The sequence below is a fragment of the Streptomyces sp. NPDC020898 genome (assembly GCF_044333925.1).
In the GTDB taxonomy this organism is placed as follows: domain Bacteria; phylum Actinomycetota; class Actinomycetes; order Streptomycetales; family Streptomycetaceae; genus Streptomyces.
The window spans coordinates 16,030-131,372 of the sequence record NZ_JBIRRV010000009.1 but is presented as its reverse complement, the minus strand read 5'-3'; the positions used below and the strand labels follow the sequence as shown (position 1 = coordinate 131,372).

General features: G+C 70.3%; 94 protein-coding genes, 1 tRNA gene, 1 pseudogene and 1 riboswitch (1 of these 97 running past the window's edge). Of the genes and pseudogenes, 63 read left to right on the top strand and 33 right to left on the bottom strand.

The window, feature by feature from the left end:
• The 4 genes from galT to ACH4TV_RS27355 all read left to right on the top strand — a co-directional run.
• Positions 1 to 395, top strand: partial view of a galactose-1-phosphate uridylyltransferase gene (gene galT, locus ACH4TV_RS27370; RefSeq protein ID WP_398402564.1) — the final stretch only. 667 nt of this gene lie to the left of the window's left edge; the window shows 395 of its 1,062 coding nt (coding positions 668-1,062); its start codon lies off the left edge, out of view; it ends in the stop codon at positions 393 to 395.
• A complete protein-coding gene (gene galE, locus ACH4TV_RS27365; protein ID WP_398402562.1) occupies positions 392 to 1,354 on the top strand; it encodes a UDP-glucose 4-epimerase GalE in 963 nt (320 codons plus the stop codon). The genes galT and galE overlap by 4 nt, the downstream gene beginning before the upstream one ends.
• A 47-nt stretch (positions 1,355 to 1,401) precedes the next feature.
• Complete coding sequence (gene galK, locus ACH4TV_RS27360) at positions 1,402 to 2,565, top strand: galactokinase (protein ID WP_398402989.1); 1,164 nt, start codon at positions 1,402 to 1,404, stop codon at positions 2,563 to 2,565.
• A 223-nt stretch (positions 2,566 to 2,788) separates the two neighbouring features.
• Positions 2,789 to 3,658, top strand: coding sequence for an alpha/beta hydrolase family protein (locus tag ACH4TV_RS27355; protein ID WP_398402560.1), 870 nt, complete (start codon positions 2,789 to 2,791; stop codon positions 3,656 to 3,658).
• Positions 3,659 to 3,904: 246 nt separating this feature from the next.
• Here ACH4TV_RS27355 and ACH4TV_RS27350 read toward each other — a convergent pair whose 3' ends face one another.
• From ACH4TV_RS27350 to ACH4TV_RS27335, 4 genes are all read right to left on the bottom strand, one after another.
• On the bottom strand, positions 3,905 to 4,978 hold the full coding sequence (locus ACH4TV_RS27350) for a hypothetical protein (protein WP_398402987.1): 1,074 nt from the start codon (positions 4,976 to 4,978) through the stop codon (positions 3,905 to 3,907).
• Positions 4,975 to 5,616 (bottom strand): hypothetical protein, encoded by a 642-nt coding sequence (locus tag ACH4TV_RS27345; protein WP_398402558.1) that lies wholly within the window; start codon positions 5,614 to 5,616, stop codon positions 4,975 to 4,977. The genes ACH4TV_RS27350 and ACH4TV_RS27345 overlap by 4 nt, the downstream gene beginning before the upstream one ends.
• Before the next feature lie 227 nt (positions 5,617 to 5,843).
• Positions 5,844 to 6,065 carry a DUF397 domain-containing protein gene (locus ACH4TV_RS27340; protein WP_398402556.1) on the bottom strand — a complete coding sequence of 74 codons (222 nt, stop codon included), beginning with the start codon at positions 6,063 to 6,065 and terminating at the stop codon, positions 5,844 to 5,846.
• Entirely contained in the window at positions 6,062 to 6,934 is an 873-nt protein-coding gene (locus ACH4TV_RS27335) for a helix-turn-helix domain-containing protein (protein ID WP_398402554.1), read from the bottom strand. The genes ACH4TV_RS27340 and ACH4TV_RS27335 overlap by 4 nt, the downstream gene beginning before the upstream one ends.
• 208 nt (positions 6,935 to 7,142) lie before the next feature.
• On the opposite strand from ACH4TV_RS27335, the gene ACH4TV_RS27330 reads away from it, so the two are divergent.
• From ACH4TV_RS27330 to ACH4TV_RS27320, 3 genes are read left to right on the top strand one after another with little or no spacing between them, the layout of a single operon-like run.
• The gene (locus tag ACH4TV_RS27330) at positions 7,143 to 7,892 is read left to right on the top strand and encodes an ATP-binding protein (protein WP_398402552.1); all 750 of its coding nucleotides are present in this window, start codon (positions 7,143 to 7,145) and stop codon (positions 7,890 to 7,892) included.
• Entirely contained in the window at positions 7,889 to 8,329 is a 441-nt protein-coding gene (locus tag ACH4TV_RS27325; RefSeq protein WP_398402550.1) for a DUF6247 family protein, read from the top strand. The genes ACH4TV_RS27330 and ACH4TV_RS27325 overlap by 4 nt, the downstream gene beginning before the upstream one ends.
• Entirely contained in the window at positions 8,326 to 8,586 is a 261-nt protein-coding gene (locus tag ACH4TV_RS27320) for a hypothetical protein (RefSeq protein WP_398402548.1), read from the top strand. Before ACH4TV_RS27325 ends, ACH4TV_RS27320 begins: the two co-directional genes overlap by 4 nt.
• An 18-nt stretch (positions 8,587 to 8,604) precedes the next feature.
• On the opposite strand, the gene ACH4TV_RS27315 is transcribed toward ACH4TV_RS27320, so the two are convergent.
• The gene (locus tag ACH4TV_RS27315; protein WP_398402546.1) at positions 8,605 to 9,510 is read right to left on the bottom strand and encodes a sulfotransferase family protein; all 906 of its coding nucleotides are present in this window, start codon (positions 9,508 to 9,510) and stop codon (positions 8,605 to 8,607) included.
• A 170-nt stretch (positions 9,511 to 9,680) separates the two neighbouring features.
• On the opposite strand from ACH4TV_RS27315, the gene ACH4TV_RS27310 reads away from it, so the two are divergent.
• Positions 9,681 to 10,241, top strand: coding sequence for a Uma2 family endonuclease (locus ACH4TV_RS27310; protein WP_398402544.1), 561 nt, complete (start codon positions 9,681 to 9,683; stop codon positions 10,239 to 10,241).
• 3 nt (positions 10,242 to 10,244) lie between these two features.
• Here ACH4TV_RS27310 and ACH4TV_RS27305 read toward each other — a convergent pair whose 3' ends face one another.
• Positions 10,245 to 10,697: a GNAT family N-acetyltransferase gene (locus ACH4TV_RS27305; protein ID WP_398402542.1), complete on the bottom strand. Its 453-nt coding sequence runs from the start codon at positions 10,695 to 10,697 to the stop codon at positions 10,245 to 10,247.
• Between the two features lie 310 nt (positions 10,698 to 11,007).
• Between ACH4TV_RS27305 and ACH4TV_RS27300 the strand changes: the two genes are divergently transcribed.
• Positions 11,008 to 11,781: a LuxR C-terminal-related transcriptional regulator gene (locus tag ACH4TV_RS27300; protein WP_398402540.1), complete on the top strand. Its 774-nt coding sequence runs from the start codon at positions 11,008 to 11,010 to the stop codon at positions 11,779 to 11,781.
• 20 nt (positions 11,782 to 11,801) lie between these two features.
• Here ACH4TV_RS27300 and ACH4TV_RS27295 read toward each other — a convergent pair whose 3' ends face one another.
• Positions 11,802 to 12,299 carry a MarR family winged helix-turn-helix transcriptional regulator gene (locus tag ACH4TV_RS27295; RefSeq protein WP_398402538.1) on the bottom strand — a complete coding sequence of 166 codons (498 nt, stop codon included), beginning with the start codon at positions 12,297 to 12,299 and terminating at the stop codon, positions 11,802 to 11,804.
• Positions 12,300 to 12,402: 103 nt separating this feature from the next.
• Here ACH4TV_RS27295 and ACH4TV_RS27290 point away from each other — a divergent pair, with 103 nt between their 5' ends.
• On the top strand, positions 12,403 to 13,239 hold the full coding sequence (locus ACH4TV_RS27290) for a trans-aconitate 2-methyltransferase (RefSeq protein ID WP_398402536.1): 837 nt from the start codon (positions 12,403 to 12,405) through the stop codon (positions 13,237 to 13,239).
• A 3-nt stretch (positions 13,240 to 13,242) separates the two neighbouring features.
• The gene (locus ACH4TV_RS27285; protein WP_398402534.1) at positions 13,243 to 13,611 is read left to right on the top strand and encodes a glyoxalase; all 369 of its coding nucleotides are present in this window, start codon (positions 13,243 to 13,245) and stop codon (positions 13,609 to 13,611) included.
• Here the strand turns inward: ACH4TV_RS27285 and ACH4TV_RS27280 are convergent.
• The 3 genes from ACH4TV_RS27280 to ACH4TV_RS27270 are packed head-to-tail and all read right to left on the bottom strand — an operon-like array spanning position 13,601 to position 15,590.
• Positions 13,601 to 13,849, bottom strand: a complete 249-nt coding sequence (locus ACH4TV_RS27280; RefSeq protein ID WP_398402532.1) for a type II toxin-antitoxin system prevent-host-death family antitoxin — start codon at positions 13,847 to 13,849, stop codon at positions 13,601 to 13,603. The genes ACH4TV_RS27285 and ACH4TV_RS27280 overlap by 11 nt on opposite strands.
• 57 nt (positions 13,850 to 13,906) lie before the next feature.
• The gene (locus ACH4TV_RS27275; RefSeq protein WP_398402530.1) at positions 13,907 to 14,572 is read right to left on the bottom strand and encodes a TetR family transcriptional regulator; all 666 of its coding nucleotides are present in this window, start codon (positions 14,570 to 14,572) and stop codon (positions 13,907 to 13,909) included.
• Between the two features lie 7 nt (positions 14,573 to 14,579).
• Complete coding sequence (locus ACH4TV_RS27270) at positions 14,580 to 15,590, bottom strand: acyl-CoA desaturase (RefSeq protein ID WP_398402528.1); 1,011 nt, start codon at positions 15,588 to 15,590, stop codon at positions 14,580 to 14,582.
• Positions 15,591 to 15,921: 331 nt separating this feature from the next.
• On the opposite strand from ACH4TV_RS27270, the gene ppc reads away from it, so the two are divergent.
• Positions 15,922 to 18,663 carry a phosphoenolpyruvate carboxylase gene (ppc, locus tag ACH4TV_RS27265; protein ID WP_398402526.1) on the top strand — a complete coding sequence of 914 codons (2,742 nt, stop codon included), beginning with the start codon at positions 15,922 to 15,924 and terminating at the stop codon, positions 18,661 to 18,663.
• Between the two features lie 67 nt (positions 18,664 to 18,730).
• Here the strand turns inward: ppc and ACH4TV_RS27260 are convergent, their stop codons facing one another.
• The 8 genes from ACH4TV_RS27260 to ACH4TV_RS27225 form a co-directional block, all read right to left on the bottom strand.
• The gene (locus ACH4TV_RS27260; RefSeq protein WP_398402524.1) at positions 18,731 to 19,432 is read right to left on the bottom strand and encodes an LPXTG cell wall anchor domain-containing protein; all 702 of its coding nucleotides are present in this window, start codon (positions 19,430 to 19,432) and stop codon (positions 18,731 to 18,733) included.
• A gap of 123 nt (positions 19,433 to 19,555) precedes the next feature.
• The gene (locus ACH4TV_RS27255) at positions 19,556 to 20,056 is read right to left on the bottom strand and encodes a hypothetical protein (RefSeq protein WP_398402522.1); all 501 of its coding nucleotides are present in this window, start codon (positions 20,054 to 20,056) and stop codon (positions 19,556 to 19,558) included.
• A gap of 82 nt (positions 20,057 to 20,138) precedes the next feature.
• Positions 20,139 to 20,741 (bottom strand): aminoacyl-tRNA hydrolase, encoded by a 603-nt coding sequence (gene pth, locus ACH4TV_RS27250; protein ID WP_398402520.1) that lies wholly within the window; start codon positions 20,739 to 20,741, stop codon positions 20,139 to 20,141.
• Between the two features lie 111 nt (positions 20,742 to 20,852).
• Positions 20,853 to 21,434: a 50S ribosomal protein L25/general stress protein Ctc gene (locus ACH4TV_RS27245; protein WP_398402518.1), complete on the bottom strand. Its 582-nt coding sequence runs from the start codon at positions 21,432 to 21,434 to the stop codon at positions 20,853 to 20,855.
• Between the two features lie 207 nt (positions 21,435 to 21,641).
• Positions 21,642 to 22,625 (bottom strand): ribose-phosphate diphosphokinase, encoded by a 984-nt coding sequence (locus ACH4TV_RS27240; protein WP_398402516.1) that lies wholly within the window; start codon positions 22,623 to 22,625, stop codon positions 21,642 to 21,644.
• Between the two features lie 139 nt (positions 22,626 to 22,764).
• Positions 22,765 to 24,213 (bottom strand): bifunctional UDP-N-acetylglucosamine diphosphorylase/glucosamine-1-phosphate N-acetyltransferase GlmU, encoded by a 1,449-nt coding sequence (gene glmU, locus ACH4TV_RS27235; RefSeq protein ID WP_398402514.1) that lies wholly within the window; start codon positions 24,211 to 24,213, stop codon positions 22,765 to 22,767.
• A 116-nt stretch (positions 24,214 to 24,329) separates the two neighbouring features.
• Positions 24,330 to 24,404 (bottom strand) — tRNA-Gln (locus ACH4TV_RS27230).
• A 14-nt stretch (positions 24,405 to 24,418) separates the two neighbouring features.
• Complete coding sequence (locus ACH4TV_RS27225) at positions 24,419 to 25,282, bottom strand: hypothetical protein (RefSeq protein WP_398402512.1); 864 nt, start codon at positions 25,280 to 25,282, stop codon at positions 24,419 to 24,421.
• Positions 25,283 to 25,449: 167 nt separating this feature from the next.
• On the opposite strand from ACH4TV_RS27225, the gene ACH4TV_RS27220 reads away from it, so the two are divergent.
• Positions 25,450 to 26,760 (top strand): sensor histidine kinase, encoded by a 1,311-nt coding sequence (locus ACH4TV_RS27220; protein WP_398402510.1) that lies wholly within the window; start codon positions 25,450 to 25,452, stop codon positions 26,758 to 26,760.
• A gap of 39 nt (positions 26,761 to 26,799) precedes the next feature.
• Here the strand turns inward: ACH4TV_RS27220 and ACH4TV_RS27215 are convergent, their stop codons facing one another.
• Both ACH4TV_RS27215 and ACH4TV_RS27210 read right to left on the bottom strand, forming a co-directional pair.
• Complete coding sequence (locus ACH4TV_RS27215; protein ID WP_398402508.1) at positions 26,800 to 27,294, bottom strand: SUKH-3 domain-containing protein; 495 nt, start codon at positions 27,292 to 27,294, stop codon at positions 26,800 to 26,802.
• Between the two features lie 113 nt (positions 27,295 to 27,407).
• Entirely contained in the window at positions 27,408 to 28,004 is a 597-nt protein-coding gene (locus ACH4TV_RS27210) for a YwqJ-related putative deaminase (protein WP_398402506.1), read from the bottom strand.
• Between the two features lie 337 nt (positions 28,005 to 28,341).
• Between ACH4TV_RS27210 and ACH4TV_RS27205 the strand changes: the two genes are divergently transcribed.
• Positions 28,342 to 29,340 (top strand): SMI1/KNR4 family protein, encoded by a 999-nt coding sequence (locus ACH4TV_RS27205; RefSeq protein ID WP_398402504.1) that lies wholly within the window; start codon positions 28,342 to 28,344, stop codon positions 29,338 to 29,340.
• 264 nt (positions 29,341 to 29,604) lie between these two features.
• Here the strand turns inward: ACH4TV_RS27205 and ACH4TV_RS27200 are convergent, their stop codons facing one another.
• A complete protein-coding gene (locus tag ACH4TV_RS27200; RefSeq protein WP_398403026.1) occupies positions 29,605 to 30,222 on the bottom strand; it encodes a hypothetical protein in 618 nt (205 codons plus the stop codon).
• Between ACH4TV_RS27200 and ACH4TV_RS27195 the strand changes: the two genes are divergently transcribed.
• Together ACH4TV_RS27195 and ACH4TV_RS27190 are read left to right on the top strand one after the other, a co-directional pair.
• Positions 30,221 to 32,701: an SUKH-4 family immunity protein gene (locus tag ACH4TV_RS27195; protein WP_398402985.1), complete on the top strand. Its 2,481-nt coding sequence runs from the start codon at positions 30,221 to 30,223 to the stop codon at positions 32,699 to 32,701. The two genes, ACH4TV_RS27200 and ACH4TV_RS27195, sit on opposite strands and share 2 nt — an antisense overlap.
• A 187-nt stretch (positions 32,702 to 32,888) precedes the next feature.
• Positions 32,889 to 33,785: a cellulose-binding protein gene (locus ACH4TV_RS27190; RefSeq protein WP_398402502.1), complete on the top strand. Its 897-nt coding sequence runs from the start codon at positions 32,889 to 32,891 to the stop codon at positions 33,783 to 33,785.
• Between the two features lie 64 nt (positions 33,786 to 33,849).
• On the opposite strand, the gene ACH4TV_RS27185 is transcribed toward ACH4TV_RS27190, so the two are convergent.
• Positions 33,850 to 35,388, bottom strand: coding sequence for an MFS transporter (locus ACH4TV_RS27185; protein ID WP_398402500.1), 1,539 nt, complete (start codon positions 35,386 to 35,388; stop codon positions 33,850 to 33,852).
• Positions 35,389 to 35,804: 416 nt separating this feature from the next.
• On the opposite strand from ACH4TV_RS27185, the gene ACH4TV_RS27180 reads away from it, so the two are divergent.
• The 4 genes from ACH4TV_RS27180 (at position 35,805) to mfd (ending at position 43,436) form a co-directional block, all read left to right on the top strand.
• Complete coding sequence (locus ACH4TV_RS27180) at positions 35,805 to 36,593, top strand: ABC transporter ATP-binding protein (protein ID WP_398402498.1); 789 nt, start codon at positions 35,805 to 35,807, stop codon at positions 36,591 to 36,593.
• Entirely contained in the window at positions 36,590 to 39,160 is a 2,571-nt protein-coding gene (locus ACH4TV_RS27175) for an ABC transporter permease (RefSeq protein WP_398402496.1), read from the top strand. The genes ACH4TV_RS27180 and ACH4TV_RS27175 overlap by 4 nt, the downstream gene beginning before the upstream one ends.
• Before the next feature lie 119 nt (positions 39,161 to 39,279).
• Entirely contained in the window at positions 39,280 to 39,687 is a 408-nt protein-coding gene (locus ACH4TV_RS27170) for an NUDIX domain-containing protein (RefSeq protein WP_398402494.1), read from the top strand.
• Positions 39,688 to 39,905: 218 nt separating this feature from the next.
• Complete coding sequence (gene mfd, locus ACH4TV_RS27165) at positions 39,906 to 43,436, top strand: transcription-repair coupling factor (RefSeq protein WP_398402492.1); 3,531 nt, start codon at positions 39,906 to 39,908, stop codon at positions 43,434 to 43,436.
• Between the two features lie 121 nt (positions 43,437 to 43,557).
• Here mfd and ACH4TV_RS27160 read toward each other — a convergent pair whose 3' ends face one another.
• Positions 43,558 to 43,752, bottom strand: a complete 195-nt coding sequence (locus tag ACH4TV_RS27160; protein ID WP_398402490.1) for an antitoxin — start codon at positions 43,750 to 43,752, stop codon at positions 43,558 to 43,560.
• A gap of 175 nt (positions 43,753 to 43,927) precedes the next feature.
• Here ACH4TV_RS27160 and ACH4TV_RS27155 point away from each other — a divergent pair, with 175 nt between their 5' ends.
• Positions 43,928 to 44,671, top strand: coding sequence for an HNH endonuclease family protein (locus tag ACH4TV_RS27155; protein WP_398402983.1), 744 nt, complete (start codon positions 43,928 to 43,930; stop codon positions 44,669 to 44,671).
• Positions 44,672 to 44,820: 149 nt separating this feature from the next.
• Positions 44,821 to 45,570 (top strand): GNAT family N-acetyltransferase, encoded by a 750-nt coding sequence (locus tag ACH4TV_RS27150; RefSeq protein ID WP_398402488.1) that lies wholly within the window; start codon positions 44,821 to 44,823, stop codon positions 45,568 to 45,570.
• A 28-nt stretch (positions 45,571 to 45,598) separates the two neighbouring features.
• Here the strand turns inward: ACH4TV_RS27150 and ACH4TV_RS27145 are convergent, their stop codons facing one another.
• Complete coding sequence (locus ACH4TV_RS27145; RefSeq protein WP_398402486.1) at positions 45,599 to 46,417, bottom strand: hypothetical protein; 819 nt, start codon at positions 46,415 to 46,417, stop codon at positions 45,599 to 45,601.
• A 190-nt stretch (positions 46,418 to 46,607) separates the two neighbouring features.
• Positions 46,608 to 47,306, bottom strand: a complete 699-nt coding sequence (locus ACH4TV_RS27140) for a hypothetical protein (RefSeq protein WP_398402484.1) — start codon at positions 47,304 to 47,306, stop codon at positions 46,608 to 46,610.
• 263 nt (positions 47,307 to 47,569) lie between these two features.
• Here ACH4TV_RS27140 and ACH4TV_RS27135 point away from each other — a divergent pair, with 263 nt between their 5' ends.
• The 16 genes from ACH4TV_RS27135 (at position 47,570) to ACH4TV_RS27060 (ending at position 67,790) form a co-directional block, all read left to right on the top strand.
• Entirely contained in the window at positions 47,570 to 49,954 is a 2,385-nt protein-coding gene (locus ACH4TV_RS27135; RefSeq protein WP_398402482.1) for an N-6 DNA methylase, read from the top strand.
• Positions 49,955 to 50,165: 211 nt separating this feature from the next.
• Complete coding sequence (locus ACH4TV_RS27130; RefSeq protein ID WP_398402480.1) at positions 50,166 to 50,822, top strand: hypothetical protein; 657 nt, start codon at positions 50,166 to 50,168, stop codon at positions 50,820 to 50,822.
• Between the two features lie 38 nt (positions 50,823 to 50,860).
• Complete coding sequence (locus tag ACH4TV_RS27125; protein ID WP_398402981.1) at positions 50,861 to 52,342, top strand: protein kinase; 1,482 nt, start codon at positions 50,861 to 50,863, stop codon at positions 52,340 to 52,342.
• A gap of 129 nt (positions 52,343 to 52,471) precedes the next feature.
• Positions 52,472 to 53,134 (top strand): SurA N-terminal domain-containing protein, encoded by a 663-nt coding sequence (locus tag ACH4TV_RS27120; RefSeq protein WP_398402478.1) that lies wholly within the window; start codon positions 52,472 to 52,474, stop codon positions 53,132 to 53,134.
• 106 nt (positions 53,135 to 53,240) lie between these two features.
• A complete protein-coding gene (locus tag ACH4TV_RS27115; RefSeq protein WP_398402476.1) occupies positions 53,241 to 54,251 on the top strand; it encodes a nucleoside triphosphate pyrophosphohydrolase in 1,011 nt (336 codons plus the stop codon).
• Between the two features lie 41 nt (positions 54,252 to 54,292).
• A complete protein-coding gene (locus tag ACH4TV_RS27110; RefSeq protein WP_398402474.1) occupies positions 54,293 to 56,041 on the top strand; it encodes a hypothetical protein in 1,749 nt (582 codons plus the stop codon).
• Positions 56,038 to 57,339, top strand: a complete 1,302-nt coding sequence (locus ACH4TV_RS27105; protein ID WP_398402472.1) for a cytochrome P450 — start codon at positions 56,038 to 56,040, stop codon at positions 57,337 to 57,339. The genes ACH4TV_RS27110 and ACH4TV_RS27105 overlap by 4 nt, the downstream gene beginning before the upstream one ends.
• Positions 57,340 to 57,531: 192 nt before the next feature.
• On the top strand, positions 57,532 to 58,524 hold the full coding sequence (locus ACH4TV_RS27100) for a transglycosylase family protein (RefSeq protein ID WP_398402470.1): 993 nt from the start codon (positions 57,532 to 57,534) through the stop codon (positions 58,522 to 58,524).
• Between the two features lie 183 nt (positions 58,525 to 58,707).
• Positions 58,708 to 58,878: riboswitch (cyclic di-AMP (ydaO/yuaA leader) on the top strand.
• Positions 58,879 to 58,881: 3 nt separating this feature from the next.
• Entirely contained in the window at positions 58,882 to 59,598 is a 717-nt protein-coding gene (locus tag ACH4TV_RS27095) for a transglycosylase family protein (protein WP_398402468.1), read from the top strand.
• A 380-nt stretch (positions 59,599 to 59,978) separates the two neighbouring features.
• Positions 59,979 to 61,259: a phosphopyruvate hydratase gene (gene eno, locus ACH4TV_RS27090; protein ID WP_371661975.1), complete on the top strand. Its 1,281-nt coding sequence runs from the start codon at positions 59,979 to 59,981 to the stop codon at positions 61,257 to 61,259.
• 142 nt (positions 61,260 to 61,401) lie between these two features.
• Positions 61,402 to 61,875: a septum formation initiator family protein gene (locus ACH4TV_RS27085; protein WP_398402466.1), complete on the top strand. Its 474-nt coding sequence runs from the start codon at positions 61,402 to 61,404 to the stop codon at positions 61,873 to 61,875.
• Between the two features lie 76 nt (positions 61,876 to 61,951).
• Positions 61,952 to 62,575, top strand: coding sequence for a DUF501 domain-containing protein (locus tag ACH4TV_RS27080; RefSeq protein ID WP_398402464.1), 624 nt, complete (start codon positions 61,952 to 61,954; stop codon positions 62,573 to 62,575).
• Complete coding sequence (locus tag ACH4TV_RS27075; RefSeq protein ID WP_398402462.1) at positions 62,572 to 63,513, top strand: exopolyphosphatase; 942 nt, start codon at positions 62,572 to 62,574, stop codon at positions 63,511 to 63,513. Before ACH4TV_RS27080 ends, ACH4TV_RS27075 begins: the two co-directional genes overlap by 4 nt.
• A 409-nt stretch (positions 63,514 to 63,922) precedes the next feature.
• On the top strand, positions 63,923 to 65,320 hold the full coding sequence (locus ACH4TV_RS27070; RefSeq protein WP_398402460.1) for an NAD(P)/FAD-dependent oxidoreductase: 1,398 nt from the start codon (positions 63,923 to 63,925) through the stop codon (positions 65,318 to 65,320).
• A 348-nt stretch (positions 65,321 to 65,668) separates the two neighbouring features.
• A complete protein-coding gene (locus ACH4TV_RS27065) occupies positions 65,669 to 67,123 on the top strand; it encodes an aldehyde dehydrogenase family protein (RefSeq protein WP_398402458.1) in 1,455 nt (484 codons plus the stop codon).
• Between the two features lie 511 nt (positions 67,124 to 67,634).
• Positions 67,635 to 67,790: a hypothetical protein gene (locus ACH4TV_RS27060; RefSeq protein ID WP_398402456.1), complete on the top strand. Its 156-nt coding sequence runs from the start codon at positions 67,635 to 67,637 to the stop codon at positions 67,788 to 67,790.
• A gap of 305 nt (positions 67,791 to 68,095) precedes the next feature.
• Here the strand turns inward: ACH4TV_RS27060 and ACH4TV_RS27055 are convergent, their stop codons facing one another.
• On the bottom strand, positions 68,096 to 70,984 hold the full coding sequence (locus tag ACH4TV_RS27055) for a glycoside hydrolase family 3 C-terminal domain-containing protein (protein ID WP_398402454.1): 2,889 nt from the start codon (positions 70,982 to 70,984) through the stop codon (positions 68,096 to 68,098).
• Between the two features lie 413 nt (positions 70,985 to 71,397).
• Here ACH4TV_RS27055 and ACH4TV_RS27050 point away from each other — a divergent pair, with 413 nt between their 5' ends.
• The 7 genes from ACH4TV_RS27050 (at position 71,398) to ACH4TV_RS27020 (ending at position 82,571) form a co-directional block, all read left to right on the top strand.
• Positions 71,398 to 73,083, top strand: a complete 1,686-nt coding sequence (locus tag ACH4TV_RS27050; protein ID WP_398402452.1) for an extracellular solute-binding protein — start codon at positions 71,398 to 71,400, stop codon at positions 73,081 to 73,083.
• 26 nt (positions 73,084 to 73,109) lie between these two features.
• Entirely contained in the window at positions 73,110 to 74,174 is a 1,065-nt protein-coding gene (locus ACH4TV_RS27045; RefSeq protein WP_398402450.1) for an ABC transporter permease, read from the top strand.
• On the top strand, positions 74,171 to 75,133 hold the full coding sequence (locus ACH4TV_RS27040) for a carbohydrate ABC transporter permease (protein WP_398402448.1): 963 nt from the start codon (positions 74,171 to 74,173) through the stop codon (positions 75,131 to 75,133). Before ACH4TV_RS27045 ends, ACH4TV_RS27040 begins: the two co-directional genes overlap by 4 nt.
• A gap of 147 nt (positions 75,134 to 75,280) precedes the next feature.
• Complete coding sequence (locus tag ACH4TV_RS27035; RefSeq protein ID WP_398402446.1) at positions 75,281 to 77,509, top strand: WD40/YVTN/BNR-like repeat-containing protein; 2,229 nt, start codon at positions 75,281 to 75,283, stop codon at positions 77,507 to 77,509.
• Positions 77,509 to 79,476 (top strand): beta-galactosidase, encoded by a 1,968-nt coding sequence (locus ACH4TV_RS27030; RefSeq protein ID WP_398402444.1) that lies wholly within the window; start codon positions 77,509 to 77,511, stop codon positions 79,474 to 79,476. The genes ACH4TV_RS27035 and ACH4TV_RS27030 overlap by 1 nt, the downstream gene beginning before the upstream one ends.
• The gene (locus ACH4TV_RS27025) at positions 79,473 to 81,740 is read left to right on the top strand and encodes a glycosyl hydrolase family 95 catalytic domain-containing protein (RefSeq protein ID WP_398402442.1); all 2,268 of its coding nucleotides are present in this window, start codon (positions 79,473 to 79,475) and stop codon (positions 81,738 to 81,740) included. Before ACH4TV_RS27030 ends, ACH4TV_RS27025 begins: the two co-directional genes overlap by 4 nt.
• Before the next feature lie 93 nt (positions 81,741 to 81,833).
• Positions 81,834 to 82,571 (top strand): hypothetical protein, encoded by a 738-nt coding sequence (locus ACH4TV_RS27020; RefSeq protein WP_398402440.1) that lies wholly within the window; start codon positions 81,834 to 81,836, stop codon positions 82,569 to 82,571.
• A gap of 40 nt (positions 82,572 to 82,611) precedes the next feature.
• Here the strand turns inward: ACH4TV_RS27020 and ACH4TV_RS27015 are convergent, their stop codons facing one another.
• The 3 genes from ACH4TV_RS27015 to ACH4TV_RS27005 form a co-directional block, all read right to left on the bottom strand.
• Entirely contained in the window at positions 82,612 to 83,799 is a 1,188-nt protein-coding gene (locus ACH4TV_RS27015; protein ID WP_398402438.1) for a sulfotransferase family protein, read from the bottom strand.
• A 179-nt stretch (positions 83,800 to 83,978) separates the two neighbouring features.
• Positions 83,979 to 86,030: a TIM-barrel domain-containing protein gene (locus ACH4TV_RS27010; RefSeq protein WP_398402436.1), complete on the bottom strand. Its 2,052-nt coding sequence runs from the start codon at positions 86,028 to 86,030 to the stop codon at positions 83,979 to 83,981.
• A gap of 185 nt (positions 86,031 to 86,215) precedes the next feature.
• Positions 86,216 to 87,238, bottom strand: coding sequence for a LacI family DNA-binding transcriptional regulator (locus ACH4TV_RS27005; RefSeq protein WP_398402979.1), 1,023 nt, complete (start codon positions 87,236 to 87,238; stop codon positions 86,216 to 86,218).
• A gap of 246 nt (positions 87,239 to 87,484) precedes the next feature.
• Here ACH4TV_RS27005 and ACH4TV_RS27000 point away from each other — a divergent pair, with 246 nt between their 5' ends.
• The 3 genes and pseudogenes from ACH4TV_RS27000 (at position 87,485) to ACH4TV_RS26990 (ending at position 92,397) form a co-directional block, all read left to right on the top strand.
• Positions 87,485 to 88,294, top strand: coding sequence for an endo-1,4-beta-glucanase (locus ACH4TV_RS27000; protein WP_398402434.1), 810 nt, complete (start codon positions 87,485 to 87,487; stop codon positions 88,292 to 88,294).
• A gap of 134 nt (positions 88,295 to 88,428) precedes the next feature.
• A complete protein-coding gene (locus tag ACH4TV_RS26995) occupies positions 88,429 to 90,384 on the top strand; it encodes an acyl-CoA dehydrogenase family protein (RefSeq protein ID WP_398402432.1) in 1,956 nt (651 codons plus the stop codon).
• A gap of 272 nt (positions 90,385 to 90,656) precedes the next feature.
• Positions 90,657 to 92,397, top strand: a pseudogene (locus ACH4TV_RS26990) (DEAD/DEAH box helicase).
• Positions 92,398 to 92,482: 85 nt separating this feature from the next.
• Here ACH4TV_RS26990 and ACH4TV_RS26985 read toward each other — a convergent pair.
• Entirely contained in the window at positions 92,483 to 92,935 is a 453-nt protein-coding gene (locus ACH4TV_RS26985; RefSeq protein WP_398402430.1) for a lamin tail domain-containing protein, read from the bottom strand.
• Between the two features lie 236 nt (positions 92,936 to 93,171).
• Between ACH4TV_RS26985 and dxr the strand changes: the two genes are divergently transcribed.
• From dxr to ACH4TV_RS26955, 6 genes are all read left to right on the top strand, one after another.
• A complete protein-coding gene (dxr, locus tag ACH4TV_RS26980; RefSeq protein WP_398402428.1) occupies positions 93,172 to 94,443 on the top strand; it encodes a 1-deoxy-D-xylulose-5-phosphate reductoisomerase in 1,272 nt (423 codons plus the stop codon).
• Positions 94,444 to 94,451: 8 nt separating this feature from the next.
• Positions 94,452 to 95,744, top strand: coding sequence for a M50 family metallopeptidase (locus tag ACH4TV_RS26975; protein WP_398402977.1), 1,293 nt, complete (start codon positions 94,452 to 94,454; stop codon positions 95,742 to 95,744).
• Between the two features lie 181 nt (positions 95,745 to 95,925).
• Positions 95,926 to 97,083, top strand: coding sequence for a flavodoxin-dependent (E)-4-hydroxy-3-methylbut-2-enyl-diphosphate synthase (gene ispG, locus ACH4TV_RS26970; RefSeq protein WP_398402426.1), 1,158 nt, complete (start codon positions 95,926 to 95,928; stop codon positions 97,081 to 97,083).
• A gap of 201 nt (positions 97,084 to 97,284) precedes the next feature.
• Positions 97,285 to 98,139, top strand: a complete 855-nt coding sequence (locus ACH4TV_RS26965; protein ID WP_398402424.1) for a GNAT family N-acetyltransferase — start codon at positions 97,285 to 97,287, stop codon at positions 98,137 to 98,139.
• Between the two features lie 79 nt (positions 98,140 to 98,218).
• Positions 98,219 to 98,794: a GNAT family N-acetyltransferase gene (locus ACH4TV_RS26960; RefSeq protein WP_398402422.1), complete on the top strand. Its 576-nt coding sequence runs from the start codon at positions 98,219 to 98,221 to the stop codon at positions 98,792 to 98,794.
• An 82-nt stretch (positions 98,795 to 98,876) separates the two neighbouring features.
• On the top strand, positions 98,877 to 100,577 hold the full coding sequence (locus ACH4TV_RS26955) for a proline--tRNA ligase (RefSeq protein WP_398402420.1): 1,701 nt from the start codon (positions 98,877 to 98,879) through the stop codon (positions 100,575 to 100,577).
• Positions 100,578 to 100,697: 120 nt separating this feature from the next.
• On the opposite strand, the gene ACH4TV_RS26950 is transcribed toward ACH4TV_RS26955, so the two are convergent.
• The 3 genes from ACH4TV_RS26950 to ACH4TV_RS26940 are packed head-to-tail and all read right to left on the bottom strand — an operon-like array spanning position 100,698 to position 102,653.
• On the bottom strand, positions 100,698 to 101,603 hold the full coding sequence (locus tag ACH4TV_RS26950) for an aminoglycoside phosphotransferase family protein (RefSeq protein WP_398402418.1): 906 nt from the start codon (positions 101,601 to 101,603) through the stop codon (positions 100,698 to 100,700).
• A 34-nt stretch (positions 101,604 to 101,637) separates the two neighbouring features.
• On the bottom strand, positions 101,638 to 102,108 hold the full coding sequence (locus ACH4TV_RS26945) for a ferritin-like domain-containing protein (protein ID WP_398402416.1): 471 nt from the start codon (positions 102,106 to 102,108) through the stop codon (positions 101,638 to 101,640).
• Positions 102,105 to 102,653 (bottom strand): hypothetical protein, encoded by a 549-nt coding sequence (locus ACH4TV_RS26940; protein ID WP_398402414.1) that lies wholly within the window; start codon positions 102,651 to 102,653, stop codon positions 102,105 to 102,107. Before ACH4TV_RS26940 ends, ACH4TV_RS26945 begins: the two co-directional genes overlap by 4 nt.
• A 215-nt stretch (positions 102,654 to 102,868) precedes the next feature.
• Between ACH4TV_RS26940 and rimP the strand changes: the two genes are divergently transcribed.
• The 9 genes from rimP to ACH4TV_RS26895 all read left to right on the top strand — a co-directional run bounded on the left by rimP (position 102,869) and on the right by ACH4TV_RS26895 (position 115,199).
• Positions 102,869 to 103,399, top strand: coding sequence for a ribosome maturation factor RimP (rimP, locus tag ACH4TV_RS26935; protein WP_398402412.1), 531 nt, complete (start codon positions 102,869 to 102,871; stop codon positions 103,397 to 103,399).
• A gap of 2 nt (positions 103,400 to 103,401) precedes the next feature.
• Positions 103,402 to 104,415: a transcription termination factor NusA gene (gene nusA, locus ACH4TV_RS26930; protein WP_398402410.1), complete on the top strand. Its 1,014-nt coding sequence runs from the start codon at positions 103,402 to 103,404 to the stop codon at positions 104,413 to 104,415.
• 110 nt (positions 104,416 to 104,525) lie between these two features.
• Positions 104,526 to 104,804, top strand: coding sequence for a YlxR family protein (locus ACH4TV_RS26925; protein ID WP_398402408.1), 279 nt, complete (start codon positions 104,526 to 104,528; stop codon positions 104,802 to 104,804).
• Between the two features lie 148 nt (positions 104,805 to 104,952).
• Complete coding sequence (gene infB / locus ACH4TV_RS26920) at positions 104,953 to 108,132, top strand: translation initiation factor IF-2 (protein WP_398402406.1); 3,180 nt, start codon at positions 104,953 to 104,955, stop codon at positions 108,130 to 108,132.
• Between the two features lie 325 nt (positions 108,133 to 108,457).
• Positions 108,458 to 108,751: a DUF503 domain-containing protein gene (locus ACH4TV_RS26915; protein WP_164418577.1), complete on the top strand. Its 294-nt coding sequence runs from the start codon at positions 108,458 to 108,460 to the stop codon at positions 108,749 to 108,751.
• 74 nt (positions 108,752 to 108,825) lie between these two features.
• On the top strand, positions 108,826 to 109,269 hold the full coding sequence (gene rbfA, locus ACH4TV_RS26910; protein ID WP_398402404.1) for a 30S ribosome-binding factor RbfA: 444 nt from the start codon (positions 108,826 to 108,828) through the stop codon (positions 109,267 to 109,269).
• On the top strand, positions 109,266 to 110,174 hold the full coding sequence (gene truB, locus ACH4TV_RS26905) for a tRNA pseudouridine(55) synthase TruB (protein WP_398402402.1): 909 nt from the start codon (positions 109,266 to 109,268) through the stop codon (positions 110,172 to 110,174). Before rbfA ends, truB begins: the two co-directional genes overlap by 4 nt.
• A gap of 289 nt (positions 110,175 to 110,463) precedes the next feature.
• On the top strand, positions 110,464 to 114,090 hold the full coding sequence (locus ACH4TV_RS26900) for a serine protease (RefSeq protein ID WP_398402400.1): 3,627 nt from the start codon (positions 110,464 to 110,466) through the stop codon (positions 114,088 to 114,090).
• A 161-nt stretch (positions 114,091 to 114,251) separates the two neighbouring features.
• Positions 114,252 to 115,199 carry a bifunctional riboflavin kinase/FAD synthetase gene (locus ACH4TV_RS26895; RefSeq protein ID WP_398402398.1) on the top strand — a complete coding sequence of 316 codons (948 nt, stop codon included), beginning with the start codon at positions 114,252 to 114,254 and terminating at the stop codon, positions 115,197 to 115,199.
• Positions 115,200 to 115,343 lie beyond the last annotated feature (144 nt).

Genomic DNA, 115,343 nt, shown 5'->3' with positions numbered 1-115,343 from the left:
TCGCCTTCGTGCCGTACGCCGCCCACTGGCCGTACGAGGTGCACCTGTACCCCCGCCGCCGCGTGCCGGACCTCCTCGCCCTCGACGAGGAGGCACGCACAGAGTTCCCCCAGGTCTACCTGGAACTCTTGAGGCGCTTCGACCGGATCTTCGGTGAGGGCGAGCCGGCGACGCCGTACATCTCGGCCTGGCACCAGGCGCCGTTCGGCACGCTGGAGGAGTTCGAGAGCGTCAACCGCGACGACTTCGCGCTCCACCTGGAGCTTTTCACCATTCGACGTACTTCCGGCAAGCTGAAGTTCCTCGCGGGCTCCGAGTCGGGGATGAGCGTGTTCATCAACGACATCCAGCCGGAGTCCGCGGCCCAGCGACTGCGAGAGGTAGCGAGTTCATGAGCGGTAAGTACCTGGTCACCGGCGGTGCGGGCTATGTCGGCGGGGTGGTCGCCCAGCACCTGCTGGAGGCCGGCCACGAGGTCGTCGTCCTCGACAACCTCTCGACCGGCTTCCGGGAGGGCGTCCCGGCAGGTGCCACGTTCGTGGAGGGCGACATCAAGGACGCCGCCAAGTGGCTGGACTCCTCCTTCGACGGTGTCCTGCACTTCGCCGCCTCCTCCCAGGTGGGCGAGTCGGTGGTCAAGCCGGAGAAGTACTGGGACAACAACGTCGGCGGCTCGATGGCGCTGCTCACGGCGATGCGCGAGGCGGGCGTCCGCAAGCTGGTCTTCTCGTCCACGGCGGCGACGTACGGCGAGCCGGAGGAGACCCCGATCGTCGAAACGGCCCGCACGTCCCCGACGAACCCCTACGGCGCCTCGAAGCTGGCCGTCGACCACATGATCACCAGCGAGGCGACAGCCCACGGCCTCGCCGCGGTGTCCCTCCGCTACTTCAACGTCGCGGGCGCGTACGCCACCCAGGGCGAGCGCCACGACCCGGAGTCCCACCTGATCCCGTTGGTGCTGCAGGTGGCCCAGGGCAAGCGGGACGCGATCTCGGTCTACGGCGAGGACTACCCGACCCCGGACGGCACCTGCGTACGGGACTACATCCACGTCGCGGACCTGGCGGACGCCCACCTGCTGGCCCTCACGGCCGCCCAGCCGGGGGAACACCTGATCTGCAACCTGGGCAACGGCGAGGGCTTCTCCGTCCGCGAGGTCGTGGAGACGGTGCGCCAGGTCACCGGGCACCCGATCCCGGAGGTCGTGGCCCCGCGCAGGGGCGGCGACCCGGCGGTCCTGGTCGCGTCGGCCGACCGCGCCCGGACCCGCCTCGGCTGGAACCCGACCCGGTCGGACCTGGCGGGAATTGTCGCGGACGCGTGGGAATTCGCGCAGCGCAACGCCAAGTAGCAAGTGGAACGTACGAAGAAAGGCCAGAGGTAGAGGGCATGACGGGCATGACGACTGCGGATGTCGCCGAGGTTTTCGAGGGGCTGTACGGGTCGGCACCGGAGGGAGTGTGGGCGGCGCCGGGCCGGGTCAACCTGATCGGCGAGCACACCGACTACAACGACGGCTTCGTCATGCCCTTCGCCCTCCCGCACACGGCACTGGCAGCGGTCTCCCGCCGCACGGACGGCGTCCTGCGCCTGCACTCGTCGGACATCGAGGGCGGGGTGGTCGAGCTGCGGGTAGGGGAGTTGACGCCGGAGTCGGACCGAAGCTGGACGGCGTACCCGTCGGGCGTGGTCTGGGCACTGCTGGACGCGGGCCACACTGCCGTGTCGGCCGGCGCGGACATCCACCTGACCTCGACGGTACCGACGGGCGCGGGCCTGTCGTCGTCGGCGGCACTGGAGGTCGTGGTCGCCCTGGCCCTGAACGACCTGTACGAACTCGGCCTGCCCGCCTGGCAGTTGGCCCGCCTGTGCCAGCGCGCGGAGAACGTGTACGTGGGCGCCCCGACCGGCATCATGGACCAGACGGCCTCGGCATGCTGCACCGACGGCCACGCCCTCTTCCTCGACACCCGCGACCTCTCCCAGGACCAGATCCCCTTCGACCTCGCGGCCGAGGGCATGCGCCTGCTCGTGGTGGACACCCAGGTCAAGCACTCCCACAGCGAGGGCGAGTACGGCAAGCGCCGGGTGGGCTGCGAGCGGGGCGCCGAACTGCTGGGCGTGGACGCCCTGCGGGATGTGGCGTACGAGGCCCTGGACGCGGCGCTGGAGCGCCTGGGCGAGGAGGAAGAGGTACGCCGCCTGGTACGCCACGTCGTGACGGAGGACCACCGCGTCGAGCGCGTCGTCGGCCTCCTGAAGTCGGGCGGCGACACGAGGGCGATCGGCCCGATCCTGACCGAGGGCCACGCCTCCCTGCGCGACGACTTCAGGGTGTCGTGTCCGGAGCTGGACCTCGTCGTCGAGGCCGCGGTCGACTCCGGCGCCCTGGGCGCCCGCATGACGGGCGGCGGCTTCGGCGGCTCAGCGATCGTGCTGGTCGAGGCGGGAGACACGGAGCGCATCACCAAGGCGGTGGAATCGGCCTTCGACGCGGCCGGGTACGTCGCGCCTCGGGTGTTTGCGGCGGTGCCTTCGGCGGGGGCTCGGCGGGTTCGGTGAGGGTGGGCCGGTAGAGCGTGTCGGCTGGGGCGGGGCGGGGCCTGGGGGCTGTCCCCGGCCAATGCAGTTGCTTTTGAGCTGCGGAAGTCGTTGCCCCGCGTGTGACGGGGTGGGGCACTGTGCAGCCAGGCCGCTGGGCCCACAACCCGACCGCGAAGCCGAAGAGCACCCGCCGGGCTGGAAGACCAGCACTCAGGACAGGCGACCTCCCTACGATGTCGCCATGATGATCTCTGGACAGGGACAGCCGCTGATACGTGTCCTGCACGACGAGTCCCGACGTGACCTGCGGGATCCGACTCGTCCGCGCCCTGTCCGTCTTTACCTGTGGGAGCCGAGCCGCCCACAGGGAGCACCCGCTCCGCTTGTCGTCGTCTCTCACGGCACCGGAGGTTCGGGCAGCAACATGGAGTGGCTGGTACGACCGCTGCACGAGGCGGGTTTCCGGGTTGTTGCCCTTGATCATCACGGCAACAACTACGTCGACGGCTACGAGCCGGAGGGCTTTCTCCACATATGGGAACGGCCCCGGGACGTCTCCTTCGCGCTCGAAGCACTCGCCCAGGAACAGCCCCTTGGTCCGGTCGGTGTGGCGGGTTTCTCCCTCGGCGGTTACACGGCGGCGGCGCTTGCCGGGGCCCGTGTCGATCCGCAGATCCTGTGGGCTGTACTGACGGGAACGATCCCTCTGCCGGAGATCCCCGAGTTCCCCGGCGCGCTGGATGCGCTGCGGAAGAAGTATCCACTGGACGGGTCGTCACGACGTGTGCTGGATGCCGCCGCAGCAGACCTCTCGGATCCCCGCGTGCGGGCGGTCTTCCAGGTAGCCCCCGGAGTGGGCAGTCTCGTGACTCCGGAAAGCCTGGCAACCGTGCGGGTGCCTGTGGGCATCCGCTGGGGTGGAGCAGACACGGTCAACCCGTACGACGTCGACACCAAGCCGTATCTGGAGCACATTCCCACAGCGAGTGGCGGCTCGGCCGGCCCCAATGTCCGCCACGACGACTTCTTCGCCCCGGAACCTGCCGACCCGACTGTCCGCGTTCGGGTCGGCAGGGAGGCAGCCGCCTTCTTCCAACAGCACCTTGGCTGATACCTCGGCGGACACGGCGTCGGCGTGGAGCATGGGGCTACCAGCGTTGAGCAACGGACACTGGCGCTAAAGGCAACTGCATTGGCTGTCCCCGGCCCCCGGCCCCCGGCCCCCGGCCCCCGGCCCCCGGCCCCCGGCCCCCGGCCCCCGGCCCCCGGCCCCCGGCCCCCGGCCCCTGCCAAGGAAAATGCTGACGTGTAGGAAGTCGTCAGTTCGTCCTCGTGACCGTCGCCCGGGCTGCCGTGCTTACCTGTTGACCGACTGGATCTCCTGGACGTTGATGTCCTGGGTCGTCTCGAACGTGCCGTTCGGGAGGTCGCCCCTTGAGCCGTCGCTGCCCTGCCAGGTGACCTCCCACGTGATGCTGGTCTTCAGCTGGTAGGGGGTGCCGCCGGTGGCCCGGAGGTAGGCGAAGCCGCACGGCGGAGTCTCGGCGGCCTTGCCCGCCGCGTACGGCGTGCCGATCGAGTTGTCGGCGTTGATCCGGCAGTCACCGGAAGCGGGGAAGGTGACGGCGTCGTCCGTGCCCGGGGCCAGGTGGAGGGCGACGGGCCTGGCTGTCGTCTCGGCCCACAGGCCGGTGTTGGGCAGTTCGGCGCGGACCTTGATCTCCTGGAAGGTGCCCTTGTCCAGCCAGACCCAGGCCGGAAGGTTCACGGTGGACGTGCCTTCCGGCTTCATCTCGATCTCGGTACTGGGGACTTCGACCTTGTCGTAGGCGTACTCGGCGAGGATCCTCGGGGTGGGGGCGTTGGCGATCTCGGGGATCTCGCCCGCGTTCTGCCAGAACATGACGCGGTCGCAGGCCCAGGATTCCGGGTCGGCGGTGTCGGGTGCGACGCCGCGCCAGAAGTAGCCGTCCTTGCCGAGGTTGTAGTTGTCGTAACCCTCGGCGGTCGAGAAGGAGTCGTCGTTCAAGTTGAGGGCGCCCTGGCGGTCCCGGTAGTGGTCCGTCCACAGCTTCACCCCGCCCCAGGACGCGTGCGGGCTGACGTATCCCAGGGCGGGGGGCGTCTCGGAGAACTCCTTGAGCTGCTCCGGCGTGAACACGGGCTCGTACCAGCAGGGCGGGGGCTTCCAGTTCACGTCCGTCGACGAGATGCCGCCGCGCTTGCCGCCGGTGGGGCCGCTGACTTGGGTGACCTTGATGTTGCTGTGGGAGGCAGAGGCGTACAACTGTTTGCCCTGCGCGCCGCCAGTTGCTTCGCCTTCGTGCCCGGGGGAACCGAGTGCTGTCGCGGGGGACGACAGCAGAGCGGTTCCGAACGCCAGGGAGATCAGTGCAACGGTGCGAACCTTGGAAGCGGTAACCACGGTCAGCAAGCCCCCGGCTTGGTCTCGACCGTCATGGTCTTCCAGACGCCGTTCGATTCCTTGCCCAGGCTCGTCCGGTACTGAACCTTGGGGGATTCACCCTTGGGGGTTCCGGCCGTCTCCCCCGTCTTGAGGTCCTTGCTGTAGCCCTTGCTCTCGTCGACGCAGTAGACGAGGGTGGCACGCTTCTTCGCGTCGCCGAGGTAAGCGACCTGAGGGTCGCTGACCGTGACCTCGCCGATGATCGTCAAGCCCTGGTAGCCCTTGACCCAGGTGGAGCCGGTACTCATCGCGGAGGTTCCGCTGTAGAAGGCCAGCGCACTCGACTCGGGGGCGCTGGCGATAATCGCCGCGTACGAGGCCCTGAGTCGCTCCTTGCCGTCGTTGAGTGCGATCTGCAGTTCGGGATCGCTGTTCGTCCAGCCCTCGAATTGCGCCTGAAAGCTGCTGGGCAGCGTGATGTCCGGTCGCTTCGCGCTCGACGCGGCGGACGCTGAGACAGACGCCGACGGACTGCTCGACCCTGTGTCCGCCCCCTTGATGTCGTCCGAGGACGAGTCGTCACTGCCTCCGCCGCAGGCGGTCAGCAGCAGGGCTGCGGATGTGGTCAGCGCGGCCGTCGCAAGTCGGGCGGGGCGATTCACTCTGGGCTCCTGGTGAGGTGGGGGGAGTTGCTCACGTGAACCAACGCTATCTATGAGGTGATCCAGACTCCAACGAGGGTTCTGCGAAGGCAGGGGCTTTACGAAAAAAGGCCGTGGGGCCGCATTTGCCGTCGCGTGCATGTCCATGGAGAACCGAGCTGCCTGTCAGCTCAGTTCGGCAGCCGGGACGACAACTCCAGTACCGGTACGGGAAAGATCCCTCACGGTCACGAGGAGGCCGGGCGAGCCTTCACCTCATTGACGAACATGGTGAACGTACTGGGGCTGATGGCGAGCGTGCCGCGCCCGGGTGCCTTCGAGTCGCGTATCCCGACCCAGGACTGTGCGTGGGTCACCTCGACGCACTCGTTGCCCTCGCCGCCGCTGTAGCTGCTCTTGATCCATGTCGCAGCCGCCGTATCCACGGCGGGAGTTGCTATGTCAGTCATGTGGACAGCTCCTGGCGTGCTCCGGAGATCAGCCGCGACGAGGCCGTACTGTCGGCAGCCTGCGAACGAAGGTAGTCGAAGGTCAACTTATAGGCACCCACGTCCTCCGCGTCATCGAGATACAGTCCCCGGCGTCGCATCTCGATGTACACGACAGCCATGGAATTGAGGGGTTCCCGCTCGTCGTCCCGGCCGAGGATCACGAAGTGTCCGGCTCCCGCGGCGTGAGCGCCGGCGCTGAACGGCAGGATCTGAACGTCGATGTTGGGGCTCTTCGACACCGCGTGAAGATGCTCAAGCTGGCGGGCCATGATTCCGTCGTCCCCGACCGTTCTGCGCAGGACCGCCTCGTCGAGGATCGCCCACAGGTGCAGTTCCGGGTCCCGCCGCAGGATGTCCTGGCGCTTGATGCGTGCGGCCACCATCCGCTCGATCTCTTCGTTCGAACTGCGCACCTCGCGCGCCTGATGGATGGCGAGGGCGTACTCCTTCGTCTGAAGCAGGCCGGGAATCACGGTGTTCGCGTACACGTGCTCGTACGCCGCCTCGTGCTCGAAGGAGACCAGCGGATCCAGCCAATCCGGCACCGCGCTGTTCCCCACCCACCAGCCGTCGGTCTGTGACTTGGCGATGTCGACCAGGACGTCCCGTTCCTGATCGGTGGCGTCACAGGCGTCGGCCAGTGCCTTGACCGTGGCCCATCGGATGCGTGCCCGGTCCTGCCATGTCTCGTAGCGGCTCACGGTCGTGGTGCTCACCCCTGCCCGACCTGCCACCTGAGTCTGCGTGAGCCCGCATCGCTCCCGGAGCGCGACCAGGCCGCGCGCGATCTGCATGCGCCCGGCCGGACCCGTCTGCGTGGCGGTCATGTCCAACTGCCCTTCTCTCGGAGGAGTCGGCCGTTTTGACCGGGGTCCTCGACCAACCCGGCCGACCTTATTGACTGGTTCAGGGTCTCGGACGTCCATCCGAAGTCTGTCACCCACACCAGTGAACTCCCGTGATGTTCATTTCCTTCACGGGAATCCCATGGAAGGCTTCCCGTATCGAAGCTCCGAGTGTCTGAGAGGTGGCGTAATGGACTGCGCTGGAACGAACCGAGTACGACTCCTGCCGTCCACCGGCACCGACGGCCGAGCCTCGCTCCTCCTCACGGACGGCAACGGCCCCGTCTCCCGCATCGCCGACCGGATCGAGGCCGCCCAACTCGGCCTCGCGAACCGCCTCCTCGGCCGGACCCGGGAGATGATCGCCGTGCCCGGGGCGGCGAAGGGTGCCGAACTCGGCGTAATGGCCGAGCAATTGGCCGACGCACTCCGCGACGCGCTGCTCATCGCCGAGTGCCGTGGCGCTCGTCCGGATGCGGCCGAGGGCGGGTACGGCACGATGAATCTCGGCCCGGGTGACCCCCGTACCCTCTGCCTGATTTCCCTCCCCGGTGACGACCTTGCCTCCGGACCGGCCGCCCGGCGCCAGGTACGAGTCGTTGCCGCCGCGTGGGGCCTGCCACCGGAGTCCCTGGACGACGTGGAGTCGATCACCGGCGAGCTGGTAGCGAACGCGCTGGAGCACAGCGACAGCCGTACGATCATGGTCGCGTGCGCCCTCACCACCGACACACTGACGGTCAGCGTGACCGACGAGGGCAACGGATGTGCGCCCACAGTCCCCCTGGCTGTCGGGCAACAGGTGTCGCAGCAGGAAAGCGGGCGCGGGCTGCTGATCACCGACGCGTTGGCCGACCGGTGGGGAACGCGGAGGTCGGCCAGAGGGCTGGAGGTCTGGGCCGAGGTCGCAGCGCGTACGGCTGGGGGAGTCCCGGCATGAAGGCCGCCGCCCTCACCTCCGTACTCCCGCCACTCCACCCCCGCTCCCGGTACCGTACGAAGACCGCACCACCCGCACCGGAGGTCTCCGTGAGCGCTCAGACCGACGGTCCGTACGGACCGCTGATCCCTATGCCCGAGCTGACGCCCGACGCGCTGCGGGCAGCGGTCGCGCGGATCGCGCCGAGTCGGGTGCCCGCGCTCACCCAGCACCTCTTCGAGGCCACGACCAACGCGCAGCAGACCCAGAGTCTCGCTCCCCTGCGGACCTTCGTGCACTCGTGGGCCGTGTTCGTCGCCATCGAGCGGCACCCTCAGCAGGCGGCCCGGCTGCGTGAACTGGAGCGGATCGTGGACGGTGGCGAGGAGGACCCGGCCGACGCGATCACCGAGATCCGACTGATCCGCGAGGCGGCCGAGGCAGAGGCAGGTCTGTGAGCGACTGGACCTGGGACTACAACCCGAGCGAGGAGTACATCACCGGCGGACTGCCTCCCGGTGCCGTCGCCGAGATCGAGCGGCTCGCGACGGAACTCGCCGCTCTCGGGCCGGACTCCGTGCGGGTCGGCCGCCCTGTGGACAGGGAAGGCGGCCTGCGGGAGTTCGATCTCCTCGGCGGCAGAGGCTTCATCAGCTTTCTCGCCGTACCCCGCCATGAGTGCGTCTACGTGTGCAACGTGACCTGGTACGGCTGAGCCCCGGTCGTCGTCGGCCTACAAGTACCCCCAAGCCCGACACATCCCCCGCAACACCTCAGGTATCTCCTCGACCGTCGGCGCAGGCCGATCCGGCTGTACCCTCCCCGACCGGATCTTGTCGTTCCAGTCGCCGAAGCCGCCGCCCAGGACCGCGCCCTCCAGGCTGGTGCCGTAGTCCAGCATGCCGGGCTGCCAGTCCAGGTCGAGGAAGTCGCAGAGGGTGCGGAGTTCGGTGGCCGGGTCGGCGGTGAGGTTCTCGTACGTGAGGATGTGGCCGCCGAGTTTCGCGTGGGCCTCCTCCATCGCCTCCATGTACTGGAGGACCCGGGACGCCGCCTCCTCGCGGGTGCGGTCGGGGACCGCCTCGTGCCAGGAGCGGGACACCGCGGCCGGGTGGCGGCGCAGGAAGACGAAGCGGGCGTCGGGCCAGGTCTCGGCGATGCGCTGCCACTGGAACGTGTTGCCCGGCGTCTTCTCCACGATGAACGGCTTGCCCGACTTGACCAGTTCCCGGTGCAGGGCGCGGTCCCAGAGCAGGCCCTCCAGATCCTCGTAGCCGAGGCCGAGCGCCTCGAAGGAGCGCTCCGTGGGGCTGCCGGACTTGAAGTAGACCTCCAGGCCGGTCAGATGCAGCTCGTGCGAGGCGTGCAGTTGGGAGTGGGCGCCCAGCATCATGCGGAGCAGCGTCGAGCCCGAACGCACGGGGGCCAGCACGAAGACCGGGCGGTCCAGGAGGCGGTCCACCTCCGGGTCCACGGCGTGCCGGGGCACGGCCGGAAGGCGCGCCGGACGCGGCGCGCGCGGCTTCGGTACGGCGTCCAGGGTGCCTGCCGTGGCGGCGTTCTTGGGCGCGGGTACCCGGCGGACCTGGTAGCCGGTCGTCTCGGCGAGCTTGGAGTTCAGCTTCCGCAGGATGCTCATGGGGCGGGACGATAGGACTCTTACCTGAGACTTACCTTGGTGTTGCCTGAGGCCGGGGTAAGGCCGCCGGTGGGCGCCAACAGGTGGTTCCCGATCATCACGTCACCCTTTGTGATGACGATGCCGGATTCCGGCCGTTACCGTGAGAGCGCAGGCCGAGTATCTCGTCCATGGAGCAATCGCCTACCTACACCGTGGACGACCTGTTCGCGCTGCCCGGCCTCGGTACGCGCACCGAACTCATCGACGGCAGCCTGGTCCTCCCGAGTCCGCAGACCCAGTTTCACAGCGTCATGACCGACCTCCTGGTCGTCGGCCTGCGTCGCACGGTTCCGCGAGATCTCAAGGTCGAACGTCAGATGACGGTCGTCCTCGACGATCACAACGCACCTCAGCCCGACCTCTCCGTGGTCCGTGCCGAGGCCGTCACCGGCTTCGATCAGGACCGTTTCGTAGCCAAGGACCTCGTACTCGCCGTAGAAGTCGTCTCCCCCGACTCCGAAGCCCGAGACCGTGACGCCAAGCCCCGTAAGTACGCCGCCGCCGGCATCCCGTACTTCTGGCTCGTGGAGATGTCCGACCCGAACCAGCACCCGGTCGTCCGTGCCTACGAGATCGACCCGGTGAACAAGACGTACGCCCTCACCGGCATCCACCACGACCATCTCAAGCTCACCGCGCCGTACGACATCGACGTCGACATCACACGGGACACGCTCAACGAACTCTGACCGTCAGGTCCCTGGCAGCAACCGCTTCGTCAGCGTGTACTCCGTGACCCCCGGTGGGTAGTCCGGGATCACGCACACCACCTCGTACCCCTGCTTCAGGTAGAAGTCCGGTGCCTGGAAGTCCCATGTCTCCAGGCGCACATTTCCGCACGCGCGCTCCTCGTGTGCTGTGCGCTCCGCTTCCGCGAGGAGGCGGGAGCCGAGGCCGTGGCCCCGGTGCGGGGTGTCGACCCAGAGGTACTGCACGTGCAGCCAGGTCGTCCAGGTGTGGCCGACCAGGCCGCCGGCCAGGGTTCCGTCGCCGTCCAACGCCCATACGTGGAGGGGGAGTTCGCGTTCGCCGGGGGTTCCGCGCAGAGCGCGGAGCACCGGTGATGCCGCCGTGTTCGCCTCCCGCAGCCGCGACCGGAGCAGAGTGAGCCATTCCTTGTCGACTTCTGTCTCAATACGAAACATGCGGCACACCATAAACGTGCTGGCCAATCAGTTCTGCGAATTACCTTCCGCTCCTGCCTCCCGGCCGTACCCTGATGAACAGCACCGGTGGGGGCCGGTGCTGATCAGGGGGCGAGACAGCCGGGTACGACGCCCGGAGTGGGGGTAGCAGTCAACGCACGGCGGCGGCTGTGCGGCTTCGGCTGCAAAAGCCCCGTCCCAGGCGAGAAACAGCAGCCGGGGATTGCTCCGGGCGTCGTGTCCGCACGGGTTGTCCCCCCGACGATTGGGTGTCCCCAGCTCTTAGAGGAGCTCGGGGAAGGGGGTTTCAGTGGTTCGCATCCGAGTCCTGGTCGTCGACGACCACCGCATCTTCGCCGAGTCGCTCGCCGCCGCACTGGCCGCGGAGCCCGACGTCGACGTCTCCGCCGCCGGCAGCGGTCCCGCCGCGCTGCGCAGTCTGGAGCGCGCGGTGGCCGAGGGCCGTCGTTTCGACGTCCTGCTCGTCGACTCCGACCTGGGCGGCAACGTGCCCGGGGTCCGGTCGGCGGTGCCCGTGCAGGAGGGCAACGAGGAAGGGCTGGTCGACGGCATCTCGCTGGTCGCGGGCGTCCGTACGGGACATCCGCACGTACGGACCGTCGTCCTCGCCGAGAAGGACGACCCGCGACGCGCCGCGCTCGCCCTCCAGGCGGGGGCCTCCGGGTGGGTGGCCAAGGACTGCTCGCTGTCCCGGCTGCTGACCGTCATACGGGGTGTGCTCCGCGACGAGACGCATCTGCCGCCCGCTCTGCTCACCGGCGTACTGCGCGAACTCACCGCCGCCCGCAAGCACCGCACCGAGAGCGAGCGGCTCGTCGAGTCGCTGACGCCCAGGGAGCGGGAAGTGCTGCGGTGCATGGTCGCCGGACTGGGCCGGAAGGCCGTCGCCGAGCGGCTGTTCCTCTCTCCGCACACCGTGCGCACCCACATGCAGAACGTGCTGGGCAAGCTCGGCGTCCACTCCACCCTCGCCGCCGTCGCCCTCGCCCGGCGGGCCGGCGTCGGCCCCGTCGACCTGGGACCCCCCGTCCGGATCGGCGTGGAGGAGAGCAGCAGCGCCTGACCGGGCCGGCAACCCGGTGCTCAGCCGGGGATGTTGTCGAACGGGGCCGTCAACTGGCGCAGCAACCCGGCCAGTTCGCCCCGTTGGGCGCGGGACAGCTCCGCCAGGATCGCGCGCTCCTGGTCCAGGAGACCCGCCAGCGCCTGGTCCGCCCTGTCCTGACCCTCGGTCGTGAGGCGGACCAGCACGCCTCGCCGGTCACTGGGGTCGGGGAGGCGCTCCACCAGGCCCTTCTTGGTCAGCCGGTCGATGCGGTTCGTCATCGTGCCGGAGGTGACCAGGGTCTGGGTGAGCAACTGGCCGGGGGAGAGCTGGTACGGGTTCCCGGCCCGCCGCAGCGCCGTCAGGACGTCGAACTCCCAGGGCTCCAGGGCGTGCTCGGCGAACGCCAGCCTGCGCGCGCGGTCCAGGTGCCGGGCCAGCCTGCTGACCCGGCTGAGTACTTCGAGCGGTTCCACGTCGAGGTCCGGGCGCTCCCGGCGCCACGCACTGACCAGCCGATCGACCTCGTCCTCCATGGCGATCAGTGTAGTGGTTGTGTCGATGTGGAGTCTCTTGATGTGAAGTTTGTCGATATCAAGTCTCTTGACGTCGAGATAATTCGGCTGTCAGGCTGAAGTCATGCCTGCCACCACCCCCACCTGGGACCCCGGCCAGTACCTCCGCCACGCCGACCACCGCGCCCGCCCCTTCACCGACCTCCTCGCCCGCGTCCCCGACCTCCCCGCAGAACCGCCCGCAGGGCCTCCCCGCATCGCCGACCTCGGCTGCGGCCCCGGCAACGCCACCGCCGTCCTCGCCGACCGCTGGCCCACCGCGCACATCACCGGGTACGACAACTCCGCGCCGATGCTGGAGAGGGCCGAGGAGTACGCCGGTCCCACAGCCGGCGGCGGCCGCCTCGACTTCGCCTACGCGGACGCCGAGGCGTGGGCGCCCGCGGAGGCCGGGGAGACGTACGACCTGATCGTCTCCAACGCGGCCCTCCAGTGGGTCGGCGGGCACCTCGACGCGTTCCCGGCCTGGCTGGACGCCCTCGCACCCGGCGGGACCTTCGCCTTCCAGGTGCCGGACAACCTCGACGCGCCCCTGCACGCCCTGATGCGCGAACTGGGCACCGGCGCCCGCTGGAAGAGCCGGCTCGGCGAGGTCCTGCGCCGCGAGGACTCCGTGCACGCGCCCCTCGTCTACCTCGACCGGCTCACCCGGCTCGGCTGCGAGGCGGACGTGTGGGAGACGACGTATCTGCATGTGCTGCGGGGCGAGGACCCGGTGCTGGACTGGGTCAAGGGGACGGGTCTGCTGCCGGTGCTCACCGCCCTGGCCGACGACCCGGAGGCCCGGGACGCGTTCGTCGCCGAGTACCGCGATCTGCTGCGTGCGGTGTATCCGGCGGCGGAGTACGGCACGGTGCTGCCGTTCCAGCGGCTGTTCGCGGTGGCGCGGAAGGCGGGCTGAGCGGTGATCGCCGCCGTCGACCACGTGCAGCTGGCCGCGCCGGCCGGCTCGGAGGATGCGCTGCGGGCGTACTACGTCGGCGTCCTCGGGATGGCCGAGATCCCGAAGCCGCCGGTACTGGCCGCGCGCGGCGGGTGCTGGTTCCGGGCGGGGGCGGTGGAGTTGCATCTCGGGGTGGAGGACAACTTCCGGGCGGCCAGGAAGGCGCACCCGGGGCTGCGGGTCGTCGGCATCGAGGCGTACGCCGAGCTGCTCGCCGCCCGTGGAGCGACGGTCACCTGGGACGGCGACCTGCCGGGACACCGGCGCTTCTACTCCTCCGACCCGGCGGGGAACCGGCTGGAGTTTCTGGAGCCGGTGTCTACTGGGTGAGGCCGAGCATTCGCCTGACCTCAGCGTGCGGGATGCCTGGCCCGAGGGTGCCCTCGGCCTTGCGACGCTGGTAGTCGGCCAGGGCCAGGGAGTCTTCGAGGTCCGCGATGACCTCGGGAGAGACCAGCAGCGCGGTCACCCGCCCGTCGTCGGTGAGGGCGATCGTCTCGCCGTCCGCCGCGCGGCGGACGAGCTCGTAGAGCTGGGAACCGGCCTGGCTGATCGCGATCTCCGTCATGCGCCCACGGTTCCACAAGGCGACCTCGCGGTCAGCCGAAGCACTCCGCAGTCACCCTCAAGCCTTCCGTCGCCCTATCAGGCGCGGCTTCGCCTCCAGGCCGTCCAGGCCGTGCCATGCCAGGTTCACGAGATGGGCCGCCACCTCGGCCTTCTTCGGGCGGCGTACGTCAAGCCACCACTGGCCGGTCAGGGCGACCATGCCGACGAGGGCCTGGGCGTAGAGCGGGGCCAGCTTGGGGTCGAAGCCGCGGCGTTTGAACTCGCGGCCCAGGATGTCCTCCACCTGGGTGGCGATGTCCGAGATCAGGGACGCGAAGGAACCCGTCGACTGGGGGATGGGGGAGTCGCGGACGAGGATGCGGAAGCCGTCCGTGTGCTCCTCGATGTAGTCGAGGAGCGCGAAGGCAGCCTGCTCGCACAGTTCACGGGGGTGGCCGGCCGTCAGCGAGCTCGTCACCATGTCCAGCAGGCGCCGCATCTCGCGGTCCACCACCACGGCGTACAGGCCCTCCTTGCCGCCGAAGTGCTCGTACACCACCGGCTTGGAGACGCCGGCCTTGGCCGCGATCTCCTCCACCGACGTGGCCTCGAAGCCCTTCGCGGCGAACAGCGTGCGGCCGATCTCCAGCAGCTGGGCCCGGCGCTCGGCACCCGTCATCCGGGTGCGGCGGGGGCGCCGCGGTTTCTCATTGCTCGGGATGCTGCTGGAGTCGGTCACCACGCGTCAATCATGCCGCCTTCGCGGGCTCCTTCCGGCGCCGGGAGCCGTCCGGATCGGTGTTTCGACGGGAATCGATACGCGAGCGTGACGGCCAGCGCACGTCATAGGCCCATCCGAGCTTCTCGAACCAGCGGATCAGCCGCGCCGAGGAGTCGATCTGCCCGCGCTCCACACCGTGCCGCGCGGACGTCGGGTCGGCATGGTGCAGGTTGTGCCAGGACTCGCCGCAGGAGAGGACGGCCAGCCACCACACGTTGCCCGAGCGGTCCCGCGACTTGAAGGGGCGCTTGCCGACCGCGTGGCAGATCGAGTTGATCGACCAGGTGACGTGATGGAGGAGGCAGACGCGGACCAGGGAGCCCCAGAAGAAGCCCGTGAACGCGCCCCACCACGACATGGTCACCAGGCCGCCGATCAGCGCCGGGAGCATCACGGAGATCCCCGCCCAGAGGAGGAACTGGCGCGAGATCGTCCGGATGGCGTTGTCCTTGATCAGGTCCGGCGCGTACTTGTCCTGCGGGGTCTGCTCCTCGTCGAACATCCAGCCGATGTGGGCCCACCACAGGCCCTTCAGCAGCGCCGGAACCGTCTCCCCGAACCGCCACGGCGAATGCGGGTCACCCTCGGCGTCCGAGAACTTGTGGTGCTTGCGATGGTCGGCCACCCAGCGCACCAGCGGGCCCTCCACCGCCATCGAACCGGCGATCGCGAGCGCGATGCGCAGCGGCCGCTTGGCCTTGAAGGCACCGTGGGTGAAGTAGCGGTGGAAGCCGATGGTGATGCCGTGGCAGCCCAGGAAGTAGAAGAAGACGAGCAGGCCGAGGTCCAGCCAGCTCACCCCCCAGCCCCACGCCAGCGGCACCGCCGCCAGCACCGCGAGGAAGGGGACGGTGATGAAGAGAAGGAGCGTGATCTGTTCGATCGAACGCTTCTTCTCGCCACCGAGCGTGGCGGAGGGCAGTGGGGTGCCGTCGGGAGCGTTCGAAGCGTCTTCGATCGCTTCGGAGCTTGTGGTCATGCGCGTCCCCTGGGGGGTGATGGGTCCAGTCAGATGCCGGGGTACCGAATCCGAGGGGGGCCTTCGGATCCTCGGGCTCCCTACGGTTGCGTAACCTACGGCGTCGTAAGTATGGCAGCGCCTCGCCCGGCGGCAAGAGCCCAAAATTCTGCGCGTCCAGGTCGACACCTATCCTGGAGTCGGTCGGACAGCGCGGTCCGTTCTGTTCAGTTTCCCGGATGCCCCGCCCGTATGCCCGTCCCCGATACCCGGTCCCGGTGCGGCCCCGCCGTCCTGGACACCGCCCCGGGACGCTTCCCGCCGAGTTTCCACACTGCAAGGAGCCGCACCTGTGAGCAGTGCCGACGACCATGGCCAGGCCACGACCACGACCAGCAGCGAGCTGCGCGCCGACATCCGGCGCCTGGGTGACCTGCTCGGCGAGACCCTTGTCCGCCAGGAGGGCCCTGAGCTGCTGGAACTCGTCGAGAAGGTCCGCCATCTGACCCGCGAGGACGGCGAGGCCGCCGCCGAGCTGCTGCGCGGCACCGAGCTGGAGACCGCCGCCAAGCTCGTCCGTGCCTTCTCCACCTACTTTCATCTCGCCAACGTCACCGAGCAGGTCCACCGGGGCCGTGAACTGCGCGCCAAGCGCGCCGCCGAGGGCGGGCTGCTGGCCCGTACGGCCGACCGGCTCAAGGACGCCGACCCCGACCACCTGCGTGCCACGGTCAAGAACCTCAACGTTCGCCCCGTCTTCACCGCCCACCCGACGGAGGCGGCCAGACGCTCGGTCCTCAACAAGCTGCGCCGTATCGCCGCGCTGCTGGAGACCCCCGTCATCGAGGCGGACCGACGCCGCTACGACACCCGTCTGGCCGAGAACATCGACCTCGTCTGGCAGACCGACGAACTGCGCGTCGTCCGCCCGGAACCGGCCGACGAGGCCCGCAACGCCATCTACTACCTCGACGAACTGCACGCCGGCGCGGTCGGCGACGTACTCGAGGACCTGACGGCCGAACTGGCGCGGGTCGGCGTCAAGCTCCCCGACGACACGCGGCCCCTCACCTTCGGCACCTGGATCGGCGGCGACCGCGACGGCAACCCCAACGTGACCCCGCAGGTCACCTGGGACGTCCTGATCCTCCAGCACGAGCACGGCATCAACGACGCCCTGGAACTGATCGACGAGCTGCGCGGCTTCCTCTCCAACTCGATCCGCTACACCGGCGCCACCGAGGAACTCCTGGAGTCCCTCCGGGCCGACATCGAACTCCTGCCCGAGATCAGCCCCCGCTACAAGCGGCTCAACGCCGAGGAGCCCTACCGGCTCAAGGCCACCTGCATCCGCCAGAAGCTCGCCAACACCAAGCAGCGCCTGGCCAAGGGCACCCCGCACGCCCCCGGCCGCGACTACCTCGGCACCGGCCAGCTCCTCGCGGACCTCACCCTCATCCAGACCTCCCTGCGCGAACACCGCGGCAGCCTCTTCGCCGACGGCCGCCTGGACCGGACGATCCGCACGCTCGCCGCCTTCGGCCTCCAGCTCGCGACCATGGACGTACGGGAACACGCGGACGCCCACCACCACGCCCTCGGCCAGTTGTTCGACCGGCTGGGCGAGGAGTCCTGGCGGTACGAGGACATGCCCCGCGAGTACCGCAACAAGCTCCTCGCGAAGGAGCTGCGGTCCAGGAGGCCCCTGGCGCCCACCCCGGCCCCCCTCGACGCGGCCGCCGCCAAGACGCTCGGCGTGTTCGAGACCGTCAAGAAGGCGCTCGCTGTCTTCGGGCCCGAGGTCATCGAGTCGTACATCATCTCGATGTGCCAGGGCTCCGACGACGTCTTCGCCGCTGCCGTGCTGGCCCGCGAGGCCGGTCTGATCGACCTGCACGCCGGCTGGGCCAAGATCGGCATCGTGCCCCTCCTGGAGACCACCGACGAGCTCAAGGCCGCCGACACGATCCTGGAGGACATGCTCTCCGACCCGTCGTACCGGCGCCTTGTCGCGCTCAGGGGTGACGTCCAGGAGGTCATGCTCGGGTACTCGGACTCCTCCAAGTTCGGTGGCATCACCACCTCCCAGTGGGAGATCCACCGCGCCCAGCGCCGGCTGCGCGACGTGGCCCATCGCTACGGCGTCCGGCTCCGCCTCTTCCACGGCCGTGGCGGCACCGTCGGCCGCGGTGGCGGTCCCTCGCACGACGCGATCCTCGCCCAGCCCTGGGGCACCCTGGAGGGCGAGATCAAGGTCACGGAGCAGGGCGAGGTCATCTCCGACAAGTACCTGGTCCCCTCGCTGGCCCGCGAGAACCTCGAACTGACGGTCGCCGCCACCCTCCAGGCCTCCGCCCTGCACACCTCGCCCCGCCAGTCCGACGAGTCCCTGGCCCGCTGGGACGCGGCGATGGACCTCGTCTCCGACGCGGCCCACGACGCCTACCGGCGCCTCGTCGAGGACCCGGACCTGCCGTCGTACTTCTTCGCCGCCACCCCCGTCGACCAGCTCGCGGACCTGCACCTCGGCTCACGCCCGTCCCGCCGCCCCGACTCCGGCGCCGGCCTCGACGGTCTGCGGGCCATCCCGTGGGTCTTCGGCTGGACCCAGTCACGGCAGATCGTGCCGGGCTGGTTCGGGGTCGGCTCGGGCCTGAAGGCGCTGCGTGAAGCCGGCCTCGACACCGTGCTCGACGAGATGCACGAGCAGTGGCACTTCTTCCGGAACTTCGTCTCCAACGTCGAGATGACCCTGGCGAAGACCGACCTGCGCATCGCCCAGCACTACGTCGACACCCTCGTCCCGGACGAGCTCAAGCACGTCTTCGACACCATCCGCGCCGAACACGAACTGACGGTCCGCGAAGTCCTCCGCATCACCCACGAGGGCAAGCTCCTGGAGGCCAACCCGGTCCTCCAGCAGACGTTCACCATCCGCGACGCCTACCTGGACCCGATCTCCTACCTCCAGGTGACCCTCCTCAAGCGCCAGCGCGACGCGGCGGCAGCGGGCGCCGACCCGGACCCGCTCCTCGCCCGCGCCCTGCTCCTGACGGTCAACGGAGTCGCGGCCGGCCTGCGCAACACCGGCTGACCGGCATGACAACGCCCCCGTGCGCCTGGTGCGGCACGGGGGCGTCGCCATGTCCTGCGTACGTACGTCAGTTGCCGGCAGTCCTCCGGCGCCGCAGCACCAGGTAGCCACCGGTGCCGACGAGGACGAGCGCGGCGGCGGACAGCAGGCCCGCCGGGGCGCTGCTGCCGGTCTCCGCGAGATCACCGGCGGCGCCCTGGGCGGAGGGGGACGCGGACGCCGGAGACTCGGAGGCCGGGGTCGGGGTCGCCGCCGTGCCGGAACCGGACTCGGACTCGGACGGACTCGGGGAGGCCGACGCCCCGTCCGGGGCCGTCGACGAGGGGGAGGCCGAGGAGGACGGTGTCGCGCCGCCGCCCCCGCCCTCGTCGGCCGGGCAGTCCGTCCAGAACACCTTGTGCTTGGCGGAGCCCTTCTCGCCCTCGAAGGTCCAGAACAGCTTGTAGTGCCCGTCGGGCAGCGACAGGTCCTCCGTACGGCCGTGGCCCTCGGCGTCCAGGGTGATCTCGCCGGACTTCACGGTCCCGCCCTCGGTCGGGGCCCACGCCTCGATGTGCCAGTCGACCTCCTGGACGGCGTCGAAACCGAAGGCGTCGAGGTAGAAGGCGCAGACGTGGGGCTCGTTCTGGCGGAGCTCCTCGTCGGTGGTGGCGTCGTGGATCTTGACGGTGCCGTTGTCACCAGCAGGGGTGGCGTGGGCGGGGGCGGCCAGGAACAGCGTGGCCGCGACGCCGGCGGTCAGCGCGCCGGCGCGGATGAGCGTACGCATGGGCAGTCCATCTTCGAGAGTCGAGCGGAGAAGATGTGGAGGGGGCGGCTCAGCTTCCAGCCCCGCCCGACCCGCGGTCAATCACGAACAGACAACGCACGGTTTCTCCACAGCCGAACCGGCTCAGAGCGCCACAAAAGCCGCTGTCAGGAGTGCGATTCCCGAACCGGCCAGCGCCCACCCCGCCCGCGTCAGTCCCAGCCCGCCCGCCACCACGACCGAGGCGAGCAGCAGCGCACCGCCCAGCGGCACCCAGGCGTACAGGAAACCGGCCGGACCGGACCGCACGACGTCACCGCTGCCGGGCTTCACGACCACGGTGTACGTCTCACCCTCGCTGACCCCGACCGACTGGTCGAGAACGACCTTGCCCCGCGCAGTCGACCCCACCGACACCGGCCGGTACGACCCCGTGCAGACATCGTCGTCGCACCCCGACACCGTCATCGTGCCCTGCTCGCGCCCCTTGACGAGCATCACGTGCTGGGCCGTCCCCCAGGACGCCCAGACACCCGCGATCAGGATCAGCGCGGCGACCGTGCCCATCACGGCAAGCCGCCCGAGACGCCCGAGCCGCGGTGCGGCGGAGGCGGACTTGGCTGCCCGGTGGGTGGTGGCTGACATGGCCGGGATCATTGGCCATGCCCGTGCGATCGGTCAACTCCTGCCCGACAAAGTCAGGAGTTGTGCGTACGTATCTCCGGCCTCAGGAGTTGTACGCGCTCTGCGCCCGCTCCAGCCCCTCGGACACCAGACACTCCACCGCGTCCGTCGCCCGGTCCACGAAGTAGTCCAGCTCCTTGCGCTCCGCCGACGCGAAGTCCTTCAGCACGAAGTCGGCCACCTGCATACGGCCCGGAGGGCGCCCGATGCCGAACCGCACCCGGTGGTAGTCCGGGCCCATCGCCTTCGTCATCGACTTCAGACCGTTGTGCCCGTTGTCCCCGCCGCCCAGCTTGAGCCGCAGGACCCCGTAGTCGATGTCCAGCTCGTCATGGACCGCCACGACATGGTCGAGCGGCACCTTGTAGAAGTCGCACAGCGCGTTCACCGGGCCGCCCGACAGGTTCATGTACGACATCGGCTTTGCCAGGACCACCCGGCGGCTCCCCGGTCCGGGGGGCCCGATACGGCCCTCCAGGACCTGCGCCTGCGCCTTCTGGGCCCGCTTGAACTTCCCGCCGATCCGCTCCGCCAGCAGGTCGGCCACCATGAACCCCACGTTGTGCCGGTTCATGGCGTACTCCGGCCCGGGATTGCCGAGCCCCACGATCAGCCAGGGGGCGGACGCATCGGTCGTCACGTGCATGTCTCCTTCAACACCGTGTCGGTTCCCGCACGCCGGTTCACACACGCCAGCCGCCGCTCCCGGCGACGAGGCCGGGAACAGCGGCTGGCGGCAGAACGGTGGCGGTGCGGATCAGGCCTCGGTGGCCGCGTCGCCCTCGGCGGCGGCCTCTTCGGCCTGCGCGGCCAGGACCTGGAGGACGACCGCGTCCTCGTCGGTCACCAGCGTGGTGCCCTCGGGCAGCGGGATGTCCTTGGCGAGGATGGCGGCGCCGGCCTCCAGGCCCGCGATGGAGACGGTGACCGACTCGGGGATGTGCGTGGCCTCGGCCTCGACGTTCAGCGTGCTCAGCACGTGCTCGAGCAGGTAGGCACCCGGGGCCAGTTCGCCCTCGGTGTGGACGTAGACCTCGACGTTGACCTTCTCGCCGCTGCGGACCAGCAGCAGGTCGACGTGCTTGAGGAAGCCCTTGAGCGCGTCGCGCTGGACGGCCTTCGGGATCGCGAGCTGGGTCTTGCCCTCGATGTCCAGGCTGAGCAGGACGTTCGGGGTACGCAGGGCGAGCTGGAGCTCGTGGCCCGGCAGCGTGACGTGGATCGGGTCGCCGCCGTGGCCGTACACAACGGCGGGAACCTTGCTGTCACGGCGGATACGCCGGGCGGCACCCTTGCCGAACTCGGTGCGGGTCTCGGCGGCGAGCTTTACCTCAGACATGCTTTTCACTCCTCGTACGGGTGAGAGACGGACAGGTCACCCGGCCACGAACGGCCTGCTACGAAGAGCGCGTCGATAACGGACAACCGACCCGTGAATGACACGGGGACGGCCTCCCTCGCCGAGCAACTTGCACAGACTACTCGGCGAAGGAGGCCGGAGAAAAATCGATCATGCAGAAGCGATCCGGCAGAAGCCGGGGTCGGCCTACTGCTCGTCGAAGAGGCTCGTCACCGAACCGTCCTCGAAGACCTCACGCACCGCGCTCGCGATCGTCGGAGCGATCGACAGCACCTTGATCTTGTCCAGGTCGCGGCTCAGCTCACCCGGCGTCGGCAGTGTGTTCGTGAAGATGAACTCGCTCACCCGGGAGTTCTTCAGCCGGTCCGCCGCCGGACCCGACAGCACACCGTGCGTCGCCGTCACGATGACGTCCTCGGCACCGTGCGCGAACAGGGCGTCCGCGGCGGCGCAGATCGTGCCACCGGTGTCGATCATGTCGTCGACGAGAACGCACACGCGGCCCTTGACCTCACCCACGACCTCGTGGACGGTCACCTGGTTCGCCACGTCCTTGTCGCGCCGCTTGTGCACGATCGCGAGCGGCGCACCGAGACGGTCGCACCAGCGGTCGGCGACCCGCACGCGGCCCGCGTCCGGCGAGACGACCGTCAGCTTGCCCTTGTCGACCTTGGCACCCACGTAGTCCGCGAGCAGCGGAAGCGCGAAGAGGTGGTCGACCGGGCCGTCGAAGAAGCCCTGGATCTGGTCCGTGTGCAGATCGACCGTGAGGATGCGGTCCGCGCCCGCCGTCTCCATCAGGTCGGCGATCAGACGCGCCGAGATCGGTTCACGTCCACGGTGCTTCTTGTCCTGCCGCGCGTAACCGTAGAACGGCACGATCACGGTGATGGAGCGGGCCGACGCGCGCTTCAGCGCGTCGATCATGATCAACTGCTCCATGATCCACTGGTTGATCGGAGCCGTGTGGCTCTGGATCACGAAGCAGTCCGCTCCACGCGCCGACTCCTCATAGCGAACGTAGATCTCACCGTTCGCGAAGTCGAAGGCCTTCGTCGGGACAACCCCGACCCCCAACTGCTGGGCGACCTCCTCGGCAAGCTCGGGGTGGGCGCGGCCGGAGAAGAACATCATCTTCTTCTTCTCGCTGGTCGTCTTGGTCCCGGTCACAGCACTGTCTCCTCAGAGGTGTCTCAGCTGGGGTGTGGAGAGGCCTTCCGGACGTGGTCAGCTCTGGAGGCCGGCTCAGCTGGGGGTGTGCGGGTGTGCATCTATCACGGTAGCCCGAGTACGACCTGCCCGTTTCCGGTCAGCTTTCGCCGCCCGGCTCCCGGGTGGCCGCTTCGGCCGCATTCGCCGACGCGCTCCCGGGACGCTTACGGGCCACCCAGCCCTCGATATTCCGCTGCTGGCCCCGCGCCACGGCCAGCGAACCGGGCGGCACATCCTTCGTGATCACGGAGCCGGCCGCGGTGTAGGCACCGTCCCCGACCGTGACAGGCGCCACAAACATGTTGTCCGAACCCGTCTTGCAGTGCGACCCGACGGTGGTGTGATGCTTGGCCTCGCCGTCGTAGTTCACGAAGACGCTCGCCGCACCGATGTTGCTGTACTCACCGATGGTCGCGTCCCCGACATACGACAGGTGCGGCACCTTGGTCCCCTCGCCGATCGACGAGTTCTTCGTCTCGACGTACGTACCGATCTTGGACTTGACCCCGAGCCGCGTACCGGGCCGCAGATAGGCGTACGGCCCCACGCTCGCCTGCGCCCCCACCTCGGCGCCGTCGGCGACGGTGTTGTCCACCCGCGCCCCGGCGCCCACCCGGGTGTCCTTGAGCCGGCAGTTGGGCCCGACCTCGGCGCCCTCCGCGAGATGCGTGGCGCCCTGGAGCAGGGTGTTCGGGTGGACGACGGAGTCCTGCTCGAAGGTGACCATGACATCGACCCACGTACTCGCCGGGTCGATCACACTCACCCCGGCGAGCATGGCCCCGGTCAGCAGCCGGTCGTTGAGGATCCGGCGCGCCTCGGCCAGCTGCACACGGTTGTTGATCCCGGCGATCTCCCGGTGATCGGCGGCCACACAGGCCCCGACCCGGTGCCCGGCCTCACGCAGGATCCCGAGTACGTCGGTGAGGTACTCCTCGCCCTGGCTGTTGTCCGTGCGCACCTTCCCCAGCGCGTCCGCGAGCAGCTGCCCGTCGAAGGCGAAGACACCGGAGTTGATCTCCCGGATCGCCCGCTGCGCGTCGCTCGCGTCCTTGTGCTCGACGATCGCCGTCACGGCCCCCGAGGCCCCGTCCCGCACGATCCGCCCGTACCCGGTCGCGTCCGGCACCTCGGCGGTCAGCACCGTCACCGCGTTGCCGTCGGCGGAGTGGGTCGCGGCGAGGGCGCGGAGGGTGGCCCCGGTGAGGAGCGGGGTGTCACCGCAGACGACGACCACGGTCCCGTCGACCACCCCGCCGAGTTCCTCGAGCCCCATGCGTACGGCGTGACCGGTGCCGTTCTGCTGCGCCTGGTAGGCGGTACGGACGCCGGCGTTGGCCCCGGTGAGGTGGGCGGTGACCTTCTCGCGGGCGTGCCCCACGACGACGACCAGGTTCTCGGGGTCCAACTCGCCTGCGGCGGCGAGCACATGGCCGACCAGGGAACGGCCACAGAGCTCGTGCAGGACCTTGGGTGTGGCCGACTTCATACGGGTGCCCTCACCCGCTGCGAGTACGACGACGGCGGCGGGGCGATTGGCGCTCACGGGGTGTGGCCCTTCGGCTGCGGAGGGGGTGGGGGTGACATCCGCAGGATACCGGGGCGTTTCGTGTGGGACATGAGTAAGGGCCCTGACTGTGCTGTCAGGGCCCGTATCGAGTATGGCTCCCCCGCCAGGACTCGAACCTGAAATACATCGTCCAAAGCGACGCGTGTTGCCGATTACACCACGGGGGATTACCAGGCGAAGCCTACGCGGTTCGCCGCTCTGCCTCCACCACCATGCCAGACCACCAGCCTTCGATGCGACGGTACAAATCGGCTCCCTTCAGGACCCTGACGGCCAGGCAGCCCCGGTAGGAGTCGCCGACGTTCTTCCGGACCGTCTTGGGGTTGTGCTTCTTGAGGGTCGTCTTGTAGAACGCGGAGCGGTCGGCGCCCACGAGATCGGCCCAGTACTCTTCGGCTGCCGCTACGTCCGCGGTCTCGTGAATCATGACGCTGTAGCGAAGGCGCTCGCGTTCAACCCCGAGAAGGTCCAGCCAGGCCCCGAAAACCTTGATCATGCCGGGGTCGCTGTTGACGAAGGTGACGGTCTCTCGGCGGGCGTAGGGCTTGTCCTTGCCGCCTTCCGCCCAATAGAGCGCGATGCCGGTCATGAACAGCTCCCGGTCCGTCAGCTCTCCGACCTCTTCCGCCGCTGCCTGTTTGGTCTGCTGCCGTTCCTCCTCGCGCAGCCGCAGGGTGGCCTCCCAGCCTCGTTTGGCGATCGCCGAAGCCTCTTCACGCGTCCGCTTTTGCCGCTCCGGCGCCGGCAGGTCCCGTACCCACAGCGAGATCGAACTCTTCGAGCACCCCAGTTCCAGCTGGATCCGGTCGTACGTCCAGCCCTGGAGCCGGAGTTCCCTCGCTCGGTGCCGGAGGTCGTCCTTCGCGTTCGGGCGCTTCGTCCAGTCCGGGGGCGGCTCGCCCTCCAGGAGGCGGTTGAGGATGTCGTTGTTGTCGACGTGGAGGCGGTCGCGGATCTGGCGGCGGCTCAGCCCTTCGCGCCGCAAAGCCACCGCCCGCTCCCGCAACCCCTCGAAGTCCGCGTACTTGCCGCATGCATGTTCCATGGGCAAACCCTCGGGGCGGAATCATCGCTTCCGGGGTCGAACGGTGTGCGATTCAGCAGTTCGAGGGATTCCGGCAGGTTTCGAATCTGTTTGATTGCGGCGTGTGGTGTAGGCCAGTCGCGGAAACTCGCCGGAAAAGCGGGGGGTGGCGCCCGTAGGCTGGACGCATGACCACGACGGGGGAAGACCACACCGCGGCCCTGACCGGGCCGTTGTGGTGGGCCAGGTGGCGCAGTGCGGTGCTTGACGGGGGTCTCGCGCTGGTGTCCGCGGCGGAGTGCGCGACGGAGGGAATCCAGTTCGCGAAGGACGCGGCGATCCCGGTGTCCGTCGGAATCGTGTTCGGACTTGTCGCCGGGTCCGTGCTGCTGTTGCGGCGGCGGTGGCCGATCGCCGTCGTGCTCGTGGCCATCGCCATCACGCCGGCCCAGATGGGCTACCTGATGGGCATCGTCGGGCTGTACACGCTCGCCGCCTCCGAGTTGCCCCGGCGGATCACCGGGGCGCTGGCGGGGATGTCGATGGTGGGGACGCTCATCGTGACGTTCGTACGGTCGCAGCAGGACCTGGAGAACGGGAACCTGAAGATCGGGGACTGGTTCGTCCCCATCGTCGCCATCACGACGTCGCTGGGTGTCACCGCGCCGCCCCTGCTTCTCGGGCTGTATGTCGGGGCCCGGCGGCGGCTCATGGAGAGTCTGCGGGAGCGGGCCGACAGTCTGGAGCGGGAGCTTCAACTGCTGGCCGAGCGGGCCGAGGAGCGGGCCCAGTGGGCGCGGAACGAGGAGCGGACGCGGATCGCGCGTGAGATGCACGACGTGGTCGCGCATCGGGTCAGCCTGATGGTGGTGCACGCCGCCGCCCTCCAGGCCGTCGCCCGCAAGGACCCAGAGAAGGCGGTGCGCAATGCCGCTCTCGTGGGCGACATGGGGCGCCAGGCGCTGACCGAGCTGCGGGAGATGCTCGGGGTGCTGCGGACGGGGGACGGGCTGGAACGGCGGGCGCAGACCGTGCCGTTGGCCGCCGTGAGCATGGCCGCCGCCGCTGCGGCTTCCCGGGCGGCCGCGGAGGACGGGGCGCTGGACGGGCCCTGTCTGTCCGAGCTGGACGAGCTGATCGGGCAGTCGGCGGCGGCGGGGATGGTCGTGGATCTGACGGTCGAGGGGGATCAGCGGTCGTACGGCGCCGAGGTGGAGCAGACGGCGTACCGGGTGGTGCAGGAGGCGTTGACGAACGTCCACAAGCACGCGGCGGGCGCCAAGACGCACGTACGGCTGGCGCATCGCGGCGGCGAGATCGCGATGCAGGTGGAGAACGAGCCGCCACCCGAGCCGGCCTCGGCCGCCTCCGTCCGGTTGCCGTCCGGTGGCAATGGCCTGCTCGGGATGAAGGAGCGGGTGGCCGCGCTGGGCGGCGTCTTCGTGTCCGGGCCGACGGAGGCCGGGGGTTTTCGGGTGTCGGCCGTCATTCCGACCTAGGCCGGCCGGACGGGCTGTGGTTCAGGGTGTTCAGGGTGTTCAGGGTGCTGTCAGGCGTACCGGTTCCAGGCCGGTGACCAGGGTTGCCAGGGCCTGGTCGAGGTCCGGGCCGAGGTACCAGTCGCCGGTGTGGTCCAGGGCGTAGACGCGGCCCTCGGTGTCGATGGCCAGGAGCGACTGTGTCTCGGGTTCCTCGCCGAGGGGGCAGACCTCTGTGTCCAGGGCGCGGCCGAGGTCGGCGAGGGTGCGGGCCATGTGGAGGCCGTGCAGGGGGTCCAGGTGCAGGGCGACGGGGGCGACCTGGCGGCCGGGGCCGGGGGGCGCGATGTGCAGGCCGCCGAACTCCGCCCAGGCTTCCACGGCGGCCGGGAAGACCGCGTGCCGGTGTCCGGCGGGGGAGGCGTGGCCGCGCAGGGCGTCGGCCCAGATCTCGGCCTGCTTTATGTCCCAGCGGCCGGGCTGCCAGCCGGCGGCGCGCAGCGCGGCGTCGACGGGTACGGGGAAGCGGGTGGTGGACGTGCGGTCGGTGTGCATCTGCCCTTCGATCGTCGGCGTCAGGGACCGGCGCGTACGAGTGGTGCGGCGCCGTCGTGCGGGTGGTGCGGTTGTGTGCGGGGGCGGGGGAGCGGTTGGTGTGTGCGGGTGCGTCAGTCGGTGGTCGCCGACGGGTCGACTATGCGGACGCCGAAGTGGGCGCTGAGTGCTGTGCAGGAGCGGCAGGGTGCGGCGAAGCTGCCGTGCAGGGGGTCGCCGTCCTCGCGGATGCGGCGGGCGGTGAGTTTGGCTTGTTTCAGTGCCCTGCGGGCCTCGCCGTTGGTCATGGGCTTGCGGGCGGCGCGTCTGCTGCGGCCCTCGTCGGCGACGCTGATCTGCCGGGATATGAGGAGTGCCTCGGCGCAGCGGCCGGTCGCGCGGTCGCGCTGCGTGGTGGCGAGGCTGTCCAGGAAGTCCTGGACGAGGGGGTGCAGGGCGGGCGGCTGGTCGCCGCGCGCCGCCGTGCCGGTGAGGGTCTCGCCGCGTACGGAGAGGGCGGCGGCGACGGTCGGCAGTATGCCGTCGCGGCGGTGGCGGAGGGCGGGGACGCGGGGCGTCTCGCTGCTGCTCCAGCCGACCCGGGGATCGCCGCCGGGTCTGCCGGCCCCACCGGACATTCCGGGCATCGCTGATCCCGGGTGCCCTGCGGCCGACCCCTCCGTCGGCCTTCCTGTCGGCCTTCCCGTCTGTGTCGCGTTCATGATCGTCATCCCCTTTGGTGCCTCCCCCGTACATCCCCCCGGCGGACACAGAGTGCCAAATAGCGTGGCTGGTGCGGAAGCTGGGGCGCTGTGACACGCCAGGGCTTCGTCGCACCGTCACGGCAGGGTGACGGCAGGTCACGGAACCGGAGGCCCGGTGACCGGTGTCGGCGTACCGCATAGGCTGTCGGGCAACCGCGATCCGCAGCGCCGTCCGGTCCACTGTCCGCACTGATGTGCTGGCAGGTGGGACGGGGGTGATGTGACTTGACGTGACATGACGTGACAGACGTACGGGCCTTACTGATGTACAGGCCTTACAGAACGCCGCAGGGGGCAAACCGCCATGACGACAGGTCGGCTCGGGCAGCGAGCCGCTCCGCCGAACGCGGCCTATGCCGGGCAGGTCGTGCACTTCCCGGACCCGGTCCGGGCCACCCGGCACCCGAGAGGGGTGCGGATGGACGAGCGCGGCTATCCGGACTTCTCGCTCTACGCGCGTGCGGCGGCCGAGATCGCCGAGCCGCCCGAGGGCTTCGGCGTCGACGAACTGAGGCTCACGGACTACGTGTCGGCGAACGCCGTGCTGGCCGCGTCCGGGCACGAGCTGTGGGACACGGTGCCGGCGGTGGCGACTCCGCACGGCTGGACGTGGCACCACGTACCCGGCGGCCGGCGACTGGAACTCGTTCCGGTCGAGGTGAAGGCGCTGCTGCGGCATCACGGCGGGATCGCCACGGCGGCCGTCGACCACGACAAGAGGGGTACGCGGCCTCTGCAGGAGACGCGGCCCACCCACTTCGCGCTGCCCAAGTCGGCGGTGGCGGTGACCGAGCAGCAGGTGCAGGGCGTCGAGGAGGACCTCGGCTACCGCCTGCCGGGGGCCTACCGCTCGTTCCTGAAGGCGGCGGGCGGGTGCGCGCCGGTCGGTGCGGCGCTCGACGCCGAGCTGGGGCTGCTGGTGGACCAGCCGTTCTTCACGGTGCGGGACGAGGCCGCGGTGAACGACCTCGTGTACGTCAACAAGTGTCTGCGCGACCATCTGACCAAGGACTACCTGTGCGTCGGCTTCGTACAGGGCGGTCTGCTGGCCGTGAAGGTGAAGGGCGAGCGGCTCGGTTCGGTGTGGTTCTGCGCGTACGACGACGTGCGGGACGCCGACCCGGCCGTGCCACCGCTCGACCGGGTACGGCGGTTGCTGCTGCCGTGCGGCGACGACTTCGACCAGTTCCTGTCCCGGCTCGCGGGAAATCCGCCGGAGCTGGAGACGGTGGCGAACCTGATGGTGGACGGCGGCTTCGCCCGTGCGGTGCCAGTACCTACGGTGTCTTCGGCGGGGGAGTGACTGACCGATGGTGACGTTCGCACAGGCGCAGGAGCGCGCCGAGGAATGGATCAACGGGGATGTGCCGTCGTACCAGCACCGGGAGGTGCGGGTACGGGAGTTCGAGCTCGGGTTCGTGGTCTGGTCGGAGGACCGCGCCGACGGTCCGCGCTCGGACGGGGGCGCACAGCGGCTGGTCCTCGCCCGGGACAGCGGCGAGGCCACCCTGTGGCCCGGCCTGCCGGTGGGCGAGGTGATCCGCCGGTACGAGGAGGAGTACGGCCGTCAGGCCGCCGTCGAGGACGCGGTGCCGGCGCCTCCGGCCCGGGTCGACCTCAACCAGACGTCCTTCCTGCTGACTCCGCCGGAGTGGTTGCAGGAGGCGGCGGACAAACTGGGGATCCAGGATCGGCGGGCGGGTTCGGCGTCGGGTTCGACTGCGGGTGCCTCCGGCGGCGGGGCGGCCTCGGCTGCGCCATCGGTTTCCGGGGCCCCTTCGGACGCGGTGCCGGCGGACGCGGTGCCGCCGGGGGCCACGCCCTGGACCGGCACCGACACCACCAGCGTGGACGCGGGCGAGGACCGCTCCGTGCCGCTCCCGGCGACCGTCTTCGCGCCGCCGTTGAGCGACGACGACGCCTTCGACAGGGCTTCGGGGCCGGGGGCTTCGGCTGCGGCGCCTGGTGGGCCGGGCGCTTCGGGGTACGGGTATCCGCAGGGGCCGCCGGTCGGTAGCGCTCCAGGTGGTCCGCAGGGGGCGAGTGGGCCCTCGTACGGGTATCCGCAGGCGCAGGGTGCGCAGGGTGCTCCGGGGGCTTCGGGGTACGGGTTTCCGCAGGGCGCGGGTGCGCCCGGTGCGCCGAATCCGTCGGGGCGGGCGCTCGCGCCCAACGCCGGTGACATCGCCGACGCCGCGACCAGTAAGGCGCCGCCGCCGCGCGGTGCGCGGGGCAGCGGTGCGAGTGCCCCGCCTCCGCCGGGTGCGCCGGGAACTCCGGGCGCGCGTCCGGGAGTTGTGCCGCCGCCGACGGGGCCCGGTGCGCCGGGTGCGCCTGCGGGTGGGTACGTACCGACGCAGTTCGTGTCGGCGCTCGGGTCCGAAGGGTCCGTGGGCCCTGGCGGGCCGGTGCCCGGCACCGCCAACGTGCCTGGCGGCCCGAATCCGCCCGGCCCTCCGGTGCCTCCGGGTGCCCCAGGTGCGCCGGGTGCTCCCAACTCGCCCGGGGGTGCGCCTCCTGGGGGCGTTCACCACGCCGCGACGATGTTCGCCGACCCCGGTCGGCCCGGTACGCCTCAGCCTCCGGGGGCTCCCGGAGTTCCGGGCGCGCCCCAGTCTCCGGGTACGCCGGGGATGCCTGGCCGGCCCGGCGCGTCCGGTGCCCCGGGTGGGCCTGGCGCTCCGAATCCGCCTGGCGCGCCGTTGCCTCCGGGTGCTCCGGGTGCTCCGGGTGCTCCGGGTGCTCCGGGTGCTCCGGGTGCTCCGTTGCCTCCGGGTGTGCCTGGCGTCCCGAACCGGCCCGGTGCTCCCAACTCGCCCGGCGGTGCGCCTCCGGGCGGTGTCCATCAGGCCGCGACGATGTTCGCCGACCCCGGTCAGGGTGGGGGCGTCAACGCGCCCCGTCCTCCGGGTGCCCCCGGCGTGCCCCAGCCTCCGGGTCCCCCCGGCGTGCCGGGCGTGCCGTCCGCTCCCGGGGCTCCCGGCGTTCCTGGAGCCTCCGGTGCCGCGCACGCCGAGACCATGCTGGCCGGTCCCCCGGTCGGCGCCCCCGGCACGCCCCCGCCGCCCCAGGCCCCCGGTGCACCCGGGGCGCCTGGCGCGCGGGGTGTCCCTGGTGCCCCGGCTGCACCGGGCGCTCCCGGCGGTCCGGGCTTCCCTGGCGCACCGGCTGCCCCTGGCGCATCGGGCGCCCCTGGCACGCCCGGCGCTCCGCGCTTCCCCGGGTCTCCGGGTCCCCACGGTGCTCAAGGTGCCCCCGGGTTCCCCGGAGCTCCCGGCGCCCCGGCTGGCCCCGGGTCTGCGGGCGGCCACGGTGCGCAGGGCACCCCCGGGTTCCCTGGCGCCCCCGGTGGGCCAGGTGCCCCGGGTAGCCCCGGATCTGCGGGCCCCCACGGTGCGCAGGGCACCTCCGGGTTCCCTGGTGCTCCCGGCGTGCCAAGTGCCCCCGGCAGCCCCGGTGCCCCCGGCACGCCCCCGACCAGCGGCCCCCAGCCCCCCATGCCCCCCGGCGCGATGCCCCCGCCCCCCGGCGGTCGGCCGGTGCCCGGCATGGCCGCTCCCGGGCAGGCGGCGCCTGTTCAGGGGTTTCCGCCGCCGCCGGCCCCCAACCTCTCCGGGCCGCCCGCTCCCCATCTCTCTGCGCCGTCTCCTGCTTCCCAGCCCCCCTCCTACGGCTACCCCCAGTCCGGTCAGCCCACGGTTGGGCCCGGTTATCAGGCCGTGCTTCGCTATCGGGCGCCCGACGGGTCGGAGCAGCAGCTGATCCGGCGTTCCGCGCCGGGGACGCCGCATCCGGAGTGGCAGATCTTCCACGAGCTGCGGGGGTTGAACGTCCCGCCGGATCAAGTCCTCGAACTCCACACCGAGTTGGAGAGCTGTGAGCTGCCGGGCGCCTACTGCGCGCGCATGATCCGCGAGCAGTGGCCGAACGCCCGGATCACGAACATCGCCCTCTACGGCACCGATCACGCGAGCCGTCAGCAAGGCATAGCCCAACTCCTCGCGCACCAGGGCGAGTTGCACCAGGTCGCGGATGGTCCGGCGCGCCCGGGGCCGGTACGTACGCCGCTTCCGCCCGTGCAGCCCGCGCCGCCGATTCCGCCGGAGGCGGTCGCACAGGAGCTGGCCGGTGCGTTCGGGCCGGCGGTGTTCCGGTTCGACCAGGCGGCGGTGTCGCGGCAGGGGGTGCCGCCGATCGTGGCGCACACCCTCGTCGTCGCCGGGCTGCCGGCCGACATGGGGCCGTTCTTCTGGGCGCAGGCCCAGCCGGGGCGGCCGGTGCCGACGCTCGCCGAGCTGGCGCAGGAGCGCGGGGTGCGGCCGGCGTCGGACGCGGGGTCGTACCTCGTGATGGGCAGCGACTTCGGCAAGGCGATCTGCGTGCAGTACGGCACGGCGAACATCGTCGCCGTGCCCGTGGAGGCGGGGCCGGGCGGGGCGCCCGTACCGCCGCAGTTCGTGAACACGGGGCTGCCCGAGTTCGCGCGCTCTCTGGCGCTGCTCGGCCGTATGTGGCGGCTGCGTTACGGCCTGAACCAGGAGCAGGCGGGCCGTTGGACCGTCGACTTCCAGGCCCAGCTCGCCGCCCTCGACCCGGCGGCGCTCGGCTCCCCGGAGAGCTGGTGGTCCGTGCTGCTGGAGCAGATGTGGGACGGGTTGCTGTGACCCGCTGAGCAACTGAGGAAGGGGGTGGGTGGCCGTACGGCCACCCACCCCCTTCTGCTGTGTCCGGCTGCTGTGTCTGTCGTGCCGGCCGTGACCCCGGCCCGGAGTGTCGCGTTAGGCACATTTCCCCGCAATCCATCAAGATGTGCGCGAAATCATTACTTCGTACGCGGAGAGGGGTTGCAGGATGAGCAGCGCAGCGATGGCGCACGGTTTCGTGGCCGGTTTCGGGGCCGGACGGGGGCGCGGTTACCGGCCCGAACAGGTCGACGCGTACGCCGCCGCACTCTCCGCGGACCGGGACGCCGCCTGGGAGCGGGCCGCGCGGCTGACCGTGCTCGCCAGGCAGATGGAGGCGGAGTCGGAGCGGCTGCGGGACGCTGTCGCACGGCTCGCTCCGCAGACGTACGAGAGTCTCGGTGAACGCGCCGCGCGGCTCTGGGAGTTGGGCACGGAAGAAGCCGACGCCGTGCGGGAGCGGGGGCGCAGCGAGGCGCGGCAACTGGTCGCGGCCGCCGAGGCCCGCGCGGACGCCCTGCGCGAGGAGGCCGGCGCCGCCGCCGAGACCGTACGTGGCGAGGCCGAGGAACGGGCCCGGCACCGGCTGCTCGCCGCCCGCGCCGAGGCCGACGAGATCCGGATCGGCGCCCGCAGGGAGGTCAAGGAAGGGCGGGGGGAGGCGCTGGCCGCGCTGCGTGAGATGCGGTTGCGTACCTCCGGGCTGCTCGCCGAGCAGGAGAAGGAGTACGCCGAGCGGTGGGCCGAGGGCGAGCGGACGGCCGCTGAGCGTGAAACCGCCCTGGAAGCACGGCAGATGGAGCGGATGGCGGCTGCCGAGGCCGCGCTGTCCGAGGCGACGCGGGCCTTCGCGGACGCCGAGGGTTCGGTACGGCGGATCGACGACGACGCGCGGGTGCACGCCGCCGAACTCCTCGCCGAGGCCCACGCCCAGGAGGAGCGCATCGCCCGCGAGACGGAGCGTGTGCTGCGGGAGCACGGGGAGCAGTGGGACGACGTACAGGCCCACATGGACCACGTACGCAACAGCCTGACCACCCTGACGGGGCGGGCGGCGGCAGAATGATCGGCGGCTGACAACTCGCCCTTCAGGAACCTGACTTCGGGAACCCGACTTCAGGAACCCGGCTTCAGGAACCTTCCTTGAGGACCGGGAAGCGGCGAGGGGCCAGTACCAGCAGCGCCACGAACGCCAGTGCCGCCGCCCCCGCCGCGCCGAAGTACACCGCGTGCACCGCGTCCGCGATCGCCCGCCGGGTCGCCTCCGGCGCGGCGCCCGCCCTCAACGCCCGGGTGACGGAGTCCAGATCGCCCGCGCCGCCCAGCCGGGACGCCAGTACGCCGTTGGCCACCGCGCCGAACAGGGCCGCGCCGATCGTCTGCCCGGTCTGACGGCAGAAGAGCACCGATGCCGTCGCCGTACCGCGTTCCGACCAGCCGACCGTCGACTGGACCCCGACGATCAGGGGGAGTTGGAACAGTCCCAGGGCGCCGCCCAGCAGCAGCATCAGGAGCGTGGGCTGCCAGGCGGAGCCGGGGTAAGGGAGGAAGGGGAACGCCAGCAGGATCAGGGTCGCCGTGCCGATGCCGAGCAACGCCGTGTTGCGGAAGCCGATCCTGCGGTACACGTGCTGGCTCAGCGCCGCCGACACCGGCCAGCTCAACGTCCATACGGACAGCACGAATCCGGCCGCTATGGGGGCCAGGCCCAGCACGGACTGGGCGTACGTCGGCAGGAACACCGTCGGGGCCACCATCAGCAACCCCAGTGCGCCCAGGGCCAGGTTGACCGCCGCGATCGTCGGGCGCCGCCACACCCAGCCGGGGATGATCGGTTCCGCCGCCCGGCGTTCGATCACGACCACGAGCAACACCAGCGCAAGTCCCGTACCGAAGAGGGCAGTTGACTGCGAGGACAGCCAGGGCCAGGCCACTCCGCCCTGGACGAGGGCCGTCAGCAGTACGCCGCCGCACGCGAACACCGCCAGTGCGCCCGCCCAGTCGATGCGCGGGCGGGGGGCGGAGGGGTCGCTGTCGCGCTGCGGTTCGTGGAGGTGGCGGGCCAGGAGCCACATCGCCACCGCGCCGACGGGGAGGTTGACGAGGAAGATCCAGCGCCAGTCGGCGTAGGCCGCCAGAACCCCGCCCACCGCCGGGCCCGCCACCGCCGACACGGCCCATACGGTGGACAACCTCGCCTGGATTCTGGGGCGTTGTTCCAGTGGGTACAGGTCGGCGGCGAGTGTTTGGACCGTCCCCTGGAGGGCACCGCCGCCCAGGCCCTGGATGATCCGGAACGCGATCAGCGCGCCCATGTTCCAGGCCAGCGCGCAGAGGAGGGAACCGAGGAGGAACAGGGCCGCGCCCGCTATCAGGACCGGTTTGCGGCCGAAGGTGTCGGAGAGCTTGCCGTACACGGGGAGGGAGACCGTGACGGCGAGCAGGTAGCCCGAGAACAGCCAGGAGAAGACGGAGAAGCCGCCGAGGTCGCCGACGATCTGCGGTACGGCGGTCGAGACGATGGTGGAGTCGAGCGCGGCCAGCGCCATCGCGAGCATCAGGGCCGCGACGACGGCCCCTCGCTTCTCGGTTCCGGTGCGCCGCCCGGTGTCGGGTATCGCGGGTCTCGTACGGCGGCTGCTGCCCACCGGATTCCTTTCCCCCTGCATCTATCTGCCGCCGACCACTCTGCCACTTGACCCTCACGCGGCGGGAGGGTGGAGCCTGACTGGACCTGAGGGTGGAGACAACCCCGAGACGCGATCCACCGTCGGGTGGACTGCCCCTAGGGGTACCTCCGTACTACGGCTCGGGGAGGGTTCGTACCGGCGGAGGACGAGACGGGATGCCGGCCGTCCTTAACCTGGCTTTATGCCGCTGGGGGCGGCGTTCCCGACCTCCGGGGGTGGGGTTTTCCCCCGCAGAAGACTGCGCTGGGCGTCAGAGACCCGGACCCCCTCCGGACAGCAGACTCATACACGCACCGCAGAGCACCACGGTGCTACGCGGAGCATCGCACCGCAGAGCTACGCACCGCGCAGAGCATCAGTGCGTGCTCACCACTGACCGACTTAGGAGACATACCGTGACATCGGCTGTGACCATCACCAGGCACGGGGGCACTGGAGGGCGTACGGCCGTTGCCGCACGGGCGCGGCAGGTCGTGAAGGCGTACGGGTCCGGTGAGACCCGCGTCGTCGCCCTTGACCACGTGGACGTGGACATCGCGCGGGGGCAGTTCACCGCGATCATGGGTCCCTCGGGGTCCGGCAAGTCCACCCTCATGCACTGCCTCGCCGGCCTCGACACCGTCACGTCGGGGCAGATTCATCTCGACGAGACCGAGATCACCGGGCTCAAGGACAAGAAGCTGACGCAACTGCGCCGGGACCGGATCGGGTTCATCTTCCAGGCGTTCAACCTGCTGCCGACGCTCAGCGCGATAGAGAACATCACGCTGCCCATGGACATCGCCGGCCGCAAGCCGGACAAGGGGTGGCTGGCCCAGGTCGTGGAGACGGTCGGACTGAAGGACCGGCTCAAGCACCGGCCCAACCAGCTCTCCGGCGGACAGCAGCAACGCGTCGCCGTGGCACGGGCGTTGGCCGCGCGGCCCGAGATCATCTTCGGCGACGAGCCGACCGGGAACCTCGACTCCCGTGCGGGCGCAGAGGTGTTGGGCTTCCTGCGCCGGTCGGTGGACGAGCTGGGCCAGACCATCGTGATGGTCACGCACGACCCGGTGGCCGCCTCGTACGCGGACCGTGTGCTGTATCTGGCCGACGGCCGGATCGTCGACGAGATGTTCAAGCCGACCGCCGACACCGTCCTGGACCGCATGAAGGACTTCGACGCGCGGGGGCGTACGTCATGACTGTCCTCAAGACCTCGATGCGCAACTTCTTCGCGCACAAGGGCCGGATGGCCCTCTCCGCGGTCGCCGTGCTGCTGTCGGTGGCGTTCGTGTGCGGCACGCTCGTCTTCACCGACACCATGAACACGACGTTCGACAAGCTCTTCGCGGTCACGTCGTCGGACGTCACGGTCTCCCCGAAGGCGGCCGAGAGCGACGACACCCCGCAGAACGGGGTGCCCGAGTCGCTGCCGGCCTCTGTACTGGCGAAGGCCGAGCAGGCCCAGGGTGTCAAGTCGGCCGAGGGCGCGGTCAGTTCGATGAACGTGACCGTCGTCAACAGCGACAACGAGAACATGGGGTCCACCACCGGGGCGCCGACCATCGCGGGCAACTGGACGCGCAACGACCTGCGTTCGATGGAGATCACCAGCGGTCACGCACCCCGCGGGCCCACCGAGGTGATGGTCGACGCCGACACCGCCGACAAGCACCACCTCAAGATGGGCGACGAGCTTCGTACGATCGCGCAGACCGGTGACATCACGGCCCGCATCGTCGGCATCGCCACCTTCAAGGTGACCAACCCCGGTGCCGCCATCGTCTACTTCGACACCGCCACCGCACAGCGTGAACTCCTGGGCGCCACCGGCCGGTTCAGCCAGCTCAACGTCACGGCGGCGAGCGGAGTCACCGACACCCAGCTCAAGCAGAACGTCAGCCAGGCACTCACCACGTCCGGCGCGTTCAAGGTGCAGACGCAGAAGGAGACCTCCGAAGAGAACCGTGAAGGCGTCGGCGAGTTCATGAACGTCATCAAGTACGCCATGCTCGGCTTCGCCGGGATCGCGTTCCTGGTCGGCATCTTCCTGATCATCAACACCTTCTCGATGCTGGTCGCCCAGCGGACCCGCGAGATCGGCCTGATGCGGGCGATCGGCTCCTCCCGCAAGCAGATCAACCGGTCCGTGCTGGTGGAGGCGCTGCTGCTCGGCTTCGTCGGGTCCATCCTCGGTGTCGGCGCGGGGGTCGGCATCGCGATCGGCCTGATGAAACTGATGTCGATGGCCGGCATGAACCTCTCCACCGACGACCTCACGATCAAGGCGACCACCCCGGTGATCGGCCTGGTCCTCGGCGTCGTCGTCACCGTCCTCGCCGCCTACCTCCCCGCCCGCCGCGCGGGCAAGGTCTCCCCGATGGCCGCACTCCGCGACGCCGGCACCCCGGCCGACGGCAGGGCGGGCCGCGTACGGGGTCTCATCGGCCTGGTCCTCACGGGGGCCGGCGCCTACGCCCTCTACCTGGCCGCCACCGCCGACAAGGCGAGCGACGGTTCCCTGGTCCTCGGCGCGGGCGTCGTGCTCACCCTCCTCGGGTTCGTGATCATCGGCCCGCTGCTCGCGGGCGGTGTCGTACGGGTGCTCAGCGCCGTACTGCTGCGGGGCTTCGGCCCTGTCGGCCGGCTCGCCGAGCGCAACGCGCTGCGCAACCCGCGCCGGACCGGCGCCACGGGCGCCGCCCTGATGATCGGCCTGGCCCTGGTCGCCTGCCTGTCGGTGGTCGGCTCGTCGATGGTCGCCTCGGCGACGAGCGAGCTGGACAAGTCGGTCGGCGCGGACTTCATCGTCGAGGGCAACCAGCGGATCGTGCCGCAGGCGGAGGCGGCGATGCAGAGCTCGCCCGGCCTGACCCACGTCACCCGCTACAAGGAGGTCCAGGTCACCCTGACCGCGCCCGACGGCAAAGCGGAGACCACCGAACTGACGGCCGCCGACCCGACGTACGCCTCCGACCTGCGCCGCACCACCACCTCGGGCACGCTGTCCGCCGCGTACGGCAAGGACGCCATGTCACTGGGCTCCGACTACGCGACGCAGCACCGGGTGAAGGTCGGCGACACGATGACCGTCGCCTTCAAGGGCGGCTCGACGGCGAAGCTCAGGGTCGCCGCGATCACGGACGACGACGTGGCGATCGACCAGGGCGCGCAGTACATGTCCATCACGACGATGGAGAAGTACCTGCCGGCCGCCAAGGTCCCGCCGAACAGCCTGATGTTCGCCTCGGCGAAGAAGGGCGAGGAGAAGGCGGCGTACGCGGCGCTGAAGAAGGCCCTCGACCCCTACCCGCAGTACCAGGTCCGCGACCAGACCGACTACAAGCAGGAACTCAAGGACCAGATCGGCCAGCTCCTGAACATGGTCTACGGTCTGCTCGCCCTCGCGATCGTCGTAGCGGTCCTGGGCGTCGTCAACACCCTCGCCCTGTCAGTGGTGGAGCGCACGCGGGAGATCGGCCTGATGCGGGCGATCGGTCTGTCGCGGCGCCAACTGCGCCGGATGATCCGCATGGAGTCGGTGGTGATCGCCCTCTTCGGCGCACTGCTGGGGCTCGGCCTGGGAATGGGCTGGGGCGCGACGGCTCAGCGGCTGCTGGCCCTGGAGGGGCTGAACGTCCTGGAGATCCCGTGGATGACGATCGGCGGGGTGTTCGTCGGGTCGGCCTTCGTGGGGCTGTTCGCGGCACTGGTGCCGGCGTTCAGGGCGGGCCGGATGAACGTGCTGAACGCGATCGCCACGGAGTAGATACCACAGCCGGGGGACACGGGGGAACGGGGGAGAGCCCGGCGTCGGGGAGTCTGCGGACTCCGCGACGCCGGGCTTCGTGCTGACGCGGACGATGCCCTCCGATACGGTCCCGAGCCATGACACATGGCAGCGGTGTGCCGGAGAAGGTGGCGTGGATCCTGGTCCGGGACGACCGGGTGCTGGTGACGCGTAGTCACGGCAGAGATCGCTTCTACTTCCCGGGCGGGCATCGCGAGCCGGGCGAGTCCGACGAGGAGACCCTGGTGCGGGAGATCGACGAGGAACTGCAGGCGGTGATCGACCCCGGCTCCATGGTGCACTTCGGCACGTTCGAGATCGGCGAGGGCCATCCGGATCACGGTCCCTTCCGGATGATCTGCTACACCGCCGATCATCGCGGCGAGCTGACCCCGTCGAGGGAGATCGCAGAGAAGGCGTGGTTCCACTACGCCGATCGGGACCGGGTCTCGGCCGTCGACGAGATGGCCTTCGACGCGCTTCACGAGGCAGGGCGGCTTTCCTGATCCGGGCGGGTGGTGAACGCGCCTTGTTCTCGGTCACCGGATGGGCGGGAAAGAACGGTGAGAGGCCCGATCCGTTCAGGGGCGGATGCGCCGGACGTTGTCCACAGGCGCCGCGCCCGCCGACGTGGCGTCGTACCCTGGACACCCCCCGGCCCGTCAGACGTGTCGGGCGGTTCCCGTTGCCCCATCCCTGACGAACCCCTCACGAAAGCCCCCTCATGAGCTTGCACGGTCTGCTCGACGTCGTCGTCAAGGACGCCGCACTCGCGGAAGCGATCAAGGCCGCCGGTGACGGCAACCGTATGCACGTCGACCTGGTCGGACCACCCGCCGCACGCCCCTTCGCCGTGGCCGCGCTGGCCAGGGAAGCCGGGCGCCCGGTGCTCGCCGTGACCGCGACCGGGCGTGAGGCCGAGGACCTCGCCGCCGCCCTCAGGACGCTGCTGCCGGCCGACGGCGTCGTCGAGTACCCGGCCTGGGAGACCCTCCCGCACGAGCGCCTCTCGCCGCGCAGCGACACCGTCGGCCGCCGCCTCGCCGTTCTGCGCCGGCTCACGCACCCCCGCTCCGACGACCCGGAGACCGGCCCGGTCTCGGTTGTCGTCGCCCCCGTACGTTCCGTACTCCAGCCGCAGGTCAAGGGGCTGGGCGAGCTGGAGCCGGTCGCGCTGCGCACCGGGCACAGCGCCGACCTGGGCACCGTCGTCGAGGCGCTGGCCGCCGCCGCGTACTCCAGGGTCGAGCTGGTCGAGAAGCGGGGCGAGTTCGCCGTACGCGGCGGAATCCTCGACGTCTTCCCGCCCACCGAGGAGCACCCCCTCCGGGTGGAGTTCTGGGGCGACGACATCGAGGAGATCCGCTACTTCAAGGTCGCCGACCAGCGCTCCCTCGAAGTCGCCGCGCACGGACTGTGGGCGCCGCCCTGCCGCGAGTTGCTGCTCACGGAGGAGGTACGCGCCCGGGCCGCCGCGCTCGCCGAGGCCCACCCGGAGCTGGGGGAACTGCTCGGCAAGATCGCCGAGGGGATCGCGGTGGAGGGCATGGAGTCCCTCGCTCCCGTGCTCGTCGACGACATGGAACTGCTGCTCGACGTCCTGCCCAAGGGTTCCATGGCCGTCGTGTGCGACCCGGAGCGGGTGCGGACGCGGGCCGCCGACCTGGTGGCGACCAGCCATGAGTTCCTCCAGGCCTCCTGGGCGGCCACCGCGGGCGGTGGCGAGGCTCCCATCGATGTCGGCGCGGCCTCGCTGTGGCCCATCGCCGACGTACGGGACCGGGCGCGCGAGCTGGACATGATGTGGTGGTCGGTGTCGCCCTTCGCCGCCGACGAAGAGCTGGACGCGGACACACTCAAGCTCGGCATGCACGCCCCCGAGACCTACCGCGGCGACACCGCGAAGGCCCTCGCCGACACCAAGGGCTGGCTCGCGGACGGCTGGCGCACGGTGTTCGTCACGGAGGCGCACGGCCCGGCGGCCCGCACGGTCGAGGTGCTCGGCGGCGAGGGCATCGCGGCCCGTCTCGACGCGGACCTGACCTCCCTGACGCCCTCCGTCGTCCATGTGGCGTGCGGATCGATCGACTTCGGGTTCGTCGATACGAAGCTCAAGCTCGCGGTGCTGACGGAGACCGACCTCACCGGGCAGAAGGCCGCCGGCAAGGACGGCGCCCGGATGCCCGCCCGGCGCCGCAAGACCATCGACCCGCTCACCCTCGAAACCGGCGACTACATCGTGCACGAACAGCACGGTGTGGGCCGGTACATCGAGATGGTCCAGCGGACCGTGCAGACCGCGACCCGCGAGTACCTGGTCGTGGAGTACGCGCCGGCCAAGCGCGGCCAGCCCGGCGACCGCCTCTACATCCCGACCGACCAGCTGGAGCAGATCACCAAGTACGTCGGCGGCGAGGCCCCCACCCTCCACCGCCTCGGCGGCGCCGACTGGACGAAGACCAAGGCCCGCGCCAAGAAGGCCGTCAAGGAGATCGCCGCCGACCTGATCAAGCTGTACAGCGCGCGCATGGCGGCCCCCGGGCACGCGTTCGCGCCGGACACGCCCTGGCAGCGCGAGCTGGAGGACGCGTTCCCGTACACCGAGACGCCCGACCAGCTGACCACGATCGCCGAGGTCAAGGACGACATGGAGAAGACGGTCCCGATGGACCGCCTGATCTGCGGTGACGTCGGCTACGGCAAGACGGAGATCGCCGTCCGCGCCGCCTTCAAGGCCGTCCAGGACGGCAAGCAGGTGGCCGTCCTCGTCCCGACCACTCTCCTCGTCCAGCAGCACTTCGGGACCTTCGGCGAGCGCTACTCCCAATTCCCGGTCAAAGTGCGGGCGTTGAGCCGCTTCCAGTCGGACACCGAGTCGAAGGCCACCCTGGAAGGCCTGCGCGAGGGCTCGGTCGACGTCGTCATCGGCACGCACCGGCTGTTCTCCGCCGAGACCAAGTTCAAGGACCTCGGGCTCGTCATCGTCGACGAGGAACAGCGGTTCGGCGTCGAGCACAAGGAACAGTTGAAGAAGCTGCGCGCCAACGTCGACGTGCTCACCATGTCCGCGACCCCCATCCCCCGTACGCTCGAAATGGCCGTCACCGGCATCCGCGAGATGTCGACGATCACCACCCCGCCGGAGGAACGCCACCCGGTGCTGACCTTCGTCGGACCGTACGAGGAGAAGCAGATCGGCGCGGCCATCCGCCGTGAACTCCTGCGCGAGGGCCAGGTCTTCTACATCCACAACCGCGTCGAGTCCATCGACCGGGCGGCGGCCCGTCTGAGGGAGATCGTCCCCGAGGCACGGATCGCGACCGCCCACGGCCAGATGTCCGAACAGGCCCTGGAACAGGTCGTCGTGGACTTCTGGGAGAAGCGGTACGACGTCCTCGTGTCGACGACGATCGTCGAGTCCGGCATCGACATCTCCAACGCCAACACGCTCATCGTGGAGCGGGGAGACAACTTCGGTCTCTCCCAACTCCACCAGCTGCGGGGGCGGGTGGGGCGTGGCCGGGAGCGCGGTTACGCGTACTTCCTCTACCCGCCGGAGAAGCCCCTCACCGAGACCGCGCACGAACGGCTCGCGACGATCGCCCAGCACACGGAGATGGGTGCGGGCATGTACGTCGCGATGAAGGACCTGGAGATCCGCGGCGCCGGAAACCTCCTCGGCGGCGAACAGTCCGGGCACATCGCGGGCGTCGGCTTCGACCTGTACGTACGCATGGTCGGCGAGGCGGTCGCGGACTACCGGGCCTCGATGGACGGCACGGTGGAGGAGGAGCCGCCGCTGGAGGTCAAGATCGAGCTCCCGGTCGACGCCCACGTTCCGCACGACTACGCCCCCGGCGAGCGGCTGCGCCTGGCGGCCTACCGCTCCATCGCCGCCGCGAACACCGAGGCCGACGTCAAGGCCGTACGTGAGGAACTCGTCGACCGCTACGGCAAGTTGCCCGAGCCGGTCGAGAACCTGCTGCTCGTGGCGGGGCTGCGGATGCTCGCCCGGGCCTGCGGTGTCGGCGACATCGTGCTCCAGGGCACCAACATCCGCTTCGCACCGGTGGAGTTGAGGGAGTCGCAGGAGCTGCGCCTCAAGCGCCTCTACCCCGGGACGGTCATCAAGCCGGCCGCGCACCAGATCCTCGTACCGCGCCCCAAGACGGCGAGGGTCGGCGGACAGCCGTTGGTCGGACGGGAGTTGCTGGGCTGGACCGGGGAGTTCCTGGCTTCGATCCTCGGGTCGTGAGCGCCCCGGAGGTAATAAGTGCTCCATAGGTAACAAGTGCTTAAGAAGAAGCCGTCCGCGGGAGGTTGGCATCCGCGGACGGCTTCTGTTTTCCTGCCTCAGTCTTCGGGGACCTCCGGGACTACGGCTGTTCGGGCCTGTCGCGATCGCGATCCCGATCCATGCCGAACGCACCCTCGGCTCTCTGCTGCGCGTCGTCGACCTGGCTCGTGTACTTGTTGCCCGTCTTCTCGTTGATCTTCTTTTCCGCAGTGTCGGAGGCGTTCTGTCCCGCCTTGCCGCGCATCTGCTCCTTGATCTTGTCGAGGATGCCCATCCAGAGCTCCTTCCGGAGGTGAGTCAGCACCGACGATACGCCGGGTATGCGCAATATGCCCCCTGAGCGCCGGTGGGCGCCCCTATGGCCGGGAGAGCCCGGCCGTTAGCCTGTCGACCAGCGGAAATCCGCGGTCGGGAACGTGAACGGGGCGGCAGGGGAGGGGTGCAGCGTGATGTGTCCGAGGGGTGGGGGAGTCACCGCCGTCGTGCTCGCGGTGGTGGCCGGTGTCGCCGGGTGCAGCGGCGAGACCCTGGGGTCCGCCGGACCCGAGGAGAGCGCGAGCGGTGCGGCCGGGGGTGGAGGTGGCGGCGGGGGTGCGGCGCTCGTTGCCGTCGACTCGCTGACCGTGAAGGGGCGGGCGCCCAAGACGGGGTACGACCGGGACCGGTTCGGTAGCGCGTGGGCCGACACGGACTCCAACAAATGCGATACGCGCGACGACATCCTCATACGGGACCTGGTCGACGTGAAGTTCCGCAGCGGCAAGTGCAAGGTGGCCTCCGGGGCGCTGGACCCGGACCCCTACACCGGCAAGGACGTGACGTTCACGCGGGGCCGCAGCAACGTGGACATAGACCATGTCGTCGCGCTGTCGGACGCCTGGCAGAAGGGCGCCAAGTACTGGGACGCCAGCAAACGCATAGCCCTGGCCAACGACCCGCTCAACCTCCGCGCCGTCGACGCGAGCACCAACCGCAGCAAGGGCGACGGCGACACGGCGTCCTGGCTGCCGCCGAACAAGTCGTACCGCTGCACGTATGTCGCCAACCAGGTCGCCGTGAAGAAGAAGTACGAACTGTGGGTCACGGAGGCGGAGAAGGCCGCGATGAAGAAGGTGCTGTCGGGCTGTGCCGGGCAGGAAGTGCCGACGGGAGGCAACCCCACGAAGGCGCCGGAACGTTTCCACGCGAGCTGAAATTGTCGGCGGTGTGTGGTGTACCGGGGTGGGGCTGGGCGTCGCTGGGGGCTGCCGCCCCCAGGCCCCCGCTTCGGCCCTGAACGGGCCTTGTCCTCAACTCCCCCAGAGGGGGGACCCCCAACGGGCTGGAAGGTACCGTGACGCCCATGGAGCTGAAGGTCTCGTCCCTCGCCGAACGCCCCGAAATGCATCGCCCGGTCGTCGAAATGCCCGACACCTGGCCGGAGTTGATGCAGCACGACTTCACGGGCAACGCCCACTACGACCGCATCGCCACCGAACTCCCGGAGCACGTCCTGTTCGCCGAGGACGAGCGGGGCGAGGTCGTCGCCCACGCCTACAGCGTGCCCTTCGCGCTCACCGCGCCGGGGCGGGGCGGGGGCGAACTGCCCGCCCGTGGCTGGGACCAGGTGCTGGTGTGGGCGTTCCAGGACCTGCGCGCCGGCACCCGTCCGGACACGGTGAGCGCGATCTCGATCGTCGTCTCCCCGCATGCGCAGGGCACGGGACTGTCCGGACGCATGCTCGCGGCGATGCGGGACAACGCCGCCGCCCACGGCTTCCGAGAGGTCGTCGCCCCGGTCCGGCCCAGCGCCAAGCACCTGGAACCGAGGACCCCGATCGCCGAGTACGCGTACCGGGTGCGCGAGGACGGACTCCCGTACGACCCGTGGCTGCGCGTCCACGCCCGGGCCGGCGCCACGATCGTCGCCGTGGCGCCGGCGTCGATGACCGTCGCGGCCTCCCTGGAGGAGTGGCGCACCTGGACGGGGCTGCCCTTCGACAGTGAGGGCGACGTCGACGTGCCCGGGGCGCTGGCACCGGTGCGGTGCGAGCCGGAGCGCGGGTACGCGGTCTACGTGGAGCCCAACGTGTGGATGCGGCACCGTCTCTAGCAGGTCGGGGACCGCTAACCGCTGACCACTATCCGCCCATCGCGTCCAGGTCGAGGACCTCACCGGCGGGCTTCTGGGCAGCGACCGGCTGGTCGTAGTCGCTGAAGGCGATGGTCCCCGGGTCCTTCGTGGACGTGCTGACGATCCGCAGGATGTAGGGCTTGCCCGCGTCGGCGACATACATCGTGTACGAGTCCTTGCCGTCCTTCTCCGTGACGGCGACGGCCGACTTACCGCCGACGGTCGTCGAACCGCCCCGCGTCACACCGGCTCCGGTCCCGGCCCCGGAACCGGAGTCCTCGAAGTCGGCGAGCACGGTGTCGAGATCGCAGAAGCCCGCGATGTCCTTGGCGTCGGCGCCGGTCGCGGCCATCTTGGTCCACTTCCCGGCCAGCATGGCCACGACCCCGTCGGTCTCCTCCTTCGACGAGCCCTCGCTCTGCGCCCGCAGGAACTTCTCGTCATACCGCATGTACAGCGTGCCGCCGGTCTTCACGAGATCGGCCTTGCCCTGACCGTTCATGCCCATCGTCCCGGCGCACTCGCCCCGCTTGTCCAGCGCCATGTCGATCCGGATGGTGCCGCCGCTCTCGTCGTCCGGCACATCGCCCGTCATACGGAGCGACGACGCACCCGAGGTCGCGGCCAGCGCCCGCTCGGCGATCTCGCCGCCGGTCAGCCCGTCGAACGGCCCCTTGGACACCTTGGCGGCGGGCTTCCCGGAGGCCTGCCCGGAGTTCTGTCCGGACGGTGAGCCGTCCGCCTTGTCCTCCCCGGGCAGACACCCGGCGACTCCGGCGACGGTGACAGCGGTGAGACAGAGGGCGGCGAGTGTGGTTCGGCGCATGGCGGTTCCTTCGACGTTTCCTGATGAGGGACGAGATGAGGGACGAGATGACGGACGAGTGGAGAGGTGCCGTGTGGGAGTACGGCGGAGAAGGACGGGCGGCGGTGACGCGGTCCCCGGCGCTGCGCCACCGCCACCCGGCTGGAGGGACGAGGAGAGGGAGAGGGAAGGGAGGGAGGGGAACGGGACGTCAGCCCGTCTTCACCCAGTCCTTGCAGCCGGTCGTCTTGAAGTAGCCGTCGGACGCGCTGATCGTGGCGACAGCGGTGCCGTTGACGTTGTTGTTCGCGACGATCGAGTCGACCGAGTGCGAGGCGTCCTTGGCCCGCTCCCAGTAGCACAGGTCATCGGTGTTGCCCGCCGACCTGTACGTCCCCGGGGCGATGTCGGCGCCCACTCTGAACATGCCGCCGTTGCCGGCCATCTTCGCCGCGGGCGTGCCCTTCGCCTTCAGGTCGACGGCCTCCCAGTCCTTGCAGCCACTGGACTTGAAGAGCTTGTCGGTCGCCAGGAGCGTCACGTAGCTGGTGCCGCTGACGTTGTCGTTGGCGAGCAGCGAGTCGATCTCGCCGGAGGCGTCCTTGGCCCGCTCCCAGTAGCACATGCCGTCCGTGTTGCCGCTGGTCCGATAGGTGCCGGGCTTGATGTCACCGCCGACCTGGAAGTCACCGTCCCCCTCGATGGCGACCACCTTGTCGGCGACCTCCGCACTGCCCGTGCCGGCCGCGCCCGACTGGCCCCCCGGCTTCTGTCCCGCCGACGCCGACGACCCCTTGCCGCTGCTGGACCCCCCGGACCCGCCGTCCCCCGCCCCCGAGTTCGCCGACACCACCCCGATGACGACGACCCCTACGACGGCGCCCAGCGCGACCTTGCCCTTCATACCCATGACGGTCCCCTCCCCGTGACGGCGACCGCCTCCTTCCGGCGGTCGCTCGTTCGCTGGGTCAATAAGAACAGAGCCTGTGAACCGAGTCAACACGATTTACGCGATGCGCTATGTACACGGCCGTGAATGGGTAGATCTTGCGTACGCCGCTATGCTCGGCGTCACACGTGGAACGAGGGCTGTACGACCAGGCTGTGTACGGGGTGACCAGAGCCGTGCGCGGGAAGGCCGGGGGCGTGCACGGGACGAGGGGAGCGCGGCGAGTGCAGGACAACGCCACGGAAGTGACCGCCGCCGGCATCGCACGGCTCGCAGGTGTCGGCCGCGCCGCCGTCAGCAACTGGCGCCGCCGTCACGCCGACTTCCCCAAGCCCGTCGGCGGCACCGAGACCAGCCCCGCCTTCGCCCTTGCCGAGGTCGAGTCCTGGCTCCGCCACCAGGGGAAACTCGCCGAAGTACCCCTCCGGGAACGCGTCTGGCAGCAACTCGTCGGCCACCCCGACGGCCCCGCCACCGCCCTCGTTCACGCGGGCTGCGTCCTGCTGCTCATCCACGACCGCCCGACCGTCTGGCTGGAGCTCGGCGCGGTCTCCGACGAACGCCTCGCCGCCCGCCTCCCCGGCGCGCTGGAGCAGGTGATCGTTCCGCGCTTCGGCGTGGCCGGGAAGCGCGGCGTTCACACCCCGCCCACCGGACGGGGAGTTCACACTCCGGGTGCCGTGCCGGGGGTTCACAGTCCGACTGGCGTTGGGGGAGTTCACACTCCGCCGGGTGCGCGTGACGGGGCAGGTGTGAATGGCCCGCTCGCTGTGAACGGTCCCGGTAGTGTGAACAGCCCGGGCGCCGCGCACACCTCACCGGCCCCATCCGACCCGTCGGGTGTGAACACCCCGGGGCCTGTGAACACCCCACCCGGCGTACACACCCCGCCCGCCGCACACACCGGCGCCGCCGCCTCCGCCGTACACGCACCCACCAGCCCCCCCGCCGTACGCACCCCCACCGGCCCCGAACTTCTCCCCTCCGTCCCCCTCCTCCGTGGCGCTGCCGAGCTCGCGGCCGAGCTGGGGGCGCGGCAGGCCTACGAGTTCCTGGTCGGGCGGCATCTCGACGCCAATCCGCGGCAGTACACGCTCACCCCGGCCGAACTCGCCCGGCTCATGGGAGACCTCGCCGGTCCGGGGCGTACCGTGCTCGATCCGGCCTGCGGTACCGGCGCTCTGCTGCGCGCCGTTCCGGCGCCGGGGGCGCGGGAGGCCGAACGGGACGACGCCGAGCGGGAGTTGTACGGCCAGGACAGCGCCCCGGAGCTGGCCGCGCTCACCGCGCTCCGGCTCGCGTTGACGGGCCGGGACGTGGTCGTCCGTACAGCCGTCGGGGACACGCTCCGGGGCGACGCGTATCCCGGGCTCAGGGCCGACGTCGTCCTCTGTCATCCGCCGTTCAACGAGCGCAACTGGGGGCACGACGAACTCGCGTACGACGCCCGCTGGGAGTACGGGTTCCCGGCCCGGAACGAGTCCGAGCTGGCCTGGGTGCAGCACGCGCTCGCGCGACTCAGGGACGGCGGCACCGCGGTACTGCTGATGCCGCCGGCCGCCGCCTCCCGGCGATCGGGGCGCCGTATCCGCGCCGATCTGCTGCGGCGCGGGGCGCTGCGCGCGGTGATCGCGCTTCCGGTCGGCGCGGCACCCCCGTACAACATCCCCCTGCACCTGTGGGTGCTGCGGCGGCCCGGTAAGGCGCCCGCGCAGCCCGAGGTGCTGCTCGCCGACACCGGGAGCGCCGCCGAGCACACGGGGCGCGGCGGGCTCGACTGGGAGGCCGTGCGCGCCGCCGTTCTCGGTGCCTGGCGGCCCTTCGAGCGGGCCGGTACCGCGGCCGAGCAGCCGGGGCTGGCACGTTCCGTGCCGGTCATCGAACTCCTCGACGACGACGTCGACCTCGCCCCGGCCCGCCATCTCCCGCCCGCCACCGAGGGCGACGGCGAGCACCTGAGCGCCGTACGGGAGCGGCTCGGCGAGACCCTGCGGCTGACCGCCGACCTCACCCCGCCCGCCCCCGCCGGACCGACCGAGGACCAGCCCGGGCGCTGGCCGCTCATCACCATCGGCGACCTCGCGCGCGGGGGCGCCCTGGTGCTGCGTACGGGCGGAAACGGCGGCCACGCGCGCGTGGCCGTGCTCACCGACCACGACGTCCTCGCCGGAACCGCTCCCTCCGGAACGCTGCCCGAGAGCGGCGAGGAGGCCGTGACCGTGGAGGCGGGGGACGTCGTCGTCCCGGTGCTCGGCGGCGGGTCCGTCGCGCGCGTGGTCGACGACGTGACCGCGGGGGCCGTTCTCGGCCGCAGCCTCGTCCTCCTGCGCCCCGATCCGGCAGCCCTCGACCCGTGGTTCCTCGCCGGGTTCCTGCGCGGCAGCGCCAACAACCGCCAGGCCAGCAGCTATGCGTCCACCGCGACCCGGCTCGACGTGCGCCGCCTGCAACTGCCCCGGCTGCCGCTGGACGAACAGCGGCGCTACGGCGCGCGGTTCAGGGCCCTCGCCGAGTTCGAGCAGGCCCTGCGGCACGCCGGCCGCCTCGGCGAACAGCTTGTGCGAGGCATGTACGACGGCCTGACGGACGGGACCGTCGCGCCCGACTGACGAGCTGATGACGTTCTGGCCGATGACGTGCTGATGACGTTCTGAAGGTTCGCGAGCCGCGATCAGCGACAACGCTCACCACAACCCTCACCACAACCCTCACGAGGACGCTTACGGCAACGGTTCGGTACAACCCGGACCCGTTGTCGGTGTCGGCCTATACGCTCTCGTACGTCCGTCACCGTCGGCACCACCCCGTCCAGGAGCAGTCATGTACGGCCCCGGCGCGCCGCCGCCCATTCGCCGCGAGAGCACCGTCATCACCCTGCGCGTGCTGTTCGCCGCGGCCGGCTTGCTCACGTGCGGTTTCCTCGCCTGCGTGCCGCTGTTCCGGGTCGCCATGGTGCGCGGCCGGTGGTTCAACTGGGCGGCGGCCTGGGTGAGTCTGCCGCTGGCCATCGTGTGCTTCGCGGTGGTCGGCACGGTGGAGGAGAGCGACGCGAAAGGCGACATCGCGCTCGCCATCGTGATGATCCTGGGTGCCCTGGGCAGCGTGTACTTCCTGGTCATGGACATCCGGTCGGTGGACAGCCAGCGGCAGCAGTACGCCGGTTACGCGCCCGCACAGGCCCCGGCCGTACCCTCCGGGTACGGCTACCCGGCCCCGCCGCCGTACGCGCACACCCAGACCGGGATGCGACCCCCGGCACCCCACACGCCGATACCCCAGCCCCAGGCTCCGGCACCGCAGCCGCCCGTCCCCCACGGCCCCGTACCGCCGCCCCCGCCGCAGCGCCCCGCGCCCGCCCGCATCGACCAGGTGCGCGCCGAACTCGACGAGCTCAGCGACTACTTGCGCAAGCACGAAAGCAACGGCAACGGCAACGGCGATCACCACGGCCACGGCAACCACGAGGGCGGACGGTGAGCGTGGCGGCGGGACGTGTCATCGCCGACCGCTACGAACTGTCCACGCTCATCGGACAGGGCGGCATGGGCCAGGTGTGGACGGCGTACGACCAGCGGCTCGACCGGCGGGTCGCGGTCAAGCTGCTGCGCCCGGACAAGGTCGCCGGCCAGGAGGCCGACGAGCTGCGCCGACGCTTCGTGCGCGAGTGCCGGGTGACCGCGCAGGTCGACCACCCCGGCCTGGTCACGGTCCACGACGCGGGCAGCGAGGGCGAGGAACTGTTCCTCGTCATGCAGTACGTCGACGGCGCCGACCTCTCCGACCACCTCGCCGAACACGACCCCTACCCCTGGCAGTGGGCGGTCGCGGTGGCCGCGCAACTGTGCGCCGTACTGAGCGCCGTGCACGCCGTGCCGATCGTCCACCGCGACCTCAAGCCGCGCAACGTGATGGTGAAGCAGGACGGCACGGTCACCGTCCTCGACCTGGGCGTCGCCTCGGTCATGGACACCGACACCACCCGCCTCACGCACACCGGTTCGCCCATCGGCTCGCCCGCCTACATGGCCCCCGAGCAGGCGATGGGCGGCGCGGTCGGCCCGTACACGGACCTCTACGCACTCGGCGTACTCCTCCACGAACTCCTCAGCGGAGACGTGCCGTTCTCCGGCTCGACCGCCCTCGGGGTCCTCCACCGACACCTGTACGAGCCGCCGCTGCCCGTGCGCCGCCTGCGACCCGAGGTGCCCGAGGCGCTGGAGGCGCTGGTCCTGCGGCTGCTCGCCAAGGACCCGCAGCACCGGCCCGCCTCCGCGCAGGAGGTGTACGAGCACCTGGCACTCCTCCTCCCGGAGCGCGGCATGCCCACCGGAGCACCCCTCGACCCCGCGCGCCCCTTCCTGCGCCCGCACGCCCCGTGGCCGGACCGCGCCCGCACCCCCGCACCGCAGCCGACGGCCGCCCCGCCGGCCGAGAGACGCGACGTCGCCGGAGCCGTCGACGAGGTCAAACGCCTCCTCGGCGAGGGCCGGATCACCCAGGCCGTCGACATCCTCGGCGCGATCCTGCCCGCCGCCGCCGACCAGCACGGCGAGCACTCCCCGGTCGTCCGCACCCTGCGCAAGCAGTACGCGGCCACCCTCATGGACGACGGCCAGTACCGGCGCGCCCTGCCCGAACTGCGCCGCCTCGCCGACGAACGCGCCGCCGAGGCCGGCCAGGCCGACCCCCAGTCGCTGCGCTTCCGCTACGAGGCCGCCCAGTGCCTCGAACAGCTGGGCGAACCCGCGGCGGCCCTGTCCGAGTACCGCGCACTGCTGCCGTACTACGAGAACCAGTACGTCGCCGGCGACCCCGAACTCTCCCTCGACGTCCGCCGCCGCATCGGCCACCTCCTCCTCGCCCTCGGCGACCGCGCCGCCGCCCACGAAACCCTCGTACGCCTCCTGCACGACGTGGACCGTCTGCGCGGCCCCGGACACCCGCTGGCAGCGGAGATCCGACGCACGCTGGAGTGGCTGGGGCAGATGCACGGGTAGGTTTCCCGGCGGTGCCCGAAGTCCTGGTGAATCGTTGGTCGAATGGCTTGGCCAGAGCCGTGCCACTGCCTAACATCGATCACCGCAAGACTTTGTGCACTGCCGCACAATCTCCTCGGGAGGCCCTCCTTGCACCGCCGCCGTCGCACCGCGCTCTTCCTGTCCGCCGCGATCGTCGCCGCGGCGCCCCTCCTCACCGCCTGCGGAAACGAAGCGCATCCCGGTGCCGCAGCCGTCGTCGGCGGCAACCGGATCACGGTCTCGCAGCTGGAGAGCAGGGTGAACGAGGTACGCGCGGCGCAGCGGGCGGCCACGTCCGACCAGGCCCAGTACGCGCAGACCGTCGCCAGAACCGGCAGCCTCACCCGGGACACGCTGCACACCATGGTCCTCGACCGCGTCCTGAATCAGGCCGCGAAGGACGCGGGCGTGACCGTGACCCGCAAGGACGTCCAGGATCTGCGCACTGCCCTGGAACAGCAGGCAGGCAGCGCGAAGGCGCTGGAGGATGCCTGGCTCCAGCAGTACGGTGTCGCTCCGTCCCGACTTGAGGACAACCTGCACACCGAGATCGTGGCCCAGAAGCTGGCCGCCGCACTCGGCGCCGACATGAACTCGGAAGAGGGTAAGGCCACCTTCTGGAAGGCGATGTCCGAGGCCTCCAAGACCCTCGACGTCGACCTCAACCCGCGCTACGGCACCTGGGACGTCCAGAAGAGCAGCCGCGTCGACGCACAGACGCCGTGGGTACGGGAGATCACGGCGGCGGAAGCCGCACCGGCGACGACGTAACGGTTGTCCGTACGGGCGTACGGGCGTACGGACGCCGGTGTGGCCGTGGCCGCCGGGCCTGTGGACAACTGACGGGGCTGTCGGTGGCGTGGGCTACGTTCGGAGGGTGAACGCAACCAGCGGCTTCGAGACCGCTCCGGAGACGGAGACCGACCCAGGTCGTGTCGTCCTGCTCACCACCAGCCACCGTGTCGCCCCCGGCCTGCTGTCCTGGCCCGCCTGGCAGACGCTGCACGCGGCCGACCGGGTGCTGTGCGCGGACGGTACGCATCCGCAGCTGCCGTACCTGCGGGAGGCCGGCATAGCGGTCGAGGAGACCTCCCCGACCGCCGAAGAGCTGATCGACGCCTGCGCCGGCGGCCGGACGGTCGTGGTCGTGGCGACGGCCGAGGGCGAACCGACCCTGACGGACGGCCTGGCCCGCCTCGCGGGCTCGGGCCGCGTACAGATGCCGGAACTGGAACTCCTCCCCGCCTCCTACGACCTCCCCGGCGCCCGCCTCCTCGATCTCGTCCAGGTCATGGACCGCATCCGCCTCGAATGCCCCTGGTCGTCCCGCCAGACCCACAAGGGCCTGGCGAAGTACGGCATCGAGGAGGCCTACGAACTCGTCGAGGCGATCGAGGAGGGCGACCGGGACGAGCTGCGCGAGGAACTGGGAGACGTCCTGCTCCAGGTCGTCTTCCACGCGCGCATCGCCGAGGAGGGCAGCGAGGAGGACGGTACGGCCCCCTTCTCCATCGACGACGTGGCCGCCGGCATCGTCACGAAGCTGATCCACCGACACCCCCACGTCTTCGGCGACGAGACCGCGTCCACACCGGAGGACGTCAAGGAACACTGGCTGCGCACCAAGGCGCAGGAGAAGCGCCGCACCTCGGTGACAGAGGGCATCCCCCTCGGCCAGCCCGGCCTGGCCCTCGCGGCAAAACTGGCATCCCGCGTCCACGCGGCGGGGTTCGACGTTCCGCTGCCGCAGGGTGAGGGGGTCGGCTACGAGCTGCTGGAGATGGCGGTACGGGCGGAGCGCGAGGGCGTCGATCCGGAGGCGGCGTTGCGGGTTGCCGCGCGGGCTTATCGGGATGCGGTGCGGGCTGCTGAGGGCCTCCCCGCTTAGTACCGTTGCCCCACGGGTGGGCGCGAAACGTGGGGGCTTGTGTGGCAACGGAGTTGGAGGAGCTCAGGAACGCGATCCTGAGCGCGATCCACGGCTCACCGACAGCGGCGGAACGGGTCGCGGAATTGTTGGAACGGTCGGACATTCCCGGATTGGTGGACGCCTGGATCCTGGACCGGCCGGGGCAGGCGGCGGCCGACGAGCGGCTGTTCCTGCTGGGGATCCTGTCCCGCGATCACCCTCAGATCATTGCCGGCCTCCGGGAGATCTCGCGGGACCACACCCCCGTGCCCACAACGGCCAGCAGGGTCGCCGGAGACCACCTCGACTTCCGTGACGCGACCTTCCACGAACGGTTCGTCGGCGTGCAGCACAATCACTACGGCTCCGCCCCCGCCACCGCCCCGGCGTGGTGGAGGCCGGTCGGCGAGGTGGGCCCTGTCGAGTTCGGCGTACGCCCGACCCGCCACGTACCCGGGCTGCCCGACGTGCCGCCGTACGTCACACGGGATTGCGACCAGGACCTGCACACCAAACTCGCCCACAGCGGTCTCGTGCTGATCCTGGGGGAACCGTACGCGGGCACGTCGTTCACGGCGTGGCAGGCAGTGCGCTCGCTGGAGGGGTACCGGCTGTACGCACCGGATCCCGGCGAGGATCTGCGCGGCCTGCCCGACCGGTTGAAGGCCGCGCCCGGCGACTACGTGATCTGGCTCGACGAGTTGACCGAACACCTCGGTGAAGGCGCCCTGGAACCACGGCTGCTGGGGCGGCTCACCAGCCACGGCGCGGTGGTCTTCGGCACAATGAGACCCGCCGAGTACTACCGCCGCCGTGCCGGGTCCACCCCTGGTGACCGGGTCGTCGCCATGGCGCGCACGGTGGATCTGCCGCGTGAGTGGAGCGAGGCCGAACTGGCGCGGCTGGGGGCACATGACGACGACCCCCGCGCGTACCCGGCGTACATGTGGAGCGGCAAAGAGGGCGTGACCTCCTATTTCGCGATCGGGCATCTGCTGTTCGACGAGTGGACGCGCGCCGGAACGCAACTGGAGCATCCGCGAGGGCAGTTGCTGGTACGGGCCGCGGTCGACCTCGCCCGGTGCGGGGTCACGAAGGCCGTGCCGACCGCTCTTCTCAAGGCTGCCGAGTTCCCCTACCTCCGTGGAGAGCAGGAACGGGAGTCGTTCGAGGACTCGTTGGCATGGGCGACGACACCGTTGTTCGGAGTCTCCGGGCTGCTCGTCTCGGGGGAGAAGAACGACACCTGGCGGGCCTACGGGGCACTGGTCGCCGAGGTGTTGCGCTCGGAAAACCTGCCGCCCGTTCCGGACCAGGTGTGGTGGACCCTGCTCGAGAGACTGAACGACTGGGGCATCGACCGCGCGGCTGTCCTGGACGCGGCACGCGCCGCGTTCCGTTCCCGTGTCGAGGCGGGGGACGTCGGGATCATGCGCAGGTTCGCCTGGGAGACGGACGGTGAGGAGAAGGAGGCCTGGCTCCGCAGAGCGGCGGACCTCGACGACGACGAAGCGGCCGTGCAACTGGGGGAACTCCTCCTGAGGCGTGGGGACGGGCCGGGCGCGATCCCCTATCTGGAGAGAGCCGCGTCGCGGGGGAGGGCGGCAGCCGCCGGTCTCCTCGGACTCCACTACCGGAACCAGGCCCAGCGCTGGCTGACCGAGGCCACCGTAGCGGGCGACCAAAGGGCCAAACGCGCCCTCAGCGAGTGGGGGAGCCTTCTCCCTCCGCGAATCTCTTCACCCGCCCCCGATACCGTCACCGAGTGACTGACCAGCCCGGCTCCCCGCCCCCCGCCCCCGAACTCTTCACCTGGGAGTTCGCCACCGACCCCTACCCCGCCTACGCCTGGCTCCGTGAGCACGCGCCCGTGCACCGGACCAAGTTGCCCAGTGGCGTGGAGGCCTGGTTGGTCACCCGGTACGGCGATGCCAAGCAGGCCCTCGCCGATCCCCGGCTCTCGAAGAACTCCGCCCATCACGACGAGCCCGCGCACGCCAAGGGCAAGACCGGTATCCCCGGTGAGCGCAAGGCCGAGTTGATGACCCATCTGCTCAACATCGATCCGCCGGACCACACCAGGTTGCGCAGGCTCGTCTCCAAGGCGTTCACGCCTCGCCGAGTGGCCGAGTTCGCACCCCGGGTGCAGGAACTCACCGACAACCTCATCGACCAGTTCGCGGCGCGCGGCTCCGCCGATCTCATCCACGAGTTCGCCTTCCCGCTGCCCATCTACGCGATCTGCGACCTGCTGGGCGTACCCCGCGAAGACCAGGACGACTTCCGGGACTGGGCCGGGATGATGATCCGGCACGGGGGAGGGCCCCGGGGCGGGGTCGCTCGGTCGGTCAAGAAGATGCGGGGCTATCTCGCCGAGCTGATCCACCGCAAGCGCGAGGCGCTGTCCGACGTACCCGGACCCGGTGAGGACCTCATCTCCGGGCTCATCCGCGCCTCCGACGAGGGCGAGCACCTCACCGAGAACGAGGCCGCCGCCATGGCCTTTATCCTCCTTTTTGCCGGTTTTGAGACGACCGTGAATCTGATCGGCAACGGCGTCCACGCCCTCCTCACCCACCCCGAGCAGCGCGCCCGCCTCCAGGCGTCTCTCGCCGCCAAGGAGTCCGCCCTTCTCGAAACGGGCATCGAGGAACTCCTCCGCTTTGACGGCCCCGTGGAGCTGGCCACCTGGCGCTTCGCCACCCGTCCGCTCAGTCTCGGCGGGCAGGACATCGCGGCCGGTGATCCCGTGCTCGTCGTCCTCGCCGCCGCCGACCGGGACCCGGAGCGGTTCGCCGATCCCGACGTTCTCGATCTCACCCGCCGGGACAACCAGCACCTCGGGTACGGCCACGGCATCCACTACTGTCTCGGCGCCCCGCTCGCCCGCCTGGAGGGGCAGGCAGCCCTCGGCACCCTCCTCACCCGTCTCCCTGACCTGCAACTCGCCGCAGACCCCACCGAGTTGAGATGGCGGGGCGGCCTCATCATGCGTGGACTGCGCACCCTGCCCGTCGAGTTCACGCCAGTTCGCGAATCCGGGCATACCCAGCCAGTGGTGACGTAGAAGGTCACGGAATGGTGACGCTCCGTCAACAATGTGATCTTCACGTGATCTGCGCGGCATTAACTTGTGATGAGTGATCGTCTGCCGATACGTTCACGCACTAGTGCGGCGCCCTGCGGTGTCCATCGACACCTGTCGTTGCCCGTCATCGCCCGTCGCACTGGCCCCCGCTGTCTCGTGAAAGGCCACCGCATGCTCTCCGGGAACGGTCGTCACCGTCGCCCCCGTCAGGCCCCGGCTCTGCTGGTCGCGGCCGGCGTGGCAGGCTCCGCCATCGCCATTCCGCTGCTCGGCGCCACCGGCGCGAGCGCGGCCAGCGGTACCACGTGGGACCGGGTCGCGGAGTGCGAGAGTGGCGGCTCCTGGAGCGCCGACGACGGCAACGGGTTCTACGGCGGCTTGCAGCTGACCCAGATGGACTGGGAGGAGTACGGCGGCCTCACCTACGCCCCGAGTGCCGACCAGGCCAGCCGTTCGCAGCAGATCGCCGTCGCCGAGAAGGTGCTCGCCGACAAGGGGGCCGGGGTCTGGGAGGCCTGCGCGCTGCTGTCCGGGCTCGGCAAGGACACCGGCTCGGCCGACGTCGACACCGGCGTGGCCGGCGACGGCACCAGCACCAGCAGCGGCAGCGGTATCGGCTCCAGCACGGGCGTGGACGCCGGTGTGAGCGAGGGCGGCACCTCCTCCTCGGCTTCGACGCCGCCCTTGACGCCGAAGTCGACGCCGACGTCACCCACGCCCTCGACGTCGCCCTCGACCGACTCCGCCGAATCCGCCGACTCCGAGTCCTCCACCGGTTCCTCGCCGTCTCCCGTGCCGTCCGTCGCGGCGACGACCGACTCCGTCGAGTCGTCCACCCCGCTGTCGCCGTCGCCTTCCCCCTCGTTGCCCGGTACCGGCGACTCGCAGGAAGGGGACAGTTTCCTCACGGACACGGCAAAGAGTGCAGAACAGGGCAACTCCGGGCAGAGCGCCGAAAACGGGACCGGTCGTCATCGTGGCGACACCGAGGGCTCGTACACCGTCCGTGCCGGCGACACCCTTTGCGACATCGCCGACTCCCTTGGCCTTGAGGGTGGATGGTCCGAGCTCTACCTCGAGAACGAGCATGCCCTCGGCACTGACCCGGACCTTATCCTCCCCGGTCAGACCCTTGCGGTAGGTAGCGAACCGGGGCAAAAGTAACCGGAGTTCACGTCACACTTCGTGCTGAATGTCCGTTATAAATGCAGTGAGAGATAGGTCTCAGAAGCCCTGATCGTCTTTGTATTTCAGGGGATCACCTGTTTACGGTCGTGATCGCTCGCCACCGCGGGCCCCGCCGGTCGCAACGCCGAATCCTGCCAACGGCCGTCCGGGAACAGTCGTCGCTATCAAGCGCCGTAGGCAGGAGCGGGGGACCCAAGGTAGGTGCCGCACCGGGCAGTTGACCGGAGCGGCTTGGGGTTAAGTCGTACGTCCAGGACTCGGACGTACGGCCGGGCAACTCAACCGGCCCGAACCCGACAGCTCACCTCGCAGGCGTCGGTGAGGGGATCACGCATGCTGTTTTCCGGTAAGGGCAAGCACCGCCGTCCGTCCAAGGCCACCCGTGTCGTCGCCATCGCCGGTGTGACCGGTGCGGCCGTCGCCGCTCCGCTCCTGGCGGCCGGCTCCGCCTCCGCCGCCACCTCCGCCGAGTGGGACACGGTCGCCCAGTGCGAGTCGGGCGGCAACTGGTCCATCAACACCGGCAACGGCTACTACGGCGGTCTCCAGTTCTCCGCCTCCACCTGGGCCGCGTACGGCGGCTCGTCGTACGCCTCCACCGCCGACCAGGCCTCCAAGTCCCAGCAGATAGAAATCGCCGAGAAGGTCCTCGCGGGCCAGGGCAAGGGTGCCTGGCCGGTCTGCGGCGTGGGCCTGTCCGGCGCCGCCTACGACGGCGGTTCGAGCAGCGACGCGGGTACGAGCGACAACTCGTCCAGCGGTGCCGGCAGCTCCGACAGCTCCAGCGAGGCCACCACGCGTTCCTCCGGCGATCAGTCGGCCTCCCGTTCGCAGGAGCGGCCCGCCGCGAAGAAGACCGTCACCACCCCGACCGGCAAGAAGGTCGAGAAGGGCGACGGCGAGTACAAGGTCGTCACCGGTGACACCCTCAGCGAGATCGCCGAGGCGCACGACGTCGAGGGCGGCTGGACGAAGCTCTTCCAGCTGAACAAGGACATCGTCGACGACGCCGACGTCATCTACCCGGGCCAGCAGCTGCACCTCAGCTGACCCCGGTCACCTGCGGGCCGGGTCTTCCCCCAAATCCCAGTCGGCTCGAAGGTGAACCACAGCGCCCTCACATCCGTGGCTTCCATAGTGAAGACCTCGTGAGGGTCACCCCCGTCCCCCACGGGCTCCCCGCTCCGGTGCGTTCTCCCCCGTACGCACCGGGGCGGGGCTTTTTTGTGCCGCCTGCTGGCCCGTCTGTCGGCCCGTCCATTGCCCCGTTCATTGTTCCGCCTTTTGTTCAGGTGGGGAACAATGTTTACCCTCTGTTCTGTCCAGGGGGTGGCCGGCGGACCTGCCGATCCCCCTCGGGCGGTTAGGCTCATCCCGCGGGGCCCCAAAAAGTCCCGCGTACCCGCGTCACATCCCAGAAGGAGATGCTCGTGCCGTCCATCGACGTCGTCGTAGCCCGGGAAATCCTCGACTCGCGAGGCAACCCCACCGTCGAGGTCGAGGTCGGCCTCGATGACGGCAGCACCGGTCGTGCCGCTGTCCCGTCCGGCGCCTCCACCGGAGCCTTCGAGGCCATCGAGCTGCGCGACGGTGACCCCAACCGCTACCTCGGCAAGGGTGTCGAGAAGGCCGTCCTCGCCGTCATCGAGCAGATCGGCCCGGAGCTCGTCGGTTACGACGCCACCGAGCAGCGCCTGATCGACCAGGCGATGTTCGACCTGGACGCCACCGACAACAAGGGCTCCCTCGGCGCCAACGCCATCCTCGGCGTTTCCCTCGCCGTCGCCCACGCGGCGTCGGAGGCCAGCGACCTCCCCCTCTTCCGCTACCTCGGCGGCCCGAACGCGCACCTGCTGCCCGTTCCGATGATGAACATCCTGAACGGCGGCTCGCACGCCGACTCCAACGTGGACATCCAGGAGTTCATGATCGCCCCGATCGGCGCGGAGTCCTTCTCCGAGGCCCTGCGCTGGGGCGCCGAGATCTACCACACCCTCAAGAAGGTGCTGAAGACCAAGGGCCTGTCCACCGGTCTCGGCGACGAGGGCGGCTTCGCCCCGAACCTGGAGTCCAACCGCGCCGCGCTCGACCTCATCATCGAGGCCATCAAGCAGGCCGGTTACGTCCCCGGTGAGCAGATCGGCCTCGCGCTCGACGTCGCCGCGTCCGAGTTCTACAAGGACGGCAAGTACGAGTTCGAGGGCAAGTCCCGCACGGCCGCCGAGATGACCGAGTACTACGAGGAGCTCGTCTCCGCGTACCCGCTCATCTCCATCGAGGACCCGCTGTACGAGGACGACTGGGACGGCTGGAAGACCATCACCGACAAGCTGGGCGACAGGGTCCAGATCGTCGGCGACGACCTCTTCGTCACCAACCCGGAGCGCCTCGCCCGTGGCATCGAGGAGGGCTCGGCCAACGCCCTGCTCGTCAAGGTCAACCAGATCGGCTCGCTGACCGAGACGCTGGACGCCGTCGAGATGGCCCAGCGCAACGGCTTCAAGTGCATGATGTCCCACCGCTCCGGCGAGACCGAGGACGTCACCATCGCCGACCTCGCCGTCGCGGTGAACTGCGGCCAGATCAAGACCGGCGCCCCGGCCCGCTCGGACCGCGTCGCCAAGTACAACCAGCTGCTGCGCATCGAGGAGATCCTCGACGACGCCGCGGTGTACGCCGGTCGCTCGGCCTTCCCCCGCTTCAAGGGCTGAGCCTGCTGAGCCCGCAGAGCCTGTAACGGCTTGGGCAGCGTCGTACGTACGTCCCCGTACCCGGTCCCGTACCGTGTGCGGGGACGTACGCACGTGCGGCACGGACAAGCGCAGACGCTCGGGGAACGGGGAGGCGGGAGACATGGCCGTGAAGGACCGGGACCGGTTCTCCACCGCGACCAGGATCAAGCTGCTCGGGGAGCAGACCGCGGCCCGCGTCTACCGCTCCCAGACCAAGCGCCAGGCCCGCCGCTCCCGCCTGACCGGCCGGGCGGCCCTGCTCGCCCTGGTCCTCTGCTCGCTGATCGTGGCGCTCGCCTATCCCATAAGGCAGTACGTCTCCCAGCGCGCCGACATCGCCGACACGGCACGCGAACGCGACCGGGCCAGGCAGCGGGTCGAGCAGCTCCGCGACCTGAAGGCACGCTGGCAGGACGACGCGTACGCCGAGCAGCAGATCCGGCAGCGGCTGCACTATGTGATGCCGGGCGAGACCGGGTACATCGTGATCGACCCGGACGCGGCGAAGCAGTCGCACGCCGACCTGGGCGCGGCCGACCGCCCCTGGTACGCGAACGTCTGGGACGGCGTGGACAAGGCCGATCAGGCAGGCTGAGCCGGCGCCGACACCGACGCCGACGCCGCCGACCAGTGAACGTGAACGCGAACGTGAACGGAACAGAAAGACAGGTATGGAAACGCCTCCGCCGCCCACCCCGCGTACCGAGCCCACCGACGCGGACGTCGAGGCCTTCAAGCAGCAGCTGGGCCGCCCGCCGCGCGGGCTGCGCGCGATCGCTCACCGCTGCCCCTGCGGTCAGCCGGACGTCGTGGAGACGGCCCCGCGCCTGCCGGACGGCACGCCGTTCCCCACGACGTACTACCTGACGTGTCCGCGGGCCGCCTCCGCGATCGGCACGCTGGAGGCGAACGGCGTGATGAAGGAGATGACGGAACGGCTCGCGACCGACCCCGAGCTGGCCGCGTCCTATCGAGCCGCGCACGAGGACTACCTCGCCCGCCGCGACGCGATCGAGGTCCTGGAGGGCTTCCCGAGCGCGGGCGGCATGCCGGACCGCGTGAAGTGCCTGCACGTCCTGGTGGGCCACTCGCTGGCCGCGGGACCGGGTGTGAACCCGCTGGGCGACGAGGCGATCGCGATGCTGCCTCAGTGGTGGGCGAAGGGGCCGTGTGTGGTGGCGTCGACGCCTCCCGAGGGGGAGGGCTGGGAGGTCGACGCGAGCGAGTCCGGCTACTTCGCGTTCAAGCCCGTCGACTCGGCGGACTCGGCGACGACTGAAGGGGACGGCAAGTGACCCGCGTCGCCGCCATCGACTGCGGTACGAACTCGATCCGCCTCCTCGTCGCCGAAGCCGACCCGGAGACGGGCGAACTCGTCGACCTGGACCGCCGGATGACCATCGTCCGCCTCGGCCAGGGCGTCGACCGTACGGGGCGGCTGGCCCCCGAGGCCCTGGAGCGGACCTTCGCGGCCTGCCGTGAGTACGCCGCCGTCATCAAGGACCACGGCGCCGAGCGGTTGCGTTTCGTCGCCACGTCCGCCTCGAGGGACGCGGAGAACCGGGACGAGTTCGTACGGGGGGTGCTGGACATCCTCGGTGTCGAGCCCGAGGTCATCTCGGGCGACCAGGAGGCCGAGTTCTCCTTCACCGGCGCCACGAAGGAACTGACGGGTCGCGACGACCTCGCCAAGCCCTACCTGGTCGTGGACATCGGCGGCGGCTCGACCGAGTTCGTGGTCGGCGACGACCACGTGCGCGGGGCCCGGTCCGTGGACATCGGGTGCGTACGGATGACCGAGCGGCACCTCGTGCGGGACGGGGTGGTCGTGGACCCGCCGGGGGACGAGCAGATCGCTGCCATACGGGCCGACATCGAGGCCGCGTTGGACCTGGCGGAGCAGAGCGTCCCGCTGAGCGAGGCGCGCACGCTGGTCGGGCTCGCGGGGTCGGTCACGACGGTGTCGGCGATCGCGCAGAACCTTGCCGCGTACGACCCCGAGGCCATCCACCACTCCCGGGTCTCCTACGACCGCGTCCGCGAGATCACCGAGAGCCTTCTCCGGTCCACGCACGCCGAGCGCGCGGCGATTCCGTCGATGCATGCGGGGCGCGTCGACGTGATCGGTGCGGGGGCACTCGTACTGCTGTCGATCATGGAGCGGATCGGGGCGGCGGAGGTCGTCGTGAGCGAGCACGACATCCTTGATGGCATCGCCTGGTCGGTCGCGTAGGCCTCGGCTGAGCAGGTCGGACAACGTATGAGCGCACTTGAGGGGCTGTTTGCGGCCCCTCGGTGACGCCCCCTCGGGAAACTTCGTGAAGTTCTTCACAAGGAATTCGGTCCCGTTGGGCGAGGAACCGGCTCCCGGGGGCCTTTTCGGGGGCTCACCAGGGGTGGGAGCAGGTTCGGGGGAGTGTTCCGGCGGGGTTTCCGACGGGTGGAACGAGGGGCCGGTCCAGTCGCTCCGGAGAGCCGGAAGGGCAGTTCACGCGGCCTTGACAACGGGACGTAGGGGGTAGTGGTTCGCTCCCTGTGACCTCGTCCCTGGCGAGTGGGCCGCGCAGTGTAGCAGAGGTGGTGAAGAAGCTTGTGAAGGGGCGCACGAGCGACCCCCCTGGAGCGGGTGGATACTCGATGGCATGAGCACCACGGAGCGTCCCAGGATCCTCGTAGTAGGCGGTGGGTACGTAGGCCTGTACGCAGCTCGGCGCATTCTCAAGAAGATGCGCTACGGCGAGGCGACCGTCACGGTCGTCGACCCCCGGTCGTACATGACCTACCAGCCCTTCCTCCCCGAAACCGCCGCCGGCAGCATTTCGCCGCGCCACGTCGTCGTACCGCTGCGACGTGTGCTGCCCAAGGCGGAAGTTCTCACCGGTCGGGTCACCACCATCGACCAGGACCGCAAGGTCGCCACGATCGCCCCCCTCGTGGGTGAGGCGTACGAGCTGCCTTTCGACTACCTCGTCATCGCCATGGGCGCGGTCTCCCGCACCTTCCCGATCCCCGGCCTCGCCGAACAGGGCATCGGTATGAAGGGCATCGAGGAGGCCATCGGCCTGCGCAACCACGTCCTGGAGCAGCTGGACAAGGCTGAGTCCACGACCGACGAGGAGATCCGCCGCAAGGCGCTCACCTTCGTCTTCATCGGCGGTGGCTTCGCGGGCGCGGAGACCATCGGCGAGGTCGAGGACATGGCGCGCGACGCGGCGAAGTACTACCCCGGCGTGTCCCGCGAGGACATGCGGTTCGTTCTCGTCGACGCCGCCGACAAGATCCTTCCCGAGGTCGGCCCGAAGCTGGGCCAGTACGGCAAGGAGCACCTGGAGAGCCGCGGGGTCGAGATCTATCTTTCGACGTCGATGGTGTCGTGTGTGGATGGCCATGTCGTTCTGAAGAACGGGCTTGAGGTCGACTCCAACACCATCGTGTGGACCGCCGGCGTCAAGCCGAACCCGGTGCTCTCCCGGTTCGGTCTTCCGCTGGGTCCGCGCGGTCACGTGGACGCGCAGCCGACGCTCCAGGTCACGGGTACGGACTACATCTGGGCCGCGGGCGACAACGCCCAGGTGCCGGACGTGGCCGCCCGCAAGGCCGGCGTGGAGAACGCCTGGTGCCCGCCGAACGCGCAGCACGCGCTGCGGCAGGCGAAGGTGCTCGGTGACAACGTGGTCTCCGGTATGCGGGGCTTCCCGCAGAAGGAGTACGCGCACTCGAACAAGGGCGCCGTCGCGGGTCTCGGCCTGCACAAGGGCGTCGCGATGATCGTCATGGGCAAGGTCAAGATCAAGCTCAAGGGCCGGCTGGCGTGGTACATGCACCGCGGCTACCACGGTCTGGCGATGCCGACGTGGAACCGGAAGATCCGGGTGTTCGCGGACTGGACGCTGGCGATGTTCCTGAAGCGTGAGGTTGTCGCGCTGGGGGCGCTGGAGACTCCTCGTGAGGAGTTCTACGAGGCTGCGAAGCCGGCGCCGGTTGCTGCGGCCGCTCCCGCGAAGAAGGCGGAGAAGAAGACCGAGGCCAAGGCCTCGTAACCTTCCCGACGTCCGTTGACCCCTGAAGGGGCTGCCCGCCATCCGTGGTGCGGGCGGCCCCTTTCGGGTTTTCTCGCCCCCGCCGCCCCTACCCGTCCCATCCCTGGGGGCTGCGCCCCCAGACCCCTGCTCCGGCCCTGAACGGGCCTTGTCCTCAAACGCCGGACGGGCTGAACAACCAGCCTCTCCGGCGTTTGAGGAGCGGGGGTTCGGGGGCAGCGCCCCCGAGGATGGGACGGGTAGGGGCGGCGGGGGCGAGATCCATCACGCCAAATCGTCGCGCCGCCCACCCCCACCACTCCACCCCGGACAAACAACGCCCCGCCCTCCCCGCCCTACCGTGGACCCATGACCTCCACGCCCGTCACCCACGCCTTCTGGCTCGCCGGCCGCCAGGCCACCGGCGAGACCACCTTCGACGTCACCTCCCCCTGGGACGGACGCCTCGTCGGCAAGGTCGGCGTGCCGACCGAGGCCCAGGTCGAGGAAGCCGTCGCCGCCGCCCACGCGGTACGCGACGAGTTCGCCGCCACCCCCGCCCACGTCCGCGCCGCCGCCCTCGACCACGTCAGCCGGCGCCTCGTCGAGCGCACGGAGGAGATCGCGCAGCTCATCTCCGCCGAGAACGGCAAGCCGGTCAAGTGGGCCCGCGGCGAGGTCGGCCGAGCCGTCTCCGTGTTCCGGTTCGCCGCCGAGGAGGCCCGGCGCTTCAACGGCGGCGAGGCACAGCGCCTCGACACCGACCTCGGCGGTCAGGGGCGCCTCGCCCTCACCCGGCGCTTCCCCAAGGGCGCCATCCTCGGCATCGCACCCTTCAACTTCCCGCTCAACCTCTGCGCCCACAAGATCGCCCCGGCGATCGCGGCAGGCGCCCCCATCATCCTGAAGCCGGCGCCGGCCACGCCCCTCTCCGGCCTCGTGATCGGCGAACTCCTCGCCGAGACCGACCTGCCCGCCGGCGCGTGGAGCATCCTCCCCGTCGCCAACGACCGCATGCCCGCCCTCGTCCAGGACCCGCGGCTGCCCGTGATCTCGTTCACCGGTTCGGAGAAGGTCGGCTACGCGATCATGGACTCTGTGCCGCGCAAGCACTGCACCCTGGAGCTGGGCGGCAACGGCGCGGCGGTCGTCCTCGCCGACTACGCCTCCGACGCCGACCTCGACTGGGCGGCGACCCGTATCGCCACGTTCTCCAACTACCAGGGCGGCCAGTCCTGCATCTCCGTGCAGCGGGTCATCGCGGACGCCTCCGTGTACGACCGGCTGCTGCCCCGCATCGTCGCCGCCGTCGAGGCCCAGGTGACCGGCGACCCGGCCGACGGCGCGACCGACGTCGGGCCGCTGGTCAGCGAGGACGCGGCCAAGCGGGTCGAGGCGTGGGTCGACGAGGCGGTCCGGGCGGGCGCCAGCCTTCTCGCCGGTGGCAAGCGCGACGGCGCCTCCTACGCGCCGACCGTCCTCACCGACGTACCCGGCGACGTCACGATCTCCTGCGAGGAGGTCTTCGGGCCGGTCCTCACCGTGAAGAAGGTGGACGGCGAGGACGCGGCGTTCGCCGCCGCCAACGACTCCAAGTACGGCCTCCAGGCAGGCGTGTTCACCCACGACCTTCAGGCCGCCTTCCGCGCCCACCGCGCCCTGGAGGTCGGCGGTGTCGTCATCGGCGACGTGCCCTCCTACCGCGCCGACCAGATGCCGTACGGCGGCGCCAAGCAGTCCGGGGTCGGACGCGAGGGCGTCAAGTTCGCGATGGACGACTACACGTACGAGCGCGTACTGGTGCTCACTGGTATCGCCCTCTGACCTGCCACGCACAGGCAGAAAGGAACGGTCGTAGCCCGCTTTGCGGGGGCTGCGATCGTTCCTGTTTCGGGGTGTTGACGTCCGGCCGGTCTTCGCGAACCGACCCGAGCGGACGCTCTCCTCATGGCGGGCCGACCCCACCCCAAAATCGGTATCCAGACCTGACCCTGGGCGAGGTCTGGGGCGCCGAGCACCTGGGGCATCTGTTGCGGGACCAACCCCGCATCGTTGCCCGCTACTTCGCTGTACGGCTGGCCGCTGCCCCGCCCCGGCCGGTGAACGTACGTATTCGATTCCGTAGTTCTACTGGTGCCTCGGGAAGGCAGCGTTGGGAGACTCGCCCCATGAGCTTCCTGACGGAGCAGTGGTGTCACGCCGGGGAGCTTGCTGACTCCCTACTGGGCAACCGTCGCCGGCTGTCCGACGGGGAGCGAACGCTGTCTGGTCAAGAGAGCCCGGCTGAACATTGGGGAGTCCTCCGTTGGTTTCCAAGATTCGTGTCCTTCTGGGCATGCTCGTGCTCCTGGCGCTCGCCCTCGGCGCCGTCGCCCTGCTCGCGGCCATGAAAGCCGATGCCACCTGGTTCACGATCGTTCCTCTCGGCATCCTCGGTATCGGCGCGTCCGTCGTCCAGTCGCTCGGATGGTTCAACAAAAAAGACCGGTGATACTGGCCTGACGGCTCGCAGGGCACACAGTTCGAGCAGCCGGTCTGCAACCTTCCTGCTCAACTGATCGCGGACATGGCTGACCGCCGCCGCCCATGTCGGACGGCATTGTGGCCTGTTACGGCCTCGCCCTCTGAGATCTCCGCTGTTCATCTCCCACGTCGAACTCGGCAGCCCGCCCCTCTAGCTAATGGGAACCGTTTTCACATACACTCACCGATGACGCGAACGCGCCGTCAAGAAAGGGTCCGGCACCGATGCCTTCCGGTGCCGGGCCCCTTCCATGTGCCGCCCCCTCCGGACCCTCAGCCGGAGAAGCCGACATGCGCGAGCCGCAGCGGGCCGCGCAGCCTCAGGTGTACGTCGTGCACGCCGTCGACGACGGTCAGTGGAGCCCGGACCGTCGTGTAGTCGTACGGGCCGGCGGTCGGCGGCGGGGTCAGGGTGGCCGTCGGCTCGCCGTCGGCCCCTGTGACCGTCACCTCCACCGTGCCCTCGCCCGCCACCGTCACCGTGATCTCCGTGACCCCTGGGCCGAAGTCGCAGTCCCGGTAGAGCAGTTCGGCCTCTCCGTCGGCCGCCGGGGTCACCGCGTCGCCCGACACCTTCGTGCGGTCGACGATCTCGGCGCCGCTCTGCTCGTCGAAGTCGGCGGCTGCCAGGCCGAGTTGGTGGACCGGGCGGGGTGTCGACGGGGTGCCGGTCACCTCGACCGTCGTACGGGCACGGATGTCCTCGCTCGACGCGCCCGCCAGGAGTTCGTACGGGCCGGGGGCGAGGCGTCGGGCGCCGATCGCCACATCCCAGAACTCCAGGCAGCTGAGCGGGAGTTCGAAGGAGAGGGGCGTTGATTCACCGGGGGGCAGGGTGACGCGGCGGTGGGCCACCAGTTCCCTGCGCGGGCGGGTGACCGGTGACTCGGGCGCCCTCGCGTACAGCTGTGCCACCTCGTCCGCCGTGACGTCCCCGGTGTTGGTGACCGTGAACGACACCCGCAGCGTCTCGTTCTCCTCCTCCGTCTCGGCCGTCAGGTCGGCGTACGCGAAGGAGGCGTACGACAGGCCGTGGCCGAAGGGGAACAGGGGGGTGCCCTCGAAGTAGAGGTACGTCTGCCGGGAGCCGATGATGTCGTAGTCCAGCAGGTCGGGGAGGTCGGCGTCGTCGGCGTACCAGGTCTGCGGGAGGCGGCCCGCCGGGGAGACGTCGCCTGCCAGGACGCGGGCCAGCGCCGTGCCCGCCGCCTGGCCGCCGTGCGCGGTCCACAGGGCCGCCGGGAGATCCGACACGTCCACCGCGTACGGGTACGCCGAGGTCAGGGCCAGGACCGTCCGGGGATTAGTGGCGCGGGCCGCGTCCAGCAGGCGCTGCTGGTGGGCGGGGAGGTGGAGGGTGGTGCGGTCCTCCGTCTCGCGTCCGTTGATGTGCGGGTCGTTGCCTGCTACCACGACGACCACGTCCGCCCGGGCGGCCACTCTCTTCACCGACTCCTCACCCTGTTCGGCGACGATCAGTTCGAAGATCTCCGGAGGGAGCTCCTGCGCGTCGGCAACTTTTACGCCGTCGGCGGCGACAGAGACGTGGCGACCCGTACCGACATGCCTGAGGAGGTGGTGGTTTCCGTGCGACCCCTGCGACCCCTGCGACCCGTGGGGCTCCAGACGGAACGTCTCCTGGACGACCCAGCCGCCCGGCTGGTCCGCCGACGCCCGTACGTACCCGTCCTCGGCGACCGACAGATAGCGGCCGTCGGGCGCGCGCAGCGTCAGGAGGCCCTCGCCCCAGTCGATCAGCGCGAACTCGGTGCCGTTCACGTCGGCGGTGAGCGCGGGCAGGTCGGTGCGGCCCGCGAGGAGGGCCGGGTCCAGCGCGCCCTCGGCGCCCCGGGCGACGTCGGGCACGTCCTCGGCGGGCGGGACGTGCAGGAACGTACCCGCAGACGTCCGAAGCCGTACGCGGTCCACGCCCTCGGCGAACTCGACGTGCTCGGCGCCGAAGCGCTCGTACAGGGCCTCCAGAGGCGTCGAGCGATGGATGAGGGTGCCGCTGTACCAGTCGACCTTGCACTCGTCGGCGAGCAGACCGACCACCGCCACCCGGGTACCGGGAGCGAGAGGGAGCGTGTCGTCGTCGTTCTTCAGCAGGACGACCGCCTGTTCCGCCGCCTCCTGGGCGAGGGCGCGGTGGGCCGGGGTGTCGAAGTCCTTGGTGTCCGCGTACGGGTCGTACTGCGGGTCGAACTCGCCCAGGCGGAAGCGGACCGAGAGCTGGCGGCGGACCGCCCTGTCGATGTCCTCCTCCGTCAACAGACCCTGGGACAGGGCCCCTTGGAGGCGGGCGATGATTTTCGTGGAGTCCGTTCCGTGGTCCGTGAAACTGTCCACGCCGGCGATCAGCGCGGCGGCCGTCGCCTCCTCGTGGGTGTCGAAGTAGTGCTCCGAGTCGACCAGGTTGGAGGGCGCGGCGGCGTCCGAGCAGACCAGCAGGTCGGCGTCCGTCCAGGCGCGCAGCTGTTCGTCCAGATGCGGCGACACGTGGTTGGGGCGGCCGTTGACCAGGTTGTACGCGGGCATCACGCCGGCCACCGCGCCCGCCTCGACCGTCTCGCGGAAGGCGCGCAGGTCGTACTCGTGCAGGACGCGCGGGCGGACCGAGGACGAGGACGTGTCCCGGTTCGTCTCGTTGTTGTGGGCCAGCCAGTGCTTGAGCACCGGGGCGGTGCGCCAGTACGCGGGGTGGTCGCCGCGCAGGCCCCGGGTGTAGGCGGTGGCGATCGCCGAGGTCAGCTTCGGGTCCTCCGAGTAGCCCTCCTCGTTGCGGCCCCACAGAGGGTGGCGCAGCAGGTTCACCGTGGGCGCCCAGACGTTGAGGCCGACGCGGTCGTCGTGGGCCCGCATCGCGCGGACCTCCTTCGACACGGCGTCGCCGACGCGGTGCACGAGCTCCTCGTTCCAGGTCGCGCCGAGACCGACGGCCTGCGGGAAGACGGTCGCCGGACCCATCCACGCCACCCCGTGCAGCGCCTCCTGACCGGTGCGGAAGGCGGCGATGCCCAGACGCTCGACGGCGGGCGCGAACTGGTGCAGGAAAGAGACCCGTTCGTCGAGGGTGAGGCGGGACAGCAGATCGTCGATGCGCTTCGCGGTCGGCAGCTGAGGATCGCGGAATGGCGGCGAAGGCGGCGTTTGTGCGGTCACGTGGGGTTCCCTTTGCGATGGAGCGGCGAGGCGCATTCGAAGCGCTTCGATGCTCATTCGACGTGGGGGTGGGTGTCAAGACACCCAGGTGCAACAACTCTGTTTCCCGACCGTGATGTCAAGCGGTGTACGGGGGTGGTCCAGGCCACCGCACGGGGCTTGATACCTCGGAGGAATGTTGGATCCGACCCTTGTGCACCCTCAGGTGTTCACTTAACCTCGCAGCAACATCGAAGCGCTTCGACTAACTGGGAGCCACCGGGATCACCTCCCGGAACGCCATCCGGGAAGTGCGGTCCTCCGAGGACTGATTCCTCTCGGCCAGTCACGCCAGTCACGCCAGTAACACTCAAGACACCGCAGCCGACGGCTCCACCGCCGGGTGTCCTGGTGCGCCATGAAGGGTTGACGCAATGACGCCGAATGCCTCCTCCGCCTCCTCCGCACCGAGCCGGAGAAGCTTCCTCGCCTCCACGGCGGTCGCCGCCGCCGCGGTGGCCGGCGGGATGCCGCTGCTCGCCGCTTGCGGTGGCACGCAGGAGAAGAAAAAGGAGGGCACGACCTCGGGGAAGGCGGCCGAGAAGATCCTCCCGGCGTTCGTGGCGTCGAACGTCGTCGTGCCGGACCTTCCCTCGAAGAACGGCTCGTCGGCCGGTTTCACCAAGGCGATCTCCCTCGACCAGCTGAAGACCTCGGTGCCGACGAAGCTCGGCAGCGGCGGTCCGCTGAAGATCATGGCGCCGATGTGGGGCAGCCCGCCGTCCAACGACAACCCGTACTACGCGGCCGTGAACGCCGCCGCCGGCGTCAAGGTCACCTGGCAGAACCAGGACGGCAACACGTACGACGAGAAGCTGGGCGCCGTCCTCGCCTCCAGCGAGATCCCGGACGCGGTCGTCGTCCCGGGCTGGAACCTGAACGGCAAGATACCCAGCGCCATCACCGCCAAGTTCGCCGACCTCGGCCCCTATCTGTCCGGCGACAAGGTCAAGGCCTACCCCAACCTCGCGGCCGTACCGACCGACGCCTGGCAGCGCTCCATCTTCGGCGGCCAGTTGCGGGCCATCCCGATGCCGGCCTCGTACGTCCCGAACATCGTGCCCTTCTACCGCAAGGACATCTTCGCGGAGAAGGGCTACGAACTCCCCAAGACGGCCGACGAGTTCCTGGCCTGGGCGAAGGAGGCCACCGACGCCAAGGCGAAGGTGTGGGCCTGCGACGACATGAAGTGGACCGCCTTCAACATCTACGGCGTCCTCAACGGCAGTGACAAGGCGCTGTGGTGGGACCTGAGGGACGGCAAGCTCGTCAACCGCATCGAGACCGACGAGTACCTCGAAGCCCTGGAGTGGACGCGCAAGCTGTACGCGGCCGGTGTCGTCCACCCGGACGCCAAGGCGGTCCAGGGCGACGCGTCCAACCGGTTCACCTCCGGCCAGTCCCTCGTCTTCAACGGTGACATCTCCTACTGGTACGCCTCGACGGCCGAACAGAAGATCCAGAAGACCGGCTTCGAGATGGGCGCGTTCGACATCTTCGGCCCCGACGGCGGCGCCCCCACGATATGGGCGACCCAGCCCGCGGGCATCTTCACCTTCGTCAGCAAGAAGGCGTCCCCGCAGCAGATCAAGGACTTCCTGGCACTCGCCAACTTCTGCGCCGCGCCCTACGGCACCAAGGAGTACATGCTCAGCGTCTACGGCGTCGAGGGCACCGACTACACGCTGAAGGACGGCATGCCCGTCAAGACCGCCAAGGGCAACAACGAGGTCTTCGGCGCCTACGACTACACCGGCGACCCGGCCTCCTACCTCGCCCACCCCGATCTCCCCGAGATCGCCAAGCTCCAGGTGGAGTGGCAGCAGCGGATGGGCGCCTTCACCAAGAAGTCCTCCTTCTACGGCCTCACCATCACCGAGCCCAACCGGTGGACCAACCTCGCCAACGACTTCGAGCAGCTGGAGGACGACGTCGTCCGCGGCCGCAAGAAGATCAGCGATGTCCAGCAGGCCGTGTCCGACTGGAAGAGCAAGGGCGGCGACGGGCTGCGGGCCTGGTACAAGAAGCTGCTCGACGACAACGGCTCCGCGGCCAACTGACTCAGGGTCGAGGCAAGGAGAACGCCGTGTCCCACAGCACGGTGCCTCGGAGCAGGGCCGAGGCGAAGACCGACGAACAGACCGGTAAGAAGACCGGTAAGAAGAACGGCAGGAAGACTTCGGCGTCCGGCGCCGCCGGCCCCCAGGGCAAGCGGCGTCCGGGACAGCTGAGCCTGCGGCTCAGATTCAGACGCGACCGCACGCTGATCCTGATGAGCCTGCCCGCGGTCGTGCTGCTCCTGGTCTTCAACTACGTACCGATCTTCGGCAATGTGGTCGCGTTCCAGGACTACGACCCGTATCTCAGCGACAACGGCTTCGTCGCCATGTTCCAGAGTCCCTGGGTCGGCTTCGAGCAGTTCGAGCGGGTCTTCCAGGACTCCGGTTTCTGGCACGCGCTGCAGAACACGTTCGTGCTGTTCTCCCTCCAGCTCGTGCTGTTCTTCCCGATCCCGATCCTGCTCGCGCTGGTCATCAACAGCGTGATCAGGCCCCGGGTCCGGGCGGTCGCCCAGGCGATCATGTACCTGCCCCACTTCTTCTCGTGGGTGCTGGTCGTCACCGTGTTCCAGCAGATCTTCGGCGGTGCCGGCATCATCGCGCAGACCCTGCGCCAGCACGGCCACAACGGCTTCGACCTGATGACCGACCCCGGGATCTTCAAGTTCCTGGTCACCGCCGAGGGTGTCTGGAAGGACGCGGGCTGGGGCATCATCGTCTTCCTCGCCGCGCTCTCCGCCGTCTCCAACGACCTGTACGAGGCCGCCGCGATGGACGGCGCCGGACGCTGGCGGCGCATGTGGCACATCACGCTTCCCGCGCTGCGCCCGGTGATCGCCCTGCTGCTGGTACTGCGCGTCGGCGACGCCCTCACCGTCGGCTTCGAGCAACTCCTGCTCCAACGCGACTCGGTGGGTCCAGGCGCCGCCGAGGTCCTCGACACCTACGTGTGGTGGAACGGCATCCGCAACCAGGACTTCAGCTACGCCGCGGCCGCCGGTCTGATCAAGGGCGTGGTCGGTCTGGCGCTCGTGCTGACCGCGAACAAGGTCGCCCATCTCATGGGTGAGCAGGGGGTGTACAAGAAGTGAGCGTCGTTATCGACAAGACCGACAAGCCCGCGGCGCCCCGACCGGCCGCGTCCGGGCCGAGCCGGTGGGCGGCCCCGGAGCGGCCGGCCTGGGAGGAGGAACCCTCCAAGGCCGGTGTCGCCGGCAAGGGAATCGTCCTCACCCTGGCCTGCTTCGCGATCCTCTTCCCGCTGTGGATCGTCATCGTCACCAGCCTCTCGTCGAAGAAGACCATCGACGCGACCGGCGGCCTGGTGATGATCCCCAAGGACATCACCTTCGTCGCCTACCAGGAACTCCTCAGCGGCGGACAGGTCCAGCGCGCCGCCCTGGTCAGTGTGGGCGTGACCCTGATCGGCACGCTGTTCAGCATGGCGGTGTCCGTCCTGTCCGCGTACGGCCTCTCACGCACCGGGTCCCTCGGGCACCGCTGGTTCCTGATGCTGTTGCTCGCCACCATGTTCTTCGGCGCCGGCCTCATCCCGACGTACCTGCTGGTGCAGGGCCTCGGGCTGACCGACAGCTACCTCGCGCTGATCCTGCCCAGTGCGGTGAGCGTCTTCAACATCCTGGTCCTGCGCGCGTTCTTCATGGGCATCTCGCCGGAACTCATCGACAGTGCCCGCATCGACGGGGCAGGGGACTGGCGGATCCTCTGGAAGATCGTGATGCCGTTGTCGCGGGCGGTGCTCGCGGTGATCGCGCTCTTCTACGCGGTCGGGTACTGGAGTGCCTGGTTCAACGCGTCGATCTATCTGACCGACCAGGACATGATGCCGCTGCAGAACATCATGATCCAGCTCGTCCAGAAGCAGGAACGGCCGGTCGGGCTGGCCACCCAGATCAACACGGGTCAGCTGTCGCCGCTGGCGGTTCAGATGGCGGTGATGGTTCTGGCACTTGTGCCGGTCGCGGTTCTTTCGCCGTTCGTGCAGCGGCATTTCAAGAAGGGCATGTTGACCGGGGCCGTCAAGGGCTGACGGTCGGTCTTCTTCTTACTTCACGGCTTGGGGTGCCTCTTGCGGTCCGGTGGTGACTGCGGGGCCGTTGTGGTTGATCGCGCAGTTCCCCGCGCCCCTTCGGGGGGCGCGTTTTCCTCCCCCCTCCTTTTCAGATCGAGGTAAGTCATGTCTTCGTCCCGTCCGAGTAGACGTGCCGTTCTTTCTGCGAGTGCCGCTGTTGCCGCGGTGTCCGCCGTGTCTCTCTCCGGTACGGCGGCGCAGGCGGCCCCCGCTGCGGTGGCGCCCGCCTATCGCTGGCGCACTGCTGTCATCGGCGGTACCGGGTTCGTCACCGGTGTGCTGTTCCATCCCTCCGTCCGTGGTCTCGCCTACTCCCGTACCGACATCGGCGGCGCCTACCGGTGGGACGAGCGGGCCGCGCGCTGGACCGCGCTCACCGATCACCTCGGGTGGGACGACTGGAACCTGCTCGGGGTGGAGGCCATCGCCGTCGACCCCGCGCACCCCGACCGCGTGTACCTCTCCCTCGGCACCTACGCCCAGTCGTGGGCCGGCAACGGAGCCGTCCTGCGCTCCGAGGACCGGGGCGCGACCTGGGCCCGCACCGACCTGACCGTGAAGCTCGGGGCCAACGAGGACGGGCGGGGCACCGGCGAGCGGCTGCTCGTCGACCCGCGGGACAGCGACACCCTGTGGCTGGGCACCCGGCACGACGGACTCCTCAAGTCCACCGACCGGGGCGCCACCTGGGCAGTCGCGAGCACCTTCCCGGCCACCCCCAGCGCGACCGGCCAGGGCGTCACCTTCCTGGTCGCCGCCGGCCGTACCGTCTACGCCGGGTGGGGCGACGGCGACGGCGGGGGAACCGCAGGTACGGCCAACCTGTACCGCACCTCCGACGGCACGACGTGGGAAGCCGTGCCCGGGCAGCCCGTCGGCGCCACCTCCGCCAAGGTCCCGATCCGCGCCGCCTACGACAAGCACACCCGCGACCTGTACGTGACGTACGGCAACGCGCCCGGCCCCAACGGCCAGTCCGACGGCAGCGTGCACAAGCTGCGCACGGCGACCGGCAGTTGGGCGGACGTGACGCCGGTCAAGCCGGGCGGGACCACTTCCGACGGGTCCACCGACAGCTTCGCCTACGGCGGAGTCGCCGTCGACGCCTGCCGGCCCGGCACCCTCGCCGTCTCCACCAACAACCGCTGGGCCGAGATCGACACGGTGTTCCGTTCCACGAACGGCGGCCGTACCTGGACGTCCCTCAAGGACGCTGCTGTGTTCGACGTGTCCGAGACCCCCTATCTCAAGTGGGGCGCCGACGCCCCCAAGTTCGGCTGGTGGATCCAGGCCCTCGCCCTCGACCCGTACGACTCCCGTCACATCGTGTACGGGACCGGTGCGACCCTCTACGGCACGCGTGACCTCAAGAACTGGGCCCCGCAGATCCGCGGCCTGGAGGAGACGTCCGTGCGCCAGCTGATCTCGCCCCCGGTCGGGGAGGCGCACCTGCTCAGCGGACTCGGGGACATCGGCGTGATGTACCACGAGCGGCTCACGGCGTCTCCGTCGCGCGGCATGGCGTCGAACCCCGTGTTCGGGTCGGCGACGGGACTTGCCCAGGCCGCGGCCAAGCCGTCGTACGTCGTCCGGTCGGGCTGGGGCGACAACGGCAACGGGGCGTTCTCGAACGACGGCGGGCGGAGCTGGGCGCCCTTCGCTGCCCAGCCCGACATCGCCAAGAACGCACCGGGGCCGATCGCCACCAACGCCGACGGCAGCGCGCTGCTGTGGACGTTCGTGCACTGGGACGGCACGAAGTATCCGGCTCACCGCTCCACGGACAACGGCACGACCTGGTCCGAGATCTCCTCCGTTCCGAAGGGCGCCACGCCGGTCGCCGACCCGGCCGACCCGACGCGCTTCTACGCATACGACACCGACACAGGAACGCTGTACGCGAGCACTGACAGTGGCCTCTCGTTCACTGCCCGTGCGAGCGGGCTGCCCTCCGGTGACAGCCAGTTCGAGCTGGTCGCGGCGCCGGGAAGATCCGGTGACCTGTGGCTGAGCGTCAAGTGGAACGGGCTCTACCGGTCCACCGACGCAGGCGTCACCTTCACCAAGGTCGCCAGCTGCTGGGCGTCGTACACGCTCGGGTTCGGCCGGGCGGCCGAGGGCGCCTCCTACCCGGCGATCTACCTGGTCGGCAGCACGGACACCATCACCGCCATCTACCGTTCCGACGACGAGGCGAAGACCTGGACGCGGATCAACGACGACGCCCATCAGTGGGGCTGGACCGGCGAGGTGATCACCGGCGACCCGCGCGTGTACGGCCGCGTCTACGTCGCCACCAACGGACGCGGCATCCAGTACGGGGAACCCGTCTGATGCCGGGGCTCGGCGATGCCACCCGGGGGCGCATCCTCTTCGGGGGCGACTACAACCCCGAGCAGTGGCCGGAGGAGACCTGGCACGAGGACGTCCGGTTGATGAAGGACGCCGGCGTCAACTCCGTCACGCTCGGCGTCTTCTCCTGGGCGAAGCTCGAACCCCGGCCCGGGGCACGGGAGTTCGGCTGGCTGGACCGGCTGATGGACCTGATGCACGAGAACGGCATCGGCGTCGTCCTGGCCACGCCCACCTCCTCGCCGCCGCCCTGGATGGGGCGGCTGCACCCGGAGACCCTGCCCGTCGCCGAGGACGGCCGGATCGAGTGGTGGGGCGGGCGCCAGCACTTCGCGCACTCCAGCGCCGTCTACCGCCGCTACGCCGCCGCGATCACCGAGGACCTGGCCGTCCGCTACGGCGGCCACCCCGCCCTCACCGTGTGGCACATCAACAACGAGTACTGCACCTACGACTGGGGCGACGAGTCGGCCGCCGCCTTCCGGCGCTGGCTCCAGGACCGGTACGACACGCTGGACGCCCTCAACGAGGCCTGGGGAACGGCCTTCTGGAGCCAGGGCTACGGCGACTGGTACGAGATCCTGCCGCCGCGCCTCCCGCACTACATGCGCAACCCCGCCCAGGTACTGGACTTCAAACGCTTCACGTCCGACGCGCTCCTGGAGTGCTACCTCGCGGAACGCGACATCGTCCGCCGCCACACCCCGCAGCACATCCCCGTCACCACCAACTTCATGCCGATGTGGGTGGGACAGGACGCCTGGCGCTGGGTCGAGGAGGAGGACGTCGTCTCCGTCGACCTCTACCCCGACCCGCGCGATCCGTACGGCGCCCAACAGGGCGCGCTCGTCCAGGACATGACGCGCTCGCAGGCGCGCGGTCCCTGGATGCTGATGGAGCAGGCGGCCGGTCCGGTCAACTGGCGGGGTGTGAACCACCCCAAGCCGCGCGGCCTCAACCGCCTCTGGTCTCTCCAGGCGGTGGCACGCGGAGCCGACGCCGTCTGCTACTTCCAGTGGCGCCAGTCCCGGCAGGGCGCGGAAAAGTTCCACTCCGGCATGGTCAGTCACGCGGGCGAGCACGGCCGTACCTTCCAGGAGGTCAAGCAGCTCGGCGCCGAACTCGCAGCCATCAGCGGCGAGGTGACGGGCAGTCACACGCCCAGTGACATCGCCGTGCTCCACGACTGGCACGCCTGGTGGGGCGGCGCCCAGGACGGGCGGCTCTCCTCCGAGGTGGACTACCCGCAGGTCGTACGGGCCTGGCATCGCGCCCTGTGGGAGGCGCACCTCGCCACGGACTTCGCCCATCCCGAGCACGACCTGTCGGCGTACCGGCTCGTCGTCGTACCGCAGTTGTACCTGCTCACGGACGCGGCGATCGACAACCTCCTCGCGTACGTACGCGGCGGCGGCACCCTCGTCTGCGGTTTCCTGACCGGTGTCGCCGACGAGGACGACCGGGTCCGGCCCGGCGGCATGGACGAGCGGCTCCGCGAGCTGTTCGGGCTGCGCACCCTGCACGAATGGTGGCCGCTGGACGCGGGCGAGACCGTCGAAGTGGACGGCTTCCGGGGCCACTTGTGGTCCGAGGAGCTGGAGGCTGACGGCGCCGACGAGGTCACCCCCTACAAGGGCGGCGAACTCGACGGGCTGCCGGCGGTGCTGCGCAAGGGCCGCGCCTGGTACGTGTCCACGCTTCCCGAGCCCGACGCACTGCGGGATCTCCTCGCCGGGATCGGCGCCGGGGCGGGGGTCCGGCCGGTGCTGGACGGGCTGCCGGCCGGGGTCGAGGCGGTCCGGCGCGGTGAACTGCTCTTCGTGCTCAACCACGGCTCCGAACCGGTGACCGTCCACGTGCCCGGCGTCCACCGGGACCTGCTGACCGGGGACATCGTCATGGACGCGGTCTCGCTGGGCCGGTACGGAGTGGCGGTGCTGAAGCCATGACAACCGGCGGCCCCGTCCACGGCACGTGGGAGCCATGCCCCGCCGTCCGCTGGGAGGACGGCTACCTGAGCGGCAACGGCCGCCATGGTGCCCTGGTGTTCGGCGACCCGGACAGCGACCGCGTCATCGTCACGCACCACACCCTCGTCCGCCCGAACGGCAGCGAGCACGCACGGCCACCGCGGCTGGCGGACCAACTGGCCACCCTCCAGGACCGGTTGCTGGCGGGGGACACCACGGCCGCCGAGAGCTTCACCGACGGGCGGGAGCTGCGATGGGTGCAGCCCTTCCACCCCGCGTTCCAGGTGCGGCTGCGCGCCGCCGCGTCGGCGGGGGAGCGGCCGGACTACCGCCGGTCCGTCGACTTCACCACCGGCGTAACCGAGGCCTCGTGCGCGGGGTGGCGCAGCCGGGTCTTCGTGTCCCGCGCCGACGACGTCATCGTCCAGTACGTCACCAGGGAGGCCGCCGCCGGTCCCGGTCTCACCCTGGACATCGATCTCGACCACCGACTCCCGGGCGCCCCAGCGGAGTTGGGCATCGGCCAGAGCGTGGTGCGCACCCCCGAGGGCGCCCTGCTCACCCTGCGCGCCCGCTACCCCGACAGCGACCGCGCGTACACCGGTGTGACCCTCGTCGTGCCCGTGGGCGGCGGTACGACGCTCATGCCGCCCGGTGTGCGCGTCGAGGGCGCGGAGTCCGTGCTGCTGCTGACCCGCGTCGTCCGGCACACGGGCGAGCTGGACGCTGCGGACCAGGCCCGCGCCCTGCGTGAACTGCTCCCGGACGGCGACGGCGAGCCGGGGTCGGGAGACGGGACGCACGACCGCCTCCTCGCCCGCCATACCGTCCTCCACCGCACCGCCTACGACCGCGTCACCCTCGACCTCGCCGCTGACGACACCGAACGCGCCCTGCCAGGCGCCGAGTTGCTCAGCCGTACCAAGAGTCCCGCTCTCCTCGAACGCCTCTTCGCCGCAGGCCGCTACCACCTGCTCTCCGCCAGCGGCATGTTCCCGCCCCGCCTGGTCGGCCTGTGGACCGGAGACTGGGACACGGCGTGGGCAGGAGCCTTCACCAACGACGCCAACGTCAACCTCCAGACGGCATCGGCCGCAGCCGGCGCCCTCCCCGAAGTCACGGAAGCACTCGCCTCCCTGATCCATGGTCAGCTCGACGACTGGCGCGAGAACGCCCGCACCGTCTTCGGCACGCGGGGTGTCATGGCGCCCGCGCACACCGACGGCGAGTCCGGGCTGACGTACCACTTCAGCCGCGAGTATCCGCTGCACCTCTGGACGGCCGGCGCCGACTGGCTGCTCAAGCCGCTCGTCGACCACGACGACACCGAGGGCGTCCGCGACCCGCGTACGGCCGCCCTGCTGGCCGAAGTCGCCGTGTTCTACGAGGACTTCCTCACCCGTACCGATCCACGTGCCGATCCCCGTGCCGACGCGGACGGCCAACTCGTCATCGTCCCCTCCTACTCGCCCGAGAACCGTCCGGCCAACGCGAGTTGGGGTGCCGTCAACGCGGCCATGGACCTCTCGGCGGCCCGGCACGCCCTGCTCACCGCCGCCAGCTATCACCCGGAACGGGCGGATCGCTGGCGTGCCCTCGCCGATCGGCTCCCGCCCCACCGGATCAACGCCGACGGTGCCCTCGCCGAATGGGCCTGGCCGGGACTGGACGACACCTACGACCACCGCCACCTCAGCCATCTCTACGGTGTCTGGCCGCTCGACGAGATCAACCCCTACGACACCCCGGACCTCGCCGCCGCCGCGTACCGCGCCCTCCAACTCCGGGGCGCCGAGAACGACTCGGCGCACGGACACCTGCACCACGCGCTGATCGCGGCCCGCCTCCGGGACGGCGAACGGGTCGCCGACGCCCTGGGTCAGGTCCTCGACGGCGACTTCTTCCACGCCTCCCTGATGAGCGCGCACTACCCGCGGCGGGACGTCTACAACGCGGACGCCGCGCACACCCTGCCCGCCGTGCTCATCGAGATGCTCGTCCAGTCGACCCCCGACCGGCTGGTCCTCCTGCCCGCGCTCCCGGCGGCCTGCCCCACGGGCCGGCTCCGGGGCGTACGGACGCGATTCGGCGCCGAGGTCGACCTCGACTGGGGGCCGGGCCGGGGCCGGGCCGTCGTACGCCCCACCCGAACCCACCGGATCGACCTCAGAACTTTCTCCGGCGCACGCACGCTCGATCTCGTCGCCGGAGAAGACCGCGTCCTCGACCTGGGGCCGCGGTAACCGCACCGAGGAACAGCGCAGCTGGAAACAGCGCACAACCCCCCCACCTGCATTTTCCCCCCGCATTTCCCCCCACCCATGGAAAGGGACACCATGGCATCACGTACCCGTACCCGCACCCTGAGCCGCATCACCAAGGCCCTGCTGGCCCCCGCTCTCGCGCTCGGCGTCACTGTCGGCGTCGCCTCCGCCCCCGCCTCCGCCGCCGTATGGAACACCTGCGACCAGTACGGCAACACCTCGCTGAACGGCTACACGCTCTACAACAACATCTGGGGCGGCACCCCCTCCACGCCGGCCGGCCCCCAGTGCACCTGGGCCAACTCCGGCACCAACTGGGGCACCTGGGCCAACCACCCCAACACCGGCGGCATCAAGTCCTACCCCAACTCCAAGAAGGTGATCAACAAGACGATCACCTCGCTGGGCTCGCTCTCCAGCAGCTACAACGTCACGGTCCCGTCGTCCGGCGCGTACAACACGTCGTACGACATCTGGGACACCGACTACGACTACGAGATCATGCTCTGGGTCAACAAGACCGGAGCCGTCGGCCCGCTCGGCACCTCGCAGGGCAACGTGACGCTCGGCGGTCACACCTGGACCGTGTACAAGGGCAACAACGGCGCGAACGAGGTCTTCTCGTTCATCCGCACCTCGAACTCGTCGTCCGGCACCGTCAACATCCTGCCGATCCTCAAGTGGATCAAGGACACCAAGGGCTGGTTCGGCAACGAGACCATCGGTGACGTGCAGTTCGGGTTCGAGATCACCTCGTCCTCCGGCGGCCTGGACTTCACCACCAACAACCTGACGGTCAGCAGCAGTTGACGCAGGTAGCCAACCAGCAGGCCGGGGCCGGCCGTGCCGTTCAGGCGCGGTCGACCTCGGCCCGCAGGACGTTGTAGTCCGTGAAGGCCGACTCGACGTCGGCCGGGGTCAGTCCGTAGCGGGCCAGGTCGTAGCGGTGAGGGCGGCTGCCCCGGAGGTGGGTGGAGACCGTGGGGAGCCGGGCGGCGTCGGCGTCGGTCCAGCGGGCGCCGACGGCATCGTAGAGCTTCGGAGCGCCCGCGGCCGGGTCGGAGCCGAGCCATGAGTACGGCACATCCACCAGCGCCTCGCGGGGAACGCCGGCCCGGGCCGCGAGCCCGCGCCGCACGGAGCGGCTCAGCAGGTCCAGCCAGGTAGAGCCGAGGGCGTGCAGGTCGACCGTGCGCCGGGAGATGGTCATTCCGCACTCGACCAGACTGCAGAACGAGGCGACGGCGGTCGCCGGGTCGCGGTGGGTCCACACGAGCGTGGCGTCCGGGAACACGGTGAGCAGGGCGTCGAGATTCCCGGTGTGCATCGGGGACTTGAGGATCCAGCGGCGGCGCGGGCGGCCGTACTGGAGTACCTGGAAGCACTCCTTGAGGTGGCGGTAGTCGGGGACGAAGTCCCGGGCGAACTGCCGGGCGTGGTACTCCGGCAGATGGGCCTGGGACAGCGGCACCAGGGCGTGCGGCAGGAGAAAGGTGCACTCCTCGGGGCCCTCGGCGGTCATGGGATGGATCTCGCGGAAGCGCGGGGTGAGCAGATACGTGCCGTCGAGCGTCCGGCGCGCGGACGTGATCGCCTTCTGCCGTTCCCGGGGCGACGGTTCGAGGCCGGGGGCAAGTAACTCCCAGAGCCGGGGGCAGCGGTGCTCGTCCGAGAGTGACAGCACGCTGTGGGTGAGCGTGGTCGCGGTGCGCGGCAGGCCCACCACGAACACCGGCTTCTCGATGGGTTCCTGGGCGATGGCGGGCTGCTCGGCGATCAGCCGCCGGATCCGGGCCCGGTTGGTGAGATGCCTGCGAACGTGGGCCTGCGCGGACTGCCAGCCGACCGGGGACAGCCCCTCGTCGGCCGCCCACTCGCGCAGCAGGAGCCGGAAACTGTCGGTGAACCACTCCTCGCCGTCCGTCCTCCCGGCCTTGTCGGCGATCCGGTCGAAGACCCGGTCCGGGTCGCGCCGGGCTCCGAACGCGGGCCGCAGCAGCAGATTGGCCAGTGTCAGGGGGAGGGAAGTGGAGGACACGGGGCGGGGTTCCCTTCTTCGGGACGGCACTCTTCGGGACGGCACTCTTCGAGACGGGACGGAACGAGACGTTCGCCGAACAAGCGTGCACCATAAGCAAGTTGACGAGATCACCGGCCCCGCACGAGCGCGACCGGCCCCTCTGCCCGGGGCCGGCCGCACTCGCGTCACGGGCGCCGCTACTCCGTCACAGGCAGCCGCGCCCCGTCCCGCAGGAAGAGCGGAATGCGGTCCAGCGGGGCGTCGACCGTCACGGCCGCACCGCCCTCGTACGTCTCACCGGTCCACGCGTCCGTCCAGGTCGCCCCCGCCGGAAGATACGCCGTACGGGCCGTCGCGCCCGCCGTCAGGACCGGCGCGACCAGCACATCGGGGCCGAAGAGATACGCGTCGTCGACGGACCACGTTGCCTGGTCGTCCGGGAACTCCAGGAACAGCGGCCGCATCACCGGCAGCCCCTCCTCGTGCGCCTCGCGCATCACCCGCAGCACGTACGGCTTCAGCCGCTCACGCAGCCGGACGTACCGTTCCATGATCGCGCCGGCCTCCTCGCCGTACGACCACACCTCGTTCGGACCGCCGGTCATGTCGGGGCCCAGCGGCATGCCCGGGTCGCGGAAGCCGTGCAGGCGCATCAGCGGGGAGAACGCGCCGAACTGGAACCAGCGGACCATCACCTCGCGGTACGCCGGGTCGTCCGGGTCGCCGCCGTGGAAGCCGCCGATGTCGGTGTTCCACCAGGGGATGCCGGAGAGGGCGGTGTTGAGACCGGCCGCGATCTGGCGGCGCAGGGTCGGGAAGTCGACGCCGATGTCACCGGACCACAGGGCGGCGCCGTAACGCTGACTGCCCGCCCACGCCGACCGGTTGAGGCTGATCACCTCGTCCTCGCCGGACGCGATCAGGCCCTCGTAGAAGGTGCGCGCGTTTTCGACCGGGTACAGGTTGCCGACCTCCAGTCCGGGGCCCGCCCAGTACCGCAGGTTCTCCGGGAAGCCCGGCTTCAGCTCCGGCTCGCAGGCGTCCAGCCAGAAGGCCGTGATGCCGTACGGGGCAAGGTAGTTGTCGCGGATCCTCGACCAGACGAAGTCGCGGGCCTCCGGGTTCGTGGCGTCGTAGAAGGCGACCTGGACGGTGGAGGCTACCTCCTTGTCCGGCCAGTCGGCGTGTGCCATCGGGCCGTACTGCGTACCGATGAAGTACCCGCGCTGCTCCATGAGTTGGTGGTTCTCGGAGAGCGGTGACACCGACGGCCAGACGGAGACGACGAGCTTGACGCCCATCTCCGCCAACTCCGCGACCATCGCGGCCGGGTCGGGCCACTCGGCCGGGTCGAACTTCCAGTCGCCCAGATGCGTCCAGTGGAAGAAGTCGCACACGATGGCTCGCAGCGGCAGCCCGCGCCGCTTGTACTCCCGTGCCACGTCGAGGAGTTCGTCCTGGGTGCGGTAGCGCAGCTTGCACTGCCAGAAGCCGGCCGCCCACTCCGGCAGCATCGGCGTCCGGCCTGTCACCGCGCTGTAGCGCCGCTGGCCGTCGGCCGGCTGCCCGGCGGTGATCCAGTAGTCGATCTGCCGGGCCGAGTCCGCGACCCAGCGCGTTCCGTTGCCCGCCAGCTCGACCCGCCCGATGGCCGGGCTGTTCCACAGCAGCGTGTAGCCGCGGCTGGAGGTGAGCACCGGCACCGACACCTCGGCGTTGCGCTGCACGAGGTCCAGCACGACACCCTTCTGGTCGAACAGACCGTGCTGGTGCTGCCCGAGGCCGTACAGCTTCTCGCCCTCGTAGGCGGCGAACCGCTGCTCAAGCCGGTGGTAGCCGTTGCCGACGGCCGTGTACAGGCGCGAGCCCGGCCACCAGAAGTGCGCGCGCTCCTCGGAGAGCAGCTCGACGGAGTCGTCGGTCCGCAGGAAGCGGATCAGTCCTTCGGCACTCACCTCGACGGTCAGCGCGCCGACCGTCAACTGCCCCTGCGCGTCATCGATCTTGACGGTGGACGGCGTCGACGGCGGCGCGTCGAGAAGGGCGCCCGGCAGCCCCTCCAGGACCGGCCCGCCGAGCCGCGTCCTGACCCGGACCGCGTCCGGGCCCCACGGCTCGATCCGTACGGTCTCCTGACGGCCGCTCCACTCCAGTGCCCCGTCCCGCTCACGGAACGTGCCGACGGTGGGGGAGGACTGCGCGAGGCTGACCGCGCCTGACGGGGGCCGGTTTTCGGCGGGCTGATTCACGTGGGCTCCTGAAGGAAGGAGTGAGGAGGAAGGAGTGAGGCGGGAGTGGCGACCGAACCGGCGCGGCTCTGGCGGGCCGGTCCGGGACAGGCGGGGGTACCCCAACGGCCAGGGGATGTCCGGGCGTTGGGTCGAGATGTGGGATGTGAGGGGGAAGCGGTAGGTGTTCGGTTGTCGTGACCGGCTCAGGCAGGGCTGACCGGAGCCGGAGCCGGCCCCGTACTCGCCCGCACCGTCAACTCGGGAGCGATCAGCGCGACTTCGTCGCTCCCGCGCCCGTCCAGCTTGGCGATGAGCAGCTCGACAGCACGCCGCCCCATCTCCTGCGCGGGAATCGCGACGGACGTCAGCCGCACCGAGGCCTGGGTGGCGACCTGGTCCGGACAGACGGCGATGACCGACACGTCCTCCGGCACCGCCCGCCCCTGCTGGCGCAGCAGCGCGAGCAGCGGCTCGACCGCCGACTCGTTCTGCACGACGAACCCCGTGGTGCCCGGCCGCTCGTCGAAGATCCGGGCCAGGGTCACGGTCATCGCGTCGAACCCGCCCTCGCACGGCCGGTGCAGCACCCGTACCCCCAACTCCCGTGACCGGGAACGGAGTCCGTCGAGCGTGCGCTCGGCGAAACCGGTGTGCCGTTCGTACACCGCCGGCGCCTCGCCGATGACAGCGATGTCACGGTGGCCGAGCTTCGCCAGGTGCTCGGCGCACAGCGCGCCCGTGGCCCCGAAGTCGAGGTCGACGCAGGTCAGCCCCTCGGTGGCGGCCGGCAGGCCGATGAGTACGGACGGCTGGTCCGTGCCGCGCAGCAACGGCAGCCGCTCGTCGTCGAGTTCGACGTCCATCAGGATCATCGCGTCGGCGAGCCCGCTGCCGGTGACGCGGCGCACGGCGTCGGGGCCCTCCTCGCCGGTGAGCAGCAGGACGTCGTAACCATGGGTGCGGGCGTTGGTGGCCACCGCTATGGCGATCTCCATCATCACCGGCACGTACATGTCCGTACGCAGGGGGACCATCAGGGCGATGATGTTGGAGCGACTGCTCGCCAGTGCCCGGGCGCCCGCGTTCGGGTGGTAGCCGAGCATCTGGATGCTCTGCTCGACCCGCTGCCGGGTGCCCGCGGAGATGGACCGCTTGCCGCTGAGGACATAGCTCACCGTGCTCGCCGAGACTCCGGCGTGCTGGGCGACCTCGGCGAGGGTGACCATCCAGCTCTCCAAGCGTTGTGTGAAGCGCTTCGACAGTTGCGCGTAACGGATAACGGCGACGGATATCGGCTAGTGGGGTGGCAACGACAGTAACCCCACCCGGGGTGGGTGTCCATATGTTGTCGAAGCGCTTCGACAAGGTTTCTGGAAGCTTTCGCGGAGCCATCTCGGCCACCGCGGCAACTTTCCCACCCGGTGGCGGCCACTGGGGAGTGCTACGCGAAACGTCCCGCCGGAAGGACCCCCATGCAACACCGCAGACCGCGCCTCTCCAAGAAGGCGAAGACCTTCGCCTCCGCCGTCGTCGCCCTCGCCGCGGCCGCCGGTGTCACCGTCGCGCAGGCGGACGAGTCGAGCAAGAAGTGCGCGGCCTTCGACACGATCACGCTCGGCAAGTACTACGTCAACAACAACCTGTGGAACCAGGAGAAGGCCGTCGGCTCCCAGTGCGTCTGGGACAACTCCCGCTCCGGCTCCACCGTCTCCTGGGGCACGGACTACACGTGGGCCAACAGTGCCACCGGCAAGGACTACGACGTCAAGTCGTACGCGAGCACGGTCCTCGGCTGGCACTGGGGCTGGAAGGCGGACAAGGCCGCCACCCAGCTGCCGATCCGCGTCGGCGACCGCAAGCCGGTCCGCACCACCTGGGACTTCTCGGTCAGCTCGAACCCCGGCGTCATGAACGTCGCCTACGACCTGTGGCTGCACACCAAGAGCACCGCGGACTGGCAGGACCAGCCCACCGACGAGATCATGATCTGGCTCAACCGCCAGGGCGGCGCGGGCCCGCTCGGCACCAAGACCGCGAGCGTCAGCCTCGGCGGCGCGATGTGGGACATCTACGAGGGCGACATCGGCTGGAAGGTCCACTCCTTCGTCCGCCGCGCCAACACCACCAAGGCCACCCTCAACCTCGACGACTTCACCCAGGCCCTGGTCCGCCGCAAGCTCCTGACCAACGACAAGTACGTCTCGGGCATCGAGGCCGGCACCGAGGTCTTCAAGGGCACGGGCCGCCTGGACACCAGGGCGTACTCGGTGGACATCGGCTGAAAGCCGGGCGCGCTTGGGCCGGACGGCTGCGCGAGGACTGGTGGGGTCGCCCGGAATCGGGTACCAACGATCGAGTAGCACCGATCAGTAACGTACGGTCCTCAAGATCCCGATTCGCGGCGAGGTGAGCCTCAATGTCCGCAAGCCCAGTCAAGCCCACAGCCCCACCCGGCACCCGACCCACCGTCACCGAGCGGGAAGCCCGCCGGGTGGCGGAGGCCGCCCGGGAACAGGGCTGGCGCAAGCCCAGCTTCGCCAAGGAACTGTTCCTCGGCCGCTTCCGGCTCGACCTCATCCACCCGCACCCGCTTCCGCCCGCCGAGGACGCGCAGCGCGGCGAGGAGTTCCTCGCCAAGCTGCGCGACTTCTGCGAGACGAAGATCGACGCGGCCCGCATCGAGCGGGAGGCGCGGATCCCCGACGAGATCGTCAACGGGCTCAAGGAGCTCGGCGCCCTCGGCATGAAGATCGACACCAAGTACGGCGGCCTCGGCCTCACCCAGGTGTACTACAACAAGGCCCTCGCCCTGGTCGGCTCCGCGAACCCGGCGCTCGGCGCGCTGCTCTCCGCCCATCAGTCGATCGGCGTACCGCAGCCGCTGAAACTCTTCGGCACCCAGGAACAGAAGGACGAGTTCCTGCCGCGCTGCGCCCGCACCGACATCTCCGCGTTCCTCCTCACCGAACCGGACGTCGGCTCCGACCCGGCGCGCCTCGCCACCAGCGCGGTCCCGGACGGCGACGACTACGTCCTGGACGGGGTGAAGCTCTGGACGACCAACGGAGTCGTCGCCGACCTCCTCGTCGTCATGGCCCGCGTACCGAAGTCCGAGGGCCACAAGGGCGGGATCACCGCGTTCGTCGTCGAGACCGCCTCCGAGGGCGTCACCGTCGAGCACCGCAACGCCTTCATGGGCCTGCGCGGCCTGGAGAACGGCGTCACCCGCCTCCACCAGGTGCGCGTCCCGGCCGCCAACCGCATCGGCCCCGAGGGCGCGGGCCTGAAGATCGCCCTGACGACCCTGAACACGGGGCGGCTGTCGCTGCCCGCGATGTGCGTGGGCGCCGGGAAGTGGTGTCTGAAGATCGCCCGGGAGTGGTCGGGCGTCCGGGAACAGTGGGGCAGGCCGGTCGCGCTGCACGAGGCGGTCGGTTCGAAGATCAGCTTCATCGCGGCGACGACGTTCGCCCTCGAAGCCGTACTGGACCTCTCCTCCCAGATGGCCGACGAGAACCGCAACGACATCCGCATCGAGGCCGCCCTCGCCAAGCTGTACGGCTCCGAGATGGCCTGGCTGATGGCCGACGAACTCGTCCAGATCCGCGGCGGACGCGGCTTCGAGACCGCCGAGTCGCTCGCGGCCCGCGGGGAACGCGCGGTCCCCGCCGAACAGGTGCTGCGCGACCTCCGTATCAACCGCATCTTCGAGGGTTCGACGGAGATCATGCATCTGCTGATCGCCCGCGAGGCCGTCGACGCCCATCTGTCGGTCGCCGGCGACCTCATCGACCCCGAGAAGTCCCTGCCGGACAAGGCGAGGGCGGGCGCGAACGCCGGTGTCTTCTACGCGAAGTGGCTGCCGAAGCTCGTCACGGGCGCGGGTCAACTCCCGCGTTCCTACAGCGAGTTCAAGCACGACGCCGACCTCTCGCCGCACCTTCGGTACGTCGAACGCAGCGCCCGAAAACTGGCCCGGTCCACCTTCTATGCCATGTCCCGCTGGCAGGGCCGGATGGAGACCAAGCAGGGCTTCCTCGGCCGGATCGTCGACATCGGCGCCGAACTGTTCGCGATGAGCGCGGCCTGCGTACGCGCCGAACTCCTGCGCTCCCAGGGGCAGAACGGCCGCGAGGCCTACCAACTCGCCGACGTCTTCTGCCGCCAGGCCCGCGTGCGCGTCGAGGAACTCTTCGGCCGCCTGTGGACCAACACCGACGACGTCGACCGCGCGGTGGTCAAGGGCGTCCTCGCCGGCGCGTACACCTGGCTGGAGGAGGGCGTCGTCGACCTCTCCGGCGAGGGGCCCTGGATCGCCGACGCGACCCCCGGACCCTCCGAACAGGAGAATGTGCACCGCCCCATCCGCTGATGTTCTCCCGTGAATTCACTGGTGTCCCCGCCGTCATTCCGCTGCTTGCCGCGTCGAGGCCACGCGTCAGCAATGAAAGGAATGGCGAACGGGGACGGCAGATGCGCCAAGGAGCCGGCACCCCCTGACCCACGCCCGCGCGCAGGCACGTCGGCAACTTGGCGAAGGCGATTTCTGCGTGACGCGGCGGAGTTCGTGAACGACCCCGTCTCGGTGCAGTGGGGGTAATTCCAGTGCCGGCTCTCGGTCTCGACCACATCACCGGCCGCATCATGCGGGCCGGCGAGGGGCGGGTGCTGCGCAAACTGCAGCGCACCGCCGACAGGGTGCTCTTCCTCGAAGAGGAGTTCAGTCCCTCACCGACGACGAACTCAAGGCCGTCACACCGGAGTTGAAGGACCGCCACGCCAAGGGCGAAAGCCTCGACGACCTGCTCTTCGAGGCCTTCGCCGCCATGCGCGAGGCCGCTCGGCGCACCCTCGGCATGTGCCACTTCGAGGCCCAGGTCGTGGGCGGCGCGGCCCTCCACGAGGGCAACATCGCGGAGATGCAGACCGGCGAGGGCAAGACCCTGGTCGCCACCCTGCCCGCGTACCTGAACGCCCTGTCCGGCAAGGGAGTTCACCTCGTCACGGTCGACGACCACCTGGCCCGGCGCGACGCCGAGTGGATGGGGCGGGCCTACGAGTTCCTGGGCCTGACCGTCGGCGTGGTCCGCTCCGAGTCGACCCCCGCCGAGCGCCGGGCGGCGTACGCCTGCGACATCACGTACGGCACCGACACCGAGTTCGGCTTCGACTACCTGCGCGACAACATGGCCTGGTCGAAGGACGAACTCGTGCAGCGCGGCCACCACTTCGCGATCGTCGACGAGGCCGACTCCATCCTCATCGACCAGGCCACCCACTGGTACGAGACCTTCGCCCGGATCGTCGAGACCATGCGCGGCATCCCCATCCAGGAGGAGCAGTTCATCCGGCTGGAGGACAAGGAGCGCCTGAAGCAGCTGACGGCCGCCTACGAGTACGAGTACGACCCCAAGAAACGGACGGTTGCGATCCTCGACCGGGGCGTGGAACACGTACAGGACCAACTGGGCATCGACAGCCTCTACGAAGCCGACCACACCACCCTCATCGGCCACCTCAACAACGCCCTCAAGGCGAAGGAACTGTTCCGCAGGGACCAGGAGCACGTGGTAGTCGACGGTGACGTCATGATCGTGGACGAGCACACGGGCCGGCTGCTCCCCGGCCGCCGCTACAACGAGGGGCTGCACCAGGCGATCGAGGCCCCAAGGAGGGCGTCCGCGTCAAGGAGGAGAACCAGACCCTCGCGACCGTCACGCTCCAGAACTTCTTCCGCCTCTACGACAAGCTCTCCGGCATGACCGGCACCGCGATGACGGAGGCCGCCGAGTTCGACCAGATCTACGACCTCGAAGTCGTCGCCGCCCCGACCAACAGCCCGATGGTCCGCAGGGACCAGCCGGACCTCACCGCCGACCACCTGGCCGAGGCGGTCGTCGCGGACATCCACGCCCGCTACGACGACCGTGAGGCGGAACTGGGCACGGACACGATCCGCGAGCTGGAGCGCAGGGTGATGCTGTCCGACCTGGACCGCACATGGCGCGAGCACCTGTACGAGATGGACTACCTGCGTGACGGCATCGGCCTGCGCTGGACCCTCGGCCGCGAACCGATCATCGAGTACGAGCGCGAGGGCTACGACATGTTCGGCGCGATGACCGACGCCATCAAGGAGGAGTCCGTCGGCTTCGTCTTCAACCTCCGGGTCGAGACCCACCCGGCCGACCTGGACCCCGACCGCCGCGGCACCGTGGGCCTGCACTTCAGCGCGCCCACGATGGACACGGCGGAGGGCGTCATGGAACGCGACCTCACCCCGTCCGACGCGGAACCCCCGGCGGAGCCCGCCGAACCCGCTGCAGGCCCACCTGCGCCCCGCCGGCCGGGAAAGCCCCGGAACCGGCGGCGACGCAGGCGCTGACAGCGCCGTGATCTGCGGCTCCGCCGCGGGGCGCGACCAGCCACAGCGGACCCGTGGGCTCCGCACCGCGCAGCCCACGGAGCGCTCAGCAGTACTTGTCGCTCGGGTCGCTGGTCGTCCACTTGCAGGTGTCGACCTTGGACCCGTTCGCTCTCGTCAGGGTCGCCGTGTCGGTGGTGTTGTTCCAGACGTACGCACGCCGGTTCTGGAACTTGGTCGCAGCGGTGTCCGTGCCCTTGCCGGTGCGGACCTTCATGGTCTTGCCCGCGCCGATCTTCAGATTGGCGAAGGTGTACTTGTGGTTGGCGACGTCCTTCAGGATCCAGCCCTTGAGCGATATGGACGCTGAGCTGGTGTTCTTGATCTCCACCCACTCCCCGTTGAGGGAGGCGTTGGAGCCGGTGTCCGAGCCCGGACTGTCGAACCACACATGCCGGATGACCACACCGCCGGCCGCCTCGGCCGGAGTGCTGAGAACCGCGCCGGTCAGGGCAACGGCGCCCGCGAGCGCGGGCAGGGCAGCGCGTCGAATGCGCATCGAGATCCCCCCAGGATTTCGTCCACGACTGGGCCGGTTCTCCACCGGCCAGAACAGAAGTGTTATCACACGATCTTCACGCGAACTTCACTTACTCAGATTTCCACTCATCCCATACGGACAGCCGATAAGGCAGCTGATAAGAAAACCGCAAGACAACCGCCACGCCACTCACCGGACACTCACCCGAGGGACGCACTGTCCTCACCGTCGGTGGTAGCAGCCACAATGGAGGGATGACCGACAGTCCAGCGCCCCTCGCAGACCCGCACCTCGTCTTCGACCCCGTCGCCGGAGACGGACCGCGGGACGTGGTGATCCTCGGTTCCACCGGATCGATCGGCACTCAGGCCATCGACCTCGTGCTGCGCAACCCGGACCGCTTCCGGGTCACCGGGCTCTCCGCGGCGGGCGGCCGGGTCGCGCTCCTCGCCGAGCAGGCGCACCGACTGCGCGCAGCCACGGTCGCGGTCGCCCGCCAGGACGCCGTACCGGCCCTGCGCGAGGCGCTGAGCGCGCGGTACGCCGCCGGGGAGCCGCTCCCCGAGATACTCGCCGGACCGGACGCGGCCACCCACCTCGCCGCCTCCGCCTGCCACACGGTCCTGAACGGCATCACCGGCTCCATCGGCCTCGCCCCGACCCTCGCCGCCCTGGAAGCGGGCCGCACCCTCGCGCTCGCCAACAAGGAATCGCTCATCGTCGGCGGCCCCCTGGTCAAGGCGCTCGCCAAGCCGGGCCAGATCATCCCGGTCGACTCCGAGCACGCGGCCCTGTTCCAGGCCCTGGCGGCCGGCACCCGCTCCGATGTGCGCAAGCTCGTCGTCACGGCGTCCGGCGGCCCCTTCCGCGGCCGTACGAAGGCACAGCTGGCCGACGTGACGGTCGAGGAGGCCCTCGCGCACCCCACCTGGGCGATGGGCCCGGTGATCACGATCAACTCCGCGACCCTCGTCAACAAGGGCCTGGAGGTGATCGAGGCCCACCTTCTCTACGACATTCCCTTCGACCGCATTGAGGTGGTCGTGCACCCGCAGTCGTATGTCCACTCGATGGTTGAGTTCACGGACGGATCGACACTGGCCCAGGCCACGCCCCCCGACATGCGCGGCCCCATCGCGATCGGCCTCGGCTGGCCGGAGCGCGTCCCGGACGCGGCGCCCGCGTTCGACTGGAGCAAGGCGTCGACGTGGGAGTTCTTCCCGCTCGACACCGAGGCGTTCCCGTCGGTCGGCCTCGCCCGGCACGTGGGGCAGCTCGCGGGTACGGCACCGGCGGTGTTCAATGCGGCCAACGAGGAGTGCGTGGAAGCATTCCGGAGCGGCGGGCTACCGTTCAACGGGATCATGGAGACCGTGACCCAGGTGGTCGAGGAGCATGGCACCCCTCGTACGGGAACTTCCCTGACCGTCGCGGACGTCCTTGAGGCGGAGTCCTGGGCGCGGACGAGGGCCCGGGAACTGACACACCAGACGAAGACACAGCAAGCGGCGGAGGCCCGTGCATGACGACACTGATGATGATCCTGGGCATAGTCGTCTTCGTGATCGGCCTGCTGGCGTCGATCGCCTGGCACGAGCTGGGACATCTCTCCACGGCGAAGCTCTTCGGCATCCGCGTACCGCAGTACATGGTCGGCTTCGGCCCGACCATCTGGTCGCGCAAGAAGGGTGAGACCGAGTACGGCATCAAGGCGATCCCGTTCGGCGGCTACATCCGCATGATCGGCATGTTCCCGCCGGGCCCGGACGGCCGCATAGAGGCCCGTTCGACCTCCCCCTGGCGCGTGATGATCGAGGACGCGCGTGCCCAGTCCTTCGAGGAGCTGCTGCCGGGCGACGAGAAGCGCCTGTTCTACACGCGCAAGCCCTGGAAACGCGTCATCGTGATGTTCGCGGGCCCGTTCATGAACCTCGTCCTCGCGGTGGCACTGTTCCTCACCGTCCTGATGGGCTTCGGCGTCTCGCAGCAGACCACCGACGTCAGTTCGGTCTCCGCGTGCGTCATCGCCCAGAGCGAGGGCCGCGACGCCTGCCGCAAGACCGACGCGGCCTCCCCGGCCGCGGCCGCCGGCCTCAAGGCGGGCGACAAGATCCTCTCCTTCGGCGGGGTCCAGGTCGACTCCTGGAACAAGCTGTCGGACGAGATCCGCGCGAACCCCGGCAAGGAGGTCGCGATCGTCGTCGAACGCAAGGGCGAGCAGCTCACCCTCAACGCGAAGATCGCCACGAACCAGGTCGCGAAGAAGGACTCCAACGGCCAGATCGTCCAGGGCGAGTACGTCACCGCGGGCTTCCTCGGCTTCAGCGCCGCCACCGGCATCGTCCGCCAGGACTTCGGCGACTCGGTGACGTGGATGGGCGACCGGATGGGCGAGGCCGTCGACTCCCTCGCGAACCTGCCCGGCAAGGTCCCCGCCCTGTGGAACGCGGCCTTCGACGGCGGCGAACGCGCGGCGGACTCCCCGATGGGCGTGGTCGGCGCGGCCCGCGTGGGCGGCGAGATCTTCACCCTCGACATCCCGCCCACCCAGCAACTGGCGATGGCACTGATGCTGGTGGCGGGCTTCAACCTCTCCCTCTTCCTCTTCAACATGCTCCCCCTGCTCCCCCTCGACGGCGGCCATGTCGCGGGCGCCCTGTGGGAGGCCCTGCGACGCAACACGGCGAAGGTCCTGAAGCGCCCGGACCCGGGTCCCTTCGACGTGGCGAAGCTCATGCCGGTCGCTTATGTGGTGGCGGGCATCTTCATCTGCTTCACCCTCCTCGTCCTGGTGGCGGATGTGGTTAACCCGGTGCGCATCTCGTAGCCATACGGCGTTCGCGGCGGCCGGGCACGGTGGGGGGATCCTCACCGTGCCCGGCCGTTCTCCAATGAGTGGGTTTACGTGCGGGATGTTCTCCGGCCTTTGCACGTGCCGTAATCTCGAAGCCTGGAGCCCGCTGTTCACGGGACCGGACCTTGAACCACAACTTGGGGTTGCACAGCAGATGACTGCGATTTCTCTCGGCATGCCGTCCGTTCCGACCAAACTCGCCGAACGCCGGAAGAGCCGGCAGATCCAGGTCGGTTCGGTGGCCGTGGGCGGAGACGCACCCGTGTCGGTCCAGTCGATGACGACCACGCGTACGTCGGACATCGGGGCCACACTCCAGCAGATCGCCGAGCTGACGGCGTCCGGCTGCCAGATCGTGCGGGTGGCGTGCCCCACGCAGGACGACGCGGACGCGCTGGCGACGATCGCGCGCAAGTCGCAGATCCCGGTGATCGCCGACATCCACTTCCAGCCGAAGTACGTGTTCGCCGCGATCGAGGCCGGCTGCGCGGCGGTCCGGGTGAACCCCGGCAACATCAAGCAGTTCGACGACCAGGTCAAGGAGATCGCGCGCGCCGCCAACGACCACGGCACGCCGATCCGCATCGGGGTCAACGCCGGTTCGCTGGACCGGCGACTGCTCCAGAAGTACGGCAAGGCGACGCCCGAGGCGCTCGTCGAGTCGGCGCTCTGGGAGGCGTCCCTCTTCGAGGAGCACGACTTCCGGGACATCAAGATCTCGGTCAAGCACAACGACCCCGTGATCATGGTCAACGCCTACCGGCAGCTGGCCGCCGCCTGCGACTACCCGCTGCACCTCGGTGTGACGGAGGCGGGCCCGGCGTTCCAGGGCACGATCAAGTCGGCCGTCGCCTTCGGCGCGCTGCTCAGCGAGGGCATCGGTGACACGATCCGCGTCTCGCTGTCCGCGCCGCCGGTCGAGGAGATCAAGGTCGGCAACCAGATCCTGGAGTCGCTGAACCTGCGCCAGCGCGGCCTGGAGATCGTGTCGTGTCCGTCGTGCGGGCGCGCCCAGGTCGACGTCTACAAGCTGGCCGAGGAAGTCACGGCCGGCCTGGAGGGCATGGAGGTCCCGCTGCGCGTCGCGGTCATGGGGTGTGTGGTCAACGGCCCCGGCGAGGCGCGGGAAGCGGACCTCGGCGTCGCCTCCGGCAACGGCAAGGGGCAGATCTTCGTCAAGGGCGAGGTCATCAAGACCGTGCCCGAGTCGAAGATCGTGGAGACCCTGATCGAGGAAGCGCTGAAGATCGCCGAACAGATGGAGGCGGACGGGATCGCCTCCGGCGAGCCGTCGGTGTCCGTAGCGGGTTGAGGGGCTGATTTTCAGCCCGTCCGGCGTTTGAGGACAAGGCCCGTTCAGGGCCGGAGCAGGGGTCTGGGGGCGGCAGCCCCCAGGAACGGCGACCCGGCCGACGGTCACTGGCAAGAGAACGGGCCCCAAACACAGGGCGGCGCCGCTCAGCTTCCGCAGGTACAGTGCGGAGATCAGCAGACCGCATGGTGAGGCCCGCACGTGTTGACGCAGACCACCTCCCGGGTACTCGAACCGGGCGACCTGGACGCCGCGCTCGCCATCCTCGACCGCGAGCCGGTCGCGAACGCCTTCGTGACGTCCCGTGTCCAGATCGCGGGCCTCGACCCCTGGCGCCTCGGCGGCGAGATGTGGGGCTGGTACGAGGACGGCATGCTCACCAGCCTCTGCTACGCGGGCGCCAACCTCGTCCCGATCTGCGCCACCCCGCGCGCCGTACGCGCCTTCGCCGACCGCGCCAGGCGAGCGGGCCGCCGCTGCTCCTCCATCGTCGGCCCCGTCGAGGCCACCGCCCAGCTGTGGCGGCTCCTCGAACCGAGCTGGGGCCCCGCCCGGGAGGTCCGCCGCCACCAGCCCCTCATGGTGACCGACCGGCTGCCCGACCCCTACGTCGTCGCCCCGGATCCGTACGTCCGCCGGATCCGCAAGGACGAGATGGAGACGATCATGCCGGCGTGCGTGGCGATGTTCACCGAGGAGGTCGGAATCTCGCCACTCGCCGGCGACGGCGGCCTCCTCTACCAGGCCCGGGTCGCCGAACTCGTCGGATCCGGCCGTTCCTTCGCCCGCCTCGACCAGTACGGCAAGGTCGCCTTCAAGGCCGAGATCGGCGCCGCGACCCCGCACGCCTGCCAGATCCAGGGCGTCTGGGTGGCCCCCGAGTACCGGGGGCACGGCCTCGCCGCCCCCGGCATGGCCGCCGTACTGCGGTACGCCCTCGCCGACGTGGCCCCCATGGTCAGCCTGTACGTGAACGACTTCAACACCCCTGCCCGCCGGACATATCTGAGGGTGGGCTTCCAGGAAGTCGGCGCGTTCATGAGCGTCCTGTTCTGAGACGACCCGAGGAGCGGGGCTCAGCCACATACGCCCGCAGCCACCCAGGGCGACGCGCACCCCCCTGTAGGCTCCCGACATGCCGCGCTTCCCCGGTCAGGGCCACCGTCACCCCCACCCCCACGACGTGGTCGTCGGCCTTCTGGACCTCACCGCCCGGGTGGACGAGGCGCTGGCCGTCCAGGCCGTGGCGTTCGGGCTCGGCCCCGACGAGGTCGCCGTACGCAGACAGATCGTGCTCCGGCATCTGACCTACCCGGGCGCCCGCGCACTCGGCGCGACCACCCCCGACGGACGGCTCGCCGGATTCGTCTACGGCATGCCCAACGACCGTACGCACTGGTGGTCCACCGTCGTCGAGCCGTATCTGCGCCGGCAGGGCCAGGACTCCTGGCTCGACGACTCCTTCGTGATCACCGAACTGCACGTCCACCCGCGCTACCAGAACATCGGCGTCGGCCGCGCCCTGATCACCGCCATCACCGACTCCGCCGCCGAACCCCGCTCGATCCTCTCGGCGATCGACACCGACAGCCCGGCCCGCGGTCTCTACCACTCCCTCGGCTACGAGGACCTGGCCCGCCAGGTCCTCTTCCCCAGCGCCCCGAAGCCGTACGCCGTGATGGGCGCCCCGCTGCCCCTGCGCCGCCGCTGAGGGCCTGTCCGCCGATTTCCGCCCTCACGCACCCCCCGGCTAACCTCCTGCCATCACCCTTACGCAGCAGGAGTCGAGAATCATGGCCCAGGCCCAGGTCCAGCGCATGTCCCGTTTGATGGTCAAGACACTGCGTGACGACCCCGCCGACGCCGAGGTGCTCAGCCACAAGCTGCTGGTCAGGGCCGGTTATGTGCGCCGTACCGCCGCCGGTCTGTGGTCCTGGCTGCCGCTCGGCAAGAAGGTTCTGGCCAATGTGGAGCGGGTCGTCCGCGAGGAGATGGACGCCATCGGCGCCCAGGAGGTCACCCTCCCCGCCCTGCTGCCGAGGGAGCCGTACGAGGCGACCGGCCGCTGGGAGGAGTACGGCCCCGAGCTGTTCCGCCTCAACGACCGCAAGGGCGGCGACTACCTCCTCGGCCCGACCCACGAGGAGATCTTCACCCTCCTGGTCAAGGACCAGTGCACGTCCTACAAGGACCTGCCGGTGATCCTCTACCAGATCCAGAACAAGTACCGCGACGAGGCCCGCCCGCGTGCCGGCATCCTGCGTGGCCGCGAGTTCCTGATGAAGGACTCGTACTCCTTCGACCTGGAGGACGAGGGCCTGGCCCACTCGTACGCCCTCCACCGCGAGGCGTACCAGAAGATCTTCGCGCGTCTCGGCCTCGACTACCGCATCTGCGCCGCCACCGCGGGCGCCATGGGCGGCTCCAAGTCCGAGGAGTTCCTCGCCCCGGCCGCCGCCGGCGAGGACACCTTCGCCGACTGCCCCCACTGCGACTACGCCGCCAACACCGAGGCGATCACATACGCGCTCCAGCCGGTGGACGGCTCGGCGGTCCCCGCCCTCGAAGAGATCCCGACCCCCGAGACCCCGACCATCGAGACGCTCGCCGCGTACCTGAAGGTCGCCGCCTCCGACACCCTCAAGAACCTCCTGATCAAGGTGGACGGCGAGATCGTCGCGATCGGCGTCCCCGGTGACCGCGAGGTCGACCTGGGCAAGGTCGAGGCGCACTTCGCGCCCGCCGCCGTCGAACTCGTCACCGCCGAGGACTTCACGGGCCGCGACGACCTCGTACGCGGTTACGTCGGCCCGCAGGGCCTGGAGAAGGTCCGCTACTTCGCCGACCCGCGCGTCGCCCCCGGCACCGCCTGGATCACCGGCGCCAACAAGGCGGGCCTGCACGCGAAGAACGTCGTCGCCGGCCGGGACTTCGAGGTCGACGAGTACATCGACTCGGTGGTCGTCCAGGAAGGCGACCCCTGCCCGGCCTGCGGCACCGGCCTCAAGCTGGACCGTGCCATCGAGATCGGCCACATCTTCCAGCTCGGCCGCAAGTACGCCGACGCCCTCGGTCTCGACGTCCTCGGCAAGCAGGGCAAGCCGGTCCGCGTGACCATGGGCTCGTACGGCATCGGCGTCTCCCGGGCGGTCGCGGCCCTCGCCGAGCAGCATGCCGACGAGCAGGGCCTGTGCTGGCCCAAGGAGATCGCCCCGGCCGACGTCCACGTCGTCGCCGCGGGCAAGGCCCTCCAGACCGAACTGGCCCTCGACGTCTCCGACAAGCTGGCCGCCGCCGGCGCCCGCGTCCTGGTCGACGACCGGGCCGGTGTCTCCCCGGGAGTCAAGTTCACGGACGCCGAGCTGATCGGCGTACCGAAGATCCTGGTGGCGGGCCGCCGTTCGGCCGAGGGCGTCCTCGAACTGAAGGACCGCCGGACGGGCGAGCGCGAGGAACTGACGGTCGATGAGGCGATCGCCCGCCTGACCGCCTGACAGAGAGTTCTCTCCGTGGGCCGTGACACAGAGCCACGTCCCACGGAGGGACCGCGGCGCCCCAGAGGGGCGCGGGGAACTGCGCGACCAGCCACGAACCACCCGCGGTGAGGAACCGGCCTAAAGCCACCCGGCGAACTCCAACAACAACTCCGCGTCCTTGGGCCGCCCCACGCGCAGTGCACGTACCCCCGACTCCACCGCCCGGAACAACGTCCACCCCCGCAACCGCTCCTGATCCACATCCAGCGACTCGGCAAGCCGCTTCACCCGGCGCCGGGTGATCGCGGCCCCTGACGACGACGCGATCAGGTCCTCCACCCGGTCCCGGACCAGCCGGGCCAGATCGAACGCGCACTCGCCGACCACCGGATCGGGGCCTACCGCCAGCCACGGCATCCGTTCAGCGGCCAGCACCTTGCTCTGCCGGAACGTGCCATGCAGCAGCCGGGCCTCGGGCGGCGCTACCAGCAACTCCTCCCGCGCCGCGAGCGCCGCCGCGACCAGCGGCGCCACCTCGGCATCCGCGCCGGCGCCGGCCCGCATCACCTCGGCCTGCCGCCCGGTCCGCGCGGCCACCGTCTCGAACACCGCGCCGGAGCCGACGGGCGGCTCGACCCACAGCCGCCGCAAGGTCCCCGCCGCCTCCAGCAGCGCCTTCGCCTCGGGCAGCGACCGCACCGACACATCCGGATGCAGCCGTTCGAGCAGCAGGACACCCTCACCGGCGAACGGCTCCAGCAACTGCACCGCACCCACCCCGCCCCAGTGCGCCAGCGCGGCCCGCTCGCTCTCCGGCCGGGCCCGGGGCGGCGCGAGCTTCAGGACGGCGGGCGTACCGTCCGCGCGCCGCACGAGCATCACCAGGCTGCTGCGACCACCTGGGACCTGTACCCGCTCCACGGTCAACACGCGTAGATCCACGGCCCGTTGAGCGGTCGAGGGCAGCTCGGCCAACCAGTCGCCACCGTCCGGTGCCGTCTCGCCGAGCGCCCTCACCAGACGGGGCGGCGGTTCGAAAACCATGCGCGAGTCGTTCCCTTCCGGTACGGGGTACGGGTTACGGCTGTGCCGTAGGGGCCGCCGACGCGGCGGCGGCCCGCTCGGCGAGACCAGGGAAGGGTACGCTCCCGCCCCGCCAGCGCACCGCCCGCACCGCGGCCTCCCGCAGCGCTTCGGCGCCCGTCCGGCGCCGTTCGCCCTCCGCCGCCCGGACCAGGTCGGAGTACACGCCGGCGACCCGTTCCTCCAGTTCCGCCGCGAGCCGTACGGCGGCGTCCGAGTCCGGCACGGGGAACGGCAGGGCGTACCCGGCCGCCGCCGCCACCGGCGTGCCCCCGAGGGCCCGCACCGCGCGCGCCAGCTCGTCGCGCCGGGCCCGATGGGCGTCGTACGCCGCCCGTGCCTCGCTCCTGCGGGCGTCGCCGATCAGCCCGCCGACGACTCCGTACCCGTACACCGCCGCGTGTTCGGCGCCCAGGGCGGCCTGGAGCGCGGCCAGTTCGCCGGTGTCCTTCGTCTCCTCGCTCACTTCGCGCCCTCCGTCAGCAGATAGACATGTGCGGCTCCGGCAGCAGCCACCGAGGCCAGCAGTCGCGCCGGCTCGCCGGGCACTTCGAGGAGCGCTTTCGTACGCCGGTCCACGAGCGTCCGCTCGGCGGCGGCGAGCCCGGCGAGGGCGTCCTGCTCGCTCACCGGCACGGCGGGCGACGGAGCCGCCGAAGCCGGGGCCGAGACCGAAGGTGACGCGGAGGTCGGCGTGGGTGCCGGCTCGGCGCCCCCGAACGCCTCCGTGTGCCGTACGACCTCCGCCCGCAGCTCCGACAGCCGCTCCGCCAGCACCGGATACGCGGCGATCGCGGTGTCGTACTTCTGTACGAGCCCCGCGCTGTCGGCGGCGGCACGCGCGCGCGTGCGTTCGGCGACCGACGGGCTGCCGGCGCTGGTGGCGGTGGAGTCGGATGAGGAGGAGCACCCCACGAGGAGGGCGGTGCCCGCGGCCGAGGCGAGCAGGGTCCTTCTGCGTGGCCCCGAAGGGGGTACCGGCGTGGTGCGCGACGGTGGGGGAAGCGGCACGGCAGACGTCCTCGGAGGGCTCGTACGAACAGAACACCAGGGAAGGGCAGCACGCCCGTGATCACCGTACCCGCGCCCCGGCTCGGTGCCCGCCACCGGCGCCGCCGGGCGGTCGGCGGCGTCCCGGTGGACGGCAACACCCCCCGGGACCGGATACCCTTTGACCTGACACGCGACCTACCCACAACAGCACACGCGGCCGAGGAGTCACCCGGATGAGCACCACCCAGAGCGAGAGGCTTCGAGAGCTCCTGGAGCCGCTCGTCAGCTCGCAGGGTCTCGATCTCGAAGAGATCGCAGTGGAGTCCGTCGGGCGCAAGAGAGTGCTGCGGGTCGTCGTCGATTCCGACGACGGCGCCGATCTGGACGCGATCGCCGATGTGAGCCGCGCGCTCTCGGCAAAGCTCGACGAGACGGACGCGATGGGCGCGGGGGAGTACACCCTGGAGGTCGGCACCCCCGGCGCCGAGCGCGAACTCACCGAGCACCGGCACTACGTACGCGCTGTCGACCGGCTGGTGAAGTTCCAGCTCGTCGAGGCCGGCGGCGACGTGGTCGGCAGAATCCTGACCGTGGACGACGAGGGCATGGACCTCGAAGTGCCGGGTGTGAAGGGCCGCAAGGCCACCGCCCGCCGGCTCGCCTTCGGCGACTTCGACAAGGCCCGCATCCAGGTCGAGTTCAACCGCAGGGACAAGCACGACGAGAACGACGAGCAGGACATGACGGAAGAGGAGGAGGCGTAGCCGTGGACATCGACATGAGTGCCCTGCGGGGCTTGGTACGGGAGAAGGAGATCTCCTTCGACCTGCTGGTCGAGGCGATCGAGTCGGCCCTCCTCATCGCCTACCACCGCACCGAGGGAAGCCGCCGCCACGCGCGCGTGAAGCTCGACCGGGAGACCGGTCATGTGACCGTGTGGGCGAAGGAGGACCCCCAGGAGCTGGAGGAGGGGCAGGAGGCACGTGAGTTCGACGACACTCCGTCGGACTTCGGCCGGATCGCCGCCTCCACCGCGAAGCAGGTCATCCTGCAGCGCCTGCGGGACGCGGAGGACGACGCGACGCTCGGCGAGTACGCGGGCCGCGAGGGCGACATCGTCACCGGTGTCGTCCAGCAGGGCCGCGACCCGAAGAACGTGCTCGTCGACATCGGCAAGCTGGAGGCCATCCTGCCGGTGCAGGAGCAGGTCCCCGGCGAGACCTACACGCACGGGCTGCGGCTGCGGTCGTACGTCGTACGCGTGGCGAAGGGAGTGCGCGGTCCGTCCGTCACCCTCTCGCGCACGCACCCCAACCTGGTGAAGAAGCTCTTCGCGCTGGAGGTGCCCGAGATCGCGGACGGTTCCGTCGAGATCACGGCCATCGCGCGTGAGGCAGGTCACCGCACGAAGATCGCCGTACGGTCGACGCGCAGCGGCCTGAACGCCAAGGGGGCCTGCATCGGCCCCATGGGCAGCCGGGTGCGCAGCGTCATGGCCGAGCTGAACGGCGAGAAGATCGACATCGTCGACTCGTCGGACGATCCGGCCGACATGGTGGCGAACGCGCTGTCCCCGGCCCGGGTCACCAAGGTCGAGGTCGTCGACCTCGCAGCCCGCTCCGCACGCGTGACGGTCCCCGACTACCAGCTGTCGCTGGCGATCGGCAAGGAGGGCCAGAACGCCCGGCTCGCGGCCCGGCTGACCGGCTGGCGGATCGACATCCGCCCGGACACCGAGCAGCCGTCCGAGCGGCCCCCTGAGCGGCCCCGGGACCGATGAGGGAATAGATCCCAGCCGCAGGTGGCTGAGATCACGACAGATTTTTGCGCGGCAACTGTTCGATTCTTGCCTCAAATGGGTGAGGTCGGTGCGGGGAGGTAGACTTAGGAGTGTCTGGCCGGACGCGTGCCCGCGCATGCCCTGAACGCACCTGTGTGGGGTGTCGGGAGCGAGCGGCCAAGAAGGATCTGCTGCGCATCGTGGCGATCGAGGGTGAATGCGTCCCCGATCATCGCGGTACGCTGCCCGGCCGGGGTGCGTACGTGCACCCCGCCCTGATCTGTCTCGACCTGGCGATACGTCGCCGGGCGTTCTCACGGGCACTGCGTGCCCCAGGAACGCTCGACACGGTGGCGCTGCGCCACCACGTCGAGCAGGCAACACCGTAAAACGCGTCGCACGGAACCCCCGTGCGGCTCTGGTACCCCGCGAGTTGGAAGTAGGTCGAGATTGCGATGAGCACTCGATGAGCACGCGATGAGTACGCCCATGAAGTAGCGACGGTCCGGACGCAGACCCGGACCTAAAAGGAGCGAAGTGGCTAAGGTCCGGGTATACGAACTCGCCAAGGAGTTCGGGGTTGAGAGCAAGGCCGTCATGGCCAAGCTCCAGGAACTCGGTGAATTCGTCCGATCGGCATCCTCGACGATCGAGGCGCCCGTAGTACGCAAGTTGACAGACGCCTTCCAGGGCGGGAGCAGCGCCAAGCCCGGCGCCCCGCGCAAGGCTGCCCCCAAGCCCGGCGCGCCCGCCCCGGCGCCGTCGGCCCGTCCGGCTGCCCCGCGGCCGCCGGCTCCCAAGCCCGCTGTGGCCGAGCGCCCCGCGGCGCCCGCCGCGCCGAGTGCACCGGTCACGCCGGTCACCCCGGCCGCCCAGGGCTCACGTCCGACGCCGGGCCCCAAGCCCGCGCCGAAGGCGGCCTCCCCGGCGCCGACCACGCCGGAGTTCACCGCTCCGCCGTCGGCCCCGGTCACTCCGGCCGCCGCACAGGCTCCGCGTCCCAGCAGCGGTGCCCGTCCCGGTGCCCCGCGTCCCGGCGCCCGTCCCTCCGGTCCTGGTCAGGACCGTCAGGAACGCGGTCCGGGTCAGGACCGCGGCCAGGACCGTGGTCAGGGTCGCAGCGAGCGTCCGGGCGCCCCGCGTCCGGCCGGCCAGGGCGCCCCGCGTCCCGGCGGTGCTCGTCCGGCCGGTCCCCGTCCGGGCAACAACCCCTTCACGTCCGGTGGCTCCACCGGCATGGCGCGTCCCCAGTCGCCCCGTCCGCAGGGCGCCCCGCGTCCCGGCGGCCAGGGTGGCCCCGGTGGCGCTCCCGGTGCCGGTGCGCCGCGTCCGCAGGGTGCGGGCGGCGGCCAGGGTGCTCCCCGTCCGCAGGGTGCGGGTGGCGGTCGTCCGAGCCCGGGCGGCATGCCCCGTCCGCAGGGTGGTCCCGGTGGCGCTCCGCGTCCCGGCGGCGGCCCCGGCGGTAACCGTCCCAACCCCGGCATGATGCCGCAGCGTCCCGCTGCGGGTACCCCGCGTCCCGGCGGTGGCCCTGGTGGCCGCGGTCCCGGTGGCGGTGGCGGTCGTCCCGGTGGTCCCGGTGGCGGTGGCGGCGGTCGTCCCGGTGGCGGCGGCGGTTTCGCCGGCCGTCCGGCCGGTCCCGGTGGCGGTGGCGGCGGTTTCGCCGGTCGTCCCGGTGGTCCCGGTGGCGGTGGCGGCGGTTTCGCCGGCCGTCCGGGTGGTCCCGGTGGTGGCGGCGGTGGCCGTCCCGGCTTCGGCGGTCGTCCCGGTGGTCCGGGTGGCCGTGGTGGAACGCAGGGCGCCTTCGGTCGTCCCGGTGGTCCCGCGCGTCGTGGTCGCAAGTCGAAGCGGCAGAGGCGCCAGGAGTACGAGGCCATGCAGGCCCCGTCGGTCGGCGGCGTGATGCTGCCGCGTGGCAACGGACAGTCCGTCCGCCTGTCGCGTGGTGCGTCCCTCACCGACTTCGCCGAGAAGATCGGTGCCAACCCGGCGTCGCTCGTCGGCGTGATGATGAACCTCGGCGAGATGGTCACTGCCACGCAGTCCGTCTCCGACGAGACGCTGAAGCTCCTCGCGGACGAGATGAACTTCGTCCTCGAGATCGTCAGCCCCGAGGAGGAGGACCGCGAGCTGCTCGAGTCCTTCGACATCGAGTTCGGCGAGGACGAGGGTGGCGAGGAGTTCCTCGTCGCGCGTCCGCCGGTCGTGACCGTCATGGGTCACGTCGACCACGGTAAGACCCGCCTGCTCGACACCATCCGCAAGACGAACGTCGTCGCGGGCGAGGCCGGTGGCATCACCCAGCACATCGGTGCCTACCAGGTCGCGACCGTCGTCAACGAAGAAGAGCGTCGTATCACCTTCATCGACACCCCGGGCCACGAGGCGTTCACCGCCATGCGTGCCCGTGGTGCCAAGTCGACCGACATCGCGATTCTCGTGGTGGCGGCCAACGACGGTGTGATGCCCCAGACGATCGAAGCGTTGAACCACGCCAAGGCGGCCGGTGTGCCGATCGTGGTCGCGGTCAACAAGATCGACGTCGAAGGTGCCGACCCGACCAAGGTGCGCGGTCAGCTCACCGAGTTCGGTCTGGTGGCCGAGGAGTACGGCGGCGACACGATGTTCGTCGACATCTCCGCCAAGCAGGGCCTCAACATCGAGAGCCTGCTGGAGGCCGTGGTCCTCACCGCGGACGCCTCGCTCGACCTGCGGGCCAACCCGGAGCAGGACGCGCAGGGTATTGCGATCGAGTCCCACCTGGACAAGGGCCGCGGCGCCGTCGCGACCGTCCTGGTCCAGCGAGGCACCCTGCGGGTCGGCGACACCATGGTGGTCGGCGACGCGTACGGCCGTGTCCGCGCGATGCTCGACGACAAGGGCGACAACGTGGAAGAGGCGGGTCCCTCGACCCCGGTCCTCGTCCTCGGTCTCACCAACGTCCCGGGCGCCGGCGACAACTTCCTGGTTGTCGACGAGGACCGCACGGCGCGTCAGATCGCCGAGAAGCGCGCGGCGCGTGAGCGCAACGCCAACTTCGCCCGGCGTGGAGTCCGGTTCTCCCTGGAGAACCTGGACGAGGCGCTCAAGGCCGGTCTGGTGCAGGAACTCAACCTCATCATCAAGGGCGACGCGTCCGGTTCGGTGGAGGCCCTCGAGTCCTCGCTGCTCCAGCTCGACGTCGGCGAAGAGGTCGACATCCGCGTCCTGCACCGCGGTGTGGGTGCCGTCACCGAGTCGGACATCGACCTGGCGACCGGCTCCGACGCCATCGTCATCGGCTTCAACGTCCGCGCTGCGGGCCGCGCGGCGCAGATGGCGGAGCGCGAGGGCGTCGACGTCCGCTACTACTCGGTGATCTACCAGGCCATCGAGGAGATCGAAGCGGCCCTCAAGGGCATGCTCAAGCCGGAGTACGAAGAGGTCGAGCTCGGTACGGCGGAGATCCGCGAGGTCTTCCGCTCGTCCAAGCTGGGCAACATCGCCGGTGTGCTTGTTCGCTCCGGCGAGGTCAAGCGCAACACCAAGGCGCGGTTGCTGCGCGATGGCAAGGTCATCGCGGAGAGCCTCACCATCTCCGGTCTGCGTCGCTTCAAGGACGATGTCACCGAGATCCGCGAAGGGTTCGAGGGCGGTATCAACCTCGGCAACTTCAACGACATCAAGGTCGACGACGTCATCGCGACGTACGAGATGCGCGAGAAGCCGCGCGGCTAAGCAGTAACAGGCGGTGCGTGTAGTCCAGCTGGCCGACGGGGAGAAGTCCCCGTCGGCCAGCTGGCCGTCCCGGCCCTGAACGGGCCTCGTCCTCAATCGCCGGACGGGCTGAGTAGTCAGCCCGTCCGGCGATTGAGGACGAGCGCTTTCGGCGCGAAAGGGGGGTCTGGGGGCGCAGCCCCCAGGGATGGGACGGGTAGGGGCGGCGGGGGCGAGAACAAACCCGTCGAGCCACCGGCCCATACGCTGTACCGTTCTCGATGTCCCCGCCCATACAGCCGGCGGGGCCGTCGATCCCGTACCGGCGGGACATCCGGATACACATATGTACGTGGGGACTCTGTCCTTCGACCTCCTGCTCGGCGACGTACGCTCGCTGAAGGAGAAGCGCTCCGTCGTCCGCCCGATCGTCGCCGAACTCCAGCGCAAGTACGCGGTGAGCGCGGCCGAGGTCGAACACCTGGACCTGCACCGCAGAGCCGGCATCGGCCTGGCGGTTGTGGCCGGGGAGGTGGGGCACATCACCGATGTACTGGACCAGTGCGAGCGACTGGTCGCCGGCCGCCCCGAGGTGGAACTGCTGTCCGTGAGGCGGCGCCTCCACGGCGACGACGACTAGCCGACCAACTGACGAACAACCTGCGACAACGCAGGATGCGGCACGCAGAACAGCGAAGAACGGGAGACGGACCAGTGGCCGACAACGCGCGGGCGAAGAGGTTGGCTGACCTCATCCGAGAGGTGGTGGCCAAGAAGCTGCAGCGCGGGATCAAGGACCCGCGGCTCGGCACCCACATCACCATCACGGACACCCGGGTCACCGGGGACCTCCGGGAGGCCACCGTCTTCTACACGGTGTACGGGGACGACGAGGTGCGGGCAGCCGCTGCCGCCGGCCTGGAGAGCGCCAGGGGTGTCCTGCGCTCCGCCGTCGGCCAGGCCGCGGGCGTGAAGTTCACGCCGACCCTGACCTTCATCGCGGACGCCCTCCCGGACACCTCCAAGAAGATCGAGGACCTCCTCGACAAGGCTCGGGCCTCCGACGAACAGGTGCGCCAGGCGTCCGCGGGTGCCGCGTTCGCCGGTGACGCGGACCCGTACAAGAAGCCCGAGGACGAGGACGACACCGCCGAATGACGCAGCAGAACACCAGGACGCCCGACGGGCTTGTCATCGTGGACAAGCCGTCGGGCTTCACTTCGCACGACGTGGTCGCCAAGATGCGCGGGATCGCCAGGACCCGCCGCGTCGGACACGCCGGCACCCTCGACCCCATGGCGACGGGCGTGCTCGTCCTCGGCGTGGAGCGGGCGACCAAGCTCCTCGGCCATCTCGCGCTGACCGAGAAGGAGTACGTGGGCACCGTCCGCCTCGGACAGAACACGCTCACCGACGACGCCGAGGGGGACATCACCTCCTCCACCGACGCCTCCGGGGTCACCCGCGAGGCCGTCGACGCCGGCGTCGCCAAGCTGACCGGCCGCATCATGCAGGTGCCGTCCAAGGTCAGCGCAATCAAGATCGACGGCGTGCGCTCCTACAAACGGGCCCGTGAGGGCGAGGAGTTCGAGATCCCGGCCCGCCCGGTCACCGTCTCCTCCTTCGCGGTGTACGACGTCCGGACCGCGGTCGCGGCCGACGGCACCCCCGTACTCGACCTGGTCGTGTCGGTGGTGTGCTCCTCCGGTACGTACATCCGTGCGCTGGCCCGGGACCTGGGCGCCGACCTCGGGGTGGGCGGCCATCTGACCGCCCTGCGCCGGACGCGGGTGGGCCCGTACAAGCTGGACGCGGCCCGGACGCTCGACCAGTTGCAGCAGGAGTTGACGGTGATGCCGATCGCCGAGGCCGCCACCGCCGCGTTCCCGCGCTGGGACGTCGACGAGAGGCGGGCGCGCCTGCTGACGAACGGCGTACGGCTGGAGATGCCCGAGGCCTACGCGGGCGTGGGCGCCGTGGCCGTCTTCGACCCCGCCGGGCAGTTCCTCGCCCTGGTGGCGGAGGAGAAGGGCAAGGCGAAGAGCCTCGCGGTCTTCGTCTGAGACCTCTGCGTCCGAGGCTTCCGCAGGGCCGGTACGACCCGGCCGGCCCGTGGAGCGGCGATCACGGGGACACGTTCCCGCCGCTCCACGGTCCCCCCTCGGTTCCCCCACCCAAAGGTGTATCCATCCCTCAGGGTTCATTCACCCGTCCGGGCAGGCGCTCGGAGTGAACCGAGGGGGCGGAAGGGGGCGCGTTCGCCCGCCGCCCTGTCCCGCTGATCATCGGGGCCTACCGTCGGAAGCAGACGCGTGCGTACGCAGGCGCGCGGGTACGGCGGGGAGGTCGACGATGGTGGGACGGGGCCCGCGCGCCGGGGGCGGCCGTCAGCCGTCGGCAGGTGCGCGTGAGGCGCGGGACGACGGAGCCGTTGCCGAAGCGGTGGACGAGTCGCTCGTGCGGGTGTGCGACCTGGCAGGACGACCGCGCGGTACAGGCTTCGTCGCCGACCACCACGGCACGCTGATCACCAGTCACGAGGCGGTCGACGGACTGGCCCGGCTGGTCCTGCACGCCGCAGCGGACCGTACGTGCGTGGTGTCGACGGCGGATGCGGTGACCCCCCTTCCGGCCCTCGGCCTGGCCCTCGTACACACCGAGGGCCTCGGCACGGACCCGCTCCCCGTCTCCCTACGGGACCGCGTCGCGACCGGAACGTATGTGCGGATCGCGGCGGGCGGCTGGCGCGAGGCGCGGGTGCTCGGTACGGCCGACGTGACGTACACGGCCACGGACCGCTTCCATCTCCTTCCCGACGCCCTTGAACTGGCGATCGGCACGGCGGGCCGCGACGCGCTGCGACTGGGCGGCGGCGCGGCCGGGGGACCGGTGCTCGACCGTACGACGGGAGCGGTGTTGGGTGTCCTGGGCACAGCGTTGCTGCCGCAGGAACCGGCCGGACACCCCGCGGCCGGATTCGCGCTCCCGTTGCGCCCCCGGCACACGGACGCGGCCGGCCCGCTCACCGACCTTCTCGCCCGCAACGCGGCGACGGTGCCCGGGTACGGCGCCGACCTCAATCTCGCGGGCATCCTGGAGCTGACGGCCACCTCGGTGGGCTCGGACGGACCACCGGGTGCGTCGGCGGGTTTCGTGGGCGCGGTCGCGCCGGTCGAACGGGCGGCACCGGCAAGGGAGTTCGCCGCGTTCACTGCCGCCGGCGACGGCCGGGCAGTCGTCCTCGGCCTGGTCGGGGCCCCGGGCAGCGGTCGTACGACGGAACTCGCGGCCCTCGCCGCCCGCCGCCACCGGTCCCCGGAACCGGCCCCCACCCTGTGGGTGCGCGGCGCCGACCTCCGCGACGAGGACACCTCCGTGGCGGACGCGGCCCGACGCGCGCTGGAGAGGGCGGGCCGGATCGTGGCCGCGTCGGGCGCGCACGGCGCCGACCTGGGCGACATCACCCCGGAACGCCTGGCCCACCTGTCCAAGGGGACCGGACGCCCCCTGCTGCTCCTCCTGGACGGCCCCGAGGAAATGCCCCCTCTCCTCGCTCACCGCGCCCCCGAATGGACGAGGGCAACACAGGAGTGGCTCCGCACAACCGGCGCCCGCCTGGTGGTGGCCTGCCGCCCGGAGTACTGGGAACAGACGGGGGCAGCAGCCCTTTCAGCCCGTCCGGCGTTTGAGGACGGGGCCGTTCAGGCCGAAGGGGGGTCTGGGGGCGCAGCCCCCAGGGATGGGACGGGCAGGGGCGGCGGGGGCGAAAATCCACCCCACCTCCACCTCACCGACTTCACCGAACCCGAAGCCCAGCAGGCCCAGGCCCGCTATGCCGTCCCCGCCTCCGCCCTCACCCCCCAGGACGCCCGTCACCCCCTCACCCTCCGCCTCCTCTCCGAGGTCCGCGCCGCCCTCCCCACCCTCCTCGACGCCCCCACCACGCCCCGCCTCGACCGCCACGACGTCTTCACCGCCCACCTCGACCTCATGTGCCTCCGCATCGCCGTCCGCCTCGCCGCCGAGAACGGCCTGCGCGGCACCGCCGTACGCCGTCTCGCCGCCCGGGTTTCCGGCCAGGTCCACGAGGCCGCCCGCCGAAGCCTGGGCCCCGGACAGGGCGAGTTGGACCGCGCGTCCTTCGAGTCCGTGTTTCCCTGGGGCCCCGCACCGGCCCGGCTGGGCGGCGGCACGGGCTGGGCCTCCGCCGTGCTCACCGAGGGCCTCCTCGTGCCCGCCGGCACCGGCTACCGCTTCGCCCACGAGGAACTCGCCGACTGGATCCAGGGCACGCACCTGGACCTGGACGAGGCGCTGCACGCCCTGGTCCACCGGCGCCGCCCGGAGAACGGCAAGAACGGCGGGACCGGCGGGAACGCAGCCCTCATCCCCGTACCGCACCACCGCATCGGCCCGGTCGTCCAGGCGCTGCTGCTCCTGGCCCGCCAGCACGGAGCCCCCGAACTGGCGCTCCGCCTCCGGGAGTTGGTGCAGGCGTTCGACCCCGAACCCACCCCCGGCTCGGCGGTCTCCACCTGGTGGGCGACCCATCTCCTCACCGACGTACTCCTGCGTCTCTCCGACGCGACCCCGTACACCCAGGTCCTGCGGCTCCTCACCGACCGCGTCGTGGCCCGCCGGCAGCGCAACCAGCCGGTCCCGCCGGAACTGGGCCCCTCCTTCTGGACCGCCCTGCACCTCCCCGAGACCACCCGCGTCGACCTCCTCCGTCGTCTTGTCGTCGGCGACGATCCCCCGGCCCGGTCCCCTCAGCCCCGTTACCTGGACGCCGTGGCCCAGCTGCTCGTCGCCGACCCCGCCGCCGTACAACCCCTCCTCGCCCGCTGGTTCGACGACGACCGTCCGCTGCCCGCGACCCCGGACGCGACCGTGGCGACCGCCGCTCAGGCGCTTCTGCACACGCACCGCCACCAGGCTCTGGACGACCTCACCGAGGTCCTCGTCGGCAGTGCGCACCGGCGTGGGGACGAACTTCTCGCCGTACTCGCGGAGGAGGAGCCGTCCGCCGTCTGCCGGGCCGTGGACCGGTGGGCGCACGACGAGAGGCCGGCCCGGCGGGTCGCGGCGGTGGCATACGGACTGCGTGCCGCATCTCACGTCCGCACCGAGGCCGACCGTGACCTCCTGCGCCACGCGGCCCTCACGCTGCTCGCCCGCCCCGCCGACCGCACGCTGCACGGCGGGGCACTGGCGCTGCTCGTCCGCGATCCGGGCACCCGCGCCCGCCATCTCCCGCAGGCGCTGCGGCACTTCACGGCCGGCGACCCGCACCTCCCGCCGAGCGCCCTGGTCGCCGCCCTCACCACCCACCCGGAGCCGGTGCTGGACGCGTTCCGGGCCAGGCTGCGCGGACCGGAGGCGGGCGACATGCTGCGCACCCTCGCCGACGTCACGACCCCGGCCCTCGCCCGCCGGGTCGCCGCTCTCGTGCGGGAGACCACGGAACGGTGCCCGGAGACCGCCGGGCACATGGCCGCGTACATCGACCGGCATCTCGACCACGGCCCCACCGCCCGGACCGTCCTCCTCCCGGTGGTCACCGACCTCCTCGACGGCGGCCCGGCACCGGTGCGGGCGGCCCTCGCGACCGTGCTCGCCGCGCCCGGGACGCCCGCTTCCCACCCCGTCCGCCACGAACTCCTCGAAGCCCTCCTGGCCCGCGAACACGACCCCACCGTCCTGGAAGTGCTGCTGCGCGCCACCGCGGAAGGCGCGGCCCGCCATGGCGAACAGCGCACCCGGGGCCTTGTGCACCGCTGCGGTCTGCTGCTCGTGCGGACGCCGGACGGCGCCACGCGGTTCGACTGCGGCCTGGTCGAACTGGGCCGGCGGGTGCCCGGCTTCGCGGTGCTGGTGGCCGGCTGGCTGGCCGACACCCCGGACGAGTGGGCGGCCGTGGTGGGCCCCAGCACCCGGCGCATGATCGAGAACCTGGCGGGGGCAAGAGTGCCCGCATAGGACACCCTGCCGACCGACAGTCGACAATCGGTCACGTGCGCCCCGTCACAGCCTCCATGCCGATGCGAGCGGGGCGCGTCCGGCATGGCACCCTTAGACCTGCGTAAGAAGGCCTGCGTAAGAGGCAGACACGGACACGGGTTCGACGAGGAGCGGTCACAGTGCAGCGCTGGCGTGGCTTGGAGGACATCCCCGAGGACTGGGGACGCGGCGTCGTCACCATCGGTTCCTACGACGGAGTCCACCGCGGACACCAGCTGATCATCCGGCATGCCGTGGAGCGCGCCCGTGACCTGGGCGTTCCCTCGGTGGTCGTGACTTTTGACCCGCATCCCAGCGAGGTCCTGCGCCCGGGCAGCCACCCGCCGCTGCTGGCCCCGCACCACCGCCGCGCCGAACTGATGGCAGAGCTGGGCGTGGACGCGGTTCTCATTCTTCCGTTCACCAAGGAGTTCTCGAAGCTCTCCCCGGCCGACTTCGTGGTCAAGGTTCTGGTCGACAAGCTGCACGCCCGGGCGGTCGTCGAGGGCCCGAACTTCCGATTCGGCCACAAAGCGGCCGGCAACGTGGAGTTCCTGACCGAACTCGGCCGTACGTACGACTTCGAGGTCGAGGTTGTCGACCTGTACGTGTCGGGAGAGGCGGGGGGCGGAGAGCCGTTCTCGTCCACGCTGACGCGTCGTCTGGTCGGCGCGGGGGACGTCGGGGGCGCGCGCGAGATCCTCGGCCGTCCGCACCGCGTCGAGGGTGTGGTGGTCCGAGGCGCTCAGCGAGGCCGGGAGTTGGGTTTCCCGACGGCGAACGTCGAGACGCTCCCCCACACCGCGATCCCGGCCGACGGTGTCTACGCGGGCTGGCTGCACGCGGACGGCGAGGCCATGCCGGCCGCGATCTCCGTCGGCACGAACCCGCAGTTCGACGGCACGGAACGGACGGTGGAGGCGTACGCCATCGACCGTGTGGGCCTCGACCTGTACGGCCTGCACGTCGCCGTCGACTTCCTGGCGTTCGTGCGCGGCCAGGCGAAGTTCGACTCGCTCGACGAGCTGCTGGTGCAGATGGCCGAGGATGTGAAGAAGTGCCGCGAGCTGATCGCGGCGGCGGAATAGCGCCGCGTAGGCAGTAGGTGCAAGAGAAGGCGGGCCGGGGGCCCGGGGGCCCCGGCGGCGTAAAGCGTTTGCCCCCCCGTACGGGGGGGCGGGGGACCCGGGGGGGGGGGGGGGGGGAGTGGCGGGGGGGGGGGGGGCGCGGGG

Excerpts from the sequence above, each read along its gene's own strand:
- ACH4TV_RS27170 (WP_398402494.1), top strand. The coding sequence starts at position 39,280 with ATGACACATGGCAGCGGTGTGCCGGAGAAGGTGGCGTGGATCCTGGTC.
- ACH4TV_RS27280 (WP_398402532.1), bottom strand. The coding sequence starts at position 13,849 with ATGACGGAGATCGCGATCAGCCAGGCCGGTTCCCAGCTCTACGAGCTC.
- ACH4TV_RS27270 (WP_398402528.1), bottom strand. The coding sequence starts at position 15,590 with ATGACCACAAGCTCCGAAGCGATCGAAGACGCTTCGAACGCTCCCGAC.
- ACH4TV_RS27150 (WP_398402488.1), top strand. The coding sequence starts at position 44,821 with ATGGAGCTGAAGGTCTCGTCCCTCGCCGAACGCCCCGAAATGCATCGC.
- ACH4TV_RS27340 (WP_398402556.1), bottom strand. The coding sequence starts at position 6,065 with ATGACTGACATAGCAACTCCCGCCGTGGATACGGCGGCTGCGACATGG.
- pth (WP_398402520.1), bottom strand. The coding sequence starts at position 20,741 with ATGCACGTGACGACCGATGCGTCCGCCCCCTGGCTGATCGTGGGGCTC.
- ACH4TV_RS26960 (WP_398402422.1), top strand. The coding sequence starts at position 98,219 with ATGCCGCGCTTCCCCGGTCAGGGCCACCGTCACCCCCACCCCCACGAC.
- rimP (WP_398402412.1), top strand. The coding sequence starts at position 102,869 with ATGAGCACCACCCAGAGCGAGAGGCTTCGAGAGCTCCTGGAGCCGCTC.
- ACH4TV_RS27220 (WP_398402510.1), top strand. The coding sequence starts at position 25,450 with ATGACCACGACGGGGGAAGACCACACCGCGGCCCTGACCGGGCCGTTG.
- ACH4TV_RS27225 (WP_398402512.1), bottom strand. The coding sequence starts at position 25,282 with ATGGAACATGCATGCGGCAAGTACGCGGACTTCGAGGGGTTGCGGGAG.
- ACH4TV_RS27085 (WP_398402466.1), top strand. The coding sequence starts at position 61,402 with ATGGCCGTGAAGGACCGGGACCGGTTCTCCACCGCGACCAGGATCAAG.
- ACH4TV_RS26995 (WP_398402432.1), top strand. The coding sequence starts at position 88,429 with ATGTCCGCAAGCCCAGTCAAGCCCACAGCCCCACCCGGCACCCGACCC.
- ACH4TV_RS27000 (WP_398402434.1), top strand. The coding sequence starts at position 87,485 with ATGCAACACCGCAGACCGCGCCTCTCCAAGAAGGCGAAGACCTTCGCC.
- ACH4TV_RS27355 (WP_398402560.1), top strand. The coding sequence starts at position 2,789 with ATGATGATCTCTGGACAGGGACAGCCGCTGATACGTGTCCTGCACGAC.
- ACH4TV_RS27205 (WP_398402504.1), top strand. The coding sequence starts at position 28,342 with ATGACGACAGGTCGGCTCGGGCAGCGAGCCGCTCCGCCGAACGCGGCC.
- ACH4TV_RS26900 (WP_398402400.1), top strand. The coding sequence starts at position 110,464 with ATGGTGGGACGGGGCCCGCGCGCCGGGGGCGGCCGTCAGCCGTCGGCA.
- ACH4TV_RS26985 (WP_398402430.1), bottom strand. The coding sequence starts at position 92,935 with ATGCGCATTCGACGCGCTGCCCTGCCCGCGCTCGCGGGCGCCGTTGCC.
- ACH4TV_RS27140 (WP_398402484.1), bottom strand. The coding sequence starts at position 47,306 with ATGGGTATGAAGGGCAAGGTCGCGCTGGGCGCCGTCGTAGGGGTCGTC.
- ACH4TV_RS26955 (WP_398402420.1), top strand. The coding sequence starts at position 98,877 with ATGGCCCAGGCCCAGGTCCAGCGCATGTCCCGTTTGATGGTCAAGACA.
- galE (WP_398402562.1), top strand. The coding sequence starts at position 392 with ATGAGCGGTAAGTACCTGGTCACCGGCGGTGCGGGCTATGTCGGCGGG.
- ACH4TV_RS27160 (WP_398402490.1), bottom strand. The coding sequence starts at position 43,752 with ATGGGCATCCTCGACAAGATCAAGGAGCAGATGCGCGGCAAGGCGGGA.
- ACH4TV_RS27155 (WP_398402983.1), top strand. The coding sequence starts at position 43,928 with ATGTGTCCGAGGGGTGGGGGAGTCACCGCCGTCGTGCTCGCGGTGGTG.
- ACH4TV_RS27295 (WP_398402538.1), bottom strand. The coding sequence starts at position 12,299 with ATGGAGGACGAGGTCGATCGGCTGGTCAGTGCGTGGCGCCGGGAGCGC.
- ACH4TV_RS27255 (WP_398402522.1), bottom strand. The coding sequence starts at position 20,056 with ATGTCAGCCACCACCCACCGGGCAGCCAAGTCCGCCTCCGCCGCACCG.
- ACH4TV_RS27215 (WP_398402508.1), bottom strand. The coding sequence starts at position 27,294 with ATGCACACCGACCGCACGTCCACCACCCGCTTCCCCGTACCCGTCGAC.
- ACH4TV_RS27060 (WP_398402456.1), top strand. The coding sequence starts at position 67,635 with ATGCTCGTGCTCCTGGCGCTCGCCCTCGGCGCCGTCGCCCTGCTCGCG.
- ACH4TV_RS27070 (WP_398402460.1), top strand. The coding sequence starts at position 63,923 with ATGAGCACCACGGAGCGTCCCAGGATCCTCGTAGTAGGCGGTGGGTAC.
- ACH4TV_RS27290 (WP_398402536.1), top strand. The coding sequence starts at position 12,403 with ATGCCTGCCACCACCCCCACCTGGGACCCCGGCCAGTACCTCCGCCAC.
- ACH4TV_RS27130 (WP_398402480.1), top strand. The coding sequence starts at position 50,166 with ATGTACGGCCCCGGCGCGCCGCCGCCCATTCGCCGCGAGAGCACCGTC.
- mfd (WP_398402492.1), top strand. The coding sequence starts at position 39,906 with ATGAGCTTGCACGGTCTGCTCGACGTCGTCGTCAAGGACGCCGCACTC.
- ACH4TV_RS27200 (WP_398403026.1), bottom strand. The coding sequence starts at position 30,222 with ATGTCACCGGCGTTGGGCGCGAGCGCCCGCCCCGACGGATTCGGCGCA.
- ACH4TV_RS27025 (WP_398402442.1), top strand. The coding sequence starts at position 79,473 with ATGACAACCGGCGGCCCCGTCCACGGCACGTGGGAGCCATGCCCCGCC.
- ACH4TV_RS27095 (WP_398402468.1), top strand. The coding sequence starts at position 58,882 with ATGCTGTTTTCCGGTAAGGGCAAGCACCGCCGTCCGTCCAAGGCCACC.
- ACH4TV_RS27335 (WP_398402554.1), bottom strand. The coding sequence starts at position 6,934 with ATGACCGCCACGCAGACGGGTCCGGCCGGGCGCATGCAGATCGCGCGC.
- ACH4TV_RS26975 (WP_398402977.1), top strand. The coding sequence starts at position 94,452 with ATGATGATCCTGGGCATAGTCGTCTTCGTGATCGGCCTGCTGGCGTCG.
- ACH4TV_RS27050 (WP_398402452.1), top strand. The coding sequence starts at position 71,398 with ATGACGCCGAATGCCTCCTCCGCCTCCTCCGCACCGAGCCGGAGAAGC.
- ACH4TV_RS27100 (WP_398402470.1), top strand. The coding sequence starts at position 57,532 with ATGCTCTCCGGGAACGGTCGTCACCGTCGCCCCCGTCAGGCCCCGGCT.
- ACH4TV_RS27005 (WP_398402979.1), bottom strand. The coding sequence starts at position 87,238 with ATGGTCACCCTCGCCGAGGTCGCCCAGCACGCCGGAGTCTCGGCGAGC.
- ACH4TV_RS27260 (WP_398402524.1), bottom strand. The coding sequence starts at position 19,432 with ATGCGTACGCTCATCCGCGCCGGCGCGCTGACCGCCGGCGTCGCGGCC.
- ACH4TV_RS27330 (WP_398402552.1), top strand. The coding sequence starts at position 7,143 with ATGGACTGCGCTGGAACGAACCGAGTACGACTCCTGCCGTCCACCGGC.
- ACH4TV_RS27315 (WP_398402546.1), bottom strand. The coding sequence starts at position 9,510 with ATGAGCATCCTGCGGAAGCTGAACTCCAAGCTCGCCGAGACGACCGGC.
- ACH4TV_RS27245 (WP_398402518.1), bottom strand. The coding sequence starts at position 21,434 with ATGTCTGAGGTAAAGCTCGCCGCCGAGACCCGCACCGAGTTCGGCAAG.
- ACH4TV_RS27325 (WP_398402550.1), top strand. The coding sequence starts at position 7,889 with ATGAAGGCCGCCGCCCTCACCTCCGTACTCCCGCCACTCCACCCCCGC.
- ACH4TV_RS26950 (WP_398402418.1), bottom strand. The coding sequence starts at position 101,603 with ATGGTTTTCGAACCGCCGCCCCGTCTGGTGAGGGCGCTCGGCGAGACG.
- ACH4TV_RS27035 (WP_398402446.1), top strand. The coding sequence starts at position 75,281 with ATGTCTTCGTCCCGTCCGAGTAGACGTGCCGTTCTTTCTGCGAGTGCC.
- ACH4TV_RS27175 (WP_398402496.1), top strand. The coding sequence starts at position 36,590 with ATGACTGTCCTCAAGACCTCGATGCGCAACTTCTTCGCGCACAAGGGC.
- ACH4TV_RS27305 (WP_398402542.1), bottom strand. The coding sequence starts at position 10,697 with ATGTTTCGTATTGAGACAGAAGTCGACAAGGAATGGCTCACTCTGCTC.
- galK (WP_398402989.1), top strand. The coding sequence starts at position 1,402 with ATGACGACTGCGGATGTCGCCGAGGTTTTCGAGGGGCTGTACGGGTCG.
- ACH4TV_RS27210 (WP_398402506.1), bottom strand. The coding sequence starts at position 28,004 with ATGACGATCATGAACGCGACACAGACGGGAAGGCCGACAGGAAGGCCG.
- ACH4TV_RS27020 (WP_398402440.1), top strand. The coding sequence starts at position 81,834 with ATGGCATCACGTACCCGTACCCGCACCCTGAGCCGCATCACCAAGGCC.
- ACH4TV_RS27145 (WP_398402486.1), bottom strand. The coding sequence starts at position 46,417 with ATGCGCCGAACCACACTCGCCGCCCTCTGTCTCACCGCTGTCACCGTC.
- ACH4TV_RS27080 (WP_398402464.1), top strand. The coding sequence starts at position 61,952 with ATGGAAACGCCTCCGCCGCCCACCCCGCGTACCGAGCCCACCGACGCG.
- truB (WP_398402402.1), top strand. The coding sequence starts at position 109,266 with ATGACGCAGCAGAACACCAGGACGCCCGACGGGCTTGTCATCGTGGAC.
- ACH4TV_RS27190 (WP_398402502.1), top strand. The coding sequence starts at position 32,889 with ATGAGCAGCGCAGCGATGGCGCACGGTTTCGTGGCCGGTTTCGGGGCC.
- ACH4TV_RS27030 (WP_398402444.1), top strand. The coding sequence starts at position 77,509 with ATGCCGGGGCTCGGCGATGCCACCCGGGGGCGCATCCTCTTCGGGGGC.
- dxr (WP_398402428.1), top strand. The coding sequence starts at position 93,172 with ATGACCGACAGTCCAGCGCCCCTCGCAGACCCGCACCTCGTCTTCGAC.
- ispG (WP_398402426.1), top strand. The coding sequence starts at position 95,926 with ATGACTGCGATTTCTCTCGGCATGCCGTCCGTTCCGACCAAACTCGCC.
- ACH4TV_RS26915 (WP_164418577.1), top strand. The coding sequence starts at position 108,458 with ATGTACGTGGGGACTCTGTCCTTCGACCTCCTGCTCGGCGACGTACGC.
- ACH4TV_RS27185 (WP_398402500.1), bottom strand. The coding sequence starts at position 35,388 with ATGCAGGGGGAAAGGAATCCGGTGGGCAGCAGCCGCCGTACGAGACCC.
- ACH4TV_RS27310 (WP_398402544.1), top strand. The coding sequence starts at position 9,681 with ATGGAGCAATCGCCTACCTACACCGTGGACGACCTGTTCGCGCTGCCC.
- ACH4TV_RS27065 (WP_398402458.1), top strand. The coding sequence starts at position 65,669 with ATGACCTCCACGCCCGTCACCCACGCCTTCTGGCTCGCCGGCCGCCAG.